This window comes from Streptomyces sp. NPDC001492 (assembly GCF_053597275.1).
In genome coordinates, this window is record NZ_JBSFHW010000044.1 from 1 (window position 1) to 89,339 (window position 89,339).

Annotated in this window: 79 protein-coding genes and 3 tRNA genes; 32 read left to right on the forward strand and 50 right to left on the reverse strand. The window is 69.8% G+C overall.

Annotation, left to right across the window (positions count from 1 at the left end):
• Nucleotides 1-106 precede the first annotated feature (106 nt).
• From ACWC1K_RS39295 to ACWC1K_RS39310, 4 genes are all read right to left on the reverse strand, one after another.
• Nucleotides 107-1,510, reverse strand: a complete 1,404-nt coding sequence (locus ACWC1K_RS39295) for a dihydrolipoamide acetyltransferase family protein (protein ID WP_450837822.1) — start codon at nt 1,508-1,510, stop codon at nt 107-109.
• Nucleotides 1,511-1,520: 10 nt separating this feature from the next.
• Complete coding sequence (locus tag ACWC1K_RS39300) at nt 1,521-2,513, reverse strand: alpha-ketoacid dehydrogenase subunit beta (RefSeq protein WP_351473216.1); 993 nt, start codon at nt 2,511-2,513, stop codon at nt 1,521-1,523.
• Between the two features lies 1 nt (nt 2,514).
• Nucleotides 2,515-3,693, reverse strand: a complete 1,179-nt coding sequence (pdhA, locus tag ACWC1K_RS39305; protein ID WP_450696182.1) for a pyruvate dehydrogenase (acetyl-transferring) E1 component subunit alpha — start codon at nt 3,691-3,693, stop codon at nt 2,515-2,517.
• Between the two features lie 330 nt (nt 3,694-4,023).
• The gene (locus ACWC1K_RS39310) at nt 4,024-5,625 is read right to left on the reverse strand and encodes a protein kinase domain-containing protein (protein ID WP_450837823.1); all 1,602 of its coding nucleotides are present in this window, start codon (nt 5,623-5,625) and stop codon (nt 4,024-4,026) included.
• A gap of 334 nt (nt 5,626-5,959) precedes the next feature.
• On the opposite strand from ACWC1K_RS39310, the gene ACWC1K_RS39315 reads away from it, so the two are divergent.
• Nucleotides 5,960-7,600: a protein kinase domain-containing protein gene (locus ACWC1K_RS39315; RefSeq protein ID WP_450837825.1), complete on the forward strand. Its 1,641-nt coding sequence runs from the start codon at nt 5,960-5,962 to the stop codon at nt 7,598-7,600.
• Between the two features lie 90 nt (nt 7,601-7,690).
• Here ACWC1K_RS39315 and ACWC1K_RS39320 read toward each other — a convergent pair whose 3' ends face one another.
• Together ACWC1K_RS39320 and ACWC1K_RS39325 are read right to left on the reverse strand one after the other, a co-directional pair.
• Nucleotides 7,691-8,227 carry a bacterial proteasome activator family protein gene (locus tag ACWC1K_RS39320; protein WP_450837826.1) on the reverse strand — a complete coding sequence of 179 codons (537 nt, stop codon included), beginning with the start codon at nt 8,225-8,227 and terminating at the stop codon, nt 7,691-7,693.
• 480 nt (nt 8,228-8,707) lie between these two features.
• Entirely contained in the window at nt 8,708-8,905 is a 198-nt protein-coding gene (locus tag ACWC1K_RS39325) for a PadR family transcriptional regulator (protein WP_450837827.1), read from the reverse strand.
• A 444-nt stretch (nt 8,906-9,349) separates the two neighbouring features.
• Between ACWC1K_RS39325 and ACWC1K_RS39330 the strand changes: the two genes are divergently transcribed.
• Complete coding sequence (locus ACWC1K_RS39330; protein ID WP_450837828.1) at nt 9,350-9,583, forward strand: hypothetical protein; 234 nt, start codon at nt 9,350-9,352, stop codon at nt 9,581-9,583.
• Nucleotides 9,584-9,920: 337 nt separating this feature from the next.
• Here ACWC1K_RS39330 and ACWC1K_RS39335 read toward each other — a convergent pair whose 3' ends face one another.
• The 7 genes from ACWC1K_RS39335 to pdhA (ACWC1K_RS39365) form a co-directional block, all read right to left on the reverse strand.
• Nucleotides 9,921-10,901, reverse strand: a complete 981-nt coding sequence (locus ACWC1K_RS39335) for an NAD(P)H-quinone oxidoreductase (RefSeq protein WP_450837829.1) — start codon at nt 10,899-10,901, stop codon at nt 9,921-9,923.
• Nucleotides 10,902-10,987: 86 nt separating this feature from the next.
• Entirely contained in the window at nt 10,988-12,085 is a 1,098-nt protein-coding gene (locus ACWC1K_RS39340; RefSeq protein WP_450837830.1) for a potassium channel family protein, read from the reverse strand.
• Nucleotides 12,082-13,464, reverse strand: a complete 1,383-nt coding sequence (locus ACWC1K_RS39345) for a molybdopterin molybdotransferase MoeA (protein ID WP_450837832.1) — start codon at nt 13,462-13,464, stop codon at nt 12,082-12,084. Before ACWC1K_RS39345 ends, ACWC1K_RS39340 begins: the two co-directional genes overlap by 4 nt.
• Nucleotides 13,461-14,411 carry a DUF6457 domain-containing protein gene (locus ACWC1K_RS39350; protein ID WP_450837833.1) on the reverse strand — a complete coding sequence of 317 codons (951 nt, stop codon included), beginning with the start codon at nt 14,409-14,411 and terminating at the stop codon, nt 13,461-13,463. Before ACWC1K_RS39350 ends, ACWC1K_RS39345 begins: the two co-directional genes overlap by 4 nt.
• A gap of 94 nt (nt 14,412-14,505) precedes the next feature.
• Entirely contained in the window at nt 14,506-15,810 is a 1,305-nt protein-coding gene (locus tag ACWC1K_RS39355) for a dihydrolipoamide acetyltransferase family protein (protein ID WP_450837834.1), read from the reverse strand.
• Nucleotides 15,810-16,814 carry an alpha-ketoacid dehydrogenase subunit beta gene (locus ACWC1K_RS39360; protein WP_450837835.1) on the reverse strand — a complete coding sequence of 335 codons (1,005 nt, stop codon included), beginning with the start codon at nt 16,812-16,814 and terminating at the stop codon, nt 15,810-15,812. The genes ACWC1K_RS39355 and ACWC1K_RS39360 overlap by 1 nt, the downstream gene beginning before the upstream one ends.
• The gene (pdhA, locus tag ACWC1K_RS39365) at nt 16,814-17,947 is read right to left on the reverse strand and encodes a pyruvate dehydrogenase (acetyl-transferring) E1 component subunit alpha (protein WP_450837836.1); all 1,134 of its coding nucleotides are present in this window, start codon (nt 17,945-17,947) and stop codon (nt 16,814-16,816) included. The genes ACWC1K_RS39360 and pdhA (ACWC1K_RS39365) overlap by 1 nt, the downstream gene beginning before the upstream one ends.
• A 189-nt stretch (nt 17,948-18,136) precedes the next feature.
• Between pdhA (ACWC1K_RS39365) and ACWC1K_RS39370 the strand changes: the two genes are divergently transcribed.
• On the forward strand, nt 18,137-18,622 hold the full coding sequence (locus ACWC1K_RS39370; RefSeq protein WP_099930135.1) for an Lrp/AsnC family transcriptional regulator: 486 nt from the start codon (nt 18,137-18,139) through the stop codon (nt 18,620-18,622).
• Nucleotides 18,623-18,637: 15 nt separating this feature from the next.
• Here the strand turns inward: ACWC1K_RS39370 and ACWC1K_RS39375 are convergent, their stop codons facing one another.
• Nucleotides 18,638-19,228 carry a TetR family transcriptional regulator gene (locus ACWC1K_RS39375; protein WP_450837838.1) on the reverse strand — a complete coding sequence of 197 codons (591 nt, stop codon included), beginning with the start codon at nt 19,226-19,228 and terminating at the stop codon, nt 18,638-18,640.
• Nucleotides 19,225-20,742 carry a 3-hydroxyacyl-CoA dehydrogenase gene (locus ACWC1K_RS39380; protein WP_450837840.1) on the reverse strand — a complete coding sequence of 506 codons (1,518 nt, stop codon included), beginning with the start codon at nt 20,740-20,742 and terminating at the stop codon, nt 19,225-19,227. The genes ACWC1K_RS39375 and ACWC1K_RS39380 overlap by 4 nt, the downstream gene beginning before the upstream one ends.
• 159 nt (nt 20,743-20,901) lie before the next feature.
• Between ACWC1K_RS39380 and paaN the strand changes: the two genes are divergently transcribed.
• Nucleotides 20,902-22,608 (forward strand): phenylacetic acid degradation protein PaaN, encoded by a 1,707-nt coding sequence (gene paaN, locus ACWC1K_RS39385; protein WP_450837841.1) that lies wholly within the window; start codon nt 20,902-20,904, stop codon nt 22,606-22,608.
• Here paaN and ACWC1K_RS39390 read toward each other — a convergent pair.
• The 3 genes from ACWC1K_RS39390 to ACWC1K_RS39400 all read right to left on the reverse strand — a co-directional run bounded on the left by ACWC1K_RS39390 (nt 22,605) and on the right by ACWC1K_RS39400 (nt 25,625).
• Nucleotides 22,605-23,369 (reverse strand): TrmH family RNA methyltransferase, encoded by a 765-nt coding sequence (locus ACWC1K_RS39390; RefSeq protein WP_450837843.1) that lies wholly within the window; start codon nt 23,367-23,369, stop codon nt 22,605-22,607. The two genes, paaN and ACWC1K_RS39390, sit on opposite strands and share 4 nt — an antisense overlap.
• Before the next feature lie 169 nt (nt 23,370-23,538).
• Complete coding sequence (locus tag ACWC1K_RS39395) at nt 23,539-24,753, reverse strand: HTTM domain-containing protein (protein ID WP_450837844.1); 1,215 nt, start codon at nt 24,751-24,753, stop codon at nt 23,539-23,541.
• Nucleotides 24,750-25,625, reverse strand: a complete 876-nt coding sequence (locus ACWC1K_RS39400; RefSeq protein ID WP_450837846.1) for a DUF5819 family protein — start codon at nt 25,623-25,625, stop codon at nt 24,750-24,752. Before ACWC1K_RS39400 ends, ACWC1K_RS39395 begins: the two co-directional genes overlap by 4 nt.
• 305 nt (nt 25,626-25,930) lie before the next feature.
• Between ACWC1K_RS39400 and paaA the strand changes: the two genes are divergently transcribed.
• The 6 genes from paaA (at nt 25,931) to ACWC1K_RS39430 (ending at nt 30,777) form a co-directional block, all read left to right on the forward strand.
• Entirely contained in the window at nt 25,931-26,953 is a 1,023-nt protein-coding gene (gene paaA / locus ACWC1K_RS39405) for a 1,2-phenylacetyl-CoA epoxidase subunit PaaA (protein WP_450837847.1), read from the forward strand.
• Entirely contained in the window at nt 26,950-27,237 is a 288-nt protein-coding gene (gene paaB, locus ACWC1K_RS39410) for a 1,2-phenylacetyl-CoA epoxidase subunit PaaB (RefSeq protein WP_351473161.1), read from the forward strand. The genes paaA and paaB overlap by 4 nt, the downstream gene beginning before the upstream one ends.
• On the forward strand, nt 27,234-27,965 hold the full coding sequence (gene paaC / locus ACWC1K_RS39415; protein WP_450837848.1) for a 1,2-phenylacetyl-CoA epoxidase subunit PaaC: 732 nt from the start codon (nt 27,234-27,236) through the stop codon (nt 27,963-27,965). The genes paaB and paaC overlap by 4 nt, the downstream gene beginning before the upstream one ends.
• On the forward strand, nt 27,962-28,477 hold the full coding sequence (paaD, locus tag ACWC1K_RS39420; RefSeq protein WP_450837904.1) for a 1,2-phenylacetyl-CoA epoxidase subunit PaaD: 516 nt from the start codon (nt 27,962-27,964) through the stop codon (nt 28,475-28,477). Before paaC ends, paaD begins: the two co-directional genes overlap by 4 nt.
• Entirely contained in the window at nt 28,477-29,538 is a 1,062-nt protein-coding gene (locus ACWC1K_RS39425; RefSeq protein WP_450837849.1) for a 2Fe-2S iron-sulfur cluster-binding protein, read from the forward strand. The genes paaD and ACWC1K_RS39425 overlap by 1 nt, the downstream gene beginning before the upstream one ends.
• 105 nt (nt 29,539-29,643) lie before the next feature.
• On the forward strand, nt 29,644-30,777 hold the full coding sequence (locus ACWC1K_RS39430; protein WP_450837850.1) for an acyl-CoA dehydrogenase family protein: 1,134 nt from the start codon (nt 29,644-29,646) through the stop codon (nt 30,775-30,777).
• 19 nt (nt 30,778-30,796) lie between these two features.
• Here ACWC1K_RS39430 and ACWC1K_RS39435 read toward each other — a convergent pair whose 3' ends face one another.
• The 4 genes from ACWC1K_RS39435 to ACWC1K_RS39450 form a co-directional block, all read right to left on the reverse strand.
• On the reverse strand, nt 30,797-31,126 hold the full coding sequence (locus ACWC1K_RS39435) for a rhodanese-like domain-containing protein (RefSeq protein ID WP_450837906.1): 330 nt from the start codon (nt 31,124-31,126) through the stop codon (nt 30,797-30,799).
• 74 nt (nt 31,127-31,200) lie between these two features.
• Nucleotides 31,201-32,043 (reverse strand): J domain-containing protein, encoded by an 843-nt coding sequence (locus ACWC1K_RS39440; RefSeq protein ID WP_450837851.1) that lies wholly within the window; start codon nt 32,041-32,043, stop codon nt 31,201-31,203.
• A 114-nt stretch (nt 32,044-32,157) separates the two neighbouring features.
• Entirely contained in the window at nt 32,158-33,579 is a 1,422-nt protein-coding gene (locus ACWC1K_RS39445; protein ID WP_450837853.1) for a DUF2252 domain-containing protein, read from the reverse strand.
• Nucleotides 33,580-33,795: 216 nt separating this feature from the next.
• A tRNA-Leu gene (locus ACWC1K_RS39450) sits at nt 33,796-33,882 on the reverse strand.
• A gap of 565 nt (nt 33,883-34,447) precedes the next feature.
• On the opposite strand from ACWC1K_RS39450, the gene ACWC1K_RS39455 reads away from it, so the two are divergent.
• The 6 genes from ACWC1K_RS39455 (at nt 34,448) to pknB (ending at nt 42,580) form a co-directional block, all read left to right on the forward strand.
• Complete coding sequence (locus ACWC1K_RS39455; RefSeq protein ID WP_351473140.1) at nt 34,448-35,299, forward strand: DUF3662 and FHA domain-containing protein; 852 nt, start codon at nt 34,448-34,450, stop codon at nt 35,297-35,299.
• 10 nt (nt 35,300-35,309) lie between these two features.
• Nucleotides 35,310-35,825, forward strand: a complete 516-nt coding sequence (locus tag ACWC1K_RS39460) for an FHA domain-containing protein FhaB/FipA (protein WP_099930121.1) — start codon at nt 35,310-35,312, stop codon at nt 35,823-35,825.
• A 90-nt stretch (nt 35,826-35,915) separates the two neighbouring features.
• Nucleotides 35,916-37,466, forward strand: a complete 1,551-nt coding sequence (locus tag ACWC1K_RS39465) for a Stp1/IreP family PP2C-type Ser/Thr phosphatase (protein WP_450837908.1) — start codon at nt 35,916-35,918, stop codon at nt 37,464-37,466.
• A gap of 27 nt (nt 37,467-37,493) precedes the next feature.
• Nucleotides 37,494-38,942 (forward strand): FtsW/RodA/SpoVE family cell cycle protein, encoded by a 1,449-nt coding sequence (locus tag ACWC1K_RS39470; RefSeq protein WP_450837854.1) that lies wholly within the window; start codon nt 37,494-37,496, stop codon nt 38,940-38,942.
• Nucleotides 38,939-40,429 carry a penicillin-binding transpeptidase domain-containing protein gene (locus ACWC1K_RS39475; RefSeq protein ID WP_450837855.1) on the forward strand — a complete coding sequence of 497 codons (1,491 nt, stop codon included), beginning with the start codon at nt 38,939-38,941 and terminating at the stop codon, nt 40,427-40,429. The genes ACWC1K_RS39470 and ACWC1K_RS39475 overlap by 4 nt, the downstream gene beginning before the upstream one ends.
• 168 nt (nt 40,430-40,597) lie before the next feature.
• Entirely contained in the window at nt 40,598-42,580 is a 1,983-nt protein-coding gene (pknB, locus tag ACWC1K_RS39480; protein WP_450837856.1) for a Stk1 family PASTA domain-containing Ser/Thr kinase, read from the forward strand.
• 89 nt (nt 42,581-42,669) lie between these two features.
• On the opposite strand, the gene ACWC1K_RS39485 is transcribed toward pknB, so the two are convergent.
• From ACWC1K_RS39485 to ACWC1K_RS39510, 6 genes are read right to left on the reverse strand one after another with little or no spacing between them, the layout of a single operon-like run.
• Entirely contained in the window at nt 42,670-43,428 is a 759-nt protein-coding gene (locus tag ACWC1K_RS39485; RefSeq protein WP_450837857.1) for a class E sortase, read from the reverse strand.
• Nucleotides 43,429-43,434: 6 nt separating this feature from the next.
• Nucleotides 43,435-44,649 carry a class E sortase gene (locus ACWC1K_RS39490; RefSeq protein WP_450837858.1) on the reverse strand — a complete coding sequence of 405 codons (1,215 nt, stop codon included), beginning with the start codon at nt 44,647-44,649 and terminating at the stop codon, nt 43,435-43,437.
• Nucleotides 44,646-45,284, reverse strand: coding sequence for an aminodeoxychorismate/anthranilate synthase component II (locus tag ACWC1K_RS39495; RefSeq protein WP_450837859.1), 639 nt, complete (start codon nt 45,282-45,284; stop codon nt 44,646-44,648). The genes ACWC1K_RS39490 and ACWC1K_RS39495 overlap by 4 nt, the downstream gene beginning before the upstream one ends.
• Nucleotides 45,281-45,442: a hypothetical protein gene (locus tag ACWC1K_RS39500; protein ID WP_450837860.1), complete on the reverse strand. Its 162-nt coding sequence runs from the start codon at nt 45,440-45,442 to the stop codon at nt 45,281-45,283. Before ACWC1K_RS39500 ends, ACWC1K_RS39495 begins: the two co-directional genes overlap by 4 nt.
• Nucleotides 45,443-45,495: 53 nt before the next feature.
• Nucleotides 45,496-46,188: a class E sortase gene (locus ACWC1K_RS39505; protein WP_450837861.1), complete on the reverse strand. Its 693-nt coding sequence runs from the start codon at nt 46,186-46,188 to the stop codon at nt 45,496-45,498.
• Nucleotides 46,189-46,229: 41 nt separating this feature from the next.
• Complete coding sequence (locus ACWC1K_RS39510) at nt 46,230-47,009, reverse strand: DUF881 domain-containing protein (RefSeq protein ID WP_450837863.1); 780 nt, start codon at nt 47,007-47,009, stop codon at nt 46,230-46,232.
• Between the two features lie 142 nt (nt 47,010-47,151).
• Here ACWC1K_RS39510 and crgA point away from each other — a divergent pair, with 142 nt between their 5' ends.
• The gene (gene crgA / locus ACWC1K_RS39515) at nt 47,152-47,406 is read left to right on the forward strand and encodes a cell division protein CrgA (protein WP_030939008.1); all 255 of its coding nucleotides are present in this window, start codon (nt 47,152-47,154) and stop codon (nt 47,404-47,406) included.
• A gap of 268 nt (nt 47,407-47,674) precedes the next feature.
• Here crgA and ACWC1K_RS39520 read toward each other — a convergent pair whose 3' ends face one another.
• Nucleotides 47,675-48,586 carry a rhomboid family intramembrane serine protease gene (locus tag ACWC1K_RS39520; RefSeq protein ID WP_450837864.1) on the reverse strand — a complete coding sequence of 304 codons (912 nt, stop codon included), beginning with the start codon at nt 48,584-48,586 and terminating at the stop codon, nt 47,675-47,677.
• A 127-nt stretch (nt 48,587-48,713) separates the two neighbouring features.
• Nucleotides 48,714-49,247: a peptidylprolyl isomerase gene (locus ACWC1K_RS39525; RefSeq protein WP_450837865.1), complete on the reverse strand. Its 534-nt coding sequence runs from the start codon at nt 49,245-49,247 to the stop codon at nt 48,714-48,716.
• 362 nt (nt 49,248-49,609) lie between these two features.
• Here ACWC1K_RS39525 and ACWC1K_RS39530 point away from each other — a divergent pair, with 362 nt between their 5' ends.
• On the forward strand, nt 49,610-50,311 hold the full coding sequence (locus tag ACWC1K_RS39530; RefSeq protein WP_450837867.1) for a DUF5324 family protein: 702 nt from the start codon (nt 49,610-49,612) through the stop codon (nt 50,309-50,311).
• Between the two features lie 93 nt (nt 50,312-50,404).
• Here ACWC1K_RS39530 and ACWC1K_RS39535 read toward each other — a convergent pair whose 3' ends face one another.
• Entirely contained in the window at nt 50,405-51,367 is a 963-nt protein-coding gene (locus ACWC1K_RS39535; RefSeq protein WP_450837868.1) for an NAD-dependent epimerase/dehydratase family protein, read from the reverse strand.
• Between the two features lie 245 nt (nt 51,368-51,612).
• On the opposite strand from ACWC1K_RS39535, the gene ACWC1K_RS39540 reads away from it, so the two are divergent.
• Nucleotides 51,613-52,290, forward strand: a complete 678-nt coding sequence (locus tag ACWC1K_RS39540; RefSeq protein ID WP_450837870.1) for a ScbR family autoregulator-binding transcription factor — start codon at nt 51,613-51,615, stop codon at nt 52,288-52,290.
• Between the two features lie 119 nt (nt 52,291-52,409).
• Here the strand turns inward: ACWC1K_RS39540 and ACWC1K_RS39545 are convergent.
• Nucleotides 52,410-52,482 (reverse strand) — tRNA-Ala (locus ACWC1K_RS39545).
• Between the two features lie 181 nt (nt 52,483-52,663).
• Between ACWC1K_RS39545 and ACWC1K_RS39550 the strand changes: the two genes are divergently transcribed.
• Together ACWC1K_RS39550 and ACWC1K_RS39555 are read left to right on the forward strand one after the other, a co-directional pair.
• Nucleotides 52,664-53,212, forward strand: a complete 549-nt coding sequence (locus ACWC1K_RS39550) for a helix-turn-helix domain-containing protein (protein WP_450837871.1) — start codon at nt 52,664-52,666, stop codon at nt 53,210-53,212.
• A 172-nt stretch (nt 53,213-53,384) separates the two neighbouring features.
• Nucleotides 53,385-54,971: a protein kinase domain-containing protein gene (locus tag ACWC1K_RS39555; RefSeq protein WP_450837872.1), complete on the forward strand. Its 1,587-nt coding sequence runs from the start codon at nt 53,385-53,387 to the stop codon at nt 54,969-54,971.
• 25 nt (nt 54,972-54,996) lie between these two features.
• Here the strand turns inward: ACWC1K_RS39555 and ACWC1K_RS39560 are convergent, their stop codons facing one another.
• Together ACWC1K_RS39560 and ACWC1K_RS39565 are read right to left on the reverse strand one after the other, a co-directional pair.
• Nucleotides 54,997-56,283, reverse strand: a complete 1,287-nt coding sequence (locus ACWC1K_RS39560; protein WP_450837873.1) for a hypothetical protein — start codon at nt 56,281-56,283, stop codon at nt 54,997-54,999.
• Nucleotides 56,284-56,485: 202 nt separating this feature from the next.
• Complete coding sequence (locus ACWC1K_RS39565) at nt 56,486-56,614, reverse strand: DLW-39 family protein (RefSeq protein WP_003999697.1); 129 nt, start codon at nt 56,612-56,614, stop codon at nt 56,486-56,488.
• 327 nt (nt 56,615-56,941) lie between these two features.
• Between ACWC1K_RS39565 and ACWC1K_RS39570 the strand changes: the two genes are divergently transcribed.
• The gene (locus ACWC1K_RS39570; protein WP_450837874.1) at nt 56,942-57,262 is read left to right on the forward strand and encodes a DUF6344 domain-containing protein; all 321 of its coding nucleotides are present in this window, start codon (nt 56,942-56,944) and stop codon (nt 57,260-57,262) included.
• 101 nt (nt 57,263-57,363) lie between these two features.
• On the opposite strand, the gene ACWC1K_RS39575 is transcribed toward ACWC1K_RS39570, so the two are convergent.
• From ACWC1K_RS39575 to dnaA, 9 genes are all read right to left on the reverse strand, one after another.
• Nucleotides 57,364-57,437: transfer RNA gene (locus tag ACWC1K_RS39575), tRNA-Ile, on the reverse strand.
• Nucleotides 57,438-57,728: 291 nt separating this feature from the next.
• On the reverse strand, nt 57,729-58,532 hold the full coding sequence (locus ACWC1K_RS39580; protein WP_450837875.1) for a DUF3566 domain-containing protein: 804 nt from the start codon (nt 58,530-58,532) through the stop codon (nt 57,729-57,731).
• Between the two features lie 18 nt (nt 58,533-58,550).
• Entirely contained in the window at nt 58,551-61,145 is a 2,595-nt protein-coding gene (gene gyrA / locus ACWC1K_RS39585) for a DNA gyrase subunit A (RefSeq protein ID WP_450837876.1), read from the reverse strand.
• Between the two features lie 42 nt (nt 61,146-61,187).
• A complete protein-coding gene (gyrB, locus tag ACWC1K_RS39590; RefSeq protein ID WP_450696137.1) occupies nt 61,188-63,248 on the reverse strand; it encodes a DNA topoisomerase (ATP-hydrolyzing) subunit B in 2,061 nt (686 codons plus the stop codon).
• Between the two features lie 397 nt (nt 63,249-63,645).
• The gene (locus tag ACWC1K_RS39595; protein ID WP_351473082.1) at nt 63,646-64,179 is read right to left on the reverse strand and encodes a DUF721 domain-containing protein; all 534 of its coding nucleotides are present in this window, start codon (nt 64,177-64,179) and stop codon (nt 63,646-63,648) included.
• Nucleotides 64,176-65,297 (reverse strand): DNA replication/repair protein RecF, encoded by a 1,122-nt coding sequence (gene recF, locus ACWC1K_RS39600; RefSeq protein WP_450837878.1) that lies wholly within the window; start codon nt 65,295-65,297, stop codon nt 64,176-64,178. The genes ACWC1K_RS39595 and recF overlap by 4 nt, the downstream gene beginning before the upstream one ends.
• Before the next feature lie 55 nt (nt 65,298-65,352).
• Nucleotides 65,353-66,228: a phosphogluconate dehydrogenase (NAD(+)-dependent, decarboxylating) gene (gene gnd, locus ACWC1K_RS39605; protein ID WP_450754985.1), complete on the reverse strand. Its 876-nt coding sequence runs from the start codon at nt 66,226-66,228 to the stop codon at nt 65,353-65,355.
• A 140-nt stretch (nt 66,229-66,368) separates the two neighbouring features.
• The gene (dnaN, locus tag ACWC1K_RS39610) at nt 66,369-67,499 is read right to left on the reverse strand and encodes a DNA polymerase III subunit beta (RefSeq protein WP_030938963.1); all 1,131 of its coding nucleotides are present in this window, start codon (nt 67,497-67,499) and stop codon (nt 66,369-66,371) included.
• Nucleotides 67,500-68,356: 857 nt separating this feature from the next.
• Nucleotides 68,357-70,270 (reverse strand): chromosomal replication initiator protein DnaA, encoded by a 1,914-nt coding sequence (gene dnaA / locus ACWC1K_RS39615; RefSeq protein WP_450837881.1) that lies wholly within the window; start codon nt 70,268-70,270, stop codon nt 68,357-68,359.
• A 374-nt stretch (nt 70,271-70,644) separates the two neighbouring features.
• On the opposite strand from dnaA, the gene rpmH reads away from it, so the two are divergent.
• The 9 genes from rpmH to ACWC1K_RS39660 all read left to right on the forward strand — a co-directional run bounded on the left by rpmH (nt 70,645) and on the right by ACWC1K_RS39660 (nt 77,596).
• A complete protein-coding gene (gene rpmH / locus ACWC1K_RS39620) occupies nt 70,645-70,782 on the forward strand; it encodes a 50S ribosomal protein L34 (RefSeq protein ID WP_005482975.1) in 138 nt (45 codons plus the stop codon).
• 21 nt (nt 70,783-70,803) lie between these two features.
• On the forward strand, nt 70,804-71,175 hold the full coding sequence (gene rnpA, locus ACWC1K_RS39625; RefSeq protein ID WP_078912589.1) for a ribonuclease P protein component: 372 nt from the start codon (nt 70,804-70,806) through the stop codon (nt 71,173-71,175).
• The gene (gene yidD / locus ACWC1K_RS39630; RefSeq protein WP_450837883.1) at nt 71,172-71,525 is read left to right on the forward strand and encodes a membrane protein insertion efficiency factor YidD; all 354 of its coding nucleotides are present in this window, start codon (nt 71,172-71,174) and stop codon (nt 71,523-71,525) included. The genes rnpA and yidD overlap by 4 nt, the downstream gene beginning before the upstream one ends.
• A 3-nt stretch (nt 71,526-71,528) precedes the next feature.
• Nucleotides 71,529-72,812, forward strand: a complete 1,284-nt coding sequence (gene yidC / locus ACWC1K_RS39635) for a membrane protein insertase YidC (protein ID WP_450837885.1) — start codon at nt 71,529-71,531, stop codon at nt 72,810-72,812.
• 15 nt (nt 72,813-72,827) lie between these two features.
• On the forward strand, nt 72,828-73,340 hold the full coding sequence (locus ACWC1K_RS39640; RefSeq protein WP_266957587.1) for a R3H domain-containing nucleic acid-binding protein: 513 nt from the start codon (nt 72,828-72,830) through the stop codon (nt 73,338-73,340).
• A gap of 120 nt (nt 73,341-73,460) precedes the next feature.
• Nucleotides 73,461-74,177, forward strand: coding sequence for a 16S rRNA (guanine(527)-N(7))-methyltransferase RsmG (gene rsmG, locus ACWC1K_RS39645; protein WP_450837887.1), 717 nt, complete (start codon nt 73,461-73,463; stop codon nt 74,175-74,177).
• A gap of 301 nt (nt 74,178-74,478) precedes the next feature.
• Entirely contained in the window at nt 74,479-75,552 is a 1,074-nt protein-coding gene (locus tag ACWC1K_RS39650; protein ID WP_450837909.1) for a ParA family protein, read from the forward strand.
• Nucleotides 75,549-76,649, forward strand: coding sequence for a ParB/RepB/Spo0J family partition protein (locus tag ACWC1K_RS39655; RefSeq protein WP_450837889.1), 1,101 nt, complete (start codon nt 75,549-75,551; stop codon nt 76,647-76,649). Before ACWC1K_RS39650 ends, ACWC1K_RS39655 begins: the two co-directional genes overlap by 4 nt.
• 329 nt (nt 76,650-76,978) lie before the next feature.
• On the forward strand, nt 76,979-77,596 hold the full coding sequence (locus tag ACWC1K_RS39660; protein ID WP_450837890.1) for a GNAT family N-acetyltransferase: 618 nt from the start codon (nt 76,979-76,981) through the stop codon (nt 77,594-77,596).
• 96 nt (nt 77,597-77,692) lie between these two features.
• Here the strand turns inward: ACWC1K_RS39660 and trxA are convergent, their stop codons facing one another.
• The 7 genes from trxA to ACWC1K_RS39695 all read right to left on the reverse strand — a co-directional run bounded on the left by trxA (nt 77,693) and on the right by ACWC1K_RS39695 (nt 87,470).
• Nucleotides 77,693-78,025 carry a thioredoxin gene (gene trxA / locus ACWC1K_RS39665; RefSeq protein ID WP_003991504.1) on the reverse strand — a complete coding sequence of 111 codons (333 nt, stop codon included), beginning with the start codon at nt 78,023-78,025 and terminating at the stop codon, nt 77,693-77,695.
• A gap of 41 nt (nt 78,026-78,066) precedes the next feature.
• Nucleotides 78,067-79,035, reverse strand: coding sequence for a thioredoxin-disulfide reductase (gene trxB, locus ACWC1K_RS39670; protein ID WP_450837892.1), 969 nt, complete (start codon nt 79,033-79,035; stop codon nt 78,067-78,069).
• Between the two features lie 170 nt (nt 79,036-79,205).
• Nucleotides 79,206-80,123: an anti-sigma factor family protein gene (locus tag ACWC1K_RS39675; RefSeq protein ID WP_450837893.1), complete on the reverse strand. Its 918-nt coding sequence runs from the start codon at nt 80,121-80,123 to the stop codon at nt 79,206-79,208.
• Entirely contained in the window at nt 80,120-80,857 is a 738-nt protein-coding gene (gene sigM / locus ACWC1K_RS39680) for an RNA polymerase sigma factor SigM (RefSeq protein ID WP_450837895.1), read from the reverse strand. Before sigM ends, ACWC1K_RS39675 begins: the two co-directional genes overlap by 4 nt.
• A gap of 26 nt (nt 80,858-80,883) precedes the next feature.
• Nucleotides 80,884-82,605, reverse strand: a complete 1,722-nt coding sequence (locus ACWC1K_RS39685; RefSeq protein ID WP_450837897.1) for a serine/threonine protein kinase — start codon at nt 82,603-82,605, stop codon at nt 80,884-80,886.
• A 138-nt stretch (nt 82,606-82,743) separates the two neighbouring features.
• A complete protein-coding gene (murJ, locus tag ACWC1K_RS39690; RefSeq protein WP_450837898.1) occupies nt 82,744-85,029 on the reverse strand; it encodes a murein biosynthesis integral membrane protein MurJ in 2,286 nt (761 codons plus the stop codon).
• Between the two features lie 44 nt (nt 85,030-85,073).
• Nucleotides 85,074-87,470 carry a DUF6049 family protein gene (locus ACWC1K_RS39695; RefSeq protein ID WP_450837900.1) on the reverse strand — a complete coding sequence of 799 codons (2,397 nt, stop codon included), beginning with the start codon at nt 87,468-87,470 and terminating at the stop codon, nt 85,074-85,076.
• Between the two features lie 259 nt (nt 87,471-87,729).
• Here ACWC1K_RS39695 and ACWC1K_RS39700 point away from each other — a divergent pair, with 259 nt between their 5' ends.
• Nucleotides 87,730-89,172 carry a CCA tRNA nucleotidyltransferase gene (locus ACWC1K_RS39700; protein WP_450837902.1) on the forward strand — a complete coding sequence of 481 codons (1,443 nt, stop codon included), beginning with the start codon at nt 87,730-87,732 and terminating at the stop codon, nt 89,170-89,172.
• Nucleotides 89,173-89,339 lie beyond the last annotated feature (167 nt).

Below are 89,339 nucleotides of genomic sequence, written 5' to 3' on the forward strand. Positions count from 1 at the left end.
CGGTGGGCTGGTGGGCCGGCTCCCCCCCCCTGCTGTGCCGTCGACCGGTGTGACCGATGGAGCCGCGCCCCCGGGACGGGTGCGCGGCTCCTTACGGCGGTGCCTGCTAGGCCCAGGTGATGAGCTTCTTCGGCTGCTCCAGGATCGCCGCCACGTCCGCGAGCACCTTCGAGCCCAGCTCGCCGTCGACCAGGCGGTGGTCGAAGCTCAGCGCCAGCGTGGTGACCTGGCGTGGCTTCACCTTGCCCTTGTGGACCCAGGGCTGGAGCTTGATCGCGCCGATCGCGAGGATCGCGGATTCGCCGGGGTTGAGGATGGGCGTGCCGGTGTCGACGCCGAAGACGCCGACGTTGGTGATCGTCACCGTGCCGCCCTGCATGGCCGCCGGGGACGTCCTGCCCTCCCTCGCCGTCGACACCAGCTCCCCGAGGGCCTCGGCCAGCTGCGGGAGCGTCTTGTCGTGGGCGTCCTTGATGTTCGGGACGATCAGACCGCGCGGGGTGGCCGCGGCGATGCCCAGGTTGACGTAGTGCTTGAGCACGATCTCCTGGTTCGCCTCGTCCCAGGACGCGTTGATCCCCGGGTTGCGCTTGATGGCGACCAGGAGGGCCTTGGCGATCAGGAGGAGCGGGTTGACGCGCAGCCCCTGCAGGTCCTTGTCCTGCTTGAGCTCCTCGACCAGCTTCATGGTGCGGGTCACGTCGATCGTCACGAACTCGGTGACGTGCGGCGCCGTGAACGCCGAGCCCACCATGGCCGCCGCCGTCGCCTTGCGCACGCCCTTGACCGGGACACGGGTCTCACGGGCCGTGTCGTACGCCGGAACCGGCGCCGGGGGCGCGGAAACAGCGGGAGCCGTCACGGGCTCCGCGGCCGGCGGTGCCACCGCCGCATGGACGTCCTCGCGCGTGATGATGCCGTCCGGGCCGGACGGAACCACGGTCGCCAGGTCGACACCCAGGTCCTTGGCCAGCTTGCGCACCGGCGGCTTGGCGAGGGGGCGCGGCTTCTCGGCCGTACCCGCCGGGGCGGCCGCGGTGACCGGCCCGTGGCCGTTGAGCTCCTTCTGGACCGCCGACGAGGCCTCCGGGACCAGCACCTCGGGGCCCTTGCGCGGGCGGCGCTTGGTGGAGGACGCGGCGACGCCGTACCCCACCAGCACCGGCTGGCGGCCCGAGCCCTCCGGCTTCTTCTCCTCGACGGGGGCAGCAGGAGCGGCGGCCTGCGCCGGGGCGGGCGCCGCGGCCCCGCCCGACACGTCGACCGCGATGATCGGCGTGCCCACGTCCACCGTGGAGCCCTCGGGGAAGTGCAGGTCGCGGACCACCCCGTCGTACGGGATGGGCAGCTCCACCGCGGCCTTGGCGGTCTCGACCTCGCACACCACCTGGCCGTCGGTGACCTGGTCGCCGGGCTGGACGTACCACTTGAGGATCTCGGCCTCGGTGAGGCCCTCGCCGACGTCCGGCATCTTGAACTCGCGTACGGACGCTTCCGTCATCGTCGTCACGACCCTCTCCTCAGTACGCCAGGGCGCGGTCGACGGCGTCGAGCACCCGGTCCAGGCCCGGCAGGTACTCCTCCTCCAGGCGGGCCGGCGGGTACGGGGCGTGGTAGCCGCCGACCCTGAGGACCGGTGCCTCCAGGTGGTAGAAGCAGCGCTCCGTGATGCGGGCGGCGATCTCCGCGCCCGTGCCGAGGAACACCGGCGCCTCGTGGACGACGACCAGGCGGCGCGTCTTCTCCACGGACGTCTGGATCGAGTCGAAGTCCAGCGGGGACATCGAGCGCAGGTCCAGGACCTCGAGGGACTTGCCCTCCTCGGCGGCCGCGGCGGCGGCCTCCAGGCAGAGCTTCACCATCGGGCCGTAGGCGACGAGAGTCAGGTCGGTGCCCTCGCGGACGACCTGGGCCTTGTGCAGCGGACCGGGAATGGCTTCGGTGTTGACCTCCGCCTTGTCCCAGTAGCGCCGCTTGGGCTCGAAGAAGATCACCGGGTCGTCGCTCTGGATGGCCTGCTGCATCATCCAGTAGGCGTCCGACGCGTTCGCGGGGCTGACCACCTTCAGGCCCGCCACATGCGCGAAGAGCGCCTCGGGGGACTCGGAGTGGTGTTCCACCGCGCCGATGCCGCCGCCGTAGGGGATGCGGACGACGACCGGGAGCTTGACCTTGCCGAGCGAGCGCGCATGCATCTTCGCGAGCTGCGTGACGATCTGGTCGTAGGCGGGGAAGACGAAGCCGTCGAACTGGATCTCCACGACCGGGCGGTAGCCGCGCAGGGCCAGACCGATGGCCGTACCGACGATTCCGGACTCGGCGAGCGGGGTGTCGATGACCCGGCTCTCGCCGAAGTCCTTCTGCAGGCCGTCCGTCACACGGAAGACTCCGCCCAGCTTGCCGACGTCCTCACCCATGATCAGGACCTTGGGGTCGGACTCCAGGGCGCGGCGCAGCGACTCGTTGATCGCCTTGGCGAGAGCCATGCTCTTGGACGTCACAGTCTCAGCCATCTCAGTTGCCCCCCTCATCCGCGAACGACGCCTGGTAGGCGGCGAACTGGGCCCGCTCCTCGTCGACGAGCGCGTGCCCGTCCGCGTACACGTTCTCGAAGATCGCGAAGTGGTCCGGGTCCGGCATGGCGCGGACCGCCTCACGCACTCGTTTGCCCAACGCCTCGCTCTCGGCCTCGAGTTCCGCGAAGAATCCCTCGTCCGCGTGGTTTGAGGCCTCCAGGTACCGGCGCAGGCGCAGGATCGGGTCCTTCGCCTCCCAGGCCTCGCGCTCCTCGTCGGCCCGGTACTTGGTCGGGTCGTCGGAGGTGGTGTGGGCGCCCATGCGGTACGTGTACGCCTCGACGAGGGTGGGGCCCTCACCGCGGCGGGCCCGCTCCAGGGCCCACTTCGTCACCGCGAGGCAGGCCAGCACGTCGTTGCCGTCGACCCGGACGCCCGGGAAGCCGAAGCCCTGCGCGCGCTGGTAGAGCGGGACGCGGGTCTGCTTCTCGGTCGGCTCGGAGATCGCCCACTGGTTGTTCTGGCAGAAGAACACGACCGGGGCGTTGTAGACCGCGGAGAAGGTGAAGGACTCGGCCACGTCGCCCTGGCTGGAGGCGCCGTCGCCGAAGTAGGCGATCACCGCGCTGTCCGCGCCGTCCTTGGCGACGCCCATCGCATAGCCCGTGGCGTGCAGCGTCTGGGAGCCGATGACGATCGTGTAGAGCTGGAAGTTGTTGCTGTTGGGGTCCCAGCCGCCGTTGTTCACACCGCGGAACATGCCGAGCAGGTTGGTGGGGTCGACCCCGCGGCACCAGGCGACGCCGTGCTCGCGGTAGGTCGGGAAGACGTAGTCGTCCTCGCGGGTGGCCCGCCCCGAGCCGATCTGGGCGGCCTCCTGGCCGAGCAGCGAGGCCCACAGGCCCAGCTCGCCCTGGCGCTGCAGGGAGGTGGCCTCGGCGTCGAAGCGGCGGGTGAGCACCATGTCGCGGTACAGGCCGCGCAGCTCATCGGGGGTGATGCCGGCGACGTACTCGTCGTACTCGGCGTTCTTGACGCGCTCGCCCTCGGGCGTCAGCAGCTGTACGAGCTCGGGGTCGGTGCTCGGCGATTTCCTTGCGGTGGTCGTCTTGCCGGCCGTGCTCTTGGTACCGGCGCTGCGTCGCGGCTTGCGCGCGGCAGTGCTCTCCACGGTCACGTGTGCTCCTCCGTCGGTCCGGCATCCCGGGTTCGCCGGGATGCCAGTGCGGCTCGCCTGAAGCCCTACGGACGCACAGGGTGGGTGCGGCCCGGTCGGGGACAGGCGTGACAGGTGCCCCGGCGAGCGCCCTGCAAAAGGCACGTTACCCAGTGCTCCACATTTCTGTGAAACCCCTCCTGACCTGCGATTTTGCTTGGATTTCCAAGTAAATCGCGAAAGCCGGGAACATCTCCTGGTCACAGCCTTGCAGGGGGCCGGAACAACGGCACGTTATCCCGGTGACCCACGTCACGGGAAGAGTTCACCTCGGGCGAGGCGGGCGGCGGATCAGCCGGTGACGCCCGAGGTGTCGCCCGCCGTGCCGCCGTTGTCACCGCCGGCGACCGTCCCCGGGTCCGTCGTGTCGCCGGAGGACGGCGTGGACGGCGCCGGGTCGTCCGTCGGCTCCTCGGTGGTGGCCGGGTCCGAAGGCTCGCTCGGCCGGCTGCTGGGGGTGTGGGAGGGGGTGTACGACGGCGTGTACGACGGCGTGTAGTTCCCGGTCCCGGAGTTCGTGCCGGAGCCGTCGTCCGTGGAGGAGTCCGTCGGCTGGTCGGTCGGCTCGTCGGTCGGCTCGTCGGTGGCCGTGTTGTCCTTGGTGGTCTGCGAGGTGGTCGGCGACTGGGTGGTGCCGTCGCCGCCACTGCCGTTGCCGGCCTTGTGCAGCGCCAGCGCGACGCCCGCCGCGATGGCGATCACCGCGAGGACGGCGAGGATCCACAGCTTGCCGCGGCCGCTGCCCCTGTTGCCGTGCCCCTCGAAGCCGCCGTCGTCCCCGCCGCCGTAGCCCGTGGGCAGGATCGGCTGCGGGATCTGCGTCGTACCGGAGGAGTCGCCGGGGTGCGGCAGCACCGTCGTGCTCGCGAAGCCCGCGGCCGGGGTGTGCCGGCCCTCGTGCACGGTGACCGGGCCGGTGTTCCAGGTGCCGGTGTGGCCGCCCTGGTCGTACAGCATCTGCAGCCCGTACTGGACGAGGCCGCGCATCTCCTCGGCGGTCTGGAAGCGGTCGTCCGGCTCCTTGGCCAGCGCGCGCATGACGAGGCCGTCGAGCTCCGGCGGCACCGAGTCGGAGACCTCGGACGGCGGCGTCGGGATGTCCTGGACGTGCTGGTAGACCACCGACAGCGGGGTCTCACCGGTGAACGGGGGCCGCAGCGCGAGGAGTTCGTAGAGGAGGCAGCCCGTCGCGTACAGGTCGGAGCGGTGGTCGACGGCCTTGCCGAGCGCCTGCTCGGGGGAGAGGTACTGCGGGGTGCCCATGACCATGCCGGTCTGGGTCATCGTCGACTGCGCGCCGTGCAGGGCACGGGCGATGCCGAAGTCCATCACCTTCACCGCGCCGGTGTGCGTGATGATCACGTTCGCCGGCTTGATGTCACGGTGCACGATGCCGTGCTGGTGCGAGTAGGCGAGCGCCTCCAGCACCCCGGAGACGATGATCAGGGCCTGCTCAGGACCGGGAGCCTCGGCGTTGATCAGCAGGTCGCGGATGGTGCGGCCCTCGACGATCTCCATCACGATGTACGGGACGCTCTGGGCGCCCCCCGTGCCGTAGCCGCCCGGCACCGTGTCCTCGCCGGAGTCGTACACGGCGACGATCGCGTGGTGGTTGAGGCCGGCCACCGACTGGGCCTCGCGCGTGAAGCGGGCCTTGGAGACCGGGTCCTCGGCGAGGTCGGCACGGAGCAGCTTGACCGCGACGGTGCGCCCGAGGCGCACGTCCTCCGCGGCGAAAACCTCCGCCATGCCGCCCCGGCCGAGTCTGCGGGTCAGCCGGTACCGGCCGTCCCCGACCAATCCGCCGTTCCCCCACATTTCCGGCGCATCTGACATACCGCCGCCAGTCGCCTCGGGGTCGGACGGGCCCTGGGCGCGCTGCTGCTGTGCCATCAGTCCTCGCCGTCGTTTCTGCCCGCGGTGCGCGCGGTGTTGTTACGGTCTCCGTCGGCCACGCTACAGCCTCAACGCAAGCCGCCGTTCCGAGAAGGGGGCCGGAACCGGCACAGGACGGACCGGCCATCAAACCGTCGCCCCGTCAGTGCGTGCAAGTTCTGTGTACCGCCCGTACAGCCTCTGTAACGCTCCCGCGACGCTTCTATCGCGTACGGTCACGGATCGGGCACCGCGCTTGACGTGTCAGTGCCCTGGGGCAGACTTGGCCGGGAATAGCACTTTCGACCATCGGCAGTCAACGGCGCCTCAAGGCCCACGGGGGAAGCGGAACATGAGCCAGGACGGCGCACAGGGCCGGTATGCGGGGCGGGCGCTCGCCGGCGGCCGCTATCAACTGCGCGACCTGCTCGGCGAGGGCGGCATGGCCTCCGTGCACCTGGCCTACGACTCCGTGCTCGACCGCCAGGTCGCGATCAAGACGCTGCACACCGAGCTCGGCCGCGAGCAGGCCTTCCGCGAGCGCTTCCGCCGCGAGGCCCAGGCCGTGGCGAAGCTCACGCACACCAATATCGTCTCGGTCTTCGACACCGGCGAGGACAGCCTGGATGGCATGACCACGCCGTACATCGTGATGGAGTACGTCGAGGGCCGCCCGCTGGGCTCGGTGCTCGACGAGGACGCACGGCAGTTCGGCGCGATGCCCGCCGACAAGGCGCTGAAGATCACCGCGGACGTTCTCGCGGCGCTGGAGATCAGCCACGAGATGGGCCTGGTCCACCGGGACATCAAGCCCGGCAACGTCATGGTCACCAAGCGCGGCGTCGTCAAGGTGATGGACTTCGGCATCGCGCGCGCCATGCAGTCCGGTGTGACGTCCATGACACAGACCGGCATGGTCGTCGGCACCCCGCAGTACCTGTCGCCGGAGCAGGCGCTGGGGCGGGGCGTGGACGCCCGGTCCGATCTCTACTCGGTCGGCATCATGCTGTTCCAACTGGTCACCGGGCGGCTGCCGTTCGAGGCGGACTCGCCGCTGGCGATCGCGTACGCGCATGTGCAGGAGGAGCCGGTGGCTCCTTCGTCGATCAACCGGGCGCTGCCCCCCGCGGTGGACGCGCTGGTGGCCCGCGCGCTGAAGAAGAACCCGAACGAGCGTTTCCCGAGCTCCGAGTCGATGCGCGACGAATGCCTGCGCGTGGCCGCGTCGGTGCAGGCCGCCCCGCCGAGCATCGTGCCGGGCGCGCGCACCCAGAGCGGCACCGGGGTCGGCGCCGCGGTGTTCCCGCCGGTCGCCCAGGCGCCCCAGGCACCACCGGGCCCCGTACAGACGCCGTACCAGCCGCCCCAGCCCCAGACCCCGGCTCCGAACCCGTACAGCGCGCCGACGCCGCCTCCCTCCCCGGCGTACGGCTACCCGCAGCAGGGCGGCTACCGGACGCCGTCGCCGTATGCGCAGCCGCAGACACCGCCGCCGTACAACCTCGCGCCCCAGCAGCGGCCCGCCGGGCCCGCGGGCGGCGGCAGGACCAACAAGTCGGTGGTCATCGGCACGATCGTCGTCTCGATCATCGCCGTCGGCGGCCTGATCGCGGCCCTGGCGCTCAACGGCGGTGGCGGCGGCAGCGGCGGCGGCAGCGGAAGCGGCGGCAGCAGCCCGGACCCCACGACGACGCACGCGGCGGACTGGCGCGGGCCGGACACCACCAAGGTGATCGACTCGACGGAGTGCACGGAGCCGCAGGAGTCGTACACCGACGAGAACAAGATCCGGGTGCCCGACTTCCGGTTCAAGTACATCGACTCGGTCAGGGAGTGCGCGAATGCCGCGGGCTGGTCGCTGGTGGTCAACGACTACAACGAGAACACGTACGGCGAGGGCGCGGTGATCGACCAGTCCCCCGAGGCGGGCTCGGACGTCGACCCGGACAAGGTCGAGATCACGCTCGACGTCTCGACGGGCAACCCGTCCTGACCCGGGGCAGCCGTTCGCAGACATGACGAAGGGCCCGGCGGCTTCGGCCGCCGGGCCCTTTCGCTCACATCCCGGTAAGTCGCCCTGTGCCTACAGGTACGGCCCGCCCGAGCGGCCGGCCGTGGGGCCGTCCTCGCCCAGGTCGTGGCCGACGCCCGGCGGCAGCGCGCGCCGCATCTGCTCCAGCTGGGCCCGCGCGGCCATCTGCTGGGCGAACAGCGTGGTCTGGATGCCGTGGAAGAGGCCCTCCAGCCAGCCCACCAACTGGGCCTGCGCGATGCGCAGTTCGGCGTCGCTGGGCGTGCCGTCGTCCGTGAAGGGCAGCGAGAGCCGCTCCAGCTCCTCGACCAGCTCCGGCGCCAGCCCGTCCTCCAGCTCCTTCACCGAGCTGCGGTGGATCTCCTTGAGCCGGGCCCGGCTCGCCTCGTCCAGGGGAGCGGCGCGCACCTCCTCCAGGAGCTGCTTGATCATGCTGCCGATCCGCATCACCTTGGCCGGCTGCTCGACCTGCTCCGTCACCGGAATCTCGCGGGAGTCCTCGTTCCCGCCGCCAATCGCCATGCCGTCCTGGCCCACGACCAGGATCTGGGGGTTCTCCGGCGACCTGTCGTTCCTCGGCATCTCCATGCCGCCATTCTCTCGCACGTGTGCATCTCATCACCGTGGTGCCCCCTGTGGAGGGTGATCCACCGTTTGCGGTGCGGGAGTTTCCCTCACGGTGCGTGGGTTTCCGTCTGAGGCACAGCAGCCTCGCCTCGGTGGGGGTCCCCCCGGTTCGAGCGAAGTCGAGAACTGGGGGAGGTCGAGCCGGCGGATCTCGGTCGGCCTCCGTTCGGCAGATGAGCTGCTCCAGCACGAGCAGCCGCGCCGGTTCGTCCGGGTGCCAGGGCGTCCGGCCCGGCGCCTGTGCGCGCTGCCCCGTACGTACTCGTGCGGCGCGTCCGCCACGTGCCGGCCCTGCGCCTCGACGACCTTCCGCACCTTGACGCCGGGCGCGCCGACCGCCGGCACCAGCTTGATCGCCGGCTCGTCGCGCGGCGGGGCGGCCCGCCGCACGGAGCGCGCGAACCAGGCCCGCAGCTCAGCCCGGCCCGGCTCGGTCAGCGCCTACAGCGCCCGCCCGGCCTCGTCCTCGCCGTCCTGGACGACCATCCCGTCCCGTTCCAGCCGGCCGAGGGCCGCGTGGACCTGCCCGGTCTTCAGCCGCCGGGTGCCGGCCGTGCGCGCCTCGGACTCGGTGCGCAGCCGGTCGCCGTGGCGCGGGCCGTCTTCGAGGAGCGCCGGCAGCCCGTGACGAATCGACATACCCGGATTGTGCAGCGGGTTCGGTTTTTTGGCGGAACCCGGAATGCCGGAAGTACTGGCGAATGTGACGCTTGGGGCGTGAATCCATGGTTGCGTGCTTTGAAGGGGGCCGGACTGGTGGTGGGGGTGGGGACGGGCGTACTGGTGTTTCCGTGCGGGGGTGGTTCGTCGTACGGGGCTGTTGCGTCTTACGCGGGTGTGCCGACGCACGGGAGCTTTTCGACGCCCGGGGCCGTACCGGTACACGGGTCGTACGACGGTGGTCGCTCGGCTGCCGAGGGAGCCCCTGCTGCTGCTTCCCGGACCGCCTCCGCGTCTGCGTCCGCCTCCGCCTCCTCCACCGCATCCCCGCAGCCGTCCCGTGCCGGGAGCCGGGCGGGTGAGGGCCGGGAGCGGCCGGGGCGACGGGAGGCGGCGGACGAGTCCGCGGCCGCCCCCTCGGACGTGGGGGACGAGGACTCGTCCCAGGAGGAGGCGGACGCGGGACAGGCCGCCTCGGCCTCGCCGCCCGCGGAGGCGGGCCTGGTGCCCTCCGGGCCGGCGCAGCGTCCGGCCGCTCGAGCCGCCGGGCAGCCCGCCGAGCCCATCCTGCGGATCCTGCCGCTGGGCAGCGGACTGGTCCTGATCGGTCTCGGCCTGGGACTCGCCTTCATCGGGCTGCGGATGCGGCGGGCCTAGGGCCTGTCGTTTGGATCAGGTCGGCCGTAGGGAACTGCGCCTTGCAGCCGCCCCGTGCGGGGTCATGGGGGTCCCCCCGCTCGAGCGAAGCCGAGAGTGGGGGAGAGTGACGACAACGCCGCTGGGGGTCCCCCCACGCCCTTAAGGCAGTGGGGAGTGCGTGCCAGGGCCCGCGACGCCGAGCTGATCCAAACGACAGGGCCTAGGGCCGCCTGCCGTCCGAATCAGGTCGGCTGCCGGGAACTGCGGCTTGCGGGGCGCCTCCTCCGGGGGAGTGCCTGTCGGGGCCGCGAGGCCGAACCGGTGCGAACGACGGGGGCCCTGGGGAGGCGGGAATTCAGGGCACGACCAGCAGCACCTTGCCCACGTGACCGCTCTCCTCGACGACCCGGTGGGCCGTCGCCGCGTCGTCCATCGGGATCTCGCGGTCGACGACGGGGCGGACGTGGCCGGCGTCGAGCAGGGGCCACACATGCTCGCGTACGGCCGCGACGATCGCCGCCTTCTCGGTGAGCGGGCGGGCCCGCAGCGAGGTCGCGCTGACGGCGGCCCGCTTGTTCAGGAGCGTGGCGATGTTCAGCTCGCCCTTGATGCCGCCCTGCATGCCGATGATCGCGAGACGGCCGTTGACGGCGAGGGTCTGGATGTTGCGGTCCAGGTACTTGGCGCCCATGTTGTCGAGGATGACGTCGGCGCCCGCGCCGTCGGTGGCCTTCTTGACCTCGGCGACGAAGTCCTGCTCCCGGTAGTTGATCAGGATGTCGGCGCCCAGATCGGCGCACTGCCGCAGCTTCTCCTCGGTGCCCGCCGTGACGGCGACCTTGGCGCCGACGGCCTTGGCGAGCTGGATCGCCATGGTGCCGATGCCGCTGGAGCCGCCGTGCACGAGCAGCGTCTCGCCGGGGCGCAGATGGGCGATCATGAAGACGTTGGACCAGACCGTGCAGACCACCTCGGGCAGCGCGGCCGCCTGCTTGAGGTCGACGCCCTTGGGGACGGGCAGGAGCTGTCCGGCGGGGATCGTGACCTTCTCGGCGTAGCCGCCGCCCGCGAGCAGCGCGCACACCTCGTCGCCGACCGCCCAGCCGGTGACTCCGGTACCGAGCGCGGCGATGCGGCCGGAGCACTCCAGGCCGGGGTGGCGGGACGCGCCGGGCGGCGGGTCGTAGAAGCCCTGCCGCTGCAGGATGTCGGCGCGGTTGACGGCACTGGCCACCACCTCGACCAGGACCTCGCCCTCGCCGGGCACCGGATCCGGGACCTCGTCCCACACCAGCGCCTCGGGCCCACCAGGTTCGGGAATCGTGATCGCATGCATGAAGGGGACGCTACTCCCTGGCGTCGGCGGGCGCGGGCGTGCCCGTCCTCGGGCCGGCCCCGGTGCGGCGCCGCCACCGCGGATGCTCACTCCTGGCGCAGGGGCCGGGCGTCGGGTGCGACCTGAGCGCCGGGTGACGCCCGCACGATGGTGATCAGCCGGTCCGTCAACTGCAGTGTCCCGACGGCCGGATCGTCGTATCCGAGCACCCGGTGCCCGCGGACGACGCTCACGACCAGGTCCTCGGTCTCCCGCGGCGTCTTGCCCACCTCGGCCTTCACGACCGGCCGCTCGACCATGTCGAGCCCGCTGCCCTGCTGGATGAGGTCCTCCATGACCATGGCGGCCGCCGGGCTGAGCACGGACAGGCCGAGCAGGCGGCCGGCGGCGCTGGCGCTGGTGATGACCGCGTCCGCTCCGGACTGCTGGAGCAGCGGCGCGTTCTCCTCCTCGCGCACCGCGGCCACGATCTTCGCCCCGCGGTTGAGCTGCCGGGCCGTCAGCGTGACGAGGACGGCCGTGTCGTCGCGCTGGGTGGCGATGATGATCTGCCGCGCACGGTGCACCTCGGCCCGCTTCAGGACCTCGCTGCGCGTGGCGTCCCCGACCACACCGGCGTAGCCCTCGGCCGTCGCCGCCTCGACCACCTTGGAGCTGGGGTCGACCACCACGACCTGCTCCTTCTTCAGTCCCGTCGCACACACGGTCTGGATCGCCGAGCGCCCCTTCGTCCCGAAGCCGACGACGACGGTGTGGTCGCGCAAGGTGGACCTCCAGCGGTTCAGGCGCCATTCCTCCCTGGTGCGTTCGGTGAGGACTTCGAGCGTGGTGCCGACCAGGATGATGAGGAAGAGCACGCGCAGCGGCGTGACGACGAAGATGTTGGTGAACCGGGCGGCGTCGCTGACCGGGGTGATGTCGCCGTATCCGGTGGTGGAGAGGGTGACGGTGGCGTAGTAGAAGGCGTCGAGCAGGTCGACCGCCCGGTCGGAGTTGTCGTGGTAGCCGTCGTGGTCGGCGTAGACGATCAGGGCGGTCGCGACCAGGACCGCCAGGGCCAGTAACAGCCGTTTGGCGACCTGGCGGATCGGCCGTTCGACCACTTTCCTCGGCAGTCTCACCCGATGGGTCACGAGATGTTCGTCCGCCTGGCGGGCGATCGCGTCATGGCCCGGAAGTTTCACGTGAAACACACCCCGATTCCGGCGGACGCCCAGGGCAGGTCGAGGAGCTCCAGCTCCTGACCGGGGCGGGCGCCGCCCGGTGGGACGACGGCGAGGGCGTCGGCCGCGGCGATGCCGCGCAGCATGGCCGGGCCGTTGTAGTGCAGCGGCACGGCGCTGTCGCCGCGCAGCACGACGGGGATGAGCCGGGTGTCGTACGGATGCCCGTGGACCCCGTCCTGGAGGGGCAGACCGTACGGCTCCGGGGCGGCGCGTGCGGCGAGTGTGCGCAGCAGGGGTTCGGCGAGGGTGAGCAGGCCGGAGACCGCGGCGAGGGGGTTGCCGGGCAGGCCGACGAGGTGCTGGTTCTCCTTGGTGCGGGCCAGCAGCATGGGGTGCCCGGGCCGCACCTTCACGCCGTCCACGAGGAGTTCGGCGCCGATGCGCTGCAGGGTCGGGTGGACATGGTCGACGGGGCCGGAGGCCGTGCCGCCGGTGGTGACGATCAGGTCGGCCTCGGACCCGGTGACGGCCCTGCGCAGGGCTTTGGCGTCGTCGCCGAGCCGTCGTACGGAGGTCACCTCGGCGCCCAGCGCGCGCAGCCAGGGCGGCAGCATCGGTCCGAGGGCGTCCCGGATCAGGCCGTCGTGCGGCCGTCCCTCGGTGAGCAGTTCGTCGCCCAGGACGAGGACCTCGACGCGGGGGCGGGGGACGGCGGTGAGGGTGTCGTAGCCGGCGGCCGCGGCGAGGCCGAGTACGGCGGGTGTCACCAGGGCGCCGACGGGGAGGAGCTGGTCGCCGGTGCGGCACTCCTGGCCGCGGGGGCGGATGTCCTGGCCGTGCTGCACGTCCCTGGTGGCGTGCAGGCGGCCCTTGTCGTCGGTGCGGCCGTGTTCGCTGCGGATCACGGCGGTGGTGTCCGGGGGGATGCGGGCGCCGGTGGCGATACGGACGGCCTCGCCGTCGGTGAGGGCCTCGGGCTCGCCGTGTCCGGCCAGGACGCCCTGGTCCCGTACGTCCCAGGGGCCGGGTCCCGCGACCGCCCAGCCGTCCATCGCGGAGGTGTCGAAGGAGGGCAGGTCGGTGAGGGCGGTGAGGGGGGCGGCCAGGGTGAGGCCGAGGGCGGCTTCGAGGGGGACCGAGACGAGGGGGCGGCGGGCCCCGGACCGGGCGGCGCGCGCCGCGATGCCCCGGGCCTCGGGCCAGGGGGTGGCCCTGTGGTGGGCGTCGGGCTTGCGCGACGCGGAGGGGTTCGCGTCCTGCGGGGCGGGCGCGGGTACGGAGTCGCCTGGGGTGCGGCTGTCGTGGGTGCGGTGGTCGGGTTCCTTCACCAGGGCGAGCACCTCCTCGACGTCGAGGTCCTCGACGTCCTCGCCGGGCCGGGCGGAGCGGGCGGTCATCCGGCGTCCGGGCGGGTGTCGGGCGCGGCATCGGGAGCGACGTCGGTCTCGGCGCCCGCGGTCTTGTCCGTCTCGTCGGCCTCCTTGGCCCAGCGCAGGGCGAGGGCCTCGGCCTTGCGGGCGGCTTCGGCCACGGCTTCGGGGCCGCCGCCGGCCCGGCCGGCCGCGTAGCCGACGAGGAAGGTGGTCAGCGGTGCCGCGGGCCTGGCCACCCCGTGGGCGGCGTCGCGGGCGAGGTCGAGCAGGAGACCGGTGTCGACGTCGAGGTCGATGCCGAGCTCGTCCTTGGCTGCGGAAATCCATTCATCCAACACGTGCCCATGCTCCCTGATGCGTGCCCTGGCGGTGGCGATGTCGTCCCAGGTGTCGCAGTCGAAGGAGGCGACGGGGTCCGGGACGCGGGTGAGGTGGAGGGCGGCGGTCAGCCGGCGCAGCGGCAGCCCGGTGAGGCTGCCGTGTGCGGTGGCGAGCGCGGCCAGTTCGCGGCGCAGCGCGTGCGTGCGGTAGGCGGCCACGAGGGGCTGGTCGCGGCCGTCGGCGTCGGTGAGCAGGACGCCTTCGGCGTCGCTCGCGTGCAGTGCGCTCAGCAGTCGTCGCACGGTGGCCGCTCCGAGGAACGGCAGGTCGGCGGAGAGCAGCACGGTCTGGTCGGAGGTGGTGTGGTGCAGTCCGGCGCCGAGCGCGGCGAGGGGTCCCCCGCCGGGCGGGTCCTCACGGGCCCACAGCACCGGCCGGGCGGTGGGCCTGGAGGCGGCGACCACGACGGTCGCGCGGGCGTCGGCGCAGGCGGTCAGCACCCGGTCGAGCAGCGCCCGGCCGCCGACGTGCACGCCGGGCTTGTCGGCGCCGCCGAGCCGCCGGGCGGCGCCCCCGGCGAGCACGACGGCGTCGTACGCCTCGTGTGCCGGGGCGGCGCCGCGGTCGCCGGAAGGCTCGTGCGAGGTCATCCCCCGAGTATGCGTGCCCTCACGATCACAGGGAACGCATGGGCATCACACGGAACGTAGGGGCGCCACACGGAACGTGCGGGCGTCCTCGTCGTCACAGTGTGCGCAGCAGGACGGCCGGCTGTTCCACGCAGTCCGCCACGTACCGCAGGAATCCGCCCGCCGTACCGCCGTCGCACACCCGGTGGTCGAAGGTGAGCGAGAGCTGGACGACCTGCCGTACGGCGAGCTCGCCCTCGTGCACCCACGGCTTGGGGACGATACGGCCGACGCCGAGCATGGCCGCCTCGGGGTGGTTGATGATCGGCGTGGACCCGTCGACACCGAACACACCGTAGTTGTTCAACGTGAAGGTGCCACCGGTGAGTTCCCCGGGTGTGAGGCTGCCCGTGCGGGCCGCCTCGGTGAGGCGGGCGAACTCGGCGGTGAGCGCTTCGGCGTCACGCGCGTGTGCGTCCCGTACGACCGGGACGACGAGGCCGCGCTCGGTCTGCGCGGCGAAGCCGAGGTGCACCTGGTCGAGCCGGACGACCTCCCTGGCCTCCATGTCGACCGTGGAGTTGAGCTCGGGGAACCGGGCGAGGGCGGCCGTGCAGATGCGGGCCAGCAGGGCGAGAAGGGAGATCTTCGGCCCGCCGGCGGCGTTCATCGCGGCACGGGCGCGCATGAGTTCGGTCGCGTCGGCGTCCACCCAGCAGGTCGCGTCCGGTATCTCCCGGCGGCTGCGGGAGAGCTTGTCCGCCACCGCGCCCCGGATGCCCTTGAGGGGGATGCGGACGCCGGTGCCGGGTGCTGCGGCGGGGGTCGGCGCGGCTGCCTGGGGCGCGGCAGCGGTCTCCGCCGCCCGTCCCTGCGCCTCGGCGGCACGCAGCGCGTACTCCACGTCGGCGCGCAGGATCAGCCCGTCGGGGCCGGAGCCCGTCATCTCCTTGAGGTCCAGGCCGTTCTGCCGGGCGAGCCTGCGCACCAGCGGCGAGATCACGGGAACGGGTCCGTCCGCCGGCTCGCGTGCGCCGGAGCTTCCGTTCGCCTCCCGGGGCGCGGCGGGCGCCGGCTGTCCCGGCCGTACCCTCCGGCGTCGCGCGGGCGCCTCCGAAGTGCCGTAACCCACCAGCACGTTGCCCGAGCCCTCGCTCTCGCCCGCTGAGGCCGCCGGTCCGACCGCGACCGTCAACAGGGGGGCGCCCACGGGCAGTTCGGTGCCCTCCTCGCCGAAGCGGGCGGTGACCACACCGCCGTAGGGGCAGGGCACGTCGACCAGCGCCTTGGCCGTCTCGACCTCGACGACCGGCTGGTCGACCGCGACCACGTCGCCGACCTCCACCAGCCAGCGGACGATCTCCGCCTCGGTGAGCCCCTCCCCGAGGTCGGGGAGCCTGAACTCCAACACCTGTGCCATCAGCTCTCGGCCTCCCACTGCAGACGCCCCACGGCATCCAGGATGCGGTCCACGCCGGGCAGGTGGTGGCGCTCCAGCATCGGCGGCGGGTAGGGGATGTCGAAGCCGGCCACGCGCAGCACCGGCGCCTCCAGGTGGTGGAAGCAGCGCTCGGTGACGCGGGCCGCGATCTCCCCGCCCGGGCCGCCGAACCCGCCCGACTCGTGCACGACGACCGCGCGGCCGGTCCGCCGTACCGAGGCGCAGACCGTCTCGTCGTCGAACGGCACCAGGGAGCGCAGGTCGACGACTTCGAGGTCCCAGCCCTCGGCCCGCGCGGCCTCGGCGGCTTCGAGGCAGACGGGAACCGACGGTCCGTACGTGATGAGCGTGGCGCTGCGGCCCGAGCGCCGCACCACCGCGCGGCCTATCGGTTCAACGTCCGTCGGGTGCTCCGGGTTCCAGGAGTCCTTGGACCAGTACAGGCGCTTGGGTTCGAGGAAGACGACCGGGTCGTCGGAGGCGATCGCGGCGCGCAGCAGGCCGTAGGCGTCGGCGACGGTGGCGGGCGTGACGACATGGAGCCCCGGAGTCGCCATGTAGTACGCCTCGGAGGAGTCGCTGTGGTGCTCGACGCCGCCGATGCCGCCGCCGTAGGGGACGCGGATGGTCAGGGGGAGCGGCATGGTGCCGCGGGTGCGGTTGCGCATGCGGGAGACGTGCGAGATCAGCTGCTCGAACGCCGGGTAGGCGAACGCGTCGAACTGCATCTCCACGACCGGGCGCAGGCCGTACATGGCCATGCCGACCGCGGTGCCGAGGATGCCCGCCTCGGCCAGGGGCGTGTCCGTGCAGCGGTCCTCGCCGAACTCCTTGGTGAGGCCGTCGGTGACGCGGAAGACGCCGCCGAGGGTGCCGACGTCCTCGCCCATGACGTGCACGGTGGGGTCGGCGGCCATGGCGTCGCGCAGCGCGCGCGTGAGCGCCTGCGCCATGGTGGCCGGCTTGAGGGCGACGGTGGTCATCAGTGGCCGCCTTCCTGTTCCGCGTGCAGCTCCGCCTGCAACTGGGCCCGCTGTTCGCGCAGTTGCCCGGTGGGCTCGGCGTACACATGGGCGAACAGGTCCATCGAGTCGAGCACCGGGTCCTGGTTCATGCGCTCGCGCAGGTCTGCGGCCATGGTCTCGGCGGCGTCGCGGGCGGCCCGTATGCCGTCCTCGTCGAGCAGGCCGCGCTCGGTCAGTTCGTGCTCCAGGAGCGCGATGGGGTCGTGGGCGCGCCAGGCCTCGACCTCGGTGTCGCCGCGGTAGCGGGTCGCGTCGTCGGCGTTGGTGTGGGCGTCGATGCGGTAGGTGATCGCCTCGATCAGCGTGGGGCCGCCGCCCTCGCGGGCGCGGCGCACGGCGTCGGTGAGGACCTCGTGCACGGCGGCCGCGTCGTTGCCGTCGACCAGGCGGCCGGGCATGCCGTAGCCGACGGCCTTGTGGGCCAGCGACGGGGCCGCGGTCTGCTTGGCGAGCGGGACGGAGATCGCGAAGCCGTTGTTCTGGACCAGGAAGACCACCGGGGCCTGCCAGACGGCGGCGAAGTTCAGCGCCTCGTGGAAGTCGCCCTCGCTGGAGCCGCCGTCGCCGACCAGGGCGAGCGCGACCACGTCGTCACCCTTGAGGCGGGCGGCGTGCGCGAGGCCGACGGCGTGCGGCAGCTGGGTGGCGAGGGGGGTGCACAGGGGGGCCACGCGGTGTTCGTGCGGGTCGTAGCCGGTGTGCCAGTCGCCGCGCAGCAGGGTGAGCGCCTGGACGGGGTCGAGGCCCCGGGCGACGGCGGCGAGCGTGTCGCGGTAGCTGGGGAAGAGCCAGTCGCGGTCTTCAAGGGCGAGCGCGGCGGCGACCTGGCAGGCCTCCTGGCCGGTGCTGGAGGGGTAGACGGCGAGGCGGCCCTGCTTGGTGAGGGCGGTCGCCTGCACGTTGTACCTGCGGCCGCGCACGAGCTCGGCGTACAGGCGGCGCAGCAGCGCCGGGTCGACCTTCGCGGCGGCCTCGGTGCCGAGGACGCGGTGGGGCTCCGCGTCGGGCAGCAGCGGCGCGGGGTCGGTGCGGGGCTGCCAGGCGGGGGGCGGCGATGGCCGATACCCGCCCCGCTGCTCCATGACCGTCATGACGGCACCTCCTCGTGGGAGCGGCTTCAGGCGCGCCACGGGTGTGATGCGCCTCACCTACCGATTGTTCGGTCGTCGGCACATTTTGGCTACAGGCACCTCCAGGCTGTGGACAAACGGTTCTCCACAACCTGAAATGAACGCAGTACGTCCATGGTAGGGAGGCGGGGGGACATGGCACCTGAACAAATGGCCGAAGGGCCGGAAGGCGGAAGTCCCCTGCCGCTCCCGCGTCCGCTCGATGCGATCGATCTGGACATCCTCCAGATGCTCCAGGCGGACGGCCGCGCCTCCATACGGTCGGTCGCGGAACGGGTGCACGTCTCACGCGCCAACGCCTACGCGCGGATCAACCGCCTCATCGAGGACGGCGTCATCCGCGGCTTCGGGGCCCGCGTCAACCACGAGCGCGCAGGTCAGGGCACCTCGGCGTACATCACGCTGAAGATCGTCCAGAACTCCTGGCGCACCGTGCGCGAGCAGCTCACACGGCTGCCCGGGGCCTCCCACATCGCCCTGGTGGGCGGCGACTTCGACGTACTGCTGCTGGTGCACACGCCGGACAACAAGGCACTGCGCGAGCTGGTGCTCACCCGCCTCCAGGCCATGCCCGAAGTGCTCAGCACGCGCACGCTGCTGGTGTTCGAGGAGGAGGACCTGGAGCCGCAGGGCTGAGACCCGCGATGCCGCTCAGGCCTCCTTGCGCAGCCCTCCGAAGACCAACTGCACGACCGCGTCGGCCACTTCGCGCTCGCTCATGCCCCGCCCGTCGGGCCGGTACCACTCGACGATCGAGTTGATCATCCCGAAGACGAGCCTGGTGGCGAGGCGCACCTCCACGTCACTGCGTACGTCCCCGTCGGCGGCCGCCGCCTTCAGCAGCTCGGCCACCTGGTGGTCGAACTCGCGGCGCCGCTCCAGGGCCCACCGTTCGGTGCCCGTGTTGCCGCGCACCCGCAGCAGCAGCGTCACATACGGCAGTTCGCCGATCAGCACCTCGACCATGCGGCGCACGACGTACTCGAGGCGGCCGGCGGCGTGCCCCACGCGCGCGTGCTCCTCGTCGAGGATCCCGAAGAGCCCGTCGAGCGCCCGGCTGACGGCCCGGCGCAGCAGCTCCTCCTTGCCGGCCACATGGTGGTAGATCGACGACTTGGAGATGCCGGCCGCCCTGGAGAGGTGCTCCATGGAGGTGCCGTCGTAGCCGCGCTCGTTGAAGACCTGGACGGCGACGGACAGCAGCGTCTCCGGGGTGTACGTGTCGCGTTTGGCGGTGGTCATGACTGGCTGCCCTCCCGCTTGTCGGAGGCGTACGCGTGCCGGTACAGCGCGAGGGAGGGCGCATAACGCCCGGAGGGGTCGCGCAGGTGCAGGTCGTCGAGGAGTGCGTACGCCCAGTTGCGGCCGAGCCTGCGGCTCCACTCGAAGGGCCCCAGCGGGTAGTTGACGCCCAGGCGCATCGCGGTGTCGATGTCCTCCTCGGTGGCCACGCCCTTGGCGACGGCGTCGTGCGCGAGGTCGACGATCCGGGCGACCGTGCGGGCGACGATCATGCCGGGGACGTCGCCGATCACGCTGACGTCCTTGCCGAGCGCCTGGAAGAGGCCGGTGGCCTCGGCGAGGGTCTGCGGCGAGGTGTCCTGGGACGCGGACAGGGCGATCCGGGTGGCCCGCCGGTAGTCGAGGGCGAGGTCGAAGTAGACGACGTCGCGGAACTCGACGGAGGTCTGGCCGTCGGCGAGCGCCAGCTGGCCGCCGCTCGGCAGCACCAGGCGGGTGCCGTGGTCCTCTTCCTCCTCGCGCACGGCGATGCCCGCCTCGCGGATCAGCGCGAGCAGCTCGGAGGCGGGGCCCAGGTCGCCCTCGACGACGACGTACGCGGGCTGCTGCGCAGGCTCCGCGGTGTGCGGCTCGGAGCGATCGGCGCCGTCCCCGTACTCGTACCAGCCCTGACCGCTCTTGCGGCCGAGCCGGCCCGACTCGACCAGGCGCCGCTGGGCGAGCGAGGGCGTGAAGCGCACGTCCTGGAAGAAGGACCGCCACACGGAGTGGGTGACGGACTCGTTGACGTCCTGTCCGATGAGGTCGGTCAGTTCGAAGGCGCCCATCCTGAAGCCGCCCGACTCGCGCAGGATCGCGTCGATGGTGGCGGGGTCGGCGCCCTGGGCCTCGTACACGGCGAAGGCCTCGGCGTAGAAGGGCCGGGCGATGCGGTTGACGATGAAGCCGGGGGTGTCGGCGCAGGCGACCGGTGTCTTGCCCCAGGCGCGCGCCATCTCGTACGCGCGCGTGGCCGACGAGACGTCGGTGGCGAACCCGGAGACGACCTCGACCAGGGGGAGCAGCGGCGCCGGGTTGAAGAAGTGCAGGCCGACGAAGCGCCCGGGGTGGCGCAGGGCGCCGCCGATGGCGGTGACGGACAGCGAGGAGGTGTTGGTCGCGAGCAGGCAGTCCTCGGCGACGATGTCCTCCAGCTCGCGCAGCAGGGCCTGTTTGGCGTCCAGCTGCTCCAGGACGGCTTCGACGACCAGGGAGCAGTCGGCGAGCTCGGAGAGGCTCTCGGCGGGCAGCAGCCGCTCGCGTGCCGCGTCCCGGTCGGCGGCCGTGAGCCGGTCCTTCTCGACGAGCCGGTCGAGGCGGGCGCCGATCGCCGCGGCCGCCTCCGCGGCGCGCCCGGCGGCGGCGTCGTACAGCCGTACGCGATGGCCTGCGACCAGCGCGACCTGGGCGATGCCCTGGCCCATGGTGCCGGTGCCGACGACGGCCACGGGGCTGCTGAGGTCGAGTGCTGTCATGTGCGCGATCCTCCCGCACGGGGTTTTCCACAGATGCGGCAGGCCCCCTTGTCCCGACCGATCGTTCGGTTACTCTAACTCTGACCGGCTGTTCCTGCCCATGTTTCTGCCAGGTCATGAGCTCGACGAAGAGTTCTCAAGACGAGGAGTTGGTCCCGCATGGCCGCCGAACTGACCACCCGCGACCTGATCGCCAAGCACCGGCCCACCCTCGACCAGGCGCTGGAAGCGATCCGCACGCGCGCGTACTGGTCCCCGCACCCCGAACACCCCAAGGCGTACGGCGAGAACGGCAGCCTGGACGCGGCCGCGGGCAAGGCCGCCTTCGACGCCCTGCTGGGCACCCGCCTCGACCTCGGCCAGCCCGGCACGGACGACTGGGTGGGCGCCGAGGTCTCGCCGTACGGCATCGAGCTGGGCGTGACCTACCCGCACGCGGACGTCGACGAGCTGCTTCCCGCCATGAAGGCCGGACAGCGCGCGTGGCGCGACGCCGGCGCGGAGGCGCGCGCGGTGGTGTGTCTGGAGATCCTGAAGCGGATCAGCGACCGGACGCACGCGTTCGCGCACGCGGTCATGCACACCTCCGGCCAGGCGTTCATGATGGCGTTCCAGGCGGGCGGCCCGCACGCCCAGGACCGCGGCCTGGAGGCGGTGGCGTACGCGTACGTGGAGCAGGTCCGCACGCCCGACACCGCGGAGTGGACCAAGCCCCAGGGCAAGCGCGACCCGCTGGCGCTCACCAAGCAGTTCACCGCGGTCCCGCGCGGGATCGCGCTGGTGATCGGCTGCAACACCTTCCCGACGTGGAACGGCTATCCGGGCCTGTTCGCGTCCCTCGCCACCGGCAATGCGGTCCTGGTGAAGCCCCACCCGCGCGCGGTGCTGCCGCTCGCGCTCACCGTGCAGGTCGCGCGCCAGGTCCTCGCCGAGGCGGGCTTCGACCCGAACCTGGTGGCACTGGCGGCCGAGCGGCCGGGCGAGGGCATCGCGAAGACGCTGGCCACGCGCCCGGAGATCCGGATCATCGACTACACGGGTTCGACGGCGTTCGGCGACTGGCTGGAGGCCAACGCCCGCCAGGCGCAGGTCTACACGGAGAAGGCCGGCGTCAACACGGTGCTGGTCGAATCCACCGCGAACTACAAGGGCATGCTCTCCAACCTGGCCTTCTCGCTGTCGCTGTACAGCGGCCAGATGTGCACGACCCCGCAGAACCTGCTGATCCCCCGCGACGGCATCCGCACCGACGAGGGCCCCAGGACCTTCGACGAGGTGGTCGCCGACCTCGCCCGCTCGGTCGACGGTCTGCTCGGCGACGACGCGCGCGCGAACGCCCTGCTCGGCGCGATCGTCAACCCGGACGTGAAGGCCCGGCTGGAGGCCGCTGCCGGTCTCGGTGAAGTCGCCCTGGCCTCAAGGGAGATCAGCAACCCGGAGTTCCCGGACGCGGTCGTGCGCACGCCCGTGATCGTGAAGCTGGACGGCGCACGGAAATATTGGGAGGGGGCCGACGACGAGGCCGCGTACATGAGCGAGTGCTTCGGCCCGGTCTCCTTCGCCGTCGCGGTCGACTCGGCCGCGGAGGGCGCGGAGCTGCTGCGCCGCACCATCCGCGAGAAGGGCGCGATGACGGTCGGCGCGTACACGACCGACGAGGAGGTCGGGCGGACGGTCCAGGAGGTCTGCCTGGAGGAGGCCGCCCAGCTGTCGCTGAACCTCACCGGCGGGGTGTACGTCAACCAGACGGCCGCGTTCTCGGACTTCCACGGCTCGGGCGGCAACCCGGCGGCCAACTCGGCCCTGTGCGACGGGGCGTTCGTCGCCAACCGCTTCCGGGTGGTCGAGGTGCGCCGCGAGGCCTAGGAAGTGATCACGCCCCCGGTGGCGCTCCAGTGGTACAGCGTCATGGCCACACTGGTCGCGAGGTTGTAGCTGGAGACCTGGGGGCGCATCGGCAGCGCCAGCAAGTGGTCGGTACGCGCGCGCAGTGGGGCCGACAAGCCGCTGCGCTCGGAGCCGAAGGCGAGGACGGCGTCGTCCGGGAGCTTCACGCCCCGGATGTCGTCGCCCTCCGGGTCCAGGGCGAACAGCGGTCCGGCCGGCAGCTCGTCGACGGCCAGCCGTTCCACCGTGGTCGCGAAGTGCAGCCCCGCGCCGCCGCGCACGACGGTGGGGTGCCACGGGTCGAGCGTGCCGGTGGTGACCACACCGGTCGCACCGAATCCGGCGGCCAGCCGGATCACGGCGCCCGCGTTGCCGAGGTTGCGCGGGTTGTCGAGGACCACTACTGGGGCGGTGCGCGGGCTGTGCGCCAGCCTTTCCAGATGGTCCGCGCGGGACGGCCGTACGGCCAGGGCGGCGACGGCGGTGGGATGCGGGCGCGGCACCAGCCTCCGGTACGTCGGCTCGGGCACCTCGGTGAGGAGGCCGTCCAGCGCGTCCCGTACATCGGGGGCGAGCTCCTCGGCGAGGGCGAGCGCCGCCCGCCGGTCGGCGGTGACCGCCACCGGGACCTCCGCTCCGAAACGCAGCGCGTGCTTGAGGGCATGGAAACCGTCGAGCAGCACGCAGGTGCCGGCGATCCGGCGCCAGGCGGTCACGGGGTCGGGGGTGGGCTCGGTCATGGCGTGCAGCCTACGTGCGCTGGGGGCCGGGGCTCACCCCGCGGAACACCGGCCATGGGCGCAGGGCACACCCGCGGACGACGGGCGCAAGCCCGCACGGCACACCCGCGGACGACGGGCGCAAGCCCGCAGGGCACACCCGCGGATGACGGGCACAAGCCCGCACGGCTCACGCCGTGGAGCTCACCTGCGCGGGCTCAGGGCTCTCCGGGGCGCCCGGCCCGGACGGCGTCGGACGGCCCGCGCGGGCGAGGACGCGACCACGCGCGCGTGCCGCCCAGCCGCCGAGCCGGTGCAGCAGCGACGTCGGCAGGAAGACCGCGTCCGTCGCGATCATCGCCAGCGAGAAGAACGGCAGCCCGAGAACGACGGCGATCACCGCGTGCTCGGTCATCATGGCCGCCAGCAGGACGTTCTTGACCCGCCGGTTGAACAGCGTGAACGGGAAGGCGACCTGCACGATGACCGTTCCGTACGTCACGAGCATCACCATCGTGCCGCTGGACGACAGCAGGTCCGCGAGCCCGGGCCAGGGCGAGAAGTAGTCGAGGTGGAGCGGGTAGTAGACCGCGGTGCCGTCCTGCCAGCGCGTGCCCTGGATCTTGTACCAGCCGGCCGTCGCGTAGATCAGACAGGCCTCTGTCATGATCACGAAGAGGGCGCCGTTGTGCACGATGTTGGCGACGACGTCCAGCAGGATCCCCGGCTCCCCGCTCTTCGCCCTGCGCCCGACCAGCCACCCCACGGCCTGCGCGAGCCACACGCCCCAAAGGATCACGGGCACGGTCGGGTCGGCGCCGTCGAACCGCCCGCCGGCCGTCGCCGCGATCAGCGCGACCCCGAGCACGGCCCACAGCACAGGGCCGACCCGGTCGGGCACCTGCTCTCCACGCGCGCGTGCCCTACGCACGCGCTCTGCGCGCCGTGCGTCCAGCGACCAGACCTGGCCGCAGCGCGTGAACACGAGGTACACGGACATCAGGTGCAGGACGTTGTCGCCGCCGTCCCCCATGAAGACGCTGCGGTTCTGCAGCGAGAGCACGCCGATCATGAACAGCACGGACATGGTGCGGGTGCGCCAGCCGAGCAGCAGCAGGACGCTCGAGAGGGCGGCGAGCGCGTAGACGAACTCGAACCAGCCCCGGCCGTCCGACCACATCAGGGCCGTGAAGGCACTGTTGGACGCGATCAGCTGCTGGGCGAGGTCCCAGCTCCACGGACTGCCGGGGCCGTACAGCTCCTCGCGATGGGGAAACTCGCGCAGCAGGAACAGCAGCCAGGTCGCGCTGAAGCCGATGCGGATCACGGCGGTCTGGTAGGGGCCGAGCGCCGATTCGGTGATGCGGGCGATGGCGGAGGAGACCGAGAGGGCGAAGCGGTTCACCGGGCGCCTCCGTCGGTGTCGGCGGCCGAGACCGGCCACCAGGGCAGCACCCGGTCCATGGGTTTGTCGGAGATCTTCTCGGTGCTCCACTTCGGCGGGGGCACGTTGGTGGTACGGGAACGGACCTGGACCTGTTCGACGACCCCGCCCTTCCCGGCCGCGTCGTCGCGGCCCAGGCGGAGCACCACTATGCGCCGCAGATAGGTCTCGGACAGGGCGCCGCGCAGCCCGACCGGACGGTTGTTGCCGTCGTGCGTGGCGACGAAGAAGTCCCAGGCCCGGCGGAGCTCGTTCTGCTGGGTGTGGCTGGGCAGCAGATTGCCGTCGATGGCCTGCCCGTCCTGGGCGGACAGGTCGTACCAGCCGGTGGTGCGCACCTCGCCGTTCTTCTGCTGCACCTCGGCGCGGACCTGGACGGCGATGTTCTGCTGCAGCGGGTTCGGCGCGAAGAGCTTCCAGTTCTGCTCGAACTCCGGGTAGATCCAGTCGTCGATCGCCTTGCCGTGCGCCTTGGTCAGCGTGTTCGACGGCGCCACGTGCAGAAAGACCATCCCGACGTGCACACACACGACGACGGCGACGACGGCGAGCGCCAGCGCGGCGCCGATCTGGTAGCGCAGGGAGAGGGCGGCCACCCCCGTGCGGGGTTCGGCGCAGGCGCCAGGAGCGACCGGGAAGGCCAGGGCGCCGGAATCGAGTACGGCGGCGTCCGCCGGGGCGTGCGACGGATCCGGCCCGGCCGGCTCGGGCGGGCTGTCCGGCGCAGGCGACCTGTGCGCCCCGGGCAGAGCAGCCGGGCCGGACGCACCGCCGGGCGTGCCCGGTCCGTCCGGCCCGTGCCGGGCGTCCGAGTCTGTGCCGTACGCGTCCATTCCGCCCCGTCTCCCGATCCCGGTCCGTCTTCCGGCCGCCCGACCGCGGGGCGCCGTACCGCGTGTGCGCACCGTGCCACCGCGCTCGCACGGGCACGGTACTCAGGCCCGCACGTGCGGCACAGCCCCTGTCGGGCCGACCTCGTCGCGGCGTACGCGAGGTCGCCCCGTTTGTCCACAGGACACGCCCGCAAGTTATCCACAGCGGTTGACACCTTACGGCGCCCGTCCCACCATGGAATCGCACGAACCGAACGATCGGTCGGGAGTCAGCTCCGGACAGAGCCCAGGTCGAGGGGGACCGCATGGCGACAGCAGCCGCGCACCAGGCGTACGGCACCGCGCAGGACACCGCCGACACCGATGCGTACGAGCGCGCCTTCGACGCCGCCGTGGCCGCCGACGAGCGCATCGAGCCACGCGACTGGATGCCCGACGCCTATCGCGCGACGCTGGTCCGGCAGATGGCGCAGCACGCCCACTCCGAGATCATCGGCATGCAGCCGGAGGCCAACTGGATCACCCGCGCGCCCTCCCTGCGCCGCAAGGCGATCCTGATGGCCAAGGTCCAGGACGAGGCCGGCCACGGCCTCTACCTGTACAGCGCCGCAGAAACCCTCGGCACCAGCCGTGACGAGCTGCTCGACAAGCTCCACTCCGGCCGCCAGAAGTACTCCTCGATCTTCAACTACCCGACGCTGACCTGGGCGGACGTCGGCGCGATCGGCTGGCTGGTGGACGGCGCCGCGATCACCAACCAGGTCCCGCTGTGCCGCTGCTCCTACGGCCCGTACGCGCGCGCGATGATCCGCATCTGCAAGGAGGAGTCCTTCCACCAGCGCCAGGGGTACGAACTGCTGCTGGCCCTCGGCCGCGGCACCCCCGAGCAGCGGGAGATGGCGCAGGACGCGGTGAACCGCTGGTGGTGGCCGTCCCTGATGATGTTCGGCCCGCCCGACGACGAGTCGGCGCACTCCGCGCAGTCGATGACATGGAAGATCAAGCGGCATTCGAACGACGAGCTGCGCCAGCGCTTCGTCGACATCTGCGTCCCCCAGGCCGAGTCCCTGGGCCTCACCCTCCCCGACCCGGACCTGAAGTGGAACGAGGAGCGGGGCCACTACGACTTCGGCCCGATCGACTGGACGGAGTTCAAGGAAGTCCTCAAGGGCAACGGCCCGTGCAACGAACAGCGGCTCACCCAGCGCAGGCGCGCGCACGAAGAAGGCGCGTGGGTACGGGAGTCGGCCGCGGCCTACGCGGCCAAGCACACAAGCAGGACCAATGGGACGAGCAAGCCCGGCGAGAGGGAAGCGACACAAGCATGACGAACACCGAATGGCCCCTGTGGGAGGTCTTCGTGCGCTCACGCCGCGGCCTCTCGCACACCCACGCCGGCAGCCTGCACGCGCCGGACGCGGAGTTCGCCCTGCGCAACGCCCGCGACCTGTACACCCGCCGCGGTGAAGGCGTCTCGATCTGGGTCGTCCCGTCGTCCGCGATCACCGCGTCCTCCCCGGACGAGAAGGACCCGTTCTTCGAGCCGGCCGCCGACAAGCCGTACCGGCACCCGACGTTCTACGAGATCCCGGAGGGGGTGAAGCACCTGTGACAGCCCCAGAAACGGCCGCGGTTGCCACGACCGCCGCCCTCGCCCTCGGCGACGACGCCCTGGTGCTCTCGCACCGCCTCGGCGAGTGGGCGGGCCACGCCCCCGTCCTGGAGGAGGAGGTCGCCCTCGCCAACATCGCGCTGGACCTGCTGGGTCAGGCCCGCGTGCTGCTGTCCACGGTGGGCGACGAGGACGAGCTGGCGTATCTGCGCGAGGAGCGCGCCTTCCGCAACCTCCAGCTGGTGGAACAACCGAACGGCGACTTCGCCCACACCATCGCCCGCCAGCTCTACTTCTCCACCTACCAGCACCTGCTGTACGCCGAACTGGCCGCCACCGACGGCCCGTTCGCAGACCTCGCCGCAAAGGCCGTCAAGGAGGTCGCCTACCACCGCGACCACGCCGAACAGTGGACCCTGCGGCTCGGCGACGGCACGCAGACCGGCCACGAACGCATGCAGCGCGCGTGCACGGCCCTGTGGCGGTTCACCGGCGAGATGTTCCAGCCGGTGGACGGCCTGGACATCGACCTCGCCGGGATGGAGACCGCCTGGCTGGAGTCCGTCCGGGCCGTGCTGCACCGCGCGACCCTGACGGTCCCCGAGGGACCGCGCGCCGGGGCGTGGACGGCCGGCGCCGGCCGCCAGGGCGTGCACACCGAGTCCTTCGGACGGATGCTCGCCGAGATGCAGCACCTGCACCGCAGCCACCCGGGGGCGTCATGGTGACGACGGCCACCGCCCTGGAGACCGAACTCCTGGAGATCGCCGGTTCGGTGCCCGACCCCGAACTGCCCGTGCTCACCCTCCTGGAGCTCGGCGTCCTCCGCGCGGTGCATGTGCACGGCGCGGACGCGGTCGAGGTCGAGCTGACGCCGACCTACACGGGCTGCCCGGCCATCGAGGCGATGTCCCTGGACATCGAGCGAGCACTGCACGCGCACGGCATACGGGACGTCACCGTCCGCACGGTGCTGCGGCCCGCCTGGTCGACGGACGACATCACCGCCGAAGGGCGTCGCAAGCTGCGGGAGTTCGGGATAGCTCCCCCGCGCGTGCGAGCGGCCTCCGGACCGGTCCCCGTGCCGCTGGGCCCGACCCGCACGCTGGAGCCGGTGCACTGCCCGCACTGCGGCAGCACCGACACCGAACTGCTCAGCCGCTTCTCCTCCACCGCCTGCAAGGCGCTGCGGCGCTGCCTGTCTTGCCGCGAACCCTTCGACCACTTCAAGGAGCTGTGATGGCCCGCTTCCACACGCTCCGGGTGGCAGCGGTCGACCGGCTCACCGACGACTCCGTGGCCCTCACCCTCACCGTGCCCCGGGAACTGCGCGAGGAGTACCGGCACGCCCCGGGCCAGCACCTCGCCCTGCGGCGCCTGGTCGACGGGGAGGAGATACGGCGCACGTACTCGATCTGCTCCCCGGCACCGGCCCCCGACGACGCGGGCCCCGGCACCCTGCGGGTCGGCGTGCGCCTGGTCGAGGGCGGGGCCTTCTCGACCTACGCACTGAAGGAAATCAATCCCGGCGACGAGCTGGAGGTGATGACCCCGGCGGGCCGCTTCACCCTGGACCCCGCGCCCGGCCTGTACGCGGCGATCGTCGGCGGCAGCGGCATCACCCCGGTGCTGTCGATCGTCTCGACGCTGCTGGCGCGCGAGCCGGAGGCCCGGTTCTGTCTGATACGCAGCGACCGCACGGCCGCCTCGACGATGTTCCTGGACGAGGTCGCCGACCTGAAGGACCGGTATCCGGGGCGGCTCCAGCTGGTGACGGTGCTGTCCCGGGAAGAACAGCAGGCGGGCCTGCCGTCCGGGCGGCTCGACCAGGAGCGGCTGACCGGGCTGCTGCCGGCGCTGCTGCCGGTCGAACAGGTGGCGGGATGGTTCCTGTGCGGGCCGTTCGGGCTGGTCCAAGGGGCCGAGCGGGCTCTGCGGGGGCTCGGTGTGAAGCGCACCCGCATCCACGAGGAGATCTTCCATGTGGACGCCGCCGCCCCCGCGCCGGCCGCGACCGCCCCCGCGCACAGCACGGTCACCGCCCGGCTCGACGGCCGCGGCGGGACCTGGCCCGTACAGGACGGCGAGTCCCTGCTGGAGACGGTCCTGCGCAACCGGCCCGACGCGCCCTACGCCTGCAAGGGCGGAGTGTGCGGCACCTGCCGGGCCTTCCTGGTCACCGGCGAGGTACGCATGGACCGCAACTTCGCACTGGAACCGGAGGAGACGGAGGCGGGCTATGTGCTGGCATGCCAGTCGCATCCGGTGACGGAGAAGGTGGAGCTCGACTTCGACCGCTGAACCCGTGGCCGGGCTTCCGGAAGTCGGCGCACCGTTCCCTTCTTCTAGAACCTGTTCTATCTTGACGGTCCGTCAGATCAGCGGACCCTCCGGAGGGACAGGACCGTGGACTTCACCTTCACCGAGGAACAGCAGGCGGCGGCCGAGGCGGCGCGGGGCGTGTTCGCCGGGGTCGAGCCGGACACGGTGCCCAGCCCCTCACTCCTCCCCGGCGCCGTCGCCGACGACTTCGACCGCGCCCTGTGGACCAGGCTCGCCGAGGCGGACCTGCTGAGCCTGCTGCTGGACGCGGAGTACGGCGGGGCGGGCCTGGACGCCATCGCGCTCTGCCTGGTGCTGCGGGAGTCGGCCAGGGTACTGGCGCGCGTTCCGCTGCTGGAGACCAGCGCGGCCGCGGCGGCCGTACAGGCATACGGCGGCGAGGAGTTGAAGTCGGCGCTGCTCACCCGCGCGGGGCGCGGCGAGGTGGTCCTGACCGTCGCCGCGAACGGCCGCACCGGCCACGACCCGGCCGAACTCGCCGTCACCGCACGGCAGGAGGGCGACCAGTGGATCCTGGACGGCGTGCAGACCGCCGTGCCGTGGGCGCACACCGCCGACCTCCTCGTCGTACCCGCCCATACGACCGCCGACCGCACCCTCCTCGCCGTCGTCCCCCGCATCCACCCGGGCATCGGGCTCGGCGAGCAGGTCTCCACCACCGGCGAGCGCCTCGGCGAACTGCGTCTGGAGTCCGCACGGATCCCCGCGCATGACGTCATCGACGCCGACGGCGCATGGGAATGGCTGCGCGAACTGCTCACCACCGGCACCTGCGCGCTGGCCCTCGGCCTCGGCGAACGGGTCCTCGCGATGACCAGTGAATACACCGGCAAACGGGAGCAGTTCGGACACCCCGTCGCCACCTTCCAGGCCGTCGCCGTACAGGCCGCCGACCGGTACATCGACCTGCGCGCAATGGAGGCCACACTGTGGCAGGCCGCGTGGCGGATCGCCTCGGGGGCACCCGGCGTACTGCCCGCCTCCGGTGATGTCGCCGTCGCCAAGATCTGGGCGTCGGAAGGCGTACGGCGGGTCGTGCAGACGGCACAGCACCTGCACGGCGGGTTCGGAGCCGACGTCGAGTACCCGCTGCACCGCTACCACGCCTGGGCCAAGCACCTGGAGCTGCAGCTCGGCCCGCCGGCCGCACACGAGGAGGCCCTCGGCGACCTGCTGGCGGCCCACCCGCTGGGCTGACCGCCCCGGCCACCGCGAGCTACAGGACGAACCCGGGCTGCCCCTCGTCCGTCACGACCGGGCGGCCCGCGGCCGCCCACACCTGCATGCCACCGTCGACGTTCACGGCGTCGATGCCCTGCTGCACCAGGTACATCGCCACCTGCGCCGAGCGGCCACCCGAACGGCAGATCACGTTGACGCGGCCGTCCTGCGGCGCGGCCTCGGTCAGCTCGCCGTACCGGGCGACGAAATCACTGATGGGAATGTGCAGGGCCCCTGCGGCGTGACCCGCCTGCCACTCGTCGTCCTCGCGGACGTCCAGCAGGAAGTCGCCGTCCTTGAGGTCCGAGACCTCGACCGTGGGCACACCAGCTCCGAAATGCATGCCCACGACGCTACCCGACGCGGCCGGACACGGAACCCGCCGCCCGAACCGCAGGACTACGCCAGCAGCTCGGCCAGCTCCGCCTCGCGCCGAGAGACATCGGCCAGGAGCTTCTCGGCGATCTCCTCCAGGAGCCGGTCGGGATCGTCCGGTGCCAGCCGGAGCATCGCGCCGATCGCGCTCTCCTCCAGTTCCTTGGCGACCAGCGTGAGCAGCTCCTTGCGCTGGGCGAGCCATTCGAGACGGGCGTAGAGCTCCTCGCTGCGGCTCGGACCGCGCTCCTCGGGCGCCGGGCCCTTGGCCCACTCCTCGGCCAGCTCCCGCAGCAGAAGCTCGTCGCCACGGGCGTAGGCGGCATTGACGCGGGTGATGAACTCCTCACGCCGGGCCCGCTCGGTGTCGTCCTGGGCCAGGTCGGGGTGGGCCTTGCGGGCCAGTTCGCGGTAGAGCTTGCGGACCTCGTCGCTCGGGCGCACCCGCTGCGGAGGCCGCACGGGCTGGTCCGTGAGCATCGCCACGGCCTCAGGGAAGAGCCCCTCCCCGTCCATCCAGCCGTGGAACAGCTCCTCGACGCCCGGCATCGGCAGCACCCGGGCCCGGGCCTCGTCCGCCTTGCGCCGGTCCTCGGGGTCGCCGGTACGGGCGGCCCGGGCCTCGGCGATCTGCGCGTCCAGTTCGTCGAGGCGGGCATACATCGGGCCGAGCTTCTGGTGGTGCAGCCGGGAGAAGTTCTCGACCTCCACACGGAAGGTCTCGACAGCGATCTCGTACTCGATCAGCGCCTGCTCGGCGGCCCGCACGGCCCGCTCCAGCCGCTCCTCGGGACGCGGCGCACCGTCCTGGGGTGTCGCCTGCGCCTCGCCGGCGACACCACCCTGCTCAGCTTCCGGGCTCGTCACCCGACCAGCGTAGGCCACGGGCGGGGCGGACACTCCGAGGCACAGTCATCGCCTTCGGGGGGCCTCCCCTCCCCCTCCCCCCTCCCTCCCCGCCCCCCTCTTCGTGCCCTCCCGTCAAACCCCCATCTCAGCCGCAACCCGCCCCGCCCGCACCGCCGCCACCAGATCGGCGTGGTCGGCCTCCGTGCGGTCGGCGTAGGCGACGCCGAAGTCGGCGATCGCCTCGTCCAGTTCCTCGCTCTTGCCGCAGTACCCGGCGACCAGCCGCGGGTCGGCGCTGTGGGAGTGCGCGCGGGCCAGGAGCGCACCGGTCATGCGGCCGTAGTCGTCTATCTGGTCGGCGGCCAGCGCCGCGGGGTCGACGCTGCCCTTGCGGTTGCGGAACTGCCGTACCTGGAAGGGCCGTCCCTCCACCGAGGTCCAGCCCAGCAGGATGTCGCTGACGACCTGCATGCGCTTCTGCCCGAGGACCACCCGGCGGCCCTCGTGCTCCACCTGCGGCGCCTCGAAGCCCGCGGTCACCAGGTGCGGCACCAGCGCCGAGGGGCGGGCCTCCTTCACCTGGAGGACGAGCGGCTCCCCCCGGTGGTCCAGGAGCAGCACGACATACGAGCGGGTGCCGACGCTGCCCGTGCCGACGACCCGGAAGGCGACGTCGTGCACCGCGTGGCGGGCCAGCAGCGGGAGCCGGTCCTCGGAGAGCGTCGTCACGTACTGCTCGAGGGCCACCGCCACCGCCGCGGCCTCCGCGTCCGGAACCCGCCGCAGCACCGGCAGTGCCTCCACGAAGCGCCGCCCGCCGTCCTCGGTCTGCTCGGTCGACTTCGCCGCGAAGCGCCCGCTCGTGTTGGCCCGCGCCTTCTCGGAGACCCGCTCCAGCGTCCCGAGCAGGTCGTGGGCGTCGGTGTGGGAGACGAGTTCCTCGTCCGCGATGGCGTTCCACGCGTCCAGCACGGGCAGCTTGGCGAGCAGCCGCATGGTGCGGCGGTAGGCGCCGGTCGCGTCGTAGGCCGCCTTGCGGCACTGGTCCTCGTCGGCGCCGGCCTCCCGGCCCGCGAGCACGAGGGAGGCGGCGAGCCGCTTGAGGTCCCACTCCCAGGGGCCGTGGACGGTCTCGTCGAAGTCGTTGAGGTCGATGACCAGGCCGCCGCGCGCATCGCCGTACAGGCCGAAGTTGGCGGCATGTGCGTCGCCGCAGATCTGCGCGCGTATGCGGGTCATGGGGGTGCGGGCCAGGTCGTAGGCCATGAGGCCGGCGGAGCCGCGCAGGAAGGCGAAGGGGGTGGCCGCCATCCGGCCCGCGCGTATCGGGGTGAGTTCGGCGATGCGGCCCCGGTGGGACTCCTCGACGGCGTCGGCCGCGTGCGGGCGGGAGCCGTCGAGGTCGAGTGCGGAGTGCGCACTGCGCGGCACGCGTGTGCGCAGTGCCTTGCCCTCGTCCTTGGGTGAGCCCTCGGCGGGCCATTCGGCGAAGCCTCGCACCCGCGGGAGCCGCCGCACGCCCGAGTCCGCTGCTGTCTCTCCGGTTCCGGTCACACCGACCGCCTCCCCCGCATGTCCGCGAACATCAACTTGTGCCGACGGTACAGCCGGTGGGCGAGGCGCGTCAGAGCCTGTGGACAACTCCGCGGCTGTGGAAAACGCCGTCCGGGGCCGGATCTGCGGGCCGTGTGATTGTCCTCACCGGGTAACGCGCCTCACACCACCCCGGACAACGCGAAAGCCCCAGGTCAAAGACCTGGGGCTTTCGGTTGGTGCGCGAGGGGGGAGTTGAACCCCCACGCCCTTGCGGGCACTGGAACCTGAATCCAGCGCGTCTGCCTATTCCGCCACCCGCGCATTGGGTGTGTCCTCCGGCTTCGGCCCTTTGGGCTGGCGCCTTCCGACACGCAGAACATTAGCACGCTGGCAGGGGTGGGTTCACATCCCTTATGCCTGCCCAGCCGCCCACCAGCACGGACGTGCCGTCCGGCCGTCGACCGGCCGCCGCACGCCCCTCCCGCGGCACGACCCGCGGACCGCCGGCAGGCGGACGTCCGCCCCGCCCCGGGAAGCCCTCCGCTCCGTATCAACACGTACCGGTTCACGTATCAACCTCGTACCGGTCCTGTCTGTCTCCCCCGGAGCCGGGCAGGGTCCACAGCCAGGTGCGGGACACTGGTCTGCGGCCGCCTCTACGATCCTGGGCAGAAGGAGTGCGTGGGAGGAGTTCGAAGGGCAGCTTCGGAGGGAACCTCCGGAGGGAACTTCGTCCGGCGTCGACACCCGTCGACAGGGCCGACAGGGGGAACCAGCTGATTCACCCGCGCGTGGATACGATCAGTAAGCAGTATCAGGAGTATCAGGCAAGGCAGCGCCCGCCAGCCGGGACACTGGACGGAAGCGACATCGGAGGAGGTGCCTCATGGGAGTCCTGAAGAAGTTCGAGCAGCGTCTCGAAGGTCTGGTCAACGGCACCTTTGCCAAGGTGTTCAAGTCCGAGGTCCAGCCCGTGGAGATCGCCGGAGCGCTCCAGCGTGAGTGCGACAACAACGCGACCATCTGGAACCGCGACCGCACGGTCGTCCCCAACGACTTCATCGTGGAGCTGAGCACGCCGGACTTCGAGCGGCTCAGCCCGTACTCCGGACAGCTCGGCGACGAGCTGGCCGGCATGGTGCGCGACTACGCCAAGCAGCAGCGCTACACCTTCATGGGCCCCATCAAGGTCCACCTGGAGAAGGCGGACGACCTCGACACCGGTCTGTACCGGGTGCGCAGCCGTACGCTCGCCTCCTCCAGCAGCCAGCAGGCTCCCGGGCCCGCCGCTCCGCCGGCCGGGTCCGCGGGCCGCCCCGGCGGGGGGTACGGCTACCCGCCGGCCGCCGCACCCGCGGGCGCCCCGCCGATGCCTGTCGCGCCGCCGCCCGGCGCCGCGCCCTACGGCCAGCGTCCCGGCGCGGGCGGCCCGGTCGGCGCACCCCAGCCCGGCTCCCGCACCCGCCACTGGATCGAGATCAACGGCACCCGCCATCAGATCTCCCGCCCGACGCTGGTGCTGGGCCGCAGCACCGAGGCCGACGTGCGGATCGACGACCCCGGCGTCTCCCGCCGGCACTGTGAGATCCGGACCGGAACGCCCTCGACGATCCAGGATCTCGGGTCCACCAACGGCATCGTGGTGGACGGGCAGCACACCACCCGCGCTACGCTCCGCGACGGCTCGCGGATCGTCGTGGGCAGCACCACCATCATTTACCGGCAAGCCGAAGGGTGAAGCGGGGGCAATGTCAGAGCTGACCCTCACGGTCATGCGGCTGGGTTTCCTGGCCGTTCTGTGGCTGTTCGTGATCGTGGCCGTGCAGGTCATCCGCAGCGACCTGTTCGGTACGCGCGTCACCCAGCGCGGGTCCAGGCGCGAGGCCGCGCGGCCGCAGCAGGCCGCCCGCCAGCAGGCCGCGCCCCCGCAGCAGCGTCAGCAGGCCGGCGGCGGCCGGCAGCGCCGCAACGCCCCCACCAAACTCGTCGTGTCCGAGGGCACCCTCACCGGCACGACCGTCGCGCTCCAGGGCCAGACCATCACCCTGGGCCGGGCGCACGACAGCACGATCGTGCTGGACGACGACTACGCCTCCAGCCGCCATGCCAGGATCTATCCGGACCGCGACGGCCAGTGGATCGTCGAGGACCTGGGCTCCACCAACGGCACATACCTCGACCGGAGCCGGCTGACGACCCCCACGCCGATTCCGCTGGGCGCGCCGATCCGCATCGGCAAGACAGTCATCGAGCTGCGGAAGTAGTACGACAATGAGCGAGCGGAGCGAGCACGCAGCGGCGGCCCCCACCACGGGCACCGGCGCGCTCCCGACCGGAGGGTGGGCACCGTGCGGATGTACCCGGAGCCGACGGGCGAGGTGCGCATGAGTCTGTCACTGCGCTTTGCCGCCGGATCGCACAAAGGCATGATCCGCGAGGGCAACGAGGACTCCGGATACGCCGGTCCGCGCCTGCTCGCGATCGCCGACGGCATGGGCGGCGCCGCCGCCGGCGAGGTCGCCTCCTCCGAGGCCATCTCCACCATCGTCGCCCTCGACGACGACGTGCCGGGCTCCGACATCCTCACCTCCCTCGGCACCGCCGTGCAGCGCGCCAACGACCAGCTGCGCTCCATGGTCGAGGAGGATCCCCAGCTGGAGGGCATGGGCACCACGCTCACCGCCCTGCTGTGGACCGGACAGCGCCTCGGTCTCGTCCACGTCGGCGACTCACGCGCCTATCTGCTGCGCGACGGCGTCCTCACCCAGATCACCCAGGACCACACCTGGGTGCAGCGCCTCGTCGACGAGGGCCGCATCACCGAGGAAGAGGCCACCACCCACCCCCAACGCTCCCTGTTGATGCGGGCGTTGGGCAGCGGCGAGCATGTCGAGCCCGATCTCTCCATCCGTGAGGTCCGCGCCGGCGACCGCTATCTGATCTGCTCCGACGGCCTGTCCGGCGTCGTCTCCCACCAGACGCTCGAGGACACCCTCGCCAGCTACCAGGGCCCGCAGGAGACCGTGCAGGAGCTGATCCAGCTCGCGCTGCGCGGCGGCGGCCCCGACAACATCACGGTCATCGTCGCCGACGTGCTGGACCTGGACACCGGGGACACCCTCGCCGGGCAGCTCTCCGACACCCCGGTCGTGGTGGGCGCGGTCGCCGAGAACCAGAACCACCTGCACGATCCCGGGTTCATGGAGACCCCCGCGGGCCGTGCCTCCGGCCTCGGCCGGCAGGGGCACGGAGGCGGCGGCGAGTTCGGCCCGCCCGGCTCCGGCGACACCACGGGCTACATCCCCGCGGGCAGCTTCGGCGACTACACCGACGACGACTTCGTCAAACCCCGCAGGGGCCGCAAGTGGGCGAAGAGATCCTTCTACACGGTGCTCGCCCTCGCCGTCATCGGCGGCGGCCTCTACGGCGGCTGGCGCTGGACCCAGACCCAGTACTACGTCGGCACCAAGGACGAGCACGTCGCGCTGTACCGGGGCATCAGCCAGGACCTGGCCTGGGTCTCCCTCTCCAAGGTGGAGAAGGACCATCCCGAGATCGAACTCAAGTACCTGCCTCCGTACCAGCAGAAGCAGGTGAAGGCCACGATCGCCGAAGGCAGCCTGACCGGCGCCCAGTCGAAGATCGACGCGCTTTCCGTGCAGGCCTCGGCCTGCAAGAAGGAGTCCGAGCGTCAGGCGGCCGAGAGCAAGAACAACTCGAAGACCGGCACGGGCCAGGCGGGCGGCACCACGGGAACCACCAAGACCTCCCTCACGTCCAAGGCATCACCGAGCCCCTCGACCTCACCGACCCCGTCCACATCAGCGACCGCACCCACCCCCAGCCCCGGCCCCACTCTCTCGGAGGATGAGCAGAAGGTCGTCTCGCTGTGCGGTAAGCAGTAGGCAAGCCGTGAGAGGCCCTGTCACACGATGAGCAGTACTACCAACACACCGACGCACCATACGTCCACGATCGGCGCGATCGGCGCACCGAGCCGGCGCAACACCGAGCTCGGGCTCCTGGTGTTCGCCGTCCTCATTCCGGTCTTCGCCTACGCCAATGTGGGCCTGGCGATCGACGACAAGGTGCCGGCCGGTCTGCTCGGCTACGGCCTGGGCCTCGGTCTGCTGGCCGGTGTCGCCCATCTCGCCGTACGGAAGTTCGCCCCGTACGCGGACCCGCTGCTGCTGCCCCTGGCGACGCTCCTCAACGGGCTCGGCCTCGTCGCCATCTGGCGCCTCGACCAGTCCAAGCTGCTGCAGTCCATCGGAGTCGCCGGCGGCAAGGCGACCAACCAGCTGATCTACACCGCGCTGGGCATCGCCCTGTTCGTCGTCGCGCTGATCTTCCTCAAGGACCACCGCGTCCTGCAGCGGTACACGTACATCTCCATGGCCGGCGCGCTGGTCCTGCTGCTGCTCCCGCTGGTCCCGGGCCTCGGCGCGGACCTCACCTACGGTGCCAAGATCTGGATCAAGGTCGGCAGCTTCACCATCCAGCCCGGTGAGTTCGCCAAGATCGTGCTGGCCATCTTCTTCGCCGGCTACCTGATGGTGAAGCGGGACGCGCTCGCCCTCGCCAGCCGCCGCTTCATGGGCCTGTACCTTCCGCGCGGCCGTGACCTCGGCCCGATCATGGTCGTCTGGATGATCTCGATCCTCATCCTGGTGTTCGAGACCGACCTCGGTACGTCGCTGCTGTTCTTCGGAATGTTCGTCATCATGCTGTACGTCGCCACGGAGCGGACCAGCTGGATCGTCTTCGGTCTGCTGATGTCGGCGGCCGGTGCCGTGGGCGTGGCCAGCTTCGAGCCGCACGTCCAGACCCGTGTCCAGGCCTGGCTCAACCCGATGCACGAGTACAAGCTCAGCCGTACCCCGGGCGTCACCGGAGTCCACTCGGACCAGTTGCAGCAGGCCCTGTGGGCCTTCGGTTCCGGCGGCACCCTCGGCACCGGCTGGGGGCAGGGCCACTCCGAGCTCATCCGCTTCGCCGCCAACTCCGACTTCATCCTCGCCACCTTCGGCGAGGAGCTGGGCCTGGCCGGCCTCATGGCGATCCTGCTGGTCTACGGCCTGATCGTGGAACGCGGTATCCGCACCGCCCTCGCCGCCCGGGACCCCTTCGGCAAGCTGCTCGCCGTCGGCCTCTCCGGCGCCTTCGCCCTCCAGGTCTTCGTTGTCGCGGGCGGTGTGATGGGGCTGATCCCGCTGACCGGTATGACGATGCCGTTCCTGGCGTACGGAGGTTCCTCCGTCATCGCCAACTGGGCCCTGATCGGCATCCTGATCAGGATCAGCGACACCGCCCGCCGCCCGGCGCCCGCGCCCGCCGGCAACCCCGACGCCGAGATGACCCAGGTGGTCCGCCCGTCATGAACAAGCCCCTGCGCCGGATCGCGATCTTCTGCGGCCTGCTCGTCCTCGCCCTGCTCGTCCGCGACAACTGGCTCCAGTACGTCAAGGCCGACAGCCTCAAGGACGACAAGCTGAACCGCCGTGTCACCATCGCCCGCTACTCCACCCCGCGCGGCGACATCATCGTCGACGGCGACCCCATCACCGGGTCCACCACGACCAGCACCAGCGGCCTCAACGACCTGAAGTACAAGCGCACCTACAAGAACGGCCCCATGTGGGCGCCGGTCACCGGGTTCGCCTCGCAGGCCTTCGGGGCCACCCAGCTGGAGAGCATCGACGACGGCATCCTCTCCGGCACCGACGACCGGCTCTTCTTCCGCAACACCCTCGACATGATCACCGGCAAGGAGAAGGCGGGCGGCAACGTCGTCACCACCCTCAACGCCGCCGCGCAGAAGGCCGCTTACAGCGGGCTGAAGTCCCAGGGCGGCAAGGGCGCGGTCGCCGCGCTCGACCCGTCCACCGGCAAGATCCTGGCGCTGGCCTCCTACCCGTCGTACGACCCCTCGTCGTTCGCCGGGAACTCCACGTCGACGGACTCCAAGAACTGGATCGCGCTCCAGAAGAAGAACAACAAGGCCGACCCGATGCTCAACCGGGCGCTGCGCGAGACCTACCCGCCGGGCTCCACCTTCAAGGTGGTCACGGCCGCGGCCGCGCTGGAGAACGGCCTGTACACCTCCGCCGACCAGCCCACCGACTCGCCGCTGCCGTACATCATGAAGGGCACGACGACCGAGCTGAAGAACGAGGGCAACATCCCCTGCAAGAACGCCTCGATGCGGGTCGCCCTGAGGGTGTCCTGCAACACGGTGTTCGGCAAGATCGGCTCCGACCTCGGCAACGACAAGATGCTCGCCGAGGCGAAGAAGTTCGGCTTCGACGCCGAGCAGTTCACGCCGGTCCGCTCCAGCGCCTCGGTGTTCTCCGACCACATGAACCCCTCGCAGACCGCGCTGTCCTCGATCGGCCAGTACAACACCGCCGCGACCCCCCTGCAGATGGCCATGGTGGCCTCCGCGGTCGCCAACAACGGCAAGCTGATGAAGCCGTACATGGTCGACAAGCTGCAGTCGTCCAACCTCGACACCATCGAGCAGACCGACCCGCAGGAGCTCAGCCAGCCCCTGTCGGCGAAGAACGCGCAGATCCTGCAGGCGATGATGGAGACGGTCGTCAAGGACGGTACGGGTCAGAAGGCCCAGATCGGCGGCGGTGTCACCGTCGGCGGCAAGACCGGTACCGCCCAGCACGGCGTCGCCAACAGCGCGAACCCGTACGCCTGGTTCATCTCCTACGCCAAGCTGTCCGACGGCAGCTCGCCGGTGGCCGTGGCCGTCGTCATCGAGGACGAGAACGCCAACCGTGACGACATCTCCGGTGGCGGCCTCGCCGCCCCGATCGCGAAGAGCGTGATGGAGGCGGTCATCAACTCCAAGAAGTGACCCCGCTCACGTCCCCTTCACATCGGTGCACGTTGCGATACCGGTCCTGTATCGGGTGACGCACTTAGCCAGGTCACACAAAGCTAGCCGGGTACGGTAGGCCCGGACGGCAGCCTCCGGCCGCACACACGTGTGAGCCGGGACCGACGGAGAGGGCTGGTAGGAGCTATGGAAGAGCCGCGTCGCCTCGGCGGCCGGTACGAACTGGGCCAGGTGCTCGGTCGTGGTGGCATGGCGGAGGTCTACCTCGCGCATGACACCCGCCTCGGGCGCCAGGTGGCGGTGAAGACACTGCGGGCGGACCTCGCACGCGACCCTTCCTTCCAGGCCCGGTTCCGCCGGGAGGCCCAGTCGGCCGCCTCGCTCAACCATCCCGCGATCGTCGCGGTCTACGACACGGGCGAGGACTACATCGACGGGGTCTCGATCCCGTACATCGTGATGGAGTACGTGGACGGCTCCACGCTCCGCGAGCTCCTCCACTCCGGCCGCAAGCTCCTGCCCGAGCGCGCGATGGAGATGACCATCGGGATCCTCCAGGGCCTGGAGTACGCCCACCGCAACGGCATCGTCCACCGCGACATCAAGCCGGCCAACGTCATGCTGACGCGCAACGGCCAGGTCAAGGTCATGGACTTCGGCATCGCCCGCGCCATGGGCGACTCCGGCATGACGATGACGCAGACGGCCGCCGTCATCGGCACCGCGCAGTACCTCTCGCCGGAGCAGGCGAAGGGCGAGCAGGTCGACGCCCGCTCCGACCTGTACTCGACGGGCTGTCTGCTCTACGAGCTGCTGACGGTACGTCCCCCGTTCGTCGGCGACTCCCCGGTCGCCGTCGCGTACCAGCACGTGCGTGAGGAAGCCCAGCCGCCCTCCGTCTTCGACCCCGAGATCACGCCCGAAATGGACGCCATCGTCCTGAGGGCCCTGGTCAAGGACCCGAACTACCGCTACCAGTCCGCCGACGAGATGCGCGCCGACATCGAGGCCTGCCTCGACGGCCAGCCCGTCGCGGCCACCGCGGCCATGGGTTCCGTCGGCTACGGCGGTTACCCCGACGACCAGCCGACCACGGCCCTGCGCGCCACCGACGCCGGCGCCACGTCGATGCTGCCCCCGATGAACCCGGACGACGGCGGCTACGGCTACGACGACCGCTCCCGCCGCCGCCAGAAGAAGTCCAACACCTCCACGATCCTGCTGGTCGTGGCGGGCATCCTGGTACTGGTGGGCGCGATCCTGATCGGGAAGTACGCGTTCAGCGGGAACGGGGGCGTCGGCAACGACAAGGTGGACGTACCCAACCTCGTCAGCCTGAGCCAGAGCGACGCCGAGAACCAGCTGAACAACATCGGCCTCAAGGTCGGCACAGTCAAGAAGCAGCCCTGCGACAAGCAGAGCAAGGGCAATGTCTGCTCGCAGGACCCGGGCAAGGGCGCCACCCTCAAGAAGGGGGAGGCGGTCAACCTCGTGGTGTCGACGGGCGCCCCGAAGGTGCTTGTTCCGGACGTCACGCGCCTGCAGTACGACCAGGCGAAGACCCAGCTCAAGAACAAGGGCTTCGAGGTCGAGCAGAAGACCCAGGAGTCCGACCAGACCCCAGGCCTCGTCCTCTCCCAGGACCCGAAGGGCGGCACGGAGAAGGAGAAGGGCACCACCATCACCCTCACCGTGGCCAAGGCCGCGGAGACGGTCCCCGTGCCCAACGTCGCCGGCCAGAGCTGCGACGACGCCAAGTCGGCCCTGCAGGCCGTCGGCCTCAACGGCAACTGCGTCAACACGCCGACCAACGACGACAACCAGGTCAACAAGGTCATCTCGACCAACCCGGCGATCGGCGCCCCGGTCAAGAAGAACACCGCGGTGCAGATCAACATCGGCCAGAAGCAGAACAACCAGGTCCAGGTGCCGAACATCCAGGGCCAGAAGCTGAAGGACGTCAAGAACGCCCTTCAGCAGGCGGGTCTCCAGGTCGGCAACATCAACGGCTCCCAGGACGACAACGCCATCGTCATCAACTCGGACCCGCCCCAGGGCAGCACGGTCGACCAGGGCACGCCGGTCAACCTGCAGACCTTCGGCGGAGGCGGCGGCAACAACGGCGGGAACGACGGAGGCACCAACATCTTCGGCGGCACAAGCGGCTGACGCTCCCCACCCCAGCGAATGGGCCCCTGCCGGGAAGTCCGGCAGGGGCCCAGCTCATGTCGGGAGCGACAGCATGTCGCTCCCGGAAGCTACTGAAGTTCCTCCGGCGGCGTCCTCTTGCTGTCCACCTTGTCCACCCGCACCAGCTCGCCCCACACCACATACCGATAGCGGCTCGTGTACACCGGCGTGCACGTGGTCAGCGTGATGTAGTGGCCCGCCGTCTTCTTGCCCGACTCCTTCGGGATCCGGGAGATGACCTTCACGTTGTACTTCGAGGTCTCGTCGAGGACGTCGTAGACCTTGTAGATGTACCACTTGTCCTTCGTCTCGAAGACGATCGGGTCGCCGACCTTCAGCTTGTCGATGTTGTGGAACTTCGCGCCGTGGCCGTCCCGGTGGGCGGCCAGCGTGAAGTTGCCCTTCTTGCCCGTGGTCGGCAGCGTCGCCTTGACCGGGTCCGTGTAGTAGCCGGCCACGCCGTCGTTGAGGACCTTCGTCGACGTGCCCTTCTCGACCAGGACCTCGCCGTTCTTCATGGCGGGGACATGCAGGAAGCCGATGCCGTTCCTGGTGTCCAGCGCGCCGGGGCCCGTGGCCCCGCCCTCGTGGGCCCATGTGTCGCGGACCTTGTCGCCCTGCTTGTCCGCCGCCCGGTCGGCTATGACGTTCGTCCACCAGAGCGAGTACACGACGAACAGGCCCAGCACCAGGCCCGCCGTGATGAGGAGTTCACCGAAGAGGCTCACCACCGCAGCGATACGGCCCGTGCCGCGGCGCCGGGCCGGTGGCGCCGCGGGCGCGTCCGTGTCCTCTTGAGTGTCGTCGGTGGTCGCTGCCACGTTCATCTGCCCCTACTCGACGAGCGCATCCGGCTTGCCCTTGCTGCGCGGCCGTTCCTCGACCATCTTGCCCCAGACGATCAACCGGTACTTGCTGGTGAACTCCGGAGTACAGGTCGTCAGCGTGATGTACCGGCCCGGCTTGGTGAAACCCGACTGGGGCGGCACGGGACCGATCACGCTCGTATTGCTCGGTGACGTCACCGGCAGCGTCGACGTCACCTTGTAGACGAAGTACTTGTCCTGCGTCTCGACGACGACCTCGTCGCCCTTCTTCAGCTTGTTGATGTACCGGAAGGGCTCGCCGTGCGTGTTCCGGTGGCCCGCGAGCGCGAAGTTGCCGGTCTTCGCGTCGGGCATCGCCGTCTTCAGCCTGCCCTCGCTGTAGTGGCCGACCATGCCCTTGTCGAGCACCTGCTTGTTGCTGACGCCCTGGGCGATCGGCACGACCACGTCCAGCTCGGGGATGTGGAGGATCGCGAAACCCTGGCCCGGCTCGAACTCGCCCGGCGCGCGCTTGCCGCTCGCCCAGTCGTTCTGCAGGGTGCTGGTCTCCTTGTCCGCCGCCGCATGCGCCCGGACGTTCGTCCACCACAGCTGGTAGGTGACGAACAGCAGCATCAGCACACCGGTGGTGATGAACACCTCACCGATCGCCCGGCTCGCGACGACACCCGGACTGGGCTTGCGTGCACGGGCCTGCCGGCGTGCCTCCACGCGCGAAAGCGGAGCCTTGGACGCGTCGTCCGGCGTCTCCTCGGCGCCTTCCGCGGACTCCGAAGCCGCATGAGCGCCCCCATGGCGTCCATGGCGGCGCTTGGCGGCCTTCCTGCGGGCCGCTCGTCCGCCCGGAGTGGTTCCAGTGGCAGGCGTGGCCGTTGAGGCGTCAGAGGGCGATATGGAACCGCCCAGCGGCGGCTCCGGTATCCGCAGCGCCACCGTCGCCTCGTCCACGGGCGGGAGATACGGCTCCGGCTCCTCCACGAGCGGTGGTACGTACGGCTCCTCGGCAGCCGCCGCATACCCCCCGTGCCGCCCCCGCCGCCTCGCCGGCTCGCCGTTCCACTCATCGAACCCGGCGGAGGTCTCGAACCCGGCGGAGGCCTCGAATGCACCGGACGCCTCGAACGAACCGGACGCCTCGTACCCGTCGTACGAGGCGTACGCCTCGTACGGCTCCTGACCGTACGAGGCGGCGGACTCGCGCTCGGGGCGCAGCGCGGTCACGCCGTGGCCCTGCCCACCACCGGGGCGAGCCCCGCCGACCTCGCCACGGCACCCTGGTCGCCGCACTCCACCAGCCAGTTGGCCAGCATCCGGTGACCGTGCTCGGTCAGCACCGACTCCGGGTGGAACTGCACGCCCTCGACCGGGAGTTCACGGTGCCTGAGCCCCATGATGATCCCGTCCTGCGTCCGCGCGGTCACCTCCAGCTCGGCCGGCACCGTCTCCGGCTCCGCGGCCAGCGAGTGGTAGCGCGTCGCCGTGAACGGCGAGGGCAGCCCGGCGAACACACCCCTGCCCTCGTGCTCGACCAGTGAGGTCTTGCCGTGCAGCAACTCGGGCGCACGATCCACCACGCCCCCGTACGCCACCTGCATCGACTGCATCCCCAGGCAGACCCCGAACACCGGGACACCGGTCGCCGCGCAGTGCCGCACCATCTCGATGCAGACGCCCGCCTCCTCAGGCGTGCCCGGCCCCGGCGACAGCAGCACACCGTCGAAACCGTCCTGGGCATGCGCCGTCGACACCTCGTCGTTGCGCAGCACCTCGCACTCGGCGCCCAGCTGGTACAGGTACTGCACCAGGTTGAAGACAAAGCTGTCGTAGTTGTCGACGACGAGAATCCGCGCACTCACTGGTTGTCCACCGTCACATCGTTGAAGGGAAGCAGCGGTTCGGCCCACGGGAAGACGTACTGGAACAGGACATAGACCACGACCAGGACCAGCAGGAGTGAGATCAGCGCCTTCACCCACGCGTTTCCCGGCAGATGCCGCCAGATCCAGCCGTACATGCCGTCCCTTCCGTTCCGCCACGGCACCAGACTCACGCCGTACCCGCACCAGACTAACGGCGCAGCGCCGCTGGTTTCCCGGCCTCCACAGGCTGCGTGGAATCCAGATGCGCCCACACGATCAGCCGATGGCTGTGCCCCCACTCCGGATCGCACGTGGTGAGCGTCAGATAACGGCCTTCACGCGTGTACCCCGACTTACGTGGCACAGGATCGATCACCTCAACGTCCGTCGGAACAGTTTTGTAGGGCCCTTTGTCGATCCGATACGTGAACCAGGTGGTCCCGTCCGTCAGCACCACCGCGTCACCCGGCCGCAGCTTGGGGAAGTCCACGAACGGATCTCCATACGTCCGCCGGTGCCCCGCGACCGCGAAGTTGCCCTCCTGCCCCAGCTGCGCCGTGTTCGCGTAGTGACCGAGCCCCTTCTTCAGGGTGCTCACGGCGGTGTCCTCGAGCACGGGCTTGTTCCACGTGAAACCAAGCCGCGGAATGTACATGATCGCGAAGGGCCTGCCCGCGACATACGGCGCCGGCTTCCTCGGAGCGGCCACAGCACCGGCTCCGGCACTCGCCGTCGGATGCGCCGTCTGCTTCGCCCACTGGTCGTGCAGCACATCGATCTGGTGGTTCATCGCACCGTCCGCCCGCACACCGGTCCAGAACAGTACATAGACGACGAAGAGCACGATCAGGCTGCCCACGGTGATACAGAGCTCACTGACGGTCCTGACGACGACGCGCACCGGCAGCTCCCGAAACGGCTCAGTTCACTCCGCGGGCTGGTTCACCCCACAGGCTGGGCGTAGTGCAGATCCACTGTGCCCGAGTAGCCGGGCAGAGTCACCGTCCCGTCATGGGTCACTTTCCAGCCCAGGCCGTACACATTCACGTAGACCATGTAGTTCTGGATCGCCGTGGAGTCCGACAGCGCCTTGTTCAGCTTGTCGGGATCCCCGATCGCCGTGATCTTGTACGGCGGCGAGTACACGCGCCCCTGAAGGATCAGGGTGTTGCCCACGCAGCGCACGGCACTGGTGGAGATCAGCCGCTGGTCCATCACCTTGATGCCCTTGGCGCCGCCCTGCCACAGCGCGTTCACCACGGCCTGGAGGTCCTGCTGGTGGATGACCAGGTAGTCGGGCTGCGGCTCGGGATAGCCGGGCAGCTTGGCGGTGGCGTCCGGCGGGGCGTCGTTGAGCGTGACGGTGATCGCCTCGCCCTTCAGCTTCCGCGTGCCCGCACCCTTCTCCAGCCCCGCCAGCTTCTCGTCCTGCGCCTTGGTGCTGCCGTCGTCGCGCTCGGCGAAGGACTCGACCTCACGGCGCAGGGAGCCGTTGGACTCGTCCAGTTCGCCGTTCTTGCGGCTGCGCTCCTGGATGAGGTCGGAAAGCTTCAGCAAGGACGTGTCCGTGCGGATATTGGTGCCCTTGGCCGTATTGAAACTGGTGAAGAAAATGAGCCCCGCGAGGGCGAAGACGGCCACCGTGAGCACCCGCACCGGCCGGAAACGGCGCCCGCGGGCAGGACTGGATCCGTCCTGGGGGGAGTCGGCAGAATTGCTCAACGTACCCTTATCTCCTTCGGCGCCGCGGAAGCACTACGCTAACGGACGCCCGGGGGAGCGCTAAGAGTCCCCTTGTACGCTGCTCCGGAGCCAGCCACAGTTCCCTGCGCGGCCACGCAGCGCATCGACAGGAGAGACCCTCGTGCCGAAGTCACGTATCCGCAAGAAGGCCGACTACACGCCGCCGCCGGCGAAGCAGGCGACCAGCATCAAGCTGAACAGCCGTGCCTGGGTCGCGCCCGTCATGCTGGCCATGTTCCTCATCGGCCTGGCCTGGATCGTCGTCTTCTACGTGACCGACGGTTCCCTGCCCATCGACGCGCTGGACAACTGGAACATCGTGGTGGGCTTCGGCTTCATCGCCGCCGGATTCGGCGTCTCCACGCAGTGGAAGTAAGGGCCACCTCTCGGTGAACACAGCCCTGCCCAGGGCTATCCGCTGAGTTATCCACAGCCTGGAGAATAGTCCACAACTCCTGGGGATAAAGAACGACCATCTGTGGATAACCAGCCGGGCATTGACGCCGATACGACCATCCCACCCGCCTTCGCAAACCTGTTCGCCCCCTGCCTGACCTGCGGAAACACTGGTCGGCGACAGGGGGCACAGCTGTTCCCGCACGCTATGCACAAGAGTGGCAACCCGCTGTGGACAAGCGCGCACGTCAGGTGAGCTGTGCCGTCCTGAGCAGGGTCAGGACCACGACGACGACCAGGACCAGGGCACAGGTGCCGTACTGGACGAGGGCGCGGTGTTCGCGCGGGGCGTGCACCATGGCGTAGCCGGTGACGACTCCGGCGACGAGTCCGCCGATGTGGGCCTGCCAGGCGATGTTGAAGCCGGGGCTGAAGGTGAAGATCAGGTTGATCACCAGCAGGGCGATGATCGGCCGCATGTCGTAGTTGAGGCGGCGCATGAGGACGGCGGTGGCGCCGAACAGGCCGAAGATGGCGCCGGAGGCACCGAGGGAGGCTTCGGTCGGTGAGGCCAGCAGGTAGGTGAGCGCGCTGCCGGCGAGGCCCGAGACGAAGTAGAGGGAGAGGTAGCGGGCGCGTCCGAGGGCGGCTTCGAGGGGGCCGCCGAGCCACCAGAGGCTGAGCATGTTGAAGCCGATGTGCCAGGGTTCCTGGTGGGCGAACATCGCGGTCACCAGGCGGTACCACTCGCCCTCGGCGACGCCCTGGGTGGCCTTGAAGGGTGCGGGGGGCCATTCGCCGATGAGGACGAGGTGGTCCAGGAGCGAGGTCTGTACGTGGACGGCGATGAACACCGCCACGTTGATCCCGATGAGGATCTTGGTGAACAGGCGCGGGTCGGCGGTGACGGTGCCGCCGGCAATGGTGCGGGGGCGGGTGGCGGCCGGGGGGTGGCCGGTGCCGGAGTCACCGCGGGCGCATTCGGGGCACTGGAAGCCGACGGAGGCGTCGACCATGCACTCGGGGCAGATGGGGCGTTCGCAGCGGGTGCAGCGGATGCCCGTCTCGCGGTCGGGGTGGCGGTAGCAGCCGGGCAGGCTCTGGGCGTGCTGGGGTCCCTGGTCGTCCGGGCCCTGTGGGCTGCCTGGCGCCTGGTCCATGAGATCCCCTAGGTCGTCGTTCGAGCGCTGTGCACAAATGCACCGCCCCGCCCATCTTTACGGATGGGCGGGGCGTTTGGTTCCTGCTGTGCGGGGACTCGACCTTGCGGCGGGACCCTCGTGGGTCTCAGCCCTCGCGGGTCTCGACGACGACCGACTCGATGACGACGTCGTTGACGGGGCGGTCGGTGCGGGGGTTGGTCTGGGTGGTGGCGATGGCGTCGATCACCTTCTGGCTGGCGGGGTCGGTGACCTCGCCGAAGATGGTGTGCTTGCGGTTCAGCCACGTCGTGGGGGCGACGGTGATGAAGAACTGGGATCCATTGGTGCCCGGACCGGCGTTGGCCATGGCCAGCAGGTAGGGCTTGTTGAAGGAGAGGTCGGGGTGGAATTCGTCCTCGAACTGGTAGCCGGGACCACCGGTGCCGTTGCCCAGCGGGTCTCCGCCCTGGATCATGAATCCGCTGATCACCCGGTGGAAGACCGTGCCGTCGTAGAGCTTGTCCGTGGTCTTCTGGCCCGTTTCGGGGTTGACCCACTCCCGCTCGCCCGTGGCGAGCTCGACAAAGTTCCGGACCGTCTTGGGCGCGTGGTTCGGCAGGAGCCGGACTTCGATGTCGCCGTTGTTGGTCTTCAGGGTGGCGTAAAGCTGCTCAGCCACGATCTGCCTTCCGTTGTCTTCCTGTGACCCCCTGATCCTCGCACGGTCTGCGTCGTGCGTCGCCCGGCGCCCGTCAGCGGGCGTCCGTGGGGCGATGTTGCCGGGAGAAAACCGGCCGAGTGCCCCCGGGCCGGGGGCGCTCGGCGGCGATCCGTGGCATTGTCGACGACAAGCGTCTGTTGCCCCGTATTCATCCTCTATTGGACTTGATCGGCTCTTGATCGGCTCTTGCTGGAGAGGGTCCTGAGTCGGTGTGCATGACCCGGATGCCCGCCCTCACATGCCCCGTTGTCTGTTGACAGGCATGATCCGTAAAAGGGTGGAAAGTCGAAATACCGTACGCCACCGAGGAGGAGGAACCCGTGACCCGCATCGACAGCGTGCGCGCCGCGACCGGTTCGGCGAAGGACAGCGTGCTGCACGCCGCGGAAGTGGTGGCGCCCTACGCCGACACGGCCAAGGACAGGGCCGCACACTACGCACACGAGGCACGCGTACGGCTCGCGCCGAAGGTGTCCCAAGCCGCGGATCAGGCCCGCGTTCAGTACGACGCCCATGTCGCGCCACGGCTGGAGCAGGCCCGTACGCATGTGCCGCCGAAGGTCGACCAGGCCGCCCATGAGGCTGCCGCCCGTACCCGGCAGGCGGCCCGGCAGGCCGCCGACTATTCCCGGCCGAGGCTGGAGCAGGCGGTGGCCGTGGCCGGGCCTGTCAAGGACGAGGCCGCCGCGCGCGGTGCTGCCGCATTGGCCGCGCTGCGCGGTCAGGTCTCGCCGAAGGAGATTCAGAAGCTGGCTCGCCGGCATGAGCGTCGGGCGAGGGCCGGTCGTGCCGCGAAGGTACTGCTGGTGCTCGGTGCTCTCGCGGGCGGTGCTTTCGCTGCCTGGAAGTGGTGGGACAAGCAGGCCAACCCTGACTGGCTGGTCGAGCCGCCTGCCGCGACGGAGGTCCCGGAGTCGGGCCGGCTGTCGTCGGTGGACGGCAGCGGTCAGTCCTTGCTCGACCCCGAGGTGCAGGCCAAGGAGGCCGAGGAGGAGGCCGCTCAGCGCGACGACGGCCGGTGACGTGCTGTGGTCCGAACTGCGGTGTGGGGCGGGAGACTTGAGGGTCTTCCGCCCCACGGCTGTGTTTCACGTGAAACATGCCTGGCGGGGCAGTCACCTCGTGGACGGCGTCTGCGGCGTCAGCGCCTTTCGGTACCAGGGGGCTGCCTCGGTCAGCCTGGCCCGGTGCCCGGGTCCGGGCGGGCACTCGGCACGGGACCAGAGCGGGGACCGGTACCAGCGGTCCTCTGCGAGCAGCCCGGCCTGGTGTGCACTGACTCTTCCCGGTGCCGTGCGGAGGCGGGTCAGGTAGTCGTCGAGGGCGAGACCGTCCTGGGGGGCCGGAATGCCGAGCGTTTCGCCGAGCAGGGCGACGAACTCGCGCAGTGTCGGTGCGTGCGGATGGGCGGCATGGTGCACGGTGCCGGGTGGGACGTGCTCGGGTGTCCGGGCGAGGGTGGCCAGCAGCCGGGCCAGGTCGTCGACCGCCACGAGCGACAGGCGGGCCCGGCCGTTTCCCGGCAACGCCGGTACGCGCCGGAGGAGTTCGGTCACGCCGGGGACGAACCACTTGTCCCCGGCGCCGTACACGAGCGGTGCTCTGATGACTGTTCCGCCGGCGGCGAGCACGGCCTGCTCGGCCTGTAGCCGGGTGCGGCTGGTGGCGGAGGCGGGGGCGGGAGTGGCTTCGTGCTCGGTGAGCTCGCGGTGCGGTCCGGGGCCGTAGACGGCGGTGGTGCTCACCAGGAGGGTGCGGTGGACGTCGGCGCGTTCCGCCTCGGCGAGCAGGGCGCGGGTGCCGTCGACGTTGACGGCGCGGCACTTGTCTTCGTCGGCGCTGATGTGCGAGGCGCAGTGGAGCACGGTGCGTATGCCGTGGCAGATGTCCCGCAGAGAGGCCGGGTCGGTGAGGTCTCCTGTGACGTACTCGACGCCGGGCACCGCTTCGGCCGCTTCCGGTAGGCGTCTGACCAGTGCCTTCACCTCGCCGGGCTGGGGTGGCCGGTCTCCTGTCAGTGCGCGCAGGGCGGCCGAACCGATGAACCCGGTGCCGCCCACGAGCAGGATCTTGTCCATGCCGAGATGGAACGTCGTCGACCGGTTGCCTTGCAAGCGGCGGCGACCGATATCGGAAACAAGACCGCTCGGCCTCTTTTCCTTCGGGGGAGGATGGCGCGAGTCATGTGGTGCGCACCACCACCGCGTCGACATTGGCGCTGAGGAAGGCAGCGATCCTCACGCCTCCAGGGGAAGAGAGGGCACGGAAACAGACCGGGTGGTTCGCTAGGGTGGATGCAGCAGGCACGCCCGGAAGGAACGTCATGGCCAAGCAGGCTCGCGCGGTGCAGACCCGGCGCTCGATCGTGGAAGCCGCAGCGAGTGTGTTCGCCGAGTACGGCTACGAACGCGCGGCCACCTCGGAGATCCTGCGCCGCGCCAATGTCACCAAGGGTGCGATGTACTTCCACTTCCCGTCGAAGGAGTCGCTGGCGCAGGCGATCATGGACGAGCAGACCGGTCTGGTCAGGGTGGAGCACCGGCTCTCGCCCGTGCAGTCGATCATCGACATCACGCACCAGTTCGCCCATGTGCTGCGCCATGACGCCCTCGCCAGGGCGGGGACGCGGCTGTCCATAGAGGGTGTCTTCTTCAACGGCACGCACCCGTGGGGCGACTGGTTCGACCTCACCGCCCGGCTGCTGACCGAGGGGCAGGAGCAGGGTGAGGTGCTCCCCCAGGTCGTGCCCAGGGAAACCGCGGAGTTCGTCGTCGCCACGTTCACCGGCGTTCAGCTGGTGTCCGAGGCCATCAACCAGCGAGCCGATCTGCGGGGGCGGGTCGCTGTGATGTGGCGTCACATTCTGCCGTCCGTCGCCCATCCGGCCGCCATCTCACGCATGCGCCCGGAGGGTGCCACCGACCCGGCGGCTGCGACGGCGCGGGACGAGGACCGGGCCGAGGCCGAGGCCGGTATCGAGGTCGAGGCCGTCACCGGCTGACCGGGACCGTCAGCCGTCCGCCCCGCCGGACGACAGCGGGGCCCGCCCAGGTGGTGCCGGCCGCGATAGCGAAAAATCCCCTCCACTCTGCGTTTCCGCAGGTCGGAGGGGATCCGGAGTGGAGCCTAGGGGAGTCGAACCCCTGACATCTGCCATGCAAAGACAGCGCTCTACCAACTGAGCTAAGGCCCCGGAAAGGGAGCATCCCCCGGAAGAACCGCGTACCGGTGGGCGCCGCAGACCAGAGTACCGGGTCACCCCCGGGATCTCGCAAAAAGATTGGGGGTCCCCGTGGACGACCACTCTCCGTAAGATGCTCGGCGTGGTTCGCTACAGCGAACCACCGTACTTGGGGAAGCGATGGGGAGACGCAATGGACGCCGCACAGCAGGAAGCGACCGCAAGAGCGCGGGAACTGCAGCGGAACTGGTACGGGGAGCCGTTGGGGGCGCTCTTCCGTAAGCTCATAGAAGATCTCGGACTCAACCAGGCCCGTCTCGCGGGGGTGCTGGGGTTGTCCGCTCCGATGCTGTCGCAGTTGATGAGCGGGCAGCGGGCGAAGATCGGCAACCCGGCTGTCGTACAGCGGGTGCAGCTGCTGCAGGACCTGGCGGGGCAGGTCGCGGACGGCAGCGTGAGCGCGGCCGAGGCCACGGAGCGCATGGACGAGATCAAGAAGTCGCAGGGGGGCTCGGTGCTCAGCAACACGACGACCACGACGAGCAGTTCGGGGGCGCCCACGGTCAAGCGGGTCGTCCGCGAGATCCAGTCGCTGCTGCGCTCGGTGGCCGCCGCGGGGGACATCATCGACGCCGCGGACACTCTCGCCCCCAGTCATCCGGAGCTGGCAGAGTTCCTCCGGGTGTACGGCGCCGGCCGCACGTCCGACGCGGTCACGCATTACCAGTCGCACCAGAGCTGAGTCCGTGGCCCGGTCGCCGAAGGGGGTTCGGCAGCCGGGCCGACGGCCGCGGAGGGGCGCGGGGCTCGTATCACTCATCACACTCGTCGAGGAACGCTCTGGGGGGAGTCGCATCACCCGTCGAGGGGCAGGCAAGGGGGGGTATCCGAAGGGGGAGGAGCGACGCACAGCCATGGGTGAGGTCTTCGCCGGCCGGTACGAACTGGTCGACCCGATCGGACGCGGAGGAGTCGGCGCCGTCTGGCGCGCCTGGGACCACCGCCGCCGTCGCTATGTGGCCGCCAAGGTGCTGCAGCAGCGCGACGCGCACTCTCTGCTGCGTTTCGTCCGCGAGCAGGCTCTGCGTATCGATCACCCCCATGTGCTGGCGCCCGCCAGCTGGGCCGCCGACGACGACAAGGTCCTGTTCACCATGGACCTCGTCGCCGGCGGCTCGCTGGTCCATCTGGTCGGGGACTACGGCCCCCTGCCCCCGGCCTTCGTGTGCACCTTGCTGGACCAGCTGCTTTCGGGGCTGGCCGCCGTGCATGCGGAGGATGTGGTGCACCGTGACGTCAAGCCGGCCAATGTCCTGCTGGAAGCCACCGGCACGGGCCGGCCGCGGCTGCGGTTGTCCGACTTCGGCATCGCGATGCGGCTGGGGGAACCGCGTCTGACGGAGACCAATCTCGTGGTGGGGACGCCGGGTTATCTCGCGCCCGAGCAGATGATGGGTGCGGAACCGGACTTCCCCGCCGACCTGTTCGCGGTGGGACTGGTCGCGTTGTATCTGCTGGAGGGTGCCAAGCCGGACGCCAAGGCGCTCATCCAGTACTTCGCGGCGCACGGGACGCCGAGCGCCCCCAAGGGCATTCCCGAGCCGCTGTGGCAGGTTGTGGCGACACTGCTGCAGCCCGACCCGCAGGCCCGGTTCCGTACGGCCACAGGGGCGCGCAAGGCGCTCGCCTCCGCCAGGGAGTTGTTGCCGGAACCCGGTCCGGACGACGAGTTGATCGAGATCTTCGACCAACTCGGCCCGCTCCCACCGGGGTTCGCCCCTTCGGGACCTCTGAAAGCCGCGCCGGGGGTGGAGGCGAAGAGGGAGGCCGACACGCGCGAGACCGGTGCAAGTGAGGCCTCGTCGCAGCCCGTTGAGCGGTCTGCCGAGGCAGCGGTGCCCTCCCGTTCGTCCGCGCCCGACGCGGACATCGTGGCGTCCACGGGCGTCACGCCACGGCCCGATCCACGCCAGGAGCCCGGGCACCAGCCGGAGCCGCCCGTCCCCACGCGCCCTCCCGGCATGTCGGACACCGGCAGCTTCCCTCTGCCGCCACCGCAGGCCACCACCACCTCCTCCGTCCGAACTCCCGCTGCACAGGCGCCGCCGCCCCACGCACAGGCACACCCCGACCAGGGCAGCCGGCACGAGCGCGCCCACGCCTCCCCACACGACCCCACGCACGTACTCCCCTCCCCCCAGCCCCGCACGCCACTGCACCCGGCCCAGGCCCTGGCGCCGATGCCAACGCCGACGCCGACGCCTGCGCCTGCGCCTGCGCCTGCGCCGTACCAACGCGTTGATGTCTCCACTGTTTCGTACACCGCCCAGGCCCCTCAGGTTCCGCCTCCCGCGCAGGCAGTCCCGCAGGAGAGGACGCGCCGCAGCCATCGCGCCCGCCCGGCGCGCCGCCCCGGCCCGCCCGCCAAGGTGGCGATCCCGCTCCTGCTTCTCGCGCTGACCTGCTACGCCGTGGGGTTCTGGGCGCTGACCCGTATCTGAACAACCGTCCGCCGGGCCGCGGACCTCACCAGGCCCGTGCTCTGCGCCGGGCCGCGGCCGTCCACACCCCGAGCACGACGAGCACGAGCGTGCCCGCTCCGATCCCGCCCGCGGCGACGGCCTTCATCGTGGCGTGGGCGTCCGCGGTCCCGGCCGCCGCGGCCGCCTGCCGTTCCCGCGCGGTGAGCTCGAAGAGGTTCGCCGGCACGGACTGTCCCTCGTACGCGGGCCCGTCCTGCGCCCCGCCCTCGATCCCGACGCGCAGCGTCAGCCTGAACGGCCCGTCGCCGAACTTGGCGGCCACTCCCGCGGCGAGGTGCACCACCAGGTAGTACGAGCCGGCGAACCGCATTCCGTTCACGCGGTCGGGGATGGCGTAGCGGTTGGTGTAGTCGACGGGAGGAACCGCGGCGAGCGAGGCCGCCTTCTGCTTGCCGTCGTAGCCGACGTTCGCGTCCTCCACGTCGGCGCGGACGGGGTTGTAGAGCGTGAGGGCCAGGGCGTCGATGGCGTAGCCGTGCCCGTCGCCGTTCGCGCCGCCCAGTTCGGCCGTGGCGGACGGCTGTTGGCCCCAGCCGACCGGGACCTTGTAGAAGAGCGTCTGTCCCGGCGTGATGCCGGCACTCCAGACGCCCTGCCCCACCGTGGCCGCCCCGGAGAACCCGGCGCCGCCCTGGCTGCGCTTGGCAGCCCCCGACACCGGAGCGGGTGAGGCGGAGTCCCACACCTGGGGCGGGCTCGTCGCAGCCGCCTGCTTCAGACGCGGTTCGGTGGTGGCCGTGATCTCCAGGTCCCAGGCGCCGGGTGAGGAGTCCGCCGTACCGGTACGTTCGACGACGGCGTAGTAGGCGCCCGAGCCCTGGCACAGAGGGTCGGCCGGGGAGGTCGTTCGTGCGCCCCATGCCGTGATGGGGTGCGGGCTCCTGGCGGCGCCGAAGCGGGCGCGCTCGGTGGAGCAGGAGTGGTCGTCGGCGTCCTGCACCGACACCCTGATGCCGTCGGTGATGGAGAGCGTGGCGTCCGCGCGGGGGATGGCGGTGACGGAGACGTACGCGTTGGACGTGGCGTCGAGATCAAGGCGGTAGTAGACCTTCGCGCCCCTGGGGAGGGAGCTGCGGTAGGTCCCGCCGGCTTCGAGGAGGACGGCGTTCGCGGTGCCTTTCACTCCGTCCACAGGCTGTGCGTCCTCCGCGAAGGCGTACGAAGAGGTAGCGGCGGAGACGTCGGTGCTCGGGGTTACGGCTGCCGCCGCGGCGGCGGTCGGCCAGGGCGCCGCGGCTGCCGTGCACAGCACCGCCGTCACGGCCGCCACGCGCGCGCGTGCCGATGGACGCCCGCGCCACGCCCTCGCGCGCCACCACGCCGTACGCCGCCCCATCACGCGCCACCCCTCGTCGTCGTCCGGACCTCTGGACCGTGGCCCATCCTGCCCCGCGGGGGAGCGCCTCATCCGGGCAACACAAAACCCCGACCGCAAGGACGGCCGGGGTCTGTTCAGATTCCGTTGTCGATACTCACGAACCCGTGGGCACGGAGTCGGTCGCCTCCGTCCACAGATCCTGCTCGGCGCGATCCGCCTGGATCTGGCGGTACACGAGGAGCCCGCCGATGGCGGCCAGTGCGACCAGGAGAAGCTTCTTCACCGCGCGACCTCGTCTTTCCTTGACGTAGGGGACTTCTGGCGCCCGACTATACACACCGACCGATACCGATCGGTGACCTGCGTGGGCCCTCAACTCCCCTCCGGAAAACCGCAGTAGAACCGGAGGTCACCGCTCCGATCTGAGGGTGATCACACCTCCACAGACGGTGACTTTGCTCTTCATTCTCCTATTAACGAGCTGTTTGCACCCATCCGGGTGTTGTTCATCTGAACATCGCCGCGCCACGGGCGTCGGTCCACCACTTCGCGGCCCCGATACACATCATGAGGAAAGTACGCAAATCGCCCGACCCGAAAGTGAGGGGCCATGGCCCAGAACCAGGTCATGAAGCTGTGGAACGTCATCGTCACCGCCTTTCTCGCGCTGTGCACGACGCTCGGACTCATCACGACGACCGCTTCCGCGGCGGTACCGCAGACCGAGGCGACCGGCAACTGCAGCGCGCCGGTGACGATGCCGACGACCTCCCACTGGTCCTGGTCCTACACCAGGGCCCTGCCCCCCACGATGAAGCAGCGCATCCGCGCCGAGGCCCACGGAAAGTCCCCCAGCTGCCGCCACAGCCCGCTCATGGAGACGGAGGCAGGCACGGACCTCTCCGAGCCGGCCACTCCCCTCCAGCTGTGAGGCACCGCCCCTGCAACCCGGCGTAACGGCGAACTTGCGTACCCGAACCGCCCATGAAGAAGACCCCCAACCGGAATCGGTTGGGGGTCTTCTTCATGCTGTGGGGCTAACAGGATTTGAACCTGTGGCCTCATCCTTATCAGGGATGCGCTCTAACCAACTGAGCTATAGCCCCGCCGCGCTCTGCGGTGTGTGTCCCGCGCGCTGACCCCTGAAGATTAGCGCACGACGTGGGCAGTCCCAAAATCGGTTGTCTCAGGACCGGTGGCAGAGGCCCGCCCCCGGCAGCGGTCGGAGCCAGTGGCAGCGGTCGGAGCCGGCGGCAACGGTCAGATCCGGTGATCGAGGTCAGCACCGGTGGCAGAGGCCAGAACCCGGCAACGGTCAGAACCGGTGGTCAGGTCGGAACCGGATGGCAGAGGTCAGAACCGATGGCAGAGGTTGGAAGCAACACTCGCGGTCAAGGTCACTCGTCCTCGGCGAGCGTCAGCTCGATGCCGCCGACGAAGCCCGCGGAGAGGTTGTAGATGAACGCGCCGAGGGTCGCGAGGGCCGTCGCGAGGACGACGTCGATGACCGCGATGATCGACGTGAACATCAGGACGTGCGGGAGCGACAGGAACGACTGCAGGTCGAAGCCGTTCGACTCGTTGGATCCGGTGGCTTCCGAGATCGTGCCGCCGACCGTCGAGAAGACGCCCATCGCGTCCATGACCATCCACAGGACCGCGGACGCGACGATCGTGCAGATGCCCAGCGCGATGGAGAGCAGGAAGCTCACCTTCATCACCGACCACGGATCGGCCTTCGCCACGCGCAGACGTGCCTTGCGGATACGGGGCGTGGTGCGCGCGCCGGTGCGCGGCCGCCGTACGGCGCCGGCCGGTGACGGGGCGGGCGCCTGTGCCTGGTTCTGGTAGGCCTGCGGCGGGTGGTAGGGCCCGGCGGGCTGCTGCGGCTGCCGCTCACCGGGGAGCGGAGAGGCCGCCTGGGCCGGTGCGGGCTGGGCCGGAGGCTGCTGCGGCTGCGGCTGCGCGGCCGGAGGCGGCCCGGCCTTCTGCTGCTGCGTCTGCGGGCCTCGGGCTTCCGTCACAGTTCCCCCCTGGGATCCATGAGTCTGGGACGAGGGCGAGTCGGTCTCGGCTGCGTCGATCTTGCGCAGTTGGGTCGTGTGCGGATCCGTCGCACGCGCGGCGGAGCCACGGCCGCCTCCGTCCGATTCCGTACCCGTGGGGGTAGCGGCCGATCCGGCGCCCGTGGCTCCGCTCACGATGACTCACTCCTCGTGCTACTCGTCCGAGGGCGCCTCACCCTCGTCCGTGCCGGTGGTCGCGGCACCTTCGGCGGTCTCGTCGACGGCCACATCGCCGTCGACCTCCTCCGCCTCGCGTCCCGCCTCGGCGTTACGAGCGATACCGACGACGGCATCGCGCTTGCCCAGGTTGATCAGTTGGACGCCCATGGTGTCACGGCCCGTCTCCCTGACCTCGTTGACTCGCGTACGAATCACACCGCCCGACAGCGTGATGGCGAGGATCTCGTCGGTCTCCTCGACCACCAGCGCGCCGACCAGCGAACCGCGGTCCTCCACGATCTTGGCAGCCTTGATGCCGAGGCCGCCGCGACCCTGGACGCGGTACTCGTCGACGGCGGTCCGCTTCGCGTACCCACCGTCCGTAGCAGTGAACACGAACGTACCGGGTCGAACAACATTCATCGACAGAAGTTCATCGCCCTCACGGAAACTCATGCCCTTGACACCGGAGGTGGCACGGCCCATGGGCCGCAGGCTCTCGTCCGTGGCAGTGAACCTGATCGACTGCGCCTTCTTGCTGATCAGAAGCAGATCGTCATCGGGCGAAACGAGTTCGGCTCCGATCAGTTCGTCGTCCGAACCGTCCTCCGTCTCCCGGAGGTTGATCGCGATCACACCGCCGGAGCGGGGTGAATCGTAATCCTTCAGCGGCGTCTTCTTGACCAGGCCGCCCTTGGTGGCGAGGACCAGGTACGGCGCCGCCTCGTAGTCGCGGATCGCGAGGATCTCGGCGATCGCCTCGTCCGGCTGGAAGGCGAGCAGGTTCGCGACGTGCTGGCCGCGCGCCTCACGGCCGGCGTCCGGAAGCTCGTAGGCCTTCGCACGGTAGACGCGGCCCTTGTTGGTGAAGAACAGCAGCCAGTGGTGCGTGGTCGACACGAAGAAGTGGTCGACGATGTCGTCCTGCTTCAGCTTCGTGCCGCGTACGCCCTTGCCGCCCCGCTTCTGCGAGCGGTAGTCCTCCGTCTTGGTGCGCTTGATGTAGCCGCCGCGCGTGATGGTGACGACGATGTCCTCTTCGGCGATCAGGTCCTCGATGGACATGTCACCGTCGAAGGGCACCAGCATCGTCTTGCGGTCGTCGCCGTACTTCTCCACGATCGCGGCGAGTTCCTCGCTGACGATGCCGCGCTGGCGGACCGGGGAGGCGAGGATCTCGTTGTACTCGGTGATCTTCGCCTGGAGCTCGTCGTGCTCCTGGATGATCTTCCGGCGCTCCAGGGCGGCCAGTCGGCGCAGCTGCATCTCAAGGATGGCGTTCGCCTGGATCTCGTCGATCTCCAGGAGCTCCATCAGGCCCGTGCGCGCGATGTCGACCGTGTCGCTGCGCCGGATCAGCGCGATGACCTCGTCGATGGCGTCCAGGGCCTTCAGCAGGCCGCGCAGGATGTGCGCCCGCTCCTCGGCCTTGCGCAGGCGGAAGCGTGTACGGCGGACGATGACCTCGATCTGGTGCGTCACCCAGTGGCGGATGAACGCGTCCAGGGAGAGCGTGCGCGGGACGCCGTCGACCAGCGCCAGCATGTTGGCGCCGAAGTTCGTCTGCAGGTCCGTGTGCTTGTACAGGTTGTTCAGGACGACCTTGGCGACCGCGTCCCGCTTGAGGACGATGACGAGGCGCTGACCGGTGCGGGAGCTGGTCTCGTCGCGGACGTCCGCGATGCCGCCGATCTTGCCGTCCTTCACCAGGTCGGCGATCTTCTGCGCGAGGTTGTCGGGGTTGGTCTGGTACGGCAGCTCCGTGACCACCAGGCACTGGCGGTTCTGGATCTCCTCGACCTCGACGACCGCGCGCATGGTGATGGAGCCACGGCCGGTGCGGTAGGCCTCCTCGATGCCCTTGCGGCCGACGACGAGCGCGCCGGTCGGGAAGTCGGGGCCCTTGATGCGCTCCATGAGCGCGTCCAGCAGCTCCTCGTGGGAGACGTCGGGGTTCTCCAGGTACCACTGGGCACCGGCCGCGACCTCGCGCAGGTTGTGCGGCGGGATGTTGGTCGCCATGCCGACCGCGATACCGGCCGAGCCGTTAATCAGCAGGTTCGGGAAGCGGGCCGGCAGGACGGTCGGCTCCTGGGAGCGGCCGTCGTAGTTGTCCGTGAAGTCGACGGTCTCCTCGTCGATGTCGCGGACCATCTCCATCGACAGCGGCGCCATCTTGCACTCGGTGTAGCGCATGGCCGCCGCCGGGTCGTTGCCCGGAGAGCCGAAGTTGCCGTTGGAGTCGACGAGCGGCATGCGCATCGACCACGGCTGGGCGAGACGGACCAGGGCGTCGTAGATCGAACTGTCGCCGTGGGGGTGGTAGTTACCCATGACGTCGCCGACCACGCGCGCGCACTTGTAGAAGCCGCGCTCGGGGCGGTAGCCGCCGTCGTACATGGCGTACAGGACGCGGCGGTGGACGGGCTTGAGGCCGTCCCGGACGTCCGGCAGCGCTCGCGAGACGATGACGGACATCGCGTAGTCGAGGTACGAGCGCTGCATCTCCGTCTCGAGCCCCACGGGCTCGACACGCATCGCGAGTTCGCCGCCCTCTTCAGGGGTGACGGGAGTGTTCTCGTCGGCCATTGCTGGTGAAGATCCTTCCTGGTGCGGTCAGCTGAGACCGACTCAGATGTCGAGGAAGCGGACGTCCTTGGCGTTGCGCTGGATGAACTGGCGGCGCGCCTCCACGTCCTCGCCCATCAGGACGGAGAACAGGTCGTCGGCCTGCGCGGCGTCGTCCAGGGTGACCTGGCCGAGGACCCGGTGCTCCTGGTCCATCGTGGTCACGCGCAGTTCCTCGGCGTTCATCTCGCCGAGACCCTTGAAGCGCTGGATCGAGTCCTCACGGACGCGCTTGCCGCGCTGACGGCCCATCTCGATCAGCGCGTCACGCTCGCGGTCCGAGTAGGCGTACTCCACGTCGTCACGGCCCCACTTGATCTTGTACAGCGGGGGACGGGACAGGTACACGTGCCCGGCCTCGACCAGCGGCCGCATGAAGCGGAACAGGAAGGTCAGCAGCAGGGTGCTGATGTGCTGGCCGTCGACGTCGGCGTCCGCCATCAGGATGATCTTGTGATAGCGGAGCTTCTCGATGTCGAAGTCCTCGTGCACGCCCGTGCCGAAGGCCGAGATCAGCGCCTGGATCTCCTGGTTCTGCAGGATCTTGTCGATCCTGGCCTTCTCGACGTTGAGGATCTTGCCTCGGATCGGGAGGATCGCCTGGTACTGCGGGTTGCGGCCGGACTTGGCCGAGCCGCCGGCGGAGTCACCCTCGACGATGAAGATCTCGCACTTGGTCGGGTCGTTCGACTGGCAGTCGGAGAGCTTGCCCGGCAGGGACGCCGACTCCAGCAGGCCCTTACGACGCGTCAGGTCACGGGCCTTGCGGGCCGCCACGCGCGCGGTGGCCGCCTGGATGCCCTTGCGGATGATGTCCGCGGCCTCGTTCGGGTTGCGGTCCAGCCAGTCGTTGAGGTGCTCGTAGACCGCCTTCTGGACGAAGGTCTTCGCCTCCGTGTTGCCCAGCTTGGTCTTGGTCTGGCCCTCGAACTGCGGCTCGCTCAGCTTCACCGAGATGATCGCCGTCAGACCCTCGCGGATGTCGTCACCCGTGAGGTTGTCGTCCTTCTCGCGCAGCAGCTTCTTGTCGCGCGCGTACTTGTTGATCAGGTTGGTGAGCGCCGCGCGGAAGCCCTCTTCGTGCGTGCCGCCCTCGTGCGTGTGGATGATGTTGGCGAAGGAGTACACGCCCTCGCTGTAACCGCTGTTCCACTGCATCGCGACTTCGAGGGAGAGGCTCTTCTCCTTGTCCTCCGCCTCGAGGTCGATCACCGTCGGGTGCACCACGTCTCCCTTGCGGGAGTTGAGGTACTTCACGAAGTCGACGATGCCGCCCTCGTAGTGGTACGTGACGTGCTTGACCTCGGCGGTCTCGTCGGCACCCGCCTCGTCCGCCCCGGAGGTGGCCTTCGCCGACTCGCGCTCGTCAGTGAGTTTGATCGTCAAACCCTTGTTGAGGAACGCCATCTCCTGGAAGCGCCGCGAGAGCGTCTCGAAGGAGTAGTCGGTGGTCTCGAAGATGTCGGCGTCGGCCCAGAAGGTGACCGACGTGCCGGTCTCCTCGATGGCCTCGTGCTTGGCGAGCGGCGCCGTGGGGACGCCCATCTTGTAGTCCTGCGTCCAGCGGTGACCGTCGGTCCTGACCTCGACCGCGACCTTCGAGGACAGCGCGTTCACGACGGAGACGCCGACGCCGTGCAGACCACCGGAGACCGCGTAGCCGCCACCGCCGAACTTGCCGCCCGCGTGCAGAACGGTCAGCACGACCTCGAGCGCCGGCTTGCCCTCGGAGGGCACGATGCCCACCGGGATGCCACGGCCGTTGTCGACGACGCGGACGCCGCCGTCGGCGAGGATCGTCACGTCGATGGTGTCCGCGTGGCCGGCCAGTGCCTCGTCGACGGAGTTGTCGACGACCTCGTACACGAGGTGGTGCAGCCCTCGCTCACCGGTCGAGCCGATGTACATACCGGGGCGCTTGCGGACCGCGTCCAGGCCCTCGAGGACGGTGATGGCGCTGGCGTCGTACGAGGCGGTGACCTCGCCGTTCGACGAGGTCACCGCGCCGTTCTCGCCGGCGTCGGTGGACGGGATGTTCTCGTTGGGGTTGCCGGAATCGGCCACGAAGCGCCCTTTCTGGCACAGCACGAGCCAGGCTCGTCGGCGGGTTGCCGGAGCGGCTGCGGCATGTTGCGTTGGTAAGCCTTGTTCAGCGTTGCTCAGCTTTTCCCGGACGTCCCCACGACTGGGGCGGGATTGGCTTCCAGTCTACCGGTAGCGCCGACAGTGATGGGGGTTTGCCGGTACCTGAGTCCTCATGTGGCGCCCTGAACCGGCGTCTTCCGGGTCCCCATATACGGAGCAGGGCTCCAAGAGGCTCACAGAGGCACTCAGCGCTTCCGACTGTCAACCCTTGGCTACTTGGGAGTCAGGTCGCAATTCGCAACCGTGTGCGGCGGCACGACACGGAGGCCGCCGGAGCCATGACCGGACCGCCGACGGCCTGCAGATGTGAGGTCTGTCACCCATACGTGTCGCCGGGGCCCGTGCTGCCAGGGGCACGCAGGGGACCGTAGCGACGGGCGGGGCCACCGGGACCGTTCACCTTGATCATCTTCACCGCGCCGTGCCCGAGGTCCTCGTTGAGACGGGCCACCAGCGTGGGGGCGAGCAGGCGCAGATTCGTCGCCCAGGCCGTCGAATCGCAGCGCACCACCAGGACACGCTCGTCCTCGTCGTACTTCTCCGGCTCGCAGTGCTTGGCCACGTCCTCGCCCACGATCTGCGGCCAGCGGCCCATCACGCCGCCCACCGCCGCCGGGGTCTCCCAACCGCGCTCGGTGATGAGCCGGTTGATCGCAGCACCGAGCGCCATGGGGTCGCGTCCGTCAGCACGCGCGCCGGAGCGCAGACCACCGCGCCGCGCCTGCTTCTTCTGCTGCGCCGCGTCCCCACGCGCGCGTGCCTGTTCCTTCGCCGCCCTCAGCGCCACGCGCGCGAGGTCGACGCCGGACGGCTCGGGGGCCTTCTTGGGCGCGGGCTCTTCGTCCGTCATGCGCGCTCCACCGTCCCGTCCGACACCGAGTACCGCGTCCCGGTCAGTACGTGCGGTACGTCGTCGTCCACCGCGGCCGTCACCAGTACCTGCTCACCGGGCACGACCAGCTCCGCCAGACGCTCGCGGCGACGGGTGTCCAGCTCCGCGAAGACGTCGTCGAGGACGAGCACCGGCTCATTGCCCTCGGCCCGCAGCAGGTCGTACGAGGCGAGGCGCAACGCCAGCGCATACGACCACGACTCCCCGTGCGAGGCGTACCCCTTGGCGGGCAGCTGACCGAGTTTGAGAAGCAGATCGTCCCGATGCGGTCCTACGAGGGTGACGCCCCGCTCGATCTCCTGCTTGCGCACCTCGGCGAGCGCCCCCATCAGCTGCTCGTAGAGATCCTCGCGGGTGTGGGCCTCACCGGGCGCGGACGGCTTGTACTCCAGGCTCACCGGGCCGCCCCCCGGCGCCAGCTGCTCGTACGCCTTGTCGGCCAGCGGCTGGATCGCCGCGACCAGATCCAGGCGCTGGGCAAGCAACTCGGCACCCACGCGCGCGAGATGCTGGTCCCAGACGTCGAGCGTGGACAGGTCCATGGAACGGCCGCCGTGGCGGCGGGCCAGCGCGGCCGACTTCAGGAGCGTGTTGCGCTGCTTCAGGACCCGCTCGTAGTCGGAGCGCACGCCGGCCATCCGCGGGGAACGAGCGGTGATCAGCTCGTCCAGGAAACGACGCCGCTCACCGGGGTCCCCCTTGACCAGGGAGAGATCCTCGGGCGCGAACAGGACGGTCCGTACGATGCCCAGCACATCACGCGGTCTGACCTGCGAGGACCTGTTGATGCGGGCGCGGTTGGCCTTGCCGGGGTTCAGCTCCAGCTCGATCAGCTGCTGCCGCTCGCCCTGTTTGACCTGCGCCCGGATGACCGCGCGATCCGCGCCCATGCGCACCAGGGGGGCGTCGGAGGCCACCCGGTGGCTGCCGAGGGTGGCGAGATATCCGACGGCCTCGACGAGGTTGGTCTTGCCCTGTCCGTTCGGGCCGACAAAAGCGGTGACGCCCGGGTCCAGCGGGACCTCGACCCGGGCGTACGAACGGAAGTCGGCCAGCGACAGGTGCGTGACGTGCATGGTCGGTCGCCGACCTCCCCCAGGTTGCGGGCTGACTTTTCAACAGCCCTGTGGATTACTTCTTCTCGACCGCGTGGCCGCCGAACTGGTTCCGCAGCGCCGCGATCATCTTCATCTGCGGAGAGTCCTCCTGACGCGACGCGAACCGCGCGAAGAGGGAGGCCGTGATCGCGGGCAGCGGCACGGCGTTGTCGATGGCGGCTTCCACAGTCCAGCGTCCCTCGCCGGAGTCCTGTGCAAAACCTTTCAGCCTGTCCAGGTGCTCGTCCTCGTCGAGGGCGTTCACCGCGAGGTCCAGCAGCCAGGACCGGATGACCGTGCCCTCCTGCCAGGAACGGAAGACCTCGCGCACATCCGTGACCGAGTCGACCTTCTCCAGCAGCTCCCAGCCCTCGGCGTAGGCCTGCATCATCGCGTACTCGATGCCGTTGTGGACCATCTTCGCGAAGTGCCCCGCACCGACCTTGCCGGCGTGCACCGAGCCGAACTTCCCCTCGGGCTTCAGCGCGTCGAAGACCGGCTGCACCTTGGCGACGTTCTCCGCGTCACCGCCGTACATCAGCGCATAGCCGTTCTCCAGGCCCCAGACGCCGCCGGAGACACCGCAGTCGACGAAGCCGATGCCCTTGGCCGCCAGCTCCTCGGCGTGCCTCTCGTCGTCCGTCCAGCGGGAGTTGCCGCCGTCCACGACGACGTCTCCCGGCTCCAGGAGCTCGGCCAGTTCGTCGATCGTCGACTGGGTGGGCGCTCCGGCCGGGACCATCACCCAGACCACGCGGGGCCCGCTGAGCTTGCCCACAAGCTCTTCCAGGCTGTGGACATCGGCAAGGTCCGGGTTGCGGTCGAATCCGATCACGGTGTGGCCTGCGCGGCGTATCCGCTCGCGCATGTTGCCGCCCATCTTGCCGAGGCCGACGAGACCGAGCTCCATCAGTTGTTCCTTAGGTTGCTGTGTGGCGTGTGGGGCACGTTCGTACCTGCGTCCGAGCCTAAACCCGGACGCTCGCGCACACCTGTGGGCATACCCGCTCATAAGTACGCCCCTACCTGCGGATTCCCTGAGGGGAGAGATCAGCCGCTGAGCCGCACAGGCATGATCAGGTACTTGTAGGCCTCGTCCGCCTCGGCATCCAGCGCCGGCTTGCCGCTGAGCAGCGCGGGCTTGGTGGAGGTCGTGAACGACAGCTGCGCCACCGGCGAGTCGATGGCGCTCAGGCCGTCCAGGAGGAACGTCGGGTTGAAGGCGATCGAGATGTCGTCGCCCTCCAGCTGCGCGTCCACTCGTTCCACAGCCTGTGCATCGTCGCTGGAGCCGGCCTCCAGGATCAGCACGCCCTGCTCGAAGCTCAGCCGCACCGGGGTGTTGCGCTCGGCGACCAGGGCCACACGCTTGACGGCCTCCACGAAGGGGGCGGTCTCGATGACGGCGACGGTGTTGAACTCCGTCGGGAACAGCGTGCGGTACTTCGGGAGGTCGCCTTCCAGGAGGCGGGTGGTGGTGCGCCGCCCGGCGCCCTCGAAACCGATCAGCCCCTCGCCCGCGCCCGAGCCGGACAGCGCCAGGATCACGCTGTCGCCGCTCGTGAGGGCCTTGGCGGTGTCCAGGAGCGTCTTGGCGGGCACCAGGGCGACCGCGGAGGCCTCGGGGTTCTCCGGCTTCCACAGGAACTCGCGGACCGCGAAGCGGTAGCGGTCGGTGGAGGCCAGGGTGACGGTGTCGCCCTCGATCTCGATGCGCACACCGGTGAGGACGGGCAGCGTGTCGTCACGGCCGGCCGCGATGGCCACCTGGGCGGCCGCGGAGGCGAAGACCTCACCGGGGACGGTGCCCGTGGCGTTCGGCATCTGCGGCAGCGCCGGGTACTCCTCCACAGGCAGGGTGTGGAGTGTGAACCGGGAGGACCCACAGACCACGGTCGCCCGTACACCGTCTGTGGAAATCTCCACGGGCCGGTTGGGGAGGGCGCGGGAGATGTCGGCGAGCAGCCGGCCGGAGACGAGGACGGTGCCCTCCTCCTCGACCTCCGCCTCCACCGACACACGCGCGGAGACCTCGTAGTCGAAGCTGGACAGGCTCAGAGCGCCGTCCTCGGCCTTCAGCAGGAGGCCGGCGAGGACAGGCGCCGGCGGACGGGCCGGGAGGCTGCGCGCCGCCCAGGCAACTGCCTCCGCGAGTACGTCGCGTTCCACCCGGATCTTCACTGTTGCCGCCTCCTGCTGTTGCCGGCGCTTCTCGCCCTGCCTGGCTTCGTCGTCTGTGTCGGTGTCGTCGGTCCCTGCGGTGGGAAGGACACCGGGGAACAGTCTGACGCACGGCACTGACAGTAGGTGCCTCTCGGGGTCAAGTCGTGACGAGGGGCAGCCGGGAGCCGGACGGCGAGTTGTGCACAGGACCCCCTTCGAAACGAACTTCTCGCTCTCTCTAGTCGGGAGTAGTAGTAGGGCCTGTGGAAACCGTGGATAACCCTGTTTTCCCAGCTCACAGGCGAGATTTTGTCCACGGGCCCTGTGGGCGGAGACAGTGGACAACTCTGCGGATCTGTGGAGAACGGAAAGTTCTGCACACCCCGTGCACAGCCTGAGGTGAGTTCTCCCCAGCGCCGTCCCCAGCTTTTCCCCCGTTGCCCACAGCCCAACCCGGCACCTTCGTGTGACGCCTTTCACTCGACGCGGTGATCAGGCGCGTCACGTTGCCGAACAGTGGACAGCGGTGTGGAGAAGTCGCCCTTCGCTGGGGACAATCAGGCTCAGCCTGTGGGTTGTCGGTGGACAACTTCGTGCACAGCTTGTGGATCAGTTCTCCGTCCACAGTCTGTGGAGATCCTTCATCCACCGATCCACAGCCACTTGAGCTGCCGCGATGGCTGTTCAGGCGCTCCCCTGTGGACCGAACTCTGGACAACTCCGCAGTCCCCAGGATGTGGACAGCAGAAAGTTCACGAATCTGTGGAGAGCGGCCGTAACTCGGCAGGAAATCGAACAGCGGGTGTCCCCGGCATGACGAAGGGCGCCCCGGGAGCGTGTCCCGGGGCGCCCTCGACGGCGTCCGTCTGTGGCTGTCAGCCGTTCTTGATGCGGTTCGTCAGCTCGGTCACCTGGTTGTAGATGGAGCGTCGCTCGGCCATCAGATTGCGGATCTTGCGGTCGGCGTGCATGACCGTCGTGTGGTCGCGGCCGCCGAACAGTGCGCCGATCTTCGGCAGGGAGAGATCCGTCAGCTCCCGGCACAGGTACATGGCGATCTGGCGGGCTGTCACCAGCGCGCGGCCGCGTGAGGTGCCGCACAGGTCCTCGACGGTGAGGCCGAAGTAGTCGGCGGTCGCGCTCATGATGGCCGTGGAGGTGATCTCGGGGGCCGAGTCCTCGCCGCCGGGGATCAGGTCCTTGAGGACGATCTCGGTGAGGCCCAGGTCCACCGGCTGCCGGTTGAGCGAGGCGAACGCCGTCACCCGGATCAGCGCGCCCTCCAGTTCGCGGATGTTGCGCGAGATGCGGGAGGCGATGAACTCCAGTACCTCCGGCGGGGCGTTGAGCTGCTCCTGGACCGCCTTCTTGCGCAGGATCGCGATGCGGGTCTCCAGCTCGGGCGGCTGGACGTCGGTGATCAGGCCCCACTCGAAACGGTTCCGCAGCCGGTCCTCCAGCGTGACCAGCTGCTTGGGCGGCCGGTCGCTGGAGAGCACGATCTGCTTGTTCGCGTTGTGGAGCGTGTTGAAGGTGTGGAAGAACTCCTCCTGGGTCGACTCCTTGTCCGCGAGGAACTGGATGTCGTCGACGAGCAGGATGTCCATCTCGCGGTAGCGCTTGCGGAAGCTGTCGCCCTTGCCGTCGCGGATGGAGTTGATGAACTCGTTGGTGAACTCCTCCGAGCTCACATACCGCACACGTGTACCCGGGTAGAGGCTTCGCGCGTAGTGCCCGATGGCGTGCAGCAGGTGCGTCTTGCCGAGCCCGGACTCCCCGTAGATGAACAGGGGGTTGTACGCCTTGGCCGGCGCCTCGGCGACGGCGACCGCGGCGGCGTGTGCGAAGCGGTTGGAGGCGCCGATGACGAACGTGTCGAAGAGGTACTTCGGGTTCAGGCGCGCGGTGGGCTCACCGGGGCCGGTGGCCGGCGCGGGCTTCGCGGCCAGCGGACCGGGGGCGCCGCTGGAGGCGGGCAGCGAGGAGCCGACGGGGCCGCCGCGGTGGACGTGCCCGGAGCCGGGCGGCTGCTCGGGCAGTTCCCGGCGGGCGTCACGCTGGTCGTAATCGGGTCGGGGCTGGTCGTAGTCCGGGCGCGGCTGGTCGTAGTCGGGTCGCTGCGCCTCGTACGGCGGGCGTTCCAACGACTGGGGCCGGTAGTCCTGGGAGGGCGGGGCGTACGCGTCCTGTGCCGGGGAGCCGTAGGAGTCCTGGGGCGGCGAGGCGTACGGGTCCCGCTCGGGGAAGCCGAGGCGCTGCTGCTGCCAGCTGTACTCGTCCTGTGACGGGCGCGGCCAGGCGCCGGGCTCGGGGCGCTGGTACTCCGAGGGGTAGGCAGGGCGGGCGGTGGGAAGCTGGTCGCCCTGGTCGCCGGGGGGGTGCTCGGGGCGGTTCGCCCGGCGGTCGTCGGCGCGGTGGCGGCCGTAGCCGTCGTACTGGCCGGAGGGGAGCTCGGGCTCCTCGTAGCGCGGCTGGGGGCGGGCCGGTGGCGCCGGCGGGGCGGGGGGTTCGCCCGCGGAGTCGTCGACGGTGATCGCGATGCGGATCGGGCGGCCGCACTCGCGGCTCAGCGTCTCGCTGACGATCGGGGCGAGGCGGCCCTCGAGCACGCCTTTCGCGAACTCGTTCGGTACGGCGAGCAGTGCGGTGTCGGCGACCAGCGCGAGTGGCTGGCAGCGCCGGATCCAGTGCTCGTCCTTGGTCTCTACGCCCTGCCCGCGGCCCTCACCGAGAAGTTGCTCCAATACTCGTGGCCACACTGCGGCAAGATCGGCAGGTACGTCAGCCACAGGGCACGCTCTCTCACGGGTCCCACGAACGTGTGATTGTGGGACGGGTCGGGATTCAAATGGGGTGGGGCAGGTACAAGGGAACGAATCGGAGTTCAGCCACGGTAGTCAGGGCGACGGGTGCGGTTCAAGTTGTTGTCCCCAGGCTGTGGATAGTGTCTCCCAGTGACCGCTGGTTTGACCGGATGGCGTAGCCCCGCGTACCGTAACCAGGTCGAGTTGTCGATGGCTGCTGCCGCCTGCCTCCGATGGGCACAGATCGCGTCAGGTGATCGGGAAGCGGTGCAATCGGGCGTAACTGCGAGCTACTCGTGGGCGCACGGTGACAGCCAGGGCGGCACCCGCCACCACCGATTGATTTCTGGAGCCCCCGAGTGAGCAAGCGCACCTTCCAGCCGAACAACCGTCGTCGCGCCAAGACCCACGGCTTCCGCCTGCGGATGCGTACCCGTGCCGGTCGCGCGATTCTGGCGAACCGCCGCAGCAAGGGTCGCGCCAGCCTGTCCGCCTGATCCCGGTCAGGTCATGCCGTCGTGCTGCCCACCGAGAACCGGCTGAGGCGGCGCGAGGACTTCGCGACCGCGGTACGACGAGGGCGCCGGGCCGGACGCCCGTCCCTCGTCGTCCATCTTCGTAGCGGTGCCACGGACCCGCACGCGCCTGGGGAGAGCGCTCCCCCGACGCGTGCGGGTTTCGTCGTGAGCAAAGCCGTGGGCGGTGCGGTAGTACGCAACAAGGTCAAGCGCAGACTGCGCCACCTGATGCGCGACCGAGTCGCCCTGCTGCCCCCCGGTAGCCTGGTAGTCGTACGAGCGCTGCCCGGTGCGGGCGACGCCGACCATGCACAACTGGCCCGAGACCTGGATGCCGCCATCGAGCGGCTGCTGGGAGGGGGCGCGCGATGAAGTACCCGCTGCTGGCTCTGATCAAGCTGTACCAGTGGACGATCAGTCCGCTGCTCGGGCCGGTGTGCAAGTACTACCCGTCGTGTTCCCACTACGGCTACACAGCCATCGACCGGCATGGTGCGATCAAGGGCACTGCGCTCACCGCGTGGCGCATCCTGCGGTGCAATCCGTGGTCGCTGGGCGGTGTGGATCATGTCCCGCCGCGCAAGCGTCCACGGTGGCACGAAATGCTGCGTGACGCCTGGCGTGCACGCAAGGGCGGGCCCTCCGCCGGCGAACCGGCCACCGAGGAGAATCCTCCTTCGAGCCCGGCCGCAGAGACCTCGTCCCATGCCCAAGGAGCATGATTAGTGGACACGATTGCCAGCCTCTTCAGCTTCATCACGACACCCGTTTCATGGGTCATCGTCCAGTTCCACTCGGTGTACGGGAAGATCTTCGGTCCCGACACGGGCTGGGCCTGGGGCCTGTCCATCGTGTCCCTGGTGATTCTGATTCGTATCTGCCTGATCCCGCTCTTCGTGAAGCAGATCAAGGCGACCCGGGCGATGCAGACGCTGCAGCCCGAGATGAAGAAGATCCAGGAGCGCTACAAGAGCGACAAGCAGCGCCAGTCCGAAGAGATGATGAAGCTGTACAAGGAGACGGGTACCAACCCGCTCTCCTCGTGCCTTCCCATCCTGGCGCAGTCGCCGTTCTTCTTCGCTCTGTATCACGTGCTCAACGGCATCGCGACGGGCAAGACGATCGGCGTCATCGACGATCAGCTGCTCGCCAGCGCCCGTCACGCGCACATCTTCGGTGCCCCGCTTGCCGCGAAGTTCACGGACAGCGCCGAAAAGGTGGCCCAGCTCGGTGCCGACATCACCAACGTGCGTGTCGTCACCGCGATCATGATCGTCCTGATGTCGGCGTCGCAGTTCTACACGCAGCGCCAGCTGATGACGAAGAACGTCGACACGACGGTGAAGACGCCGTTCATGCAGCAGCAGAAGATGCTGATGTACGTCTTCCCGGTCATGTTCGCCGTCTTCGGCATCAACTTCCCGGTCGGTGTCCTCGTCTACTGGCTGACCACCAACGTGTGGACCATGGGTCAGCAGATGTACGTCATCCACAACAACCCGACCCCGGGTTCCAAGGCCCAGGCCGCCTACCTGGAGCGCCTGACCAAGCACGTCACGCAGCACGGCAAGACCCGCAGGCGGAGCGAGAAGACCATCGTCAAGGCGATCGTCGCCAAGGGCCGTGACCGCAACGAGTTCGAGCGCAAGTTCATCAACGCCCTGAACAAGGCGGGTCTCGCCGCCCAGGCCGACGGCACCGTGATGCAGAGCGAGAACGCCGCCGCCGCCCAGTCCGAGGACGGTACGGCGACCACCGGTGGCGCCGCCGCTCCCAGGCGCCAGCAGCCCAAGCGGCAGAGCAAGGCCCAGCGTCAGTCCGGCGGTGTGAAGGCGCCCGGCGACCCCGAGCCGAAGACGTCGCTGAGCAAGTCCGACGAGCCGGAGGACGCCAAGCCCTCCGCCGCTGCGAAGAAGGCCGAGCCGAAGCCCGCCGGCGGTACCCGCAGCAAGGCCCAGTCCGGGCAGCGCAAGGGCCCGCAGCGCCCCAAGTCCCCGTCCAAGAAGTAAGAAGGAGCCCATCCCGTGACGGAAGGCACCACCTCCGCCGCTGCCGAGGGTGCAGACACCCTTACCCGCCTGGAGCAGGAGGGCGAGATCGCGGCGGACTACCTCGAGGGTCTGCTGGACATCGCCGATCTCGACGGCGACATCGACATGGACGTCGAGGCCGACCGCGCCGCTGTCTCGATCATCAGCGACGCGGGCAGCCGCGACCTGCAGAAGCTGGTCGGCCGTGACGGTGAGGTGCTCGAGGCGCTGCAGGAGCTCACGCGCCTGGCCGTGCACCGGGAGACCGGGGATCGCAGCCGGCTGATGCTGGACATCGGCGGCTACCGTGCAAAGAAGCGCGCCGAGCTTTCCGAGCTGGGTGCGAAGGCGGCCGCCGAGGTCAGGAGCACCGGCGAGCCCGTGAAGATGAAGCCGATGACGCCGTTCGAGCGCAAGGTCGTGCACGACGCCGTCAAGGCCGCGGGCCTGCGCAGCGAGTCCGAGGGCGAGGAGCCGCAGCGCTTCGTCGTTGTGCTCCCGGCCTGATCGGTCCGTATGTTCCTCCGGCCCCGTCTGTAGCGCAGGCGGGGCCGAGCTTTGTCAGCGTGATAGTTCTGGTGGTCTCGGCGCTCGATGCGCTGATGCAGTACGGAAGGACGGTCCCCCGTGACGGAGGCAGCGGAGCTTCCCCCCGCGCCCGAGCAGGCGCGCGCGGTGTTCGGCGATCGCTTCGCGGACGCGGTCCGCTATGCGGAGCTGCTTGCTGAGGCGGGTGTGCAGCGCGGTCTGATCGGCCCGCGTGAGGTGCCTCGTCTGTGGGAGCGGCATCTGCTGAACTGCGCGGTGCTTTCCGAGGTCGTGCCCGAGGGCGTGACGGTCTGCGATGTGGGCTCGGGGGCGGGCCTGCCGGGCATTCCGCTGGCGCTGGTCCGCGAGGACCTGAAGATCACGCTGCTGGAGCCTCTGCTGCGGCGTACGAACTTTCTCACCGAGGTCGTGGAGCTGCTCGGGCTGGACCATGTGACGGTCGTGCGCGGCCGCGCCGAGGAGGTCATGGGCAAGGTGCCGTCGGTGCATGTGGTGACGGCGCGGGCGGTGGCCCCGCTGGACCGGCTGGCCACCTGGGGCATTCCGCTGCTGCGGCCCTACGGGGAGATGCTTGCGCTCAAGGGCGACACCGCTGAGGAGGAGCTCCAGAGTGCGGCCACGGCGCTTAGCAAGCTGGGTGCGGTGGAGACGTCCATCCTGCATGTGGGTGAAGGCGTGGTGGATCCGCTGTCCACGGTCGTGCGGGTCGAGGTCGGGGAGAGCCCCGGGGGCGTCCGCTTCGCTGCGAAGAAGGCCAAGGCCGCCCGGGCGGGGCGGGCACGCCGTCGCCGCTGATCCGGCCTGACGACGAGACGTACTCCACACAAGCTGCCAAACCTACGCACGCCGGAGTGTCGCGACAGTTCGGCCACCACTGCTGTGCATCGTGTTTCACGTGAAACGTCGCTCACTGCTGCATGGCATCATCAGCCGCGGCCGCGCCGCTGCCGAACCCCGCGACCGTAAGCCTCTCGGTTCACTCGGAGAGGCACCCGTATCCGATGAGACTCGGTCCCCCGGGAGGGGGGCCGAGTTGTCCACAGAGGTGGATTTCTCCACAGAACAACAGGCCTCACTGGTTCACGACCCCGAAGACATGGGAGGCTCTGTTCATTGCGAGCCTGAAGTCGAGGAGAGTGAATCCTTGCGGTCCGACGCCAACATCGCGGGACCGATGACCGATCCGGTCCCCGGTCCCCGTACCGAGTCGATGGGGGACGATGTTTCACGTGAAACACCGCCCCCGATGGACGACACTCCGATCGGTCGTGCTGCCCAACTGGCGGTGGAGGCTCTTGGCCGCGCAGGCGAGGGCCTGCCACGGCCCGAGCAGACACGCGTCATGGTGGTCGCCAACCAGAAGGGCGGTGTCGGCAAGACGACGACCACCGTCAATCTTGCTGCCTCCCTGGCCCTGCACGGCGGCCGTGTCCTGGTGATCGACCTCGACCCTCAGGGCAACGCATCCACTGCGCTGGGGATCGACCATCACGCCGACGTCCCGTCCATCTACGACGTCCTGGTCGAAAGCAAGCCCCTCGCGGAGGTCGTCCAGCCGGTCCCCGATGTCGAGGGTCTCTTCTGCGCCCCCGCCACGATCGATCTCGCCGGTGCGGAGATCGAGCTGGTGTCCCTGGTGGCACGGGAGAGCCGGCTGCAGCGAGCCATCCAGGCCTATGAGCAGCCGCTGGACTACATCCTGATTGACTGTCCCCCTTCGCTCGGCCTCTTGACGGTCAACGCGCTGGTGGCCGGCGCGGAGGTCCTCATCCCCATCCAGTGCGAGTACTACGCGCTGGAGGGTCTGGGTCAGCTGCTGCGCAACGTCGACCTGGTACGGGGGCACCTCAACCCCACGCTGCATGTATCGACGATCCTGCTCACCATGTACGACGGTCGGACGCGCCTCGCGTCCCAGGTCGCGGACGAGGTGCGCAGCCACTTCGGCGACGAGGTGCTGCGGACGAGCATTCCCCGCTCGGTCCGCATCTCCGAGGCGCCGAGTTATGGGCAGACGGTGCTGACCTACGATCCGGGATCGAGCGGTGCCCTGTCTTATCTTGAGGCAGCACGAGAAATCGCGCTGAAGGGTGTGGGTGTGTCATACGACGCGCCGCATGCCCATATCGGCGCCCAGAGTGATCCAAGCATGGTGGAGGGGATTCAGTGAGCGAGCGACGGAGGGGTTTGGGCCGTGGTCTCGGCGCGCTGATCCCTGCTGCCCCGACGGAGAAGACACCGGCCCCGGCCGCGATGGGGGGCGCCGGTTCTGCGTCTCCCTCTGCGGTCCCGGTGCTGACCACCGACCGGGGAGTGGCCGCGGCGAAGGTGACAACGCTGCCGCCTGTTTCACATGAAACCGAGGAGCCGTCGCTCTACGGCGGCGCGGAGGAGCCCGCGTCTCCGGTGGGCGCCCACTTCGCGGAGCTCCCTCTCGACTCCATCACGCCGAACCCGCGCCAGCCGCGTGAGGTCTTCGACGAGGACGCGCTGCAGGAACTCGTCACCTCCATCAAGGAAGTGGGTCTCCTCCAGCCGGTTGTCGTACGGCAGCTGGGTCCCGCCCGCTACGAGCTCATCATGGGCGAGCGGCGCTGGCGGGCCTGCCGGGAGGCCGGCCTGGACGCGATCCCGGCGATCGTCCGGGCCACGGACGACGAGAAGCTTCTCCTGGATGCCCTGCTGGAGAACCTGCATCGGGCGCAGCTGAACCCGCTGGAAGAGGCTGCTGCCTACGACCAGCTTCTGAAGGACTTCAACTGCACGCACGACCAGCTGGCCGACCGGATCGGCCGGTCCCGTCCCCAGGTCTCCAACACGCTGCGGCTGCTGAAGCTCTCGCCGGCGGTCCAGCGCCGGGTGGCCGCCGGGGTCCTGTCCGCCGGTCACGCGAGGGCGCTGCTCTCCGTCGAGGACTCGGAGGAGCAGGACCGGCTGGCCCACCGGATCGTGGCCGAGGGGCTGTCCGTGCGAGCCGTCGAGGAGATCGTGACCCTGATGGGGTCGCGGCCGCAGACGGCCCAGCGGTCCAAGGGCCCTCGGGCCGGCGCGCGGGTGTCTCCTGCGCTGACCGACCTCGCGACCCGTCTCTCGGACCGTTTCGAGACACGGGTGAAGGTCGACCTGGGGCAGAAGAAGGGCAAGATCACGGTCGAGTTCGCCTCCATGGAGGACCTCGAGCGGATCCTCAGCAGCCTCGCTCCCGGCGAGGGCCCGGTTCTGCAGAAGAGCCTCCTGGAAGACGATTCCGAGGATCTCGAGGCCTAGACAGCCTGTGGCCGACGCGGCGGTCTCGCTCGCTGGGCCAATGGAGTGGGTCGTGTCCGGTGTGCACCGGAACACGGCCCGCTCTTTGCTTTCAGGCGCTATCGATGGAATCGCTTGGTCGATACGATGCGATCGGGTATGGCGCATCCACCCGGCAGTACCTCTGAGAGGGAGGCAGGGGCCATGCGAACGATGAGCCGCACCGGACTGGTGAGCGCAGGTCTCGGACTCGGCGCGGTCGGCGGCTTCGTCGGCAGCCTGCTGAGGGAACGGAGCGCTCTGACAGCCGCCCGCGACGCTGCGGGCGAAGGAAGCGAGGAACAGGCTTCATGGGGCGTCGGCTCGTACCGCTCACGCTGGACAACCTTCCGGACCTTCCCCAGCGCTGTCGTGCGTGTGTCTTCTGGGAGTTGGACCCAGTCAGTGGTGAGGCCGCGGTAAAAGCGGGCACGTCCGCGCTGGAGAAGGAAGCGTGGATTTCCGCGGTCCTGCTGGACTGGGGGTCCTGCGGCAGGGTCGTCTACGTCGACGATGTACCGGTGGGCTTCGTTCTCTACGCCCCTCCGGCCTACGTTCCGCGCTCCACGGCCTTCCCCACGAGTCCCGTTTCGTCCGACGCGGTACAGCTGATCACCTCGTTCATCATGCCGGGCTATCAGGGGCAAGGGCTTGGACGGGTCATGGTCCAGACGGTCGCCAAGGATCTACTGCGGCGGGGCTTCAAAGCAATCGAGGCTTTCGGGGACGCACGGTGGAAGGAACCCGCGTGCGTCCTGCCGGCTGACCATCTTCTGGCCGTGGGCTTCAAGACGGTCCGCCCGCACCCGGCTTACCCCCGTCTGAGGTTGGAGCTGCGGACGACGCTGTCCTGGAAGGAAGACGTGGAGATGGCGCTCGACCGGTTGCTGGGGGCTGTGCAGAAGGAGCCGGCGCTGAGGCCGTTGTGAAGAGCATCCGGACACGCGAATGGGCCGACCCCTCCGGGGTTGGCCCATTCGTGTTTCACGTGAAACATCCACCGCCGACGCGACGGCTTGTGCCGACTACTCGGCGATGAAGTCCTCGAGGTCGCGGACGATCGCGGCCTTCGGCTTCGCACCGACGATGGTCTTGGCGACCTCGCCACCCTGGTAGACGTTCAGCGTCGGGATGGACATGACGCCGTACTTGGCGGCCGTACCCGGGTTCTCATCGATGTTGAGCTTGACGACCTCGATCTTGTCGCCGTACTCGGCGGCGATCGCCTCGAGAGACGGCGCGATCTGGCGGCACGGGCCGCACCAGGCGGCCCAGAAGTCCACCAGTACGGGCTTGTCGCTCTTGAGGACGTCCTGCTCGAAGGAGTCGTCGGTCACATTCTTCAGGGTGCCGGCCACGGCGGGCTCCTTAACTGGTTGGTGCGTGGGGCGGATGGAGGTCAGACAGAGGTCTTCTCGGGCTCGGCCTGCTCCTCGTCCGCAAGGGCGGCGAGGAAGCGCTCGGCGTCGAGCGCGGCGGAGCAGCCGGTACCGGCGGCGGTGATCGCCTGACGGTAGGTGTGGTCGACCACGTCACCGGCGGCGAAGACACCGGTCAGGTTGGTGCGGGTGGAAGGAGCGGCGACCTTGAGGTAGCCCTCCTCGTCGAGGTCGAGCTGGCCCTTGAAGAGTTCGGTGCGCGGGTCGTGGCCGATCGCGATGAACAGGCCGGTGACCGCCAGGTCCGAGAGTTCGCCGGTCTTGAGGTTGCGCAGCTTCAGGCCCGAGAGCTTGGGGTCGCCCTGGATCTCGGCGACTTCGCTGTCCCATACGAACTTGACCTTCGGGTCGGCGAAGGCGCGCTCCTGCATCGCCTTGGAGGCGCGCAGGGTGTCCCGGCGGTGGACGATCGTCACGGACTTGGCGAAGCGGGAGAGGAAGGTTGCCTCCTCCATCGCGGTGTCGCCGCCGCCGATCACGGCGATGTCCTGGTCCTTGAAGAAGAAGCCGTCACAGGTGGCACACCAGGAGACACCGCGGCCGGAGAGGGCGTCCTCGTTCGGCAGGCCCAGCTTGCGGTGCTGGGAGCCGGTGGTGACGATGACGGCCTTTGCCTTGTGCACGGTGCCGGCGGTGTCGGTGACGGTCTTGATCTCACCGGTCAGGTCGACGGAGACGACGTCGTCCGGGACGAGCTCGGCACCGAAACGCTCGGCCTGGGCGCGCATGTTGTCCATGAGCTCGGGGCCCATGATGCCGTCCCGGAAGCCGGGGAAGTTCTCCACGTCGGTGGTGTTCATCAGCGCGCCACCGGCGGTGACGGCGCCCTCGAACACGAGCGGCTTCAGCGACGCGCGCGCGGTGTAGAGCGCCGCCGTGTAGCCGGCGGGCCCGGAGCCGATGATGATCACGTTTCGGACGTCGCTCACGGCTTGTTTCCTCGTCTCTGGACTGCGTCGTCGGACCGGGGGAGAGCCCCTCTCAGAACTCTCACCCCACCCAACGGATCCTAAGGGGCGCGCATTCCCACTGTGTCCGGGCACACGGAGGCGCGACACGGTACGGGATACCACGCATGGCGGAGGCGAAGCCTGTGCGTTCAGGGACGGGTGTACGAGTGCGTCAGGAGAACCTTCGCCTTGGCGGCGGACGCATGGCTCACACAGCTCGCATCCACGATGTACGCGGTCACCTTGTTGCTGGCGGAGGTGTCGGACATGACCACGAGGAGGACCTCCATGCCCTTGTACCTCCCTTCCTTCGCCGCGAGCGCCGGGTCGGTACGCCTGATGCCATTGCGGACGCAGTCCGGGACCGTGGGCTCCTTGAAGATCTTGGGCTGGTTACTCCCGCCCTCCACGCCAAGACTGTGCGGAGTATGGGAGCCGCTGCCCGAACCCCGGCTCTTGAGGAGACCGGTGACCTGGTCCTCCAGCTTGGCTTCCGAGAACGTGTCCGCGGTGGCGGACCTCCGGCCCTGCGCCTCGGAAGCGGGCGGTTTCCCGTCGTTCAGTGATGTCAGCAGGACCGAACCGAAGCCCAGTGCGGCGACTGTGAAGACGGTGCCCAGAATGGCGACCCTGCGGCGGCCGCCCCGCTTGCGCTGCTTGCGACCCGGTCCGGTGGCGGAGGCACGGGAATGTCCCGCGGGGCGGTCTGCCGCTGCCGATGTTTCACGTGAAACACGCGCGCTGTCGCCGTCGTTCGTGGAAGGAGTCGCGCCGACGAGCACCGGGGCGGCGTCCCTGACATCGGGTGCGGTCGCGTTCAGCAGTGCCTCGGCCGCGAGAGCGGCATCGATACGGCCTGCGACATCGGCGGGCATGCGGGTCGGACCCGGCACCGAACCGAGCAGCCCCCGGATCTCTTCGAGCGAGGAGTAGACGTCCGCGCAGAGTTCGCACTCGTCGAGGTGCCGTCGCACGTCGGCAGTACGGGACGGCGGAAGCAGTCCCTCGGTGAGGTCGGAGATTTCGGTGACGTCCGGGTGTCCGGTCCTGTCCGTCGTGGATGTCACGCTCGCCCACCTCCGCCCTTCACAGCAGCTGAATCGCTTGGCCCGTTATCCGGCCCTCTGTCGTGTGGACCGGCAGTCGGCGGTCCCGCTGCCGGTGGGACGGATGTCCCCTGGGTCCGGTTCCGCCCCTCGCCCTGTTCCTTGCTGCCACCGGCGTTTTCCGGCCGGAGGTGGGTGAGGAGCGGCAGGAGTCTGGCTCTGCCGCGGGCGCAGCGGCTCTTCACCGTGCCGGTGGGGACATCGAGCACGCGGGCGGCTTCGGCGACCGGGTATCCCTGCATGTCCACCAGGACGAGGGCGGCGCGCTGGTCGGGCGGCAAGGTGCCGAGTGCCTCCAGCAGCTGTCGGTGCAGATCGTTGCGCTCTGCGGGAGCCGATGCCTCCTCGTGGGGCTCCAGCAGTTGCTCCAGCCGCTCGGTGTCGTCGACCGGGGACGTCTTGCGTGAGGCAGCCTTGCGGGCGCGGTCGAGGCAGGCGTTCACCGTGATCCGGTGCAGCCACGTCGTGACGGCCGACTGCCCCCGGAAGGTGTGGGCGGCCCGGTAGGCGGACACAAGGGCGTCCTGGACGGCGTCAGCGGCCTCCTCCCGGTCCCCCAGCGTCCGCAGGGCCACGGCCCACAGCCGGTCACGATGACGCCGCACAAGCTCACCGAAGGCGTCCGGGTCGCCCTCTACATGGCGGGCCAGGAGGTCCTGATCGCTTGCGTCGCCGTATGCGGTGTCATCTGCCATCGGACCCCCTCCCCTGGGATGCGGTCTCAGCCGGTGAACTTCAGGTCCGTCACGGCCTGCTTGTAGCCCGGGTCGCTGTACGAGTCCCCCGGCGCGTAGGGCAGTGCCGTGAACCACACCAGCACGTACTGGCTCTTCACCGGCTTGGAGACTGTCACCTTCGCAGACGTGCCGGAGGTCGTCACGGATCCCAGTTTCGTCATCGAAGTCAGCGGAACCGAGGAACTCATGGAGTCCGTCGCGTAGAGCGTGACCGTCGTGTGGTCGCCGCCGAACAGGAGCCCTATCGAAGCGGCGGAGACCTCCTGCGCCGAGCCGAAGTCGTAGACGATGCCGACGCCGGGCTTGAAGGCCGGGTTCATGTCCGGGCCGTCCTTGTAGCTGGCGGTGCGCCAGTACGTGGAGCTCTTGTTGTCGTACGTCTTGTCGACGTCGTTGGGGTGCTGGGCGTCACCCTTGGCTACGTACTCCTGGGCCCTCTGGATCTGGATGGTCTTGACCGGCTGGGGTGCGGTATTGCCCTTGCCGCCCCCGTCCGTCGTCTGCGTCTTGTTCGTGTCGTCGGACTGGTTGCCGTTGCCCATGAGCGCGTCGGCCAGCTGCCAGCTGCCGAGGCCCAGGGCCGCGATGAGGAGGGCCGAAACGGCCCACTTCAGGGCCTTGCCGGTGCGGCTCTGCAGCGGGGCCGGAGGAGCCGGCACCGGCTGGGTGGCGCCGGGGTGCGGTGCCGGGCGGCCGTACGTGCCCTGCTGATACGTGGTGCGCTGGTACTCCGGCGGGGCGGTGAACGCGGGCTCCGGCGGGCGGATGCGGGGCATCTCGCCGATCGCCTTCACCAGTTCCTCCGGCGTGGTGCACGGGGATTCGTGGCGTGAGGCGGTCGCCCCGTCGTTGGCGAGTGCGCGCATGGCCAGCTCGGACAGACCGCGGTGGACACCGGCCCGCACCTGGTCGGGTGCGATCAGACCGACGTCCTTCGGCAGCCCCGCGAGACCGTACGCGTCGTTCTCGTACGGCCAGCGCTGGGTGAGCCCGGCGTACAGGAGCGCGCCGACGGACTCCGTGTCGGTGCGCTGCGGGGTGTCCGAACTGATGCCGCGCAGCGCGGCGTTCACGGCGAGGCCACGGATGCGCCACTGGCCGCTGGAGGTACGCAGCACGGCGTTGGGGTTCAACCGCAGATGGGCCAGCCCCTCACGGTGCGCCGCAGCCATCGCGGAGGCGATCTGACTGACCATCTGGTAGGCGTCGTGCGGCTCCAGCGGACCGGAGGCGAGCAGCGTGGTCAGCTCGGCGGCGTCGGGCAGCCACTCGTGGACGACATAGACGAGGTCGTTCTCCTCGACCGCGTCCAGTACCTGGACGAAGCGCGGATCACCGAGCAGTGCCGAGGAGCGGGCCGCGGCCAGCACCGAACGTGCCCGTGAATGGTCCGCGGGCAGGATGTGGACGCCGACGGCGCGGCGAAGCTTCTCGTCCACGGCACGCCAACTGCTGAATCCGTCCAGTCGGGTGACGCACTCCTCGAGTCGGTACCGTCTGGCGAGTTTGTGGCCGCTGTGCAGCTCGGGCGGTGAGGCCTTCCCGGGACCCTCGGTCCCGCCACTCCCCTGTGCCTCGTCGATCTCCGTGTCCCGCTCCCGGTTCTGGGCCACCCCGTCGGCCGTGGACTGGTCCGCCTCTGCGGTCAGCGGTTCGTCACCGCTGTTGTCTGCCACGTCGACGGCAGCCGTGCTCCGCTCCGCCACCGTCGTTCCTGCCTCCCCATTCATCGCGCGCCGTTCAACATCCGTGCGCGCTGTCCGACGCCGAAACCAATTGTGCCCACAGTCCGCCGCTATGCACGACACACGGTGGCGGACGATGGTTGTGCGCGTACCCCCGCGTCAGCGTCCAAGACGCCCACGGACCATGCCGACCAGTGAGTTCAGCTCCTCGATGCGCATCTTGCGGGCGGCCAGGAAGAAGATCCCGAGCAGGACCGCACCGCCCGCCACCAGGGCCGCGAGGGATCCGACGACGCCCTGGCCGAGCGTGTGGCCGATCTCGTAGCAGGCCGCGCCGCTGAGGGCCGCTGCGGGCACCGAGGCGATGCAGAGCCTGGCGTACGTCCGCAGGACGCGGGCGCCGTCCAGGTCGCCGCCGAGCCGCTTGCGCAGCCGGTTCCAGGCGACGCCGACGCCGATCGCATAGGCGAGACCGTATGAGGCTGCCATGCCGGCCACGGCCCAGCGGGGCGGCAGCACGACGTAACACAGCGCCGAGGCGCCCGCGTTGACCGCGGCGACGATGACCGTGTTGTAGAAGGGGGTCCGGGTGTCCTCGTAGGCGTAGAACGCGCGCAGGACGACGTACTGCACGGAGTACGGGATCAGGCCGAGGGCGAACGCCATCAGCATGAAGCCCATGTTGGTGGCCTCGCTGATGCCCGAGGAGCCGAAGATCAGCGTGCACATCGGGATGCCGAGGGCGAGGAAACCGAAGGCGATCGGCACGATGGCGACGGCCGTGGTGCGCAGGCCCTGGGAGATGTCGTCGCGGACGGCGCCGCTGTCGTCCTCCGCCGCCGAGCGTGAAATGCGCGGCAGCAGGGCGGCCATCAGGGAGACGGTGATGATGGCCTGCGGCAGGCCCCAGATCAGCTGGGCATTGGCGTAGGCGGCGAATCCGGTGCCGTCGACGGGTGACGCCTTGCCGGCCGAGGTGGACAGCTGCGAGACGACGATCGCGCCGGCCTGGTTGGCGAGGACGAACAGGACGGTCCACTTGGCGAGCGTCACGGCCTTGCCGAGGCCGTGGCCCCTCCAGTCGAACCGCAGCCGCAGCCGGAACCCGGTCTCGCGCAGGTACGGGATCATCGCCAGCGCCTGGACGACGAGGCCGAGCAGCACACCGATACCGAGGAGCCGCTGGCCCTCCGGCGGGATGTTCGTGACCTTCATGCCGGAGTCGGCCGCCGTGCCGTACACCCACATGAACATGCCGAGCGTCACGATGATGACGATGTTGTTCAGGACCGGCGTCCACATCATCGCCCCGAACTTGCCGCGGGCGTTGAGGATCTGGCCCATCACCACATGGACGCCCATGAAGAAGATCGAGGGCAGGAAGTAGCGGACGAAGGTGATGCCGACGTCGTTGGCCGCCGGATCGCTGGCCACCGAGTCCGACAGCAGGCGGATCAGGAGCGGTGCGCCGAAGACCGCGAGAACCGTGAGGGCGCCCAGCGCCACCATGACCAGGGTCAGCAGACGATTGGCGTAGGCCTCGCCGCCGTCCTCGTCCTCCTTCATGGCCCGCACGAGCTGCGGCACGAACACCGAGTTGAGGCCGCCGCCGACGGTCAGGATGTAGATCATCGTGGGCAGCTGGTAGGCGACCTGGAAGGTGTCGCCGAGCAGACCGACGCCCAGCGCCGAGACGATCAGTGCGGAGCGGATGAAGCCGGTGAGGCGGGAGACCATCGTGCCCGCGGCCATCACGGCGCTCGACTTGAGCAGGCCCCCGCCGCGGCCGCCCTTCTTCACCGGGGCCGCAGGAGCCGCGGGGGGGACCGGAGCCGCGGGCGGCGTGGTGCCGAGGTTCATGGTCTGGTCGGTCGCGGGGGTGGATGCCGCCGGGGCCTGGTACTGCGGGGTCGGCGAGGACGCGCCCGGCGCGGCCGCCGGGCCGGGCACCGCCGGGGGATCCGACGGCGGGTATCCGCCGTTCTGCTGCTGGTCCCGGAAGAGATGCGCGAAGGCGTCCGGCTCGTGGCGCTCCTCGCCGGCCTGCGTGACCAGGTCGTCGACGCCCACGTACTGGGTCCTGCGGGGGTCGTCGCCGTACGGCAGGTACTGGCTCGGGCCGTCCGGTTCCGGCGCCGGTGTCTGGGCCCAGACCCGGGAGTCGGGGGCGTGCGGGGACTGAGGCGGCTGGGCGTACAGCGGCTGCTGCGGCTGGTAGGTCCCCGGAGGCGGCGGGGGGTGCGCGGCGCGGTCGTAGAGGGCCTCGGCGACCGGATCCTGCGCGGAGAGGTCCTGTGCCCGGTAGGGGTCCTGGTCGTAGGCATCCTGGAGGTACATGTCCGCGGGGGGCTGCGGCGGTACCTGGCCGTGCTCGGGCAGCGGGCCCTCGGGGGGGCCCGAGCTGCCCGCGGCCTGGCCGCGGTCACCGTCGTACGGCGCGTTCATGGTTACCCCACCTCATCGTCCCGGGCCCACCGGCCACGACATCCTCAACGGTCCACTCTCTCACCCGTGCCGGACGGGTCGGCGCTTTCCGGTGCGGTGTCCGGTGTCGGGTCACTCGGCTGCTCAGGGTCGTCTGCCCGGGCGTCGGTGCCGGACTCCTCCTTGAGACGGTCTTCGGGGCCCTCCGGGTTCTCCGGCCCCTCCGTGGGCTCGTCGGCCCCCTCGGGACCGCCCTCCTCGGCCTCACGGGCGGCTGCCCGTTTGCGCTGCGTGTACATCCGGAAGCCGGCGAGGACGAGCAGGAGGAAGCCGCCGCCGATGACCAGCATCACGGTGGCCGTGAACTCGGTGACCTTGACGTCGAAGGTGACGGCATGGCCGTATTCCTGGCCGTCCTCCGTGTACAGCTGGGCGACCACCGTCGCCTGGCCGTTGGCCTTGGCCGTCGTGGTGAACTTCACCGTCTGGCTGTGCCCGCCGGAGACCGTGACAGGTTGCTCCTGGTAGGCGTGACCGCCGATCTGGAGGCGGGTGGGGCTCGTCGAGGTGAGGCGCAGCGTCAGGTGCTGGACACCCTGTACCAGGTTGTTCTGGACGGTCACGGGGATGGTGGCGCTGCGTCCGGAGAGCTTGGTGTCGGACTTGTCGATCAGCTTGACCTGGCCGGTCAGATCGGTGAGGTGGTTGTCGACGTCGTTGCGGAAGCTGGCCGCGGCGGCCGCGTTGCCCCGCCACGACGTGGACATCCCGCGGTTCATGGCGCGCCCGAAGGGGGTCACCACACGGGACTCGTCGCTGAGGATCACCTTGAAGTTGTCGAGTTCGTCCTGTGTGGTCGCGATCTCCTCGAAGGCCGAGCGTGGCAGCTCCTGCTTGCGCAGCGAGGACGGATACGCGGACGTCGACGGCACCTTCGTCGTGGCACCCGGGTCCGGTTTGGCCTTGGCGGCCGACGTGAGCTTCTGGGTCTCGGACCAGTTGCCGCCCTGGAGGGCCGCCAGTGCGTCGGCCATGGTCTGGGCCTGGTGTGTCGTGGGCATGCGCTGCGGGGCGACGACGATGCTGCGCTGCTTGTGCGTCTGGAGGTTGAGCGCCAGGCTCTGGGCAAGGAACTGCTGCACGGCGAGGGTGCCGTCAGAGGCCGATGTGAGGTCGCCCTCGAAGGCCTTCGACAGGCGGGCGTCCGCGACCACCGCCGTGGTGCCGCCTCCGATCGGGCGGGCTGCGGAGGGGGTGTAGGACAGGCCGCCGGTCTCCTGGAGGCTGTCGCTGCGCGCGATGACCTGGTCGGCGCCGGCGGAGGTGGCGACCTTCACGATCGACGGATCGACGGCGCCGTCCACGGGCCAGGCGAAGTCTGTGCTCGGTTTCACGTGGAGGATCGGCTCCACCGTGTTGGCGACGACGTCCGTGGCTTCCTTGAGGTGGCTCAGGGAACCGGTCACGCTCGTGCCGTTGTGGGCGAGGGAGGCAAGGTCCGGGTCGGCGAAGGGCAGCGCGACGACCTCCTTGTCGGCCACCGCCTTCTGCAGCTCGGCGAGCCACTGCTTGGCGACCGCCTGGTGCATGCCCGCCGTGGTGGTGTTGCCCGCGGCCCGGACCCGATAGCTGCGGGTCATCGCGTCGACCGAGGCCAGCAGATCCGGGTCGATCACCCAGGTGACGTCGAGGCTCTCGCCCAGGGACAGCATCTCGTCCAGGCGGCCGCCCGGGGAGATCTCCTTGGCGAGGTCGTCATTGAGGAAGACCGGTGTCTGCTGCTCGTTCGACCCCGTCTCCGCCGTCATGTGGACGGTGGAGACCAGCGGCCACAGGAAGGTCGTCTTCGTCTTCGTGTCGGCCTCGTCGGGCTGCCAGGGCAGGAAGGTCCGCTGGATGCCGAGGACCTGGTTCCACGGCTGGGCGGCCGTCTGGCCGGACAGCGCCACGGCGAACTGGTAGACCCCGTCGTCACCGAGGTCCAGCTTGTCGACCGGCACGGTGATCCTGAAGGGCTCGGCGACCCCAGGAGTCAGCTTGGAGAACTTCTCGACGTACTTGCCGCCGAGCTCCGAGCCGGTCGCGCCCTGGAGGCTGCCACTGTCCCGGGTGATCTCGTCGACGGCCGAGCGTGTGTTCAGCTGCGGGCCCACGCTCAGTCCCACGTGGGCGCCGGTGACCGTCTGCTTGCCGTTGTTGGTCACGGTGCCCGACACGGTCAGCGTGTCCCCGTCCGTGGGGACCTCGGGGCTGAGTGCGTCGAGGGCGACGGCCACCGAGCCCGAGCCTGAGCCTGAGGCGTCCTGCAGGGAGGTCTGACCAGCCGCGTTCGCGGAAGCAGCGGAGGGCAGCTGGAGGAGGCCGGCCAGCAGAGGCGCCCCTGCGAGCAGTGCTCCGGTGCGCCGCAGCCACCGGCGGGCAGGTGAGGGATTCGTCCCCTGGAAGTCTGCCGCCTCGGCCACGCGCTCGTCCGTCCCTAGTCGTCGTCAGTGGTCGTCGGAATGTGCGTCCACGCATGGTAACGATGCGCGCTGAGGGGAAGTGCCGCGGACTGCCGCACAAGATCGGGGAGCGGGACCGACCTGTCCTTTATCTACATTTATAAAGAGAAACGCAGCGTGTGCACCCCAAGAGCATTGCTTGCGTACGTATCTACTGCGGTGTCCGTGGACGCTTAATGGAGGCGCTTGCGGGCGCCCGGGCCACGTACCCTCTTCTGTTGTGCCGAACGCCAACGAAGCCAACCTCAGTGCCCCGATCCAGGAGCCGCACCGCGTGCCGAGCGAACCGCTGCGGGTGGATCCTGTCGCCGACGACCTCGCCCGCCGTTTCCAGGAGGCCGGGTTCTCGCTCGCCCTGGTCGGCGGCTCGGTTCGGGACGCGCTGCTCGGCCGGCTCGGCAACGATCTCGACTGCACGACCGACGCACGGCCCGAGGACGTCCTGAAGATCGTCCGTCCGTGGGCGGATGCCGTGTGGGAGGTGGGGATCGCCTTCGGGACGGTCGGAGCTCAGAAGAACGGCTTCCAGATCGAGGTGACGACTTACCGGTCGGAGGCCTACGACCGCACCTCGCGCAAGCCCGAGGTGTCGTACGGCGACTCCATCGAGGAAGATCTCGTCCGGCGCGACTTCACGGTCAACGCGATGGCCCTCGCCCTCCCGGAGAAGAAGTTCATCGACCCGCACGGCGGACGGGACGATCTCGCCGCGCGGGTCCTGCGCACCCCCGGCACTCCCGAGGCGTCCTTCTCCGACGATCCGCTGCGGATGATGCGGGCCGCACGCTTCGCCGCGCAGCTCGACTTCGAGGTGGCTCCTGAGGTCGTGACGGCCATGAAGGAGATGGCCGGCCGTATCGAGATCGTCTCGGCCGAGCGGGTACGGGACGAGCTGAACAAGCTGATCCTGTCCGCGAACCCGCGGAAGGGCCTGACGCTGTTGGTCGAGACCGGTCTCGCGGACCATGTGCTGCCCGAACTCCCGGCGCTGCGGCTGGAGAGCGACGAGCACCATCGGCACAAGGACGTCTACGAGCACACGCTGATCGTCCTGGAACAGGCGATCGCGCTGGAGGAGAACGGCCCGGACCTGACTCTCCGGCTGGCCGCGCTGCTGCACGACATCGGCAAGCCGCGCACCCGCCGGTTCGAGCAGGACGGCCGGGTCTCGTTCCACCACCACGAGGTGGTCGGCGCGAAGATGACCAAGAAGCGCATGACGGCTCTCAAGTACTCCAACGAGCTGGTGAAGGACGTCTCACGTCTGGTCGAACTCCACCTGCGGTTCCACGGCTACGGCACCGGTGAGTGGACGGACTCGGCGGTCCGCCGCTACGTCCGTGACGCCGGCCCACTCCTCGACCGGCTCCACAAGCTGACCCGCTCGGACTGCACGACGCGGAACAAGCGCAAGGCGGCGGCGCTGTCGCGGGCGTACGACGGTCTGGAGGAGCGCATCGCCCAGCTTCAGGAGCAGGAGGAGCTGGACGCGATCCGTCCCGACCTCGACGGGAACCAGATCATGGAGATCCTGGGTATCGGTCCGGGGCCGGCCATCGGTCAGGCGTACAAGTTCCTGCTGGAGCTTCGGCTGGAGAACGGGCCGATGGAGCATGATGCGGCGGTGGCGGCGCTCAAGGAATGGTGGGCTGAGCAGAGCTGAGGTCGTGAAACCGGGGTCATGTTTCACGTGAAACATGACCCGGGAGACGCGGTGGGGCGGTGTTTCACGTGTAACACCGCCCCCCGCCGGTGGGAGAAGCCCAACATGGCGGGGTACGGCCTGAGGCAGAGGGTGCAGTCACTCCTGGCGGGGTCGCAGTACTCGGC

Bases quoted from the DNA above. Each gene is read 5' to 3' on its own strand.
- ACWC1K_RS39300 (WP_351473216.1), bottom strand. From the start codon at position 2,513: ATGGCTGAGACTGTGACGTCCAAGAGCATGGCTCTCGCCAAGGCGATC.
- ACWC1K_RS39310 (WP_450837823.1), bottom strand. From the start codon at position 5,625: ATGGCACAGCAGCAGCGCGCCCAGGGCCCGTCCGACCCCGAGGCGACT.
- ACWC1K_RS39315 (WP_450837825.1), top strand. From the start codon at position 5,960: ATGAGCCAGGACGGCGCACAGGGCCGGTATGCGGGGCGGGCGCTCGCC.
- ACWC1K_RS39320 (WP_450837826.1), bottom strand. From the start codon at position 8,227: ATGGAGATGCCGAGGAACGACAGGTCGCCGGAGAACCCCCAGATCCTG.
- ACWC1K_RS39325 (WP_450837827.1), bottom strand. From the start codon at position 8,905: ATGTCGATTCGTCACGGGCTGCCGGCGCTCCTCGAAGACGGCCCGCGC.
- ACWC1K_RS39335 (WP_450837829.1), bottom strand. From the start codon at position 10,901: ATGCATGCGATCACGATTCCCGAACCTGGTGGGCCCGAGGCGCTGGTG.
- ACWC1K_RS39345 (WP_450837832.1), bottom strand. From the start codon at position 13,464: ATGACCGCCCGCTCCGCCCGGCCCGGCGAGGACGTCGAGGACCTCGAC.
- ACWC1K_RS39350 (WP_450837833.1), bottom strand. From the start codon at position 14,411: ATGACCTCGCACGAGCCTTCCGGCGACCGCGGCGCCGCCCCGGCACAC.
- ACWC1K_RS39355 (WP_450837834.1), bottom strand. From the start codon at position 15,810: ATGGCACAGGTGTTGGAGTTCAGGCTCCCCGACCTCGGGGAGGGGCTC.
- ACWC1K_RS39360 (WP_450837835.1), bottom strand. From the start codon at position 16,814: ATGACCACCGTCGCCCTCAAGCCGGCCACCATGGCGCAGGCGCTCACG.
- pdhA (WP_450837836.1), bottom strand. From the start codon at position 17,947: ATGACGGTCATGGAGCAGCGGGGCGGGTATCGGCCATCGCCGCCCCCC.
- ACWC1K_RS39370 (WP_099930135.1), top strand. From the start codon at position 18,137: ATGGCCGAAGGGCCGGAAGGCGGAAGTCCCCTGCCGCTCCCGCGTCCG.
- ACWC1K_RS39375 (WP_450837838.1), bottom strand. From the start codon at position 19,228: ATGACCACCGCCAAACGCGACACGTACACCCCGGAGACGCTGCTGTCC.
- ACWC1K_RS39380 (WP_450837840.1), bottom strand. From the start codon at position 20,742: ATGACAGCACTCGACCTCAGCAGCCCCGTGGCCGTCGTCGGCACCGGC.
- paaN (WP_450837841.1), top strand. From the start codon at position 20,902: ATGGCCGCCGAACTGACCACCCGCGACCTGATCGCCAAGCACCGGCCC.
- ACWC1K_RS39390 (WP_450837843.1), bottom strand. From the start codon at position 23,369: ATGACCGAGCCCACCCCCGACCCCGTGACCGCCTGGCGCCGGATCGCC.
- ACWC1K_RS39400 (WP_450837846.1), bottom strand. From the start codon at position 25,625: ATGGACGCGTACGGCACAGACTCGGACGCCCGGCACGGGCCGGACGGA.
- paaA (WP_450837847.1), top strand. From the start codon at position 25,931: ATGGCGACAGCAGCCGCGCACCAGGCGTACGGCACCGCGCAGGACACC.
- paaB (WP_351473161.1), top strand. From the start codon at position 26,950: ATGACGAACACCGAATGGCCCCTGTGGGAGGTCTTCGTGCGCTCACGC.
- ACWC1K_RS39425 (WP_450837849.1), top strand. From the start codon at position 28,477: ATGGCCCGCTTCCACACGCTCCGGGTGGCAGCGGTCGACCGGCTCACC.
- ACWC1K_RS39455 (WP_351473140.1), top strand. From the start codon at position 34,448: ATGGGAGTCCTGAAGAAGTTCGAGCAGCGTCTCGAAGGTCTGGTCAAC.
- ACWC1K_RS39460 (WP_099930121.1), top strand. From the start codon at position 35,310: ATGTCAGAGCTGACCCTCACGGTCATGCGGCTGGGTTTCCTGGCCGTT.
- ACWC1K_RS39465 (WP_450837908.1), top strand. From the start codon at position 35,916: ATGTACCCGGAGCCGACGGGCGAGGTGCGCATGAGTCTGTCACTGCGC.
- ACWC1K_RS39470 (WP_450837854.1), top strand. From the start codon at position 37,494: ATGAGCAGTACTACCAACACACCGACGCACCATACGTCCACGATCGGC.
- ACWC1K_RS39475 (WP_450837855.1), top strand. From the start codon at position 38,939: ATGAACAAGCCCCTGCGCCGGATCGCGATCTTCTGCGGCCTGCTCGTC.
- pknB (WP_450837856.1), top strand. From the start codon at position 40,598: ATGGAAGAGCCGCGTCGCCTCGGCGGCCGGTACGAACTGGGCCAGGTG.
- ACWC1K_RS39485 (WP_450837857.1), bottom strand. From the start codon at position 43,428: ATGAACGTGGCAGCGACCACCGACGACACTCAAGAGGACACGGACGCG.
- ACWC1K_RS39500 (WP_450837860.1), bottom strand. From the start codon at position 45,442: ATGTACGGCTGGATCTGGCGGCATCTGCCGGGAAACGCGTGGGTGAAG.
- ACWC1K_RS39520 (WP_450837864.1), bottom strand. From the start codon at position 48,586: ATGGACCAGGCGCCAGGCAGCCCACAGGGCCCGGACGACCAGGGACCC.
- ACWC1K_RS39535 (WP_450837868.1), bottom strand. From the start codon at position 51,367: ATGGACAAGATCCTGCTCGTGGGCGGCACCGGGTTCATCGGTTCGGCC.
- ACWC1K_RS39540 (WP_450837870.1), top strand. From the start codon at position 51,613: ATGGCCAAGCAGGCTCGCGCGGTGCAGACCCGGCGCTCGATCGTGGAA.
- ACWC1K_RS39550 (WP_450837871.1), top strand. From the start codon at position 52,664: ATGGACGCCGCACAGCAGGAAGCGACCGCAAGAGCGCGGGAACTGCAG.
- ACWC1K_RS39555 (WP_450837872.1), top strand. From the start codon at position 53,385: ATGGGTGAGGTCTTCGCCGGCCGGTACGAACTGGTCGACCCGATCGGA.
- ACWC1K_RS39570 (WP_450837874.1), top strand. From the start codon at position 56,942: ATGGCCCAGAACCAGGTCATGAAGCTGTGGAACGTCATCGTCACCGCC.
- gyrA (WP_450837876.1), bottom strand. From the start codon at position 61,145: ATGGCCGACGAGAACACTCCCGTCACCCCTGAAGAGGGCGGCGAACTC.
- ACWC1K_RS39595 (WP_351473082.1), bottom strand. From the start codon at position 64,179: ATGACGGACGAAGAGCCCGCGCCCAAGAAGGCCCCCGAGCCGTCCGGC.
- recF (WP_450837878.1), bottom strand. From the start codon at position 65,297: ATGCACGTCACGCACCTGTCGCTGGCCGACTTCCGTTCGTACGCCCGG.
- gnd (WP_450754985.1), bottom strand. From the start codon at position 66,228: ATGGAGCTCGGTCTCGTCGGCCTCGGCAAGATGGGCGGCAACATGCGC.
- yidD (WP_450837883.1), top strand. From the start codon at position 71,172: ATGAAGTACCCGCTGCTGGCTCTGATCAAGCTGTACCAGTGGACGATC.
- ACWC1K_RS39650 (WP_450837909.1), top strand. From the start codon at position 74,479: ATGGGAGGCTCTGTTCATTGCGAGCCTGAAGTCGAGGAGAGTGAATCC.
- ACWC1K_RS39660 (WP_450837890.1), top strand. From the start codon at position 76,979: ATGGGGCGTCGGCTCGTACCGCTCACGCTGGACAACCTTCCGGACCTT.
- sigM (WP_450837895.1), bottom strand. From the start codon at position 80,857: ATGGCAGATGACACCGCATACGGCGACGCAAGCGATCAGGACCTCCTG.
- murJ (WP_450837898.1), bottom strand. From the start codon at position 85,029: ATGAACGCGCCGTACGACGGTGACCGCGGCCAGGCCGCGGGCAGCTCG.